Raw genomic sequence first — 97,023 nt, forward strand, 5'->3', positions numbered from 1 at the left:
CCGCACTACTCGCCGGACCTGTGGGACGCCGACGGCACGGCGAACTGGGACCTGGCGCGCCGCACCTTCGAGGGCGCCGGCGCCGAGACGCTGCGCACCGCCCTCGACGGCAGCCTGCGCCGGCTCGGCACCGACCACGTCGACCTGTTCTACGTGCACGTGGACGACCGCAGGACGCCGCTGGAGGAGACGCTGGAGGCCCTGGCGGGCCTGGTGCGGTCGGGCAAGGTGCGCCATCTCGGCTGGTCGAATGTCCGCACCTGGCGGCTCGAACGGATCCGCGGCCTCTGCCGGGCGAACGGCTGGCCGCTGCCGGTGGCGGTCCAGCAGCAGCACTCGTACCTGCGGCCCAACCCGGGCGCGGACAGCGAGTCCATCGTGGACGGTGAGCAGCTCGACTACCTGCGCGAGCACGACGACCAGACGCTGGTCGCCTACTCGCCGATCCTCAAGGGCATCTACGACTCCGAGGCGAAGCGCAACGAGCACTGGGTGTTCAGCTCCTACGGCGGCCCCGACACCGAGGCCCGCCTGGCGGCGCTGCTCGACGTGGCCGGCGAGCTGGCGGTGACGCCGAACCAGCTGGTGCTGGCGTGGCTGATGCACCAGACGTCGCCGCGGGTACTGCCGCTGATCGGGCCGCGCACGCCGGAGCAGTTCGAGGACATGCTGCCCGCGCTGGACATCAAGCTCTCGGACGAGCAGCTGACCCGCCTCGACACCGCGGGCGCCTGACCGTGCGCCCAGGCCGCCGGTGTCCACGGGGGAACGCCGGCGGCCCGGGCGCACGGACGCTGTCATGAGAAGCGGGCGGCGATCCAGTCGGCGACGGTCTCGGCCGAGGCGAAGACGGCGCCGTCGTGCGTCTGGCCGGGGAGCTTGTCGTAGCGGACGGGACGGTAGTCGTCGAGCTGGTCGACCAGGATGTCGGTGATGGGCGCGGGAACGGCCTCGTCGGCGGTGCCCTGCACGATCAGGACGGGTGCGCTGGGCGCGGACTGGCCCGGGTTGTCGTAGTGGGCCAGCTTGGCGATCCACGAGTCGGGCAGCTGCCCGCCGTCGAGCAGCTGGGTGGCGGTCAGCGGCGCGTAGGCGGCCAGGATCTCGTTGAGGCAGCCGGTCTCGAGCACGCCGGCGCGCTGACGGGCCGGCGCGGCGAGAACGTCGGCGGGCCGGAACGAGGGCTCCACGGCGTTCAGCCCGGAGAGGCCCATCACCAGATAGCCCTGACCGGCGGTGCCGGGAATCTGCGGCGCGAGCAGGTCGACGTTCGAGACCGGCGCGATGCCGGCGGTGCCACGCAGGACCAGATCGCCGTCGTACGAGGGCGCGAGCTGACTGGCGAACAAGGCACCCTGGCCGCCCTGCGAGTGCCCGGCGACCGCGTACCGCAGACCCAGACCGGAATCGAGCCGCCGGGCGGCCCGGACGCTGTCGATGATGGAGCGGCCCTCGCTCTCACCGATCAGGTACGGGTGCTCCTGCGCGGTGCCGAGCCCCGGATAGTCGGGCGCGGCCACGGTCCAGCCCCGGCTGAGCAACTCGGCGACGGCGGCCCGCGCCTCGGGCCAGAAGACATCCGGGTGCGTCGAGGGCGCGCAGCGGTCGGCGAGCCCGGTGGTGCCGTGCGCCCACACCACGACCCGCTTCACCCGGCCGACACGGGGCGTGAGCACGAGACCGGTCGCGGGCACCCGCTCACCGCGCACGTCGGTCGTCACGTAGGTGACGAGCCGAGCGGTGGCGGCCTTGTTGAGCGGCTCGGGCAGGGTCGCGGCCTCGCTGCTGATGACGCTGCCGGGCGGGGCGCTGCTCTTCGCCCGCGAGCCGCCGGGGGCAGGCTTGACCGACGGCGCGGCGGCCCGCACGGGCGCGTGCGCCGGCTCCGCCTCCGCCGGCGTCCCGCCCGCCTCCGTTGCGGTCACGATGGCGCCGCTGCCGATCAGCAGCGAGGCCGCCAGCAGCCGATGGACTCTCCTCATGCGCACTCCCAAGCGTCCGACGTCAACGCCGGAGACCTTAAGGGCGGCATATCAGAAATGTCGGCAATGTAACTCGCTCGTCGCGCGCCCGCGCCCGATCGGGTGACGGCGCGTCCCCGCCGGTTGGTGCCGGCCGCACCGGCGCCCCCCGCCAAGCCGCGCGTAACACTTCACGCCACTCTTGTGACATTGATGAACTACTCTCGTCTCGGTGGAGCTGGAACTGCGCCACCTGCGCCTGGTCTGCGCGATCGCCGACGCGGGCAGTGTCACCAAGGCCGCGGCCGTGCTGGGGATCGCTCAGCCCGCGCTCGCCACGCAGCTTCGGCGGGTGGAGCGGATGCTGGGCGGCCCGCTCTTCGTGCGCGGCCGGCGGGGCGTGCTGCCCACCGAGCTCGGCGATCTCGTGCTCGCCCGCGCGCGGGTGCTGATCCCGGCCGTCAGCGGCCTGCACGACGAGGTGAGCGTGCTGGCCACCGCCGGCGACGATGTGCGGTTCCGTATCGGAGCCACGAACGGGCCGATCGTCGCGGGTCTCGTTCAGCGGCTCGCCGACGCGTACCCGGGCCGGCCCGTCTCGGTCCACTCGACCTGGTCGGAGAACGAGATCGTGCGCATGGTGCAGGACGGCCGGCTCGACTATGCGCTGGTCGGTGCCTGCGCCACCGGCCGGCCCGGCAGCGACGACGCGACCGGGCTGTCCTGGCGGGTGATCTGCGTGGACCCGGTCTGGGTGCTGCTCGACGAGCACCATCCGCTCGCCGCCCGCGACGAGGTGGGCCTGGGCGAGCTCGCGGGCGAGCAGTGGGTCAGCGCCCCGGGTGACGGCTGCTTCAACGAGTGCTTCGCCGCCGCCTGCGCCCGGGCCGGGTTCGCCCCGCGCTTCCCGTACGAGATGGACGCCGGCGCCGTCTTCGATCTGGTCACCTCCGGCCGCGCCGTGGCCCTGTGCCAGGCCACCGTCCGCGACGTCCCGGGCGCCGTCGCCGTGCCGCTGGCCGGCTCACCGCTGAGCTGGCGCCACCTGCTCGGCTGGGACTCGCACGCGTCCGCCGCCGACGTGGCCGCCCTCGCCACCGCCTCCTACCTCGAGATCGTCGCCCGCCGGCCCCGCTACGCCGCCTGGCTCGCCGGCCACCCCGGTTTCGGAGCCGTCCGGGCGCCGTGAGCTCGCGCCTCGCCGCGGTGTTCGTGAGGTGGACGTGGTGCCGCGCCGCCCTGCACCGGGGGTGGTGGTCGGTGACCAGCGTCTACCTGGTGGTGGACGCCGGCCTGGCGGCGTCCGAGCTGGTGCTGATCGGCGTCGCCCAGTCGCTTGCCGCGCTGGTGTTCGAGCTGCCGGCCGGCCTGGTCGCCGACACGGTGAGCCGCAAGTGGTCGCTGGTGGTCTCGCACCTGCTGATGGGTGCCGCCATGCTGGCCACGGGGCTGGTCGGCGGTTTCGTGCCGCTGCTGGTGACGCAGATGGTGTGGGGCCTGTCCTGGAACCTCGCGAGCGGCGCGGACGTGGCGTGGGTCAGCGACGAGCTGGACGATCCGGCGGCCGTCGCGGTGGTGCTGGTCCGCGCCGAGCAGGCCCAGCTCACCGGGACGGTCGCGGGGCTGGTGGGCGTCGGCGCGCTGGCCTGGCTGATCGAGCCCGGCCCGGCCATGGTGCTGGCGGGCGCGGCCATGGTCCTGCTCGGCCTGTACGTCGTGACCCGTTTCCCGGAGCGCCGGTTCCGCCCCGTGCGGGGCCGCTTCTGGCACACCTCGTGGTCGGTCCTGGCGCGCGCGTCGGCCCTGGTGCGCCGTAGCCGCCTCGTCCTCGCCCTCGTCGCGGCGACGTTTCTGGCGCAGGGGGTCGCGGGCGCGTTCGGCCGCCTCTATCCGCTGAGGCTGGTCGACATCGGCCTCGCCGTCGACCCGGTGCTGTGGATGGCGGCCCTGGGCGTGTTGATGAGTGTCGCCGGCGCGGCCGCGCTGCGCCTGGTGCGCGCGCACATCGACGGCGAGGGGACGTTGCGCCGGGGATGCGTCGTCACCTGCGTGGCCGCCTCCGCCGGCGTCATCGGCCTGGCCTTCGCCCCGGAGTACGGCAGCGGCAGCCTGGCGGTGCTGCTGGCCGCCGGCGCGTTGCCGCTGAACCGGGCGTTCGGCACGATCTGGATCAACCAGCAGACCGCCGCCGTCACCCGGGCCACGGTCCACTCGCTGCTGGCTCAGGCCAAGTATCTGGGCGAGATCGCCTGCGGAGCCGCCATCGCCGCGGTGGCCCACCTGGCCACGGCGTCCGCGGCGCTGCTGGCTTCGGGCGCGTTGCTGATGGCCGCCGCGCTGCTTCTGCCCCGCAGGCAAGGCTAGAGCGGCTCCACCTCCAGCGTGCCCACGCCGCCCACCGCGTCGATCTCGAGGCCGCCGCCGTCGTCGCCGGAGGCCTTGCGGGTGTCGCCGGGCTCGAGGTTCTCGTCGCGGTCGCCGTTGAGGGTGGCCTCGCCGATGCCCTCCCGGACGTGCAGCTTGACCGGGAATGATCCCTCGGTGCGGATGCGCCAGGTGTGCACGCCGCCCGACATGCGCAGCGGGATGGTGGCGTCCTGGCGGGGCAGTGTCATGTCGAAATTGTTCGCGCCGCCCTGGAGGTCGAACGCGGTGACCTTGCCGTCGGCCATCGCGAAGCCGGCACGGCGTACCCCGTGGGTGGTCCTGATGGTCCAGGCGATGCGCTCGTCGAGGACGACGTCGACGCGTGCCTCGCCGTCGTTGTCGTTGCCCCTGGTGGTCAGGGTGAGCGTGGTGTCCTTCAGCGTCGCGTCGGGGGTGACGCTGCTGTCGTCGGGGGTGGTGACGCGGGCGATGCCGTTGTTGGGCGGGCGGCCGACCGACACGTTGAGCTCGCGCATGCCGCCGGCCACCACGAACGTGGCGGCGGGGAAGGCCGGGCCGGCGGGCGCCTTGGCCGGCGGCGGTGCCGAGGAGGGCGGGGACGACGGTGCCGCCGGGGACGCGGAGGCCGAGGCCGAGGGCGAGGCCGGCGCGGGTTCGATGGAGACCGGCGGGCTCGGCGACGGCACGACGATCTCGGGACCGGCCGCGGCGGTGGGCGGGGTGGCGGGCGCGGGGCGTTCGGAGGTGGTCACCATGCGCAGCAGCACGACGCCGCTGACCGCCACCACGACGACCGAGCCGATCACGCCGGCCATCAGGCCCAGGCGGTGCCGCTTGCGCCCGGGTGCGGGGTCGCTCTCCTCCTGGGGGTACGCCGTGGCGCCGCCCCCGCCGTTCCTGTCGGGCCAGTAGTCCGAGATCCTCGGCCAGCCAGCGGTTTCGTCCAGCGTGGGCTGCTGCGGGCCAGAGCCGTCCATGGCGTCGTCTCCTCGTGCGGGCGCCGTCATCGGGGAGTACGGGCCGCGGGCGCGGAAAGTTCGATCACGATCGGTCGCGTGAGAAATCTTGCCATTGGCGACCTTCGCCGTAAGAATGCCTTTTCGACGGCTTAAGAATGCCTTAGCGAGCGCCCGCGGAGCGGAATGCAGATGACCGATGATGATAGGGACGAGGGTCTGCGCATCGGTGGTTGGGTGCCCTATCGCGAGCCCGGCGCGCGCCCGGCCGCTTCGCCCCGGCGCGTTCCTCCGCTGATTCCGCCGCCCGACGGCGCCGCGCCGATCCGGGGCCGCCTCGCGGCGCTCGCCGGGGTGCGGCGGACGTCGCCGTTGCGGGGCCGCCGGGCGGTTGTCGCCGCGACCACCGGGGCGGTCATCGCCGTCATCGGCGTCACCGTGCTGGCCCTGCGCGACGACCGGCCGGCGCCCCCGCCGCTCGGGCAGCGCGAGCAGCTCGCGGTGCCTCCGTTCAGCCCGGCCGCGCCCGTGTCGATCCTGCCGTCTCCCACGAGGTCCACGCCTTCGGCCGCGACCCCGCCGGCGCCGCGGAGGCCGCCGGTCGTGACCACGACGACGACCAGGCCGCCGCGGACGACGGCGCCGACGACGAAACCGCCCGCGCCGGCCCTGCTGCCCGGCGCCACGGTCGGTCTCGCGGCGGCGGAGCGGCCCGGGAGCCGGTTGCGGCACCGCGACTTCCTGGCCCGCGTCGAGGAGATCCGCTCCGAGGACGACCGCGCCGACGCGCGTTTCACCGTGCGCGGCGGATTGGCCGGCCGCGACTGTGTCTCGTTCGAATCAGTGAACTTTCCTGGCCATTTCTTGCGGCATCGCGACTTCGTGCTCCGGCTGGACCGCCATGACCGTTCGCCATTGTTCGCCGAAGACGCAACATTTTGCCCCCGGTCCGCCGGTGACGGCGGCGCGCTGGTGCTGGAGTCCGTGAATTATCCGGGCCACTTCCTCGTCGCCCACTTCCGCGGCGTCCGCCTCGAGCGGGTGGCGCCCGGCCGGGCCACCGCCTTCGTCGTAAAGACGCCACTTTGACGACCGTTCGTCCTCTTGCGATCACTCCGTGCACTGTGGTCGCCTGTCCTCCTCCCCCTTGTCGGTTGAGAGGTCGCCGTTGTTCGATGCCGCCCGCTACGACCGTGAGGTCCTGCGGCCGCTGCGGGGCACCCACGGTCACCTGCCGCCGGGAGACCTCCTCGCCCGGTACGCGGTCGATCCCGGCATGGACGCGGCCGCCCTCGCCCGCCACCTCGCCGAGATCCGCGCGTGGTGGCGCGAGCGTGCCCGCGCGCCCGATTTCCGCGCCCAGGTCTGCAAGCTGCTGATCCAGGCCGACGAGGAGCTGCTGCGCACCGTCGGCGACGCGATGGACGACCCGGCGTGGTGGCGCGAGCAGGCCCACCTCTCCCCCACCGCGGAGGAGCCCGCCGCTCACGCGGCACCCGTCGCCGAGGAGGGCCCGGTGGCCCCGCCGGACTGGCGGGCGGACGTCCGCGCCCAGTTCTGGAGCGCCCTGGCCCTGCTCGACCGCGTGTCGTCTCCGCACAGCGCGGTGCCGGCGGACACCGCGCCGGACGCCGCCACGACCAGCGCAGCCACGACCGGCGCAGCCACGGCCGGCGCAGCCACGCCCGGCGACGACGAGCGAGTGACCCACGATCGAGAGCTCAGGGTGCGCGCGATCGGTGCCACCGGCGACCGCGCCCGCGTCGAGCTGACCTGGCCCGCCGGGGACGCCCGCTGGAGGGTGCTCTGCTCACCGCGCCCCACGCCGTTCGCCGACGGCGACGTGGTCACCCGCGAGCGCGCCGAGCAGTGGGGCACCGAACTGCCCGGCGAGCCGGTCGAGCGGGGCGGCCTGGTCGTGCTCGAGGCCACCGTCGGCACGGGCTACCTGTGCTACCAGCCGTTCGAGAGCGGCCGCGACGGGGAGCGGGCCGGACGCCCCGTCGGGCTGATGATCGCCGAGCCGGTGCGGCAGCTGCGCGTGGACCGGGACGGCGACGGGGCGGTCGCCTCGTGGGTCTGGCCGGCCGGCGCCGTCACCGCCGAGGCGGAGTTCGCGGGCGCCCGCCTCACCGTCACCCAGGCCGAGTACACCGCCGCCAACGGGCTGCGCATCGCCGAGGCGCGCGCCGGCGGCGACCTCGTCGTGCGGGCGCACACCCCCGTCGGGGACGGCCTCGCGCACTCGCCGCCCGTCACCGTGACGCTCGCGCCCGCGCCGGCCGTCATCGCGTACGACCTCAGGAAAAGGCGCCGCCTGGCCGGAACCGACCTGATCGTGACGGTGACCGCCGACCGCGACTGCGCCGGGGTCGATCTCGACGTCGTGCTCGCCGTCGGCGAGTTCATGCCGCTCAGCCGCGACGACGGGCGGCTGGTGGCGCGCTGCCCGGGCCTGATGCTCACCGCCGCCGAGCCGCTGCGGCTCACCCTGCCGCTGCCCGACGTTCCCAAGAGGGACCGGCCCTACTGGATCCGCTGCTTCTTCGACGCGCCGTTCGACGTGGCCCCCGACGACCCGGACCCCGACCGGATGAGGACCCGATGAGTCCCAAGCTGCACTGCCCGTTCTGCTACGCCGCGATCAAACGGCGCTCGGAGCTGTGGTTCCAATGCCGGGGCAAGCCCACGCCGACCCGGCCCGCGTGCCGCCCCAAGATCGACGAGGCGCGCCGCAACCACACCGGCTTCGCGCTGCCGACGCTGCCGACCTTCGCGCCGATCGCGCAGCCCAACCAGCTGCTGCCGCCCCGCAAGACCGCGCGCTGCCCGAAGTGCCTGGGCGAGACCTCCGTACGGGCCTGCCCGCAGTGCCACACCCGGCTGCCCGTCGAGTTCGGGGTGGACGCGAGCCCCCTGGTCGCCATGGTCGGCGCCCGCGGCACCGGCAAGACCGTCTACCTGACCGTGCTGGCCCACGAGCTCCAGCGCGGCGAGCTCGCCGGCGAGTTCGCCGCCACCGTGCAGCCGATCGGCGATGGGGAGGACAACTACGCCCTGCCGGCGCGCTGGCTGGGCGACGACATCCACCAGCTCTACGACGCCAAGCGCCTGCTGCCGGTCACCGAGCAGGCCGTCGACGGCCGCCGTGAGCCGCTGGTCATGGAGTGGCGCGGCCGCAAGGCGGGCCTGCTCGGCCGCGACCGGCCGCGCACCAACTACCTGTCGTTCTACGACACCGCGGGCGAGGATCTGCACACCGACCGCGACGCCTTCCAGCTGCACTACCTGAGCGCCGCCACCTACCTGATCCTGCTGCTCGACCCGTTCCAGCTGCCCCGGGTGCGCGACCTGGTGCCGCTGCCGCCCGCGGCCGTCGTCCAGCGCTACGGCCGGGCCGAGCCGACCCGCGAGGTCCTCGGCCGCATCACCGAGGTGCTCAAGCACAGCAGCCACTGGAACGGGCGCCAGGTCACCATGCCGGTGGCCGTCGCCTTCGCCAAGATGGACGCCTTCTACGACTACCTGGGCGACAAGCATCCGCTGCGCCGCATCCGCCGCCGGCGCCACGGCTACGACGACGAGGCCGGCCGCCGCGTCCACGAGGAGATGGCGTCGCTGCTGCACGCCTGGGGCGGCGACGTCATCAACGACTACCTGCGCAGCTACTACCGCGACTACCGGTACTTCTTCGTCTCCGCGCTGGGTGCCGAGCCGGACTACGCCGAGGGCTCGGTCCACCCGACCGGCGTGCGGCCCGACCGGGTCGAGGAGCCGCTGCTCTGGCTCATGCACAAGGCGGGCCTGGTGCCCCGGGTGACCACGTGACGGGGCGCTTCGACACCTACATCTACACCAACTGCCGGGCCGGCGAGGGCCTCGAGTCGGTGCCGGGCTTCCAGTTCCAGGCCATGTCACCCGAGGCCAATCCGCACCCGATGGCGCTGGTCAGGAGCCGTCTGCTGTACGAGCCTCCGGGGCCCTGGATCCGCGAGCGCCGCCCGCTCGCCGACTACCCGCCGTCGTTCGCGCACGTGTACGACCGGTTCTACGCCACCGCCGCCGGGGTCTACCTCGGACGGGAGCCGACCGGCGGCCGCGAGGGCAACCAGCTCACCCACGCGATCGCGACCGCCGACGCCGACGCGTACGGCCTGGTGCGTCCCGCGCAGCTGTTCGGGGCGCCGTTCTGGACGACGGTGCCCGCGCCCGCGAAGCAGTGCCCGCCCCTGGAGCCCGGGTGGCAGCCCGGGCCGTTCGGCGTGCCGGACGCTCAGGAGTTCGTCCGCTCGCGCGACGGCGCCGCCCTGCTCACCGCGCTCCTGTCGCACCTGCGCCGCGGCGACCGCGACCCGCGCCGCGTGCTGTTCGTCTCGCGCGAGGCCGAGCCGGTGCTGCGCTGGATCACCGCGGCGACCCTGCTGCTGCCGCACCGCGAGGCGCTGCGGGTCGACTTCAAGGTCTTCACCCCCAACCCGGCGTACGCCGACCATCGCATCCTGGCCGTGCACCCGGACTGGTCCGGCGGTGCGGCGAGCCTCGACAACGACCAGGGCTTCGTCGTGTTCGACCTGGAGCGGCACGACTGGACCGCGCCGGCCGACGACCCGGACAGCCGCCGGTGGGTGGACCTGTTCCTGGCGGAGGACCCGTACGACATCACCGACGCCGTCGAGGTGGCTGCCGAGGCCACCGCCGGCAGCGCCGAGCTGGCTCCCGCCCAGACCTCCTTCGCGCTCGCCGTCGTGCTGGGCCGCCCGCCCGAGCCGGAGGCGATCCGGCCCATCGTGAGCTGGCTGCTGGCCGCGCCGGCCGACCTGATCGACCGGTACGGCGCCGACGTGGTGGACCGCCTGCTCGCCGAGTCGCGGCGCTGGCCCGCCGACGACCTGATCCGGCTGGACGCCGCCGTCGCCCGCAACGCCCCCGGCCAGGCCGCCGCGGTCCGGCTCGCCCTGCTGCGCGCGGAGATCCGCGAGGCGGCGCAGTCGGATGCCGTGCGGACGGAGCGTCTGCACCCGGTGGCCGCCGAGCACGGCGGCACCGACGTGCTCGCCGACGCCATGCGCCACGCCGAGCCGGAGGTGTTCGAGCGGCTGCTGCGCCTCGCCGCCCGGTTCCGCCTCTCCCCCGCGCACGGCTCGCTCGCGCCCGGCCTGGACCGGTTCATCGCGTACTGGGCGGCGAGCCCGCAGCGGGACTACCGCTCGGAGCTGTGGGCCGACGGCGCCGCGGTCGAGGCGAGGCTGCGCCAGCTGCTGCTGCGGCGCCTCAGCGGCGAGCAGGCGGACGCGGACCGGCTCGGCGACACGTGGTGGGGGTCGCTGCTCACCCAGCCCGCCGACCTGGACACCGAGCTCGACCGCGCGATCGTCAGCGCGGCCATGCTCGGCCTCGACGACGAGCAGCGCGCCGACTTCGTCGAGGCCATGCTGCTGGAGGCGAAGGGCCGCCCCGACCCGGGCCCGGCGCTGGCGAGGCTGGCCGCCGTGCTGTGGCGGCGCACGTCGCCGACCCCGTCGGAGGCCCGGCGCCTGGTCAGCCTGATGCCCAAGGACGCCACCCTCGGGCCCGAGCTGTTCCCGGTGCTCCAGGACGAGTTGCTCGATCCCAAGGTGGACAACGACCACTTCCGGGCGGCGTACGCGCTGACCGAGGAGCGCCCGGTGTGGCAGCCCCCCGCGACGGTGCGGCGGCGGATCACCGACGAGCGCAACATCCGGTACGTGATGGTGCAGCTCGAGAAGGAGCGGGTCGACCCGGGGCGGCTCGCCTCCGTGATGCGCCGGGTGCCCGACCAGACCATCTGGGTGCACGGCAGCCGCCTGCTCGACGCGATGATCAAGGCACCGGTCGCGGCCGCCGCCCTCGCCGTCTTCGCCGAGGCGCCGGGCCTGCGCTGGGCGTACACCGAGCGGATCACCCGCGAGGTCATCTCGGAGACGTGGAGCCCGGCCCACATGGCCGCCGCCTTCGTGCTGCACCAGACGGCCGATCCGGAAGACCTCACCGCGACGTGGGCGGAACGGCAGGTGCTGGAGCGCCTCGGCAAGGCCCTCACCGACTTCCTGACCCGCACCTCGTCCTCGCGCCTCGACGCGGTCAGCAGGCAGATCGAGCTCCTCGACGAGCCCTGGCCGGCCAACTGGGTCAAGTACCTGCGCTCGATCCGCCCCCGAGGCGCGATCGGCCGCATCGTCCGCCGCGAGACCTAGCTCTCGCTCATCAGGCGGGCCCGCAGGGCCGAGCGGGCGGCGTCCTCGGTGTGGCCGAGGCGCTCCTGCAGGGCGGCGAGGCTGCGATAGCCGGAGATCAGGTCGCGGCGCAGGGCCGTGTCGACCGGGTCGGCCGCGTGCAGCTGGTCGCGCAGCACGCACGCCTCGGTGAGCAGGGCTAGCGCCTCCTCCGGGCGGCCGGCCGCCGCGGTGACCTCGGCCTGGGCGGCCAGCGCGCCGGCCAGCGAGCGGTCGCGCCCGCCCAGGCGGCGGCCGAGCGTGACGACCTCGGCGAAGGCCGCGATGGCCTCGTCGTGGCGTTCCAGGTCGGCCAGGACCGCGCCGCGGCCGAGCTGGGCGGTGGCCAGGCCGGCCGGATCGAGGTCGCGGTAGATCTCCGCCGCCCGGTCGAGGCGGGACAGGGCCGACGCGTGGGAGCGGTATTCGGCGAGATCCATGCCGTGGGCGGCGCTGGCGAAGGCGTAGCGGGCGCGATGCCGGTCCGGGTCCTCGGCCGCCAGCCGCTCGTAGAGGTCGACCGCCTCGCCGCCGGCCAGCACGGCTTGGTCGCGCTGCCGCCGGGCGCGGGCGACGGCGGCCTCGACGAGCAGCGCGTCGGCCAGGCCGGCGGTGTGCCGTGGGTCGGTGGCGGCGAGCCGGCGACAGCGGGTGGTGGCCTCGCGGGCGGCGTCCGCCGCCTCGGCGAGCCTGCCGAGTTGCGCCAGGATGCGGGCGTGCTGTGCCTGGGCGTACGCGTCCTGCTCGGCGTACGCGTCGCCGAGCCGCCGGTAGATGCCGGCCGCCTCGGTGATCGCCGCGTTGCCCTGCACCGGGCGGCCCGCGCGGTCCAGCCGGAGCGCGTACGTGGTGAGCGCCCGGGCGAGCGCGGCGGCGTCGCCGGTCAGCCGGCGGCGCAGGTCGATCTCCCACTCGACGGTCCGCAGCGCCTCGTCGTCCTGGCCGTCGCGTTCGGCGATCAGGCCCATCTCGTGCGCGGCGTCGGCGAGCGCCGGCCGGTGCGGCGCGCTCGCGTTGGCCAGCCGCTGGTAGGCGCCGGCCAGCGTGCGGGCGCGTTCGGCCGGCTGGCCGCGGAAGATCACGCCCGCTTCCGGGACGCCGTCGATGACCGCACGCAGGACTGCCACGGAGGTTTGTTCGTCGGCGAGGGTGGCGCGCACCTGGTCGAGCAGCGGGTCGGTGAGACCGCCGCCCCGGCGGGCCTCGGCGAGCAGCGACGCGCACCGCTCGGGCCGCTCGACGGCGGCCGCCCACAGCGGCGCGGCCAGCGACGGGCGGGCGAGCGCGGCCCGCACGAGCAGCGGCATCGCGTTGCCGGCCTGCGAGTCGGAGACAGCCGGCAGCAGACCGATCAGCGTGGCGTCGCGCGCCAGCGCGGGGGTGACGAGCCAGCGCCGGACCGGGCCGGGCAGCAGGCGCCAGTAGCCGTCCACGCCGCCGGGATAGAGCCGGTGGAGCCAGTCGGCGGTCCGCCGCGCCTCCTCGGGCGAGCCGGCTCGGCCGACGAGGCGGGTCAGCCCGCGTGCCTCGTCGGCCGAGGACGCGCCGTAGAGCTGCGCGGCGGCGAGATAGGCGTCCAGCCGGCCGGGCTCGGTGAAGGAGATCTCGGCGCGGACGGCGGAGCGCTCCGCCAGCCGCCGTTCCCGGCCGGGCAGCGCTTCGAGGGTGGCGGCGGGGAGCCCGCCGATGTGGTGCAGGGCCGCGATCGAGAGGGCCAGCGGGGTGTCGTCGTGCTCGCCGGGGCCGGGAGCCGAGGGCGGCCGGCTGCCCGGCCACATCAGGTGGCTGAAGTCCTCGACCGCCCGCTGGTGGAAGGCGAGCCGGACGGCCGGGTCGGCCCACGCCTCGAGATGGACCAGGGGCGTCAGGCCGTCGCGGGGCGCCGACCGGCACAGGAGCAGGACCCGCGAACCGCCGCCGGCTTCCTCCGCGGCCGCGAGGTCGCCGTCCCAGTCGTCGACCACGATCAGCGGGCGGTCGCCGCCGGGCGCCGGGGGCACGCCGTTCACGGTGACCGGCCGGCCGCGCTCGCGCAGCGTCCGGGCGAGTTCGAGGGCGAGCCGGGTCTTGCCGGTGCCGGCCGCGCCGGTGACCAGCGCCGTGCCGGGGCCCGTTCCCTCGGCCCAGTCGAGCAGGGTGCCGAGCTCCGCGTCCCGGTGGGTGAAGCGGACGGCGGCGGTCTCCGGGTCCAGCGGCCGGGTGCGGTCGGCAACCCCGGCCCGGCGGGCGGGCGGTGGTTCCGGGGTGTCGTCCGCCGGGGGGCCGGTCTCCGGCGGGGGCGGCGGTTCCGCGTACCGCTGCAACCTCGCCCGGGCCAGCTCCAGCCGCCGCCGGGCCAGCGGCGTCACCGCGAAGGGCGCCTCGCGCTCGCCGATCGCCCCGCCGCCCTCGCCCGGGGTGCGCACCGGGAAACGAGTGCGGGTGCCGGCCATCTGCCGGTTGACCGAGGCCGACACCTCCTCGAGCAGCTCGGCGGCGTGGACCGTCTCGCTGATCGACAGGGTCGACAGCAGCACGTCGGGCACCCGATCGACGAAGCTGTACCAGCCCCGCTTGCCGTCCTCGACCCGCAGCAGGCCGCTCAGCAGCACCTCCGCGAGGTGGGCGGGATAGGCGGGCTTGAACATCGCGTAGTGCACGTGGCGGATGACGTCGATCTGCGGGTCGCCGACCGCCACGTAGCGGGCCAGGCGGAACGCCTCGTCGGACGCGGCCGCCCGGAACAGGCGCACCCGCTGCTCGGCGCTGAGCGCGGGCACGGGCGCCGCCGGCAGCGGCTCGGCCGGCTCGCCGCTCACCACGGTCACCGCGGCGGTGATCGCCGGGCCGCCCGCGACCAGGCCGGTCCAGCGGCGCAGCCAGCCCGGATCGACCTCCAGCACCGGCACGAGCGTCCCCTCGGGACGGTCACGGCCACCGAAGGCGGTGAACCTCAGCGTGCTGTTCGGCGCGCAGGCGCGCGGCGCGACGAGGGCACCGGCGATGGTCCGGGCCGCGGTGCGCGCCCACAGCCGCTCCGGCAGCGGCTGGAGGATCGCGACCGGGCCGTGATGGCCCCACTCGTGCAGCACGCGCGCCGCGCCGCCCGAGCGCCAGACCGGGCCGACGCAGTCGCTGATCACGAAGATGACGCGGCGGTTGCCCGGGTCGACGAGCCGGCCGGGCGGCAGCGGGCGGCCCGTCCAGTCGGTCACCACGGCGGCGCCGGACTCGTCGGTGCCGTCCAGGCGGTAGCGGGCGACCTGGCGGAACGCGCCCGACTCGCGCAGCACGCCGACGATGTCGGCGGCGAGATCCTGCCAGATCGCCATCGAGTCGCCCCGGTCGACCACCACGGCCGCGTCGAGCCACAGCCGGCCGGCCGGCCGCAGCACGGCGGGCCACGGATGGCCGGCGGGCATGTCGGCGGCGCGGCGCGCGGTCTCCTCCTCGTCGAGCGTGCCGAGTCCGGGGGCCGGCACGCGGCGCAGCAGCGGGCGCAGCGCGCGCTGGAACGCCAGCCGCTCGGCCAGCGCGATCGGCTTGGGCACCTCGACCGTGCGGGCCCGCCGCACCTGCCCCACCGGGCGGGCCGGCCGGGGCGGCCGGGGCGCGAAGAGCTCGACGGCCTCCGGCGCCGGGGCCGGCGGCGCCGGGTCGGGCGGGCGGACCGGGAGCGTCTCGACCGCGGGCACCGGCGTCGGCCGCGGCGAGGGGCGGTGCCGGCCCGGCGCCTCCTGGGCCGCGCGCGGCGCCCGGCCGGCGCCGGTCATCTGGGCGGCCAGCCACAGCGACTCGGCGAGCTCCCGGGCGGTCGGCTCCACCCCGGCCCGCTGGAGCGCCTTGACGATGGCGTCGAGACTCATCCGGGCCCGCTCACTCCGGCACCAGCGACGCCATCACGGCGGCGGCGAGCTCGTGCCGGGCCCGGTCGCTGTCGAGCGCGGCGGCGTGCACCAGGTAGATCGCGTTGAGCAGCTGGTCGGTGGCGAGCTTGTCGGCGCCGCGCCCCGCCAGGAACTGGGCGATCTCCTGCTCGCTGCCGGGCGCCATGCCCGGCAGGTGCGCCTCGACGATCTCCCGCAGCTTGTCCGCGTCCGGCGTCGGGATCGTGATCTGTACGCAGCGGCGCAGGAACGCGGGCGGGAACTCGCGCTCGTTGTTGCTGGTCATCACGACGATCGGGAACCGGCTGCAGCGCACCCGCCCGTTACGGACCACGACCCGCCGGGTGCCGTCGATGGTGCCGACCTCCGCCTCGGCGTTGCGCTCGGGGTGGCGCAGCAGCTCGGGGATCTCGAACTCGCCGTCCTCGAAGATGGTGAGCAGGTCGTTCGGCAGGTCGAGGTCGGCCTTGTCCACCTCGTCGATGAGCAGCACTCGGGGCCGACCGCGGGGCAGCAGCGCGGTGCCGAGCGGGCCGAGCCGGATGTACTGGCCGAGGTCCTCGTCCCAGTCGGCCTCGCCGCCCTCGTGCCGGCTGGCCGCGTAGAGGCGGGCGAGCGGGTCGTACTGGTAGAGGCCGTCGCGCAGGGTCACCCGGCTGGTCACGTTCCAGCGCAGCACCCGGCCGAGGCCGAGCTCGTGCGCGATCGCGGTGGCCAGGGTGGACTTGCCGGTGCCGGGCGCCCCGGTGACGAGCAGCGGGCGCCGCAGATAGAGGGCGGCGTTGACCAGCCGCACGGTCTCGGGGTCGGGGCGGTAGCGCAGGCCGGCGCGCTTCTCCTTCTCGCGCGTCTCGGGCACGAACGGCGGCTCGTCGGCCGGGTCGGGGTCGAATCCGCGCCAGGGTGGCGGGTCCGGCAGCGCGCTGATCCGGTCGTGCGGCACGCCGGTGCCCCGGTAGACGTACCAAGCGTCGTCAGCCACGTTCCCCGCCTCTCACCCTGCTCTGTCCGGTCAGCTCGCGAACCCGAGGGGCATCGGGCGCCGGCGCGCGTCGTCGCGCAGCAGCACCAGCCCGCTGCCGCAATGGGCGGAATCGTCGTCGATCTCGGAGTCGATGCGCAGATCGCGGACCCGCCGGGCGACATCGTCGATCGTCACATCGGCCAGCTGCTCGGTCAGATCGCGCACGAAACGAAGGCTCACGCACGGCGTGTCGCCCTCGTGCGCGCCGGGCGGGCACGGATGACGCCGCCAGAGCAGCACCGGCGGCCCCGCGCCGACCGCGGCGCTCACCTGCGCCGGCTGGGCCCACTCACCGGCGAGGCCGACCGCGAACGGGCCGCCGCCCTTGCGCAGCCAGGCCTTGAAGACGTTCGGCTTGCTCGGCGGGAGACTGCTGCAGTCGCGCCAGCGCAGCACCTCGGCAAGGCGCATCCCGCCGTCGCGCAGCGCCTCGGCCCGGCGGGCCAGCACGCCCGAATTGTCGTCGTGGAACCAGTCGAGGTCGCGGACCACAACCGGCGTGGAGACGCCCAGTGCCGTGTCGTCGTCACGAAGGTTCGTCCACTCGTCGACCGGCTCGGACAGCAGCATGCGCGGCAGGACGAACTCGACCGTCACCTCGCCGACGTCCGGGGGGATCCGGTCGAACGCCTCGGCCAGGGCGAGCTCCACCCGCTCCTGCCACTGGTCGCGGGCCAGGCCAGGCACGTCGGAGACCGGCTCCTCGAGGAAGCCGTCCGGCTCGGTCACCGTCCACACCTTCAGCCGGTAGGCCTCGGCGCCCACGCCGGCGGTGGGCTCCAGGCACACGACGATCCCGCCGTCGCGGGGCTCGTCGCGGCGTGCCGAGGAAAGGGTCTCACTCCTGCCGAAGTGCTCGAAGGCCCAGCCGAGCGCCTCGTCGCTCTCCAGATGCGCCAGCAGACCGACCAGATGGTAGCGGGTCTCGCGGTCGTCGACGGCGTAGGTGTCCACCACGAGCGCCTCGACGATCGCCAGGAGCGTGGTGAGATCGTCGCGGACTCCCGGGACCTTGCCGCGCAACCAGGTGAGCAGTTGGCGGAGCCGTTCCGGGGAGAAGCGGACCGACTCCAGCGCCGCGCGCAGCTCGCGGTAGGCGGGCGGATCGAGCAGGCCGAGCCGGATGTGGTCGCCGAGGGCCGGGCAGTGCGCGGCGAGGCCGCCGACGGGCACCATCAGCCCGATCCGCTCGTCGCCGGTCGCCGCCTTGCGGACCATGCCGACGACCTGCTGCGACGCGCGGTGCACGACGGCCGCGCCGCTGAAGCCCTCCTGGAGCCGCACGCCGACCGCGTCGCTCGCCTTGAGCTGGATGTCGGCGCCGACGAAGTGGTGCGGCTCGGCGGCGTAGTCGGTGTAGACGCCGTTCTCCCGGTGCTGGTCGGGGAAGCCGAAGATGTCCAGCGGGTGACCGGCATAGATCTCCAGGCAGGCATACGGCGCGAGCGGTGCCGGCAGGACACCGACCGGCGAGCTCAGCTCGACCACGGCGACGTCCGCCTCCTCGGCGCCGGGCGTCCACCACGGCCCCCGCCGCAGCACGACACCCTTGCCCGACGTGCCGTCGCGCAGCGTCACCTGGGCTTCCTCGTGCCCGCGCACGACGTGGGCGCAGGTCACCACGTGGCGGTCGCTGACCAGGAAGCCGGTGCCCCGCCGGATGGTGCCCGGAAGATCGATGCGCGCCTGCCAGAACGCCTCGGTCAAGCCCGAGGCTCCTCGTCGTCGTCGCCGTAGTCGAGGCCCGGGCGGCCCACCGGCTGGCCCCGGCCGGTCCAGCCCATGCGCACCACGATGTGCCCCTCGGCCGCCGTCTTGGCGAAGACCGCGGCGCCGGCCTCGGCCTTGAACTTGACGCCGAACTCCAGCTCGACCGAGTCGGGCCCGTCGTCGCCGCCGCTGCGGAACTCGTCGAGGGCCTTGAGCGCTATGCCGCGCACCCCGGCCAGCGCCTGCTCCAGCGTCTCCTTCGCCTTGAACACGGCCCCGTCGAAGGCCACCTCACCGAACCCGGAGTCGGGTTTGTCGATCTCGATCAGCACGGCGCTGCCGTCGTCGGCCTGCACACGCATGAGCTCAGTCGGCACGTTCGTCCCTCCCGGACGGTCTCGGGTGGATTGAGCATCCACTGTCCCATCGTCCGGCACTATCGGCTTTCCGTCCGGTGCTGAAACCGCCCGGGAGGTCCCGCGCTACTCGGGAGGGTGGCGTCCGCAGTCGCCGAGCGCTTGAGGATCACGACTTACTCGGGAAGGGCGGCATCCGCAGTCGCCGAACGCTTGAGGATCACGACTTACTCGGGAAGGGCGGCATCCGCGGTCGCCGAACGCTTGCGGATCACGACCTACTCGCGGAGGGCGGCATCCGCGGTCGCCGAGTGCTTCGGGATGACGACGGCGAGCAGGGCGGCCACGACGGCCGCGCCGGCACAGATGACGAAGAGCAGCCGGTAGGCGCCGAGCGACGGGAGGGCGTGCCCGCCCAGGTCCAGGGTCTTGGCGGCCAGGATCGCGCCGCCGATGGCGCTGGCCAGCGAGCTGCCGACGCTGCGGAAGAGGGCGTTCAGGCCGTTCGCCGCGGCCAGCTCGGCGCGCGGGGTGGCATGCATGATCAGGCCGGGCATGGCGGCGTACGCGATGCCCGTGCCCGCGCCCGCGACGGTGGCGCCGAGGATGACCTCCCCCAGGCTGCCGGTCAGCCAGATGCGGCTCGCGAAGCCGGCCGCGATGATGAGCGAGCCCACGATCAGGGCGGTACGGGGCGCGAGCTTGGCCGAGAACGGCGACAGCACCAGCATCGCCAGGCCGCCGGGCAGCATGCAGAGGCCGCCGACCAGGATCGACTTGCCGAAGCCGTAGCCGGTGGCCTCGGGCGCCTGCACGTAGGTCGCCGTGCCGATCAGGGTGGCGAACAGGGCGAAGCCCACGAACAGCGACGCGATGTTGGTCAGCAGCAGCGCGGGGCGGGCGGTGGTGCGCACGTCGACCAGCGGCGACGTGATCCGCAATTCGATGAGGACGAACGCGACCAGCAGCACCGCGGCCGCCGCGAGCAGGCCGAGCGTCAGCGGGGACGTCCAGCCCCACGACTCGCCCTGGGCGAGCGGGAGCAGCAGCGCGAGCATGGCGGCGCCGAGCAGGACGGTGCCGGGGATGTCCATGCGGCCGGACGCGGCGGGCTTGGGCGAGGGCACGAGCAGCAGGATGCCGGGGATGGCGACGATGCCGCCGGCGACGCAGATCCAGAAGAGGACGTGGTAGTCGGCGTACTGCGCGATGACGCCGGCCAGCGGCAGGCCGAGTGCGCCGCCGACGCCGAGCATGGCGCTGATCAGGGCGATGCCGGCACCCGCGTGCTCCTTGGGCAGGATGACGCCGATCAGGCTGATGCTCAGCGGCACGGTGGCCACCGACAGGCCGACCACGGAGCGGCCGACGATCATCATGGGCAGGCTGTCGGAGAGCGCGCAGATCAGCGAGCCCACCACCAGCGACACCAGCGCGACGAGCACGAGCAGGCGCGTGCCGTAGAGGTCGCCGAGCCGGCCGAACGCGGGCACGGCCACCGCACCGACCAGCAGCGTCGACGTCAGCAGCCACGCGATGCCGTCCTGCGAGGCGTTCAGGTCGACCGCCAGCTCGCCCAGCACGGGCACGAGCAGCGACTGGGTCAGCGACACCATGAGCGCCCCGACCCCGATCACCAGCAGGACGACGATCTGCTTGCCTGACCACGCCCGGGACGCCGCCGGCGCCTCCGCGGGCGCGGCCGAGACGGCCTGTGCCATGGACGAACTCCATCGTTGCGAGAGAAGACAAATAAGTGGCAGAGTGTGCCACGAGGCAGAGACTGCCACGAGAATGTGGCGAACGTGGTGCCCGGCCGACACGGTGAGAGCGCGATCACAGCACGGCGGACATGGAAAATGGGCGCAGCAGCGGAGAGGAGCAGGCAGATCACCGGGTTGAGGGACCGCAAGCGCGAGCAGAACCGCGTCAAGACCGTCGAGGTGGCGTGGCGCCTGTTCATGGAGCGCGGCTACGACAACGTGACAGTCGCCGACATCTGCGCCGAGACCGAGATCGCCCCGCGCACGTTCCACCGCTACTTCGCCGCCAAGGAGGACGTGGTCACCGACCCGATCCGGCGGATGGCCGCGATCGTGACGGATCACCTGGCGGGCGCGCCGGCCGGGCTCTCGGCGACCGAGTTGATGAGCGCGGCGATGCGCGAGGTCGGCGCCTTCGTGGTCGCCCATCGCGCCTGGCTCGCGGCGCTGCGGCAGGTGGCCCGGCAGTCACACCAGCTGCGCGCGGCCCACGCCGGTGTGCCGCCCGAGCAGGAGCGCGAGATCGTCCGGACGCTCGCGTCCCGGTCGCCCGGCGCCGGGGAGGACGACTGGCGGCTGCGGGTCCTGGTGGTCAACGCGACCGGCGTCTTCCGGGTCTGGTACGACGACTACCTCGGCGCGCGACTCGACGATCCGCTCCCCCGCCTCGACGAGATGCTGGCGACTCTGGCGAACGGCGTGCCCGTCAGCGAATAACGGCCGCGAGGGCGCCGGCCTCGGCGAAGTGTGCGGCACCGCTGACGGTCATGACCAGGCCGAGCACGACGACGACCGCGGCGGAGACGAGAGGCAGGCGGGCCGCCAGCGAGGCCGGGCCGGGCTTTTTGATCGCGCGGGCGCCGCTGACCAGCACGAGGCCGAGCGCGACGAGGACGGCGGCGAGGCCGGCGCTGAACGCGGCGATCATGCCGAGGCCGAGGGCGGTCCGGTTCAGCCCGGCGGCGAGGATCAGGATGCCGAGGGCCTCCGGGCACGGCAGCAGGCCACCCGACACGCCCAGCGCGGCCAGCGCACCTCGGCCCGCACCCGGCCCACTGCGGCGACCGAGGAGGGGGCCGTGGTGATGGCCGTGCTGATGGCCGTGGTCGCCGTCGCCGTGGGGGTGGCCGTGGTCGCCGTCGCCGTGGGGGTGGCCGTGGGCGCCGTGGCCGTCGTCGCCGCGGCCGTGGGGGTGGCCGTGCTCGTGGGTGTGGGCGTGCTCGTGGATGTGGCCGTGCGCGCCAGCGCGGGCGTGGGTGTCGGCGTGGCGGGATGCGCGGTGTGACCAGCGGTGCCGCACCACCCGCAGGCCCAGGATCAGCACGATCAGGCCGGCGGCCAGCTCCAGGGACGGCACGAGCACGTCCGGCAGCACGTGGCGGCCCGCCAGCAGGACGGCGGCGCCCAGGACGACGACCGAGGCCGTGTGCGTGACCGTGATGACCAGGCCGAGGAACAGCGCCTGCCGCCGTGTGCCCTTGCTGCCCACCAGGTAGGCCGCGAGCATGGCCTTGCCGTGGCCGGGCGTCAGCGCGTGGAAGGCGCCCAGCAGCGCGCACACCGCGAGCAGCACCAGCAGCGCCCACGGCGACGCGAGCGGGCTGCGCAGGGCGGCGAAGGCGCGGTCCTTCAGGCCGGGCGCGGCCGGCGCCTCGACGGCGGTGGACACGGCCGGCGGAGCCAGGTCGACCGTGATGCTGCGCCCCGACTCGCCGTGGTGGATGTCGGACGGCGCGAGCGCGGCGCCCCGCGCCAGGGTGACGCTCATCTGCACCGAGGTCGGCTGACCGGGCCGGTAGCCGTCCCGGACGGTCACCTGGCGGCTCGCCGCCGGCAGGGGCGCGGTGCCGCGCACGCTGATCGTCCCGCCGCCGGCCGCCAGGAGGTCGTACGCGGGGTACGCCGCCGACGTGATCGTCAGCGGCTCGGCGCGCCCGTCCACCCGTACCGCCGAAGTGGCTCGGAGGGTCTCGGTGTGCGCGGCCGTCTCGCCGGCCGACAGCGCGCGGTCCCCGTCGGTGTCGACCGACCGCGCGAAGGCACCGGCCACCAGCGCGCCCGGCACGATGTCGATCTGCACCTCGAGGACTCCGGCGGCCGGTGTCACGTAGACCTGCTGGAGCACCTGGTCGAGCGGATGCGCCGCCACCGGCCCAGGTAGGAGCAGCAGGCCGGCCGCGAGCAGGGCCGGGCTCAGAGCGAGGCCCCGTAGTCGTTGTCCGGCTCCCGGTAGATCGAGTGGATGTGCGTGACGCCGCCGGCGTTCGCGCCCTGGCCCTGCTGGTGCGCGAACTCGATCGTGAAGCCGGGGCCCTGCACCCGGTAGTAGATCGGGTTGCCGATGGTCGTCGACCCGTACCAGCCGAAGGTGGTCTTGGCGAGGTTGGCCGAGGTCATCGCCGCGGTGAGCTTGGCCGACGACTCCGACGTCACCAGTGGCGTGATCCACTGCGACAGCAGGGCCTGGAGCAGCGTCTTCTGCTCACTGGTGAAGGTGGACGCCTGGACGCCCTCCTGGGCGAGTGTCTTGCCGTCCTGGCCCGCGCCCAGCACGATCTCGGTGACCGCCGTGTCGAGGACCGCGGCCTTCAGCTGCGTCGCGTCGAGCGAGTCGACCAGCGCGAACGCCGCCTTCGTCTCGCCGCTGAGCGGCTCGACCGTCTTGCTGCTCTCCGTGTACGAGGCCGGCTGCGCGCCCCAGAGCGTCGGCGCGAGGGTCATCTCGTCGCCCTTCATCGTCAGGTTGACGGCGAGGTGGTGCCCGCCGTACTGGACCGTCCAGATGTCGGTCGCCGACGGCGTGCCGAGGATGCGGATCCAGTAGTGGTCCGCCCCGAAGTCGAGGTTCATCGTGGCGGTGGAGGCGAGCACCCCGTCGGCGGTCGTGATGCCGGCGACCTGGTTGTAGCCGTCGGTGCTCAGGCCGGCCTTCAGGATCGCCAGGACGGCGGCCTGCTGCTCGCCGGAGAGCTTGTCCATGCGCAGCCCGGCGCGCTCGAAGAGCTGGTCGGGCAGGTTGGACCACTGCGCCAGGTTGGCGGTGGTGCGCTCGCCCTGCACGGTCGTCTTCTGCGTGTCGTCGAGCGTCGCCAGGAACGCGTTGGCCGCGCTCAGCACGGCCGCGGTCGCGCCGGTGGCCGAGCTCGTGGCCGTCGCGGAAGCGGAAGCCGAGGCGGTGGCGGTGCTCGACTCGCCCGCCTCGTCGTCGGAGTCCGAACCACATCCGGCGGGCAGCAGGAGGAGCGACACCGCACCGGCGTAGAGGAGCCGGCGCACATGAGAAGCGGGCATAGGCGGACCTTAAGCACGAATCGCCCGAGAGACCCCCTCAACCGGCCGGTCATCCGGCTTTCGGGTGGTTCCCGGGCGATTCGCGGCTCCGCGTGGGGCGGCTGCCGTCACTCCACGCGGAAGATCGTCAGGAGTGCGACGGTAGCGGCACGTCGAGCTCCTTCGCTGCCGTTTCCAGTTCGGACCACACCTTTGCGGCAACCGGGATGCCCTCGGCGGCCCGCGTCGCGGCCACCGCGGCGCTGTTCTCGCCCGGGTAGCGGATCTCCGCGTCCTCCGGGGCCGGCGTCAGGCCCTTCACCGCGTCGAGCGTCGCACCGACCGCCTCGGGGAACGCCGCGGCGTCGCCGAACGCGGCCGGGCTCAGCGCGACGATCAGGGCGTTCTGCCGGTGCCGGCGGCCGTCCGGGTCGTCGCCGTGGAACGACGACACGATCGGCGCGCCCACCAGCACGCTGGTCAGCAGCTCGAACACGAGCGACATGCCCGCGCCCTTCGCCCCGCCCAGCGGCAGCGGCATCGTCGCGAGCGCCGGATCCGTGGTCGGCGTGCCGTCCGCGGTCGCCGCCACGCCCTCCGGCAGCGCCCTCCCGGCGTTGCGGTATTGGGCGATCTTGCCGAGCGCGATGCCGGCGGTCGCCATGTCGAGCAGCGCCGGCGGCCGGTCCCCCGCCGCCGGCACGGCGATCGAGAGCGGGCTGGTGGCCACGGCCGCGCCGCGGACGCCGGGATAGCTCATGTTCGGCATGCCCGCGACGAAGGCGATGCCGACGAGGCCCCGTGCGGCGATCCGGGACGTGTAGTAGCCGATCGCGCCGGTGTGCACCGTGCGCCGCACGCCGACCGCGCCGATGCCGTTGGCGCCGGCCAGCGTCACCGCCCGGTCCGCCGCGGCGGTCAGCGCGACCGGGCCGGGCGCCCGGTCGGCGTCGAGCACCGCCACCGCCGCGGCCGCGGACGAGAACGCCATCGCGGGCGCCGGGTTCGCCTCGCCGGACGCGAGCAACTCGAGGTAGCGCGGCACCCGGGCGACGCCGTGCGAGTCGACGCCGCGCAGGGCGGCCCAGACCAGCACCTCGCTGATGGTCCGCGCGTGCGCGGGGTCCTTGACCGCGGCGGCGAGCAGCGCGGTGGTGAACGACCGCAGCTCCTCGGCGGGGACGACGACCTTGGGGGGCATGTGTCTCTCCCAGACTCAGCGCGAGACGCGCACGTTGACGATCGCGGTGGTGCCGCCGCGGACGGCCTTGAGCGCCCGGTCGAGGGCCGGCGCCAGCTCGTCGCGGGCCGAGACGTGCTCGCCGTGCATCCCGAACGGCTCGGCGAACGCGGACAGCTCGGGCTGCGCGCTCAGGTCGTTGCCGAGGAACTCCCCGGTCTCGACCGCCGCTCCCTTCGGATAGAACCGCAGGTGGTTGAGCTTCATCGACAGGTACTCGCGGTTGTTGAAGACCACGATCAGCAGCGGCAGGTTGTAGACCTTGGCCGCGTCCAGCGACGGGATCACCGGGTTGTAGAGAGACGAGCCGTCGCCGACGGTCAGCACGACGGTCTTGTCCGGCCCGGCGAGCTTCACGCCGAGCGCGACCGCGATCCCCTGCCCGAGTCCGCCCTGGACGTAGAAGTACGAGTCCGGCGCCGACCGCTGGAGGTGGCGCTGCACGACGCGGCTGTGCGTGATGGTCTCGTCCACCACGACCGAGTCGTCCCCCGCGATCAGCTCGCGCAGGGTGGCCGCGACCAGCACCGGGTCGATGCCCTCCGCGGCGACCGCCTTCTTTTCGGCCGCCCGCACCGCGGCCTGCTCGGCGTCGTGCGCCGCGACCGCCGCCGGGCGGGCCGAGGCGGGCGCCGGCCGGGCCAGCGCGAGCAGCGTCGCCGCCGTGCCGCCCTCCAGGTACTGATCGGCGTTGAGCACCTGATAGGCGATGTGCGGCCGCTGCGGCACCTCGTCGATCACCAGGATCCTGGCCTTGGCGGGCGTGCGCGACGGCGGGTAGAACGGCGCCCGGCAGTTGACCAGGATGATCAGGTCGGCGGTGTCCACCCAGGGCTCCAGGTCGCCGCCGGCGTGCAGGGGGTGGGCGCGGGGGAAGTTCGCGCAGACCGCCGAGGGCGGCTCGACGACCGGGATCCGCAGCTTCTCGGCGAAGGCGACCAGCGCCGCCATGCCGTCCGGCTCGCGGCCCACGGTCTCGGTCACGATCACCGGGTTCTCGGCCGCCGCGATGAGCTCCAGCGCCGCCAGCAGCTCGGGCTCCGGGCTGACCGTCGTTCCCCGTACGGCCACCGGCTTGAGCGCACGCGGCTCCCACGGCTCCAGCAGGACCTCGAGCGGCACGTTGAGATAGACCGGCCCGGCCGGTGCCCGGGAGGCGATCTCGGCGGCGCGGGTGACCATGGCCGGCAGCGTGTGGACGCTGGCCGCCTGGTTCGACCACTTGGTCCACGGCGCCGCGAACGTGTGCGGGCCGCCGACGACGGAGAGGTTGCGATACCACTGGCCGCCCGGGTCGGGGCCCGGGCCGTCGCCGTACGTGGTCGACTCCGAGGAGGCGACGACCATCGGCACCCCGGCGAGCAGGGCGCCGTGCACCGCGTTGGCGCCCTGGAGCAGGCCCGGCCCGGCGTGCAGCAGCACACCCTGGGCCCGGCGGGTGACCAGGCCGTAGCCGGTGGCCATGCCGACCGCGACGGTCTCGTGCGTCAGGTCCAGATAGGCCGGGCACGGCTCGCCGTCGCGGTGCCGGCGCGCGATCGACTCCCAGACCGGCGCCCACTCCGAGCCCGGCGACGAGAAGACGTAGTCGGCACCGGCGGCGAGGAAGGCCGCGAGGACCGCGTCGCCCCCGTCGGTCACGAGGCCACCTTGTCGTTGACGGGCCAGTCCAGCACCTCGCAGATGCCCCTGCCCATGATCCACTCCAGCTCCTCCGGCGTGAAGTCGAAGTGCTTGGTGAACTGCTCGATCGTCTCCACGTAGCTGAGGCCGTGACCCAGCAGGCGGGTGATGTCCGTGCCCCAGAAGCAGCGCTCCGGTCCCATCTTGTCGACCATCTCACGCACGTACTTCTCGATGTTGAGGTTCGGGAAGGGCTGCGTGGAGTAGCCCGGGATGGCCGACACCTTCACGTAGATGTTGGGGTGCTTGTGCAGGTCGGCGGTCTCGGCGACCCAGTAGCCGATCGCGTCGTCCACGCAGCGCGCCATGATGCCCATGTGATCGATGATGATCTTCAGCTGGGGGTGCCGGGCGGCGATCGCGCCGAGCTCGGCCTTCCAGATCGGGGCGTGCACCATGGTCGGGATGCCGAGCTCCTCGGCGATCGGCCAGTACCAGTCGTTGGTGCCGTCGATCATCCAGTTGCGGTCGATCGGCCGGTGGAAGGTCAGGCGCGTGCCCTTGATGTACGGGTTCTGCGCGAAGTCCTTCAGCATGGCCTTGCCCTCGTCGGGCCGGTTCTGCGGGATCCGCGCCATGATGCCGAACCGCTCCGGGTACGCCTCGCACGCCTCCAGCGCGTAGTCGATGCGGTCGCCCTCCCACGACGGCGGCAGGATCAGGGCCCGGTTGACGCCGGCCTCGTCCATCAGCGCGAGGCACTCCTCGTAGCTGAACGGGTCTTCCCGGTGCCCGTTGAGGCGGATCCGCTCGCGCGCGCCCGGAACCCACGGGCGGTCGGGCGTCTCTTCCTTCCAGATGTGCACCTGGGAGTCGACGACGAACATAGGGTGTTCCTCTCAGCCGAAGGTGATGGCTACGGTCTTGACGCGGGTGTAGAAGCGCAGGGCCTCGGCGCCCTGCTCCTTGAAGGCGGATCCGGAGCTGCGGAAGCCGCCGAACGGCTGGTGGACGTCCCAGCCGGAGGTGGTCGTGTTGACGGCGATCTGCCCGCACTCGACCTCGCCGGCGAAGCGGTGCGCGGCGTTCAGGCTCGTCGTGAAGACGGCGGCGGCCAGGCCGTAGCGGGAGTCGTTCACCTCGGCGATGGCCTGGTCGAGCCCGTCCACCACGCGCACCGCCACGACCGGCCCGAAGACCTCCTCGCGCCAGACGTCCATGTCCGGGCTCACGTCGGTGAGGATCGTCGGGTTGACGTAGCAGCCGTGCGCCAGCGCGCCCGCCGGGGCGTCGCCGCCCAGCTCGACCCGGGCGCCCTGCTTCACCGCGGTGGCGATGTCGTCGAGCACGCTGTCCCGGTGGCCGCGGCTGACCAGCGGCCCCACCGAGGTGCCCTCCTCCCGGCCGGGCCCGAGCCGCAGCGCGGCCACCCGCTCACGCAGCCGCGCGAGGAAGTCACCGGCGACGGCCCGCTCGACCAGCACCCGGCTGGTGGCGGTGCACCGCTGCCCCGCCTGGCCGAACGCGGCGGCGACCACTCCCGCGACGGCCTTGTCGAGCTGGGCGTCGGCGAGCACCACCGTGGCGTTCTTGCCGCCCAGCTCCCCCTGGAACCGCACGCCGCGCGCGGCGAGCCGGGCGCGGAGGTCGTCGCCGACCTCGTTGCTGCCGGTGAAGGTGACAGCGGCGAGGCGCGGATCGTCCAGCAGCGCGCCGGAGATCTCCGACGTGCGCCCGGTGACCACGTTGAGCACCCCCGCCGGCAGCCCGGCGTCGTGCAGCGCCCGAGCCAGACAGAGCGTCGACGCGGGCGTCTCGCCGGCCGGCTTGATCACCACGGCGTTGCCCGCGGCGAGCGCCGGCGCCAGCTTGCGCGAGGGCGTGATCAGCGGGTCGTTCCACGGCGTGATCGCCAGGACCACCCCGATCGGCTCCCGCTGGTAGGAGGTCCGCGTGTCCGGCCGGGCATCGTTGAGGAGCGCGCCGTACGGCTCCCGGCCGGCGCCCGCGTAGTACTCGAAGAAGTCGGCGCTCTTCTCCACCTCACCGCGCGCCTCGCCGAGGGTCTTGCCGTTCTCGGTGACCACGGCGAGAGCGATCTCGGCGGCTCGCACCCGCAGCAGCGAGGCGGCCTTCGCGAGGATCTTCGAGCGTTCCAGAGCGGGCGTACGCCGCCAGACCGCGAACCCGTCCGCCGCCGCCTCGTAGATCGCCGTCACGGCCGAGGCGGACAGCGCCGGCACCCGCACCACGGGCTCACGCACATCGACCGGGTCGAACACGTCCACCCACGCCCCGGCGCCGATCCACCGGCCCCCGGCCAGCGTCTCCATCGTTCGCACAGACATCACCGCTCCTCGGAATCTGAAAAAGACCCTAGGAACGGTTCCGGCCGCTAACCATCCGTCGCGAGGCATCCAATGCTTGCGCCCCGCGCACGACGCGGAGTGCTGAAATCCCTCCATGCCCTACGCCGTGATAGCGCACTACCGCTGCACACCACCGGACGTCGACCTGATCCGCGAGGCCCTTCTGGAGATGCGCTCCCACACCCGAGCCGAGCCCGCCAACCTGCTGTACGAGCTGCACACCGACGCGGACGACCCGGCAGCCTTCGTCATCTACGAGCAATACCGGGACCGCGCCGGATTCGAGGCACACGCGGCTTCCCCGCACTTCGCCGAATACATTCTCGGCGTCGTGCGCCCCCGTTTGACAGAACGCCACGTCCTCTTCGGCGACGTCCTGCCCTGACCACCACAACACGAAGGCGGAGACCGAAGCGGCCTCCGCCTTGCGTCTTGTCTCGCGCCCGGCGCCATCACTCGGGGCCTTCACACGGCCGGCGCCGTCAGCCGGCCCCGCCCCGCGATCAGAGCTCATTCCCCCAGCACATCCGAGCCACAGTCTCGACATGGATCAGCTTGCGCCTCTGGTCCTCGACGCCGATCGCCGACCCGCCGGCCACGTCCGAGAAGCCCGCACTGGGACTGACCGCGACGTCCTCCAGGTCCCGCACCTCGAAGGCCAGATCCATCCGCCTCATCACCGCGTCGATGTCCTCGAGCGCCGCCACGAACGGGTCGACGATTCCCAGGCACACGTCCTTCGACGCCGGCACTGCCTTCAGCAGGGCGAGCTCCGCCTCCGTGTGCTTGTCGTACGGCAGGATCCACCGGTCGACCGGCACCGAGCCGAAGAGCTGCTCCGCAGCCGCCTGTGACACCGACTCCGGCGCCACCACGGCGGGGCACAGCCCGATGCGGACGTCCGCCGGTTTGTCCTTGATCTCCACCGCGAGCGTGTCGACTGCGATGTGGTCGGCCAGCGACATGGCCGACCCGGTGGAGCCGCCCAGCGCGTTCGTGTAGGCCCACCCGTCGAGCTGGAGGTACCGGATTCCCTTGGCGATCAGCGCTTCGATCTCGTCGCGGATGATGGCGGCGATCGCCTCGCCGAGCTCGCGCGGGCTGCCGTACGGACCGGCGGGGTCGAACGTCTGGACCGCCAGCGTCGCCGCCGAGGGCAGGGTCGCTTTCGCCGGGATCTGCCGGGTGAGCGCGTCGACGGCGGCCGTGTCGTCCGCGACGAGCGAGCGCACCGCTTTGAGCGGGCCGCCGGCGACCCACCTGCTCTCCGTTCGGGTGAAGCCCTCGACCGCTGTCAGCACGGCGTCGGCCGATGACGAGCGCCGGAACTGCCCGTCCGTCACGACCGAGAGGCTGAGCTTGCGCTGGTCGCGGACGACCGCCGCGATCGCCTCGTCCTCGGCCGCGCGCAGCTGCGCGTCGGTGAGCGAACCCGACGCGTGGCGGCGGCGGGCTTCCAGCAGCTCCGGCGGGCGGACCAGGCTGCCGTGGTGGTCGATCCGGAATTTGTAGGTGTCGGCCATTACTTGCGCACTCCCGCCCACGCCGGGAACTCGAGCTGGTAGCCGAGCGCGCCGAGCACCTCGTCGCAGATCTGCTGGTCCTCGTCGCCGGTGCCGCCGGAGATGCCGAGGCCGCCGAGGATCTCGTCGTCGCGTTTGACGGTGACGCCGCCCTCGGTCGCCACGATGGGCTGGGCCGCGTGAGCCGACAGCGAGGCGAAGAAGCCGGGGTTGCTCTCGGCCCACGGCTTGAGCATCTTGGTGGGCCGTTCCATCACCGCGGCGCTGTAGGCCTTGGAGATGGCGATGTTCGGGGTGAGCGGCCGCGCGCCGTCGGCCCGGGTGACCACGAGCAGGAAGCCGCCCGCGTCGACCACGGCGACGCTGAGGGCCTTGCCCAGGGACGAGCCCGCCCTCAGGGCGGCGTCGACGATGGCGGAGGCGTCGGAGAGGGTCAGTTTCATGCGATGGCCTCGCGAATCGACGTGACGGCGGCGTTGAACAGGTCCGGCCGCTCCCAGTACATCGAGTGCGGCGCGCCGGGGACGAGCACGAGACGGGAGCCCTTGACGAGCTCGTGGGCCTTGCGGACGGTGGCGGCGCTGAGCACCGCGTCGTTCTCGCCGCCGAGGAACGTGATGTCGAGGCCGGAGGCGACGACCTCCTCGATCGTCGGCCCGCCGGTCGACAGGTTGCGCAGGTCGGCCATCTTGGCGACGTTGAACGTGCCCATCTGCTGGAAGAGGAACGTCTTCGCCGGCTCGTTCCGCTGGAACGCCTTGCTCAGCAGCCGGTCCAGCACGGGCAGCTTGACCGCCTCGGCCCGGTCGGCGGCGACCAGGTCGGCGAGGACCGGGTCGGCGATGCCGCCGAGCGAGTGGGCCAGGGCTACGCCGCTGACCCGGTCGGGGCGCGACAGGCCGGCGCGCAGGGCGGCGACGGCGCCGATCGACTGGCCGACGAGCAGCGCGCCGGTGATGTCCTCCTGGTCGAGCACGGCGAGGATGTCGCCCGGGAAGTCCTGGCCGTCGAACTCCGGCATGGACGAGTCGGACTTGCCGAAGCCGCGCAGGTCGACCGTGATGACGGTGTGCCGCGAGCGCAGCGCGGCCACCTGCTGCCACCAGGCCGCGTGGTGCCCGCCCGAGCCGTGGACGAGGACGATGGCCGGGCCCGCGCCGTGCCGCTCGTAGTAGATGGAGACGCCGTCGGAGGAGGCGATGCTCATCGGGGTGCACCTCCGCCGTTGGCGATGTTGGCGTGGTAGACCAGCTCGATCATCGTGTGGTCGGGGTCGTGGATGTAGCAGAACTTCGAGTTGTTCTCGGGCCGCTCGATCGGCCGGGTGTGCCGGATGCCGAGCTCGGCGAGGTGGGCCAGGAAGCCGTCCCAGTCCTCGACCTCGATGGCGAAGTGGTAGGGCGCCATCCGGTCCATCTCCTCGACCGGCGTGAAGTGCAGGTCGAAGTTGCCGCGGGTCATGAGCACCACCTTGGTGTTGCTCTTCGGCGTGATGGCCTTGAGCCCGAAGACCTTGGAGTACCACTGCTTGGTCCGCTCGGGGTCGGTGGTCGGGAAGTTCACGTGGTGGATGAAGCGCGGTCTTGTGGACACCGAAAGCTCCTCACAGATCAAGAACTACAGGGTTGGACAGCACGCCGATGCCGCTGATCTCGATGTCGACGACATTGCCGGGTTCCAGCTGGACGGTGGAGTCGGCGCCCATCCAGAGGACGTCGCCGGGGTGCAGGGTGATGTACTTCGTGGTCTCGACGATGTAGTCGTACGGGTCGAAGATCATCGCGCCGGTGTCGAAGCTGGCGCGGACCTCGCCGTCGACGCGGACGGTGGTGGTCTGGGCGAGCGGGTCGACGTCGGTCTCGATCCAGGGGCCCATCGGTTTGAACGTGTCGCTGTTCTTGCCCCGCCAGAAGGTGCGGTCGGCGTTCTGCCATTCGCGGGCGCTGACGTCGTTGCCGATCGTCCAGCCGAAGACCGCCTCCTGGGCCTCCGCGCGGGAGGCGCGGCGCAGCGTGCGCCCGATGACGGCCACGACCTCCCCCTCGGCCTCGAAGCGGCCCGAGACGTCGGCCGGGCGCACGATCGGCGACCCGTGCCCGGTGAGCGCGTTGTTGGCGCGGTAGCCGATCTCGGGCCGCGCCGGCAGGGCGGCGGCCGGGTAGCCCATCCGCTCGGCGTGCTCGATGTGGCCGCGGTAGTTGAGCCCGACGGCGTAGAAGACGAGCGGGATCACCGGGGGCAGGAAGACCGCCTCACCGACCGGGACGACGGCGCCCGCCGGTCTGGCCCCGGACAGCGGCGAGCCGTCGAGGACGTGCACCACCTCGTCGTCCACCCGAGCCCAGTGAGGGCGGCCGCCGAGCTCGATCCGCGCGTACCTCATCAGTCCACCAGCAGGTGGCTGACGCGCTTGGTGACGAGGTAGCCCTCCAGCCCTTCCGGACCGCCCTCGCGGCCGAAGCCGCTGGATTTCACGCCACCCGACGGGGCCTCGTGCACCGACCCTCCACAGTGGTTGAGGGAGAGGATGCCCGCCTCGAAGCCCGCGATCAGTCTCTCGGCCGTCTTCGACGAGCGGGTGAATCCATAGGCGGCGAGGCCGTACGGCAGGGAGTTCGCGATCGCCAGAGCGTCGGCCAGGTCGGTGAAGCGCACGATCGGCGCGACGGGCCCGAACGGCTCCTCGTTCATGACAAGGGCATCGAGCGGTACGCCGGTGAGCACGGTCGGCGCGAAGAAGAAGCCCGGCCGGTCGATCCGCTCGCCGCCCCGCACGAGCGACGCCCCGCGGCTCACCGCGTCGGTCACCAGCTCCTCCATGGCCTTGAGCCGCCGTGGATTCGCCAGCGGCCCCATGGTGACGCCCTCGTCGAGCCCGTTGCCCACGACGAGCGCGTCGGTGGCCGCCACGAAGGAGGCGAGGAAGGCGTCGTAGACGCTGTCGTGCACCAGGAACCGGCTCGGCGACGTGCAGACCTGCCCGGCGTTCGCGAACTTGGCGGCGACCGCCTTGCGGGCGGCCTGCGCCGGGTCGGCGTCGGCGCAGACGATGACCGGCGCGTGCCCGCCCAGCTCCATCAGGCTGGGCTTCATCTCGGCGCCGGCCTTGCCGGCCAGCAGCTTGCCGACCGGGATCGAGCCGGTGAAGGCGATCAGCCGGATCGCGGGCGAGGCGATGAGGTGCTCCGAGACCTCGGCGGGATCCCCGAAGACCAGATTCAGGACGCCTTTCGGCACGCCCGCCTCGTCGAACGTCCGCACCAGCTCGCACGCGGTGCCCGGGGTCTCCTCGGACGCCTTGACGACGATCGAGCAGCCCGCCGACAGGGCCGCCGCGATCTTGCGCATGGGCGAGCCGCCCGGGAAGTTCCATGGCGTGAACGCGGCGACCGGGCCGATCGGCTCCTTCCGTACGGACAGCACCGTGTCGCCGGCGGAGGGGATGATCCGGCCGTACGCGCGGCGGGCGTCGTCGGCGTCCCAGCGCAACGTCCCGGCGATGCGGACGATCTCGCCGCGCGCCTCCGCGAAGGGCTTGCCCTGTTCCAGCGTCATGATGCGGGCGATGCGGTCGGCCTTGGCGGCGAGCCGGTCCGCGGCGTCGTGCAGGATCGCGGCCCGGCGGGCGATCGGCGTGGCCCGCCAGACGGCGAACCCGGCGACGGCGGCCTCGACGGCGCGGTCCAGGTCGGCGATCGTGGCGAGCGGAAGCTCCGCGAGGACCTTCTCGGTGGCGGGGTCGATCACGGGCACGGTCCGCCCGCCGGAGCCCCGCGTCCACTCGCCGTCGATGAACAGGCCGACGTGCGCGTACTGCTCGGTCAAGGCTTCTCTCCTTCGGTGCGCGAGCTGCGCAGGGTCCAGATGTGGTGCGGCGGCGCCGTCTCGTGCACCCGCGTGCCGTACGAGTCGTCGACGCGGTCCATGTCCGCGGCGAGCTCGACCCGGCCGCCGCACGGCGCGTGCACGAAGCGGAACACGTTCGAGCCGACGGTGTGCCGGCCGAGCTTGCGGGCCTCCTGCCAGCCCTGGCTGATCATGTAGTTGCCGCCCTCGATCACGTGGTCGAAGCCCGGCACCTCGAACGAGACGTGGTTGACGCTCGCCCGGTCCGGCCGGTGGCAGAGCAGGAAGTTGTGCTGGTCGGCGTCGCCCTCGACGCGCATGAAGACGCCCATCGGCTCGACCACGTCGGTGGGGATGAAGCCGAGCCGCTCGACGTAGAACGCGACCGCCTCCCGGCGGCCGGCCTTGGGGATGTTCAGCGCGACGTGGCACATGCGCAGCGGGCGGACCCGGCCGACGCTGCTGAGGCCCTGGTTCCAGCGGCTGACCCGGCCCATCGTGTTGGCCGCGCGCGGCGCCGGCGGCTCGTAGGCGGAGGGCGGGGCGACGACGAGCCCGACGCCGTAGCCGGTGAGGTCGCGCGCGTGCCAGACGCCGCGCGCGTCCCGGGTGACCTCCCGGTCCGCGCGGAGCCGGTCGAGCATGCCGGCCAGCTCCTGCTCGGTGTCGACCGCCCAGACCACCTCGCGCAGGGTGTTGCCCGGCTCCACCGCGGGCGGCAGACTCGGGTCGTCCGGCGCGCGCAGCTGGAGCGTCTGCCCGACCGGTGTCTCGAAGACGGCGTGGGTGTCGTCCCGCTCGGCCAGGGCGAGTCCCAGGTCGTCGAAGAAACGCACGCACGTCTCGAGGTCGTCCACGCCGTAGGCGACCGATTCGATGCGCTGGACTCCCATGCCGACACCTCTCTGTCAGAGCCTTTCTCGGCCCGCATTGAGCCTAGAAGTGGTCGTTCGCGGTGGGCAGGGCCGTTTCCGCAAGCCTTTGTTGCGCGATTCAGCGGCTGCGCCGCGCTCAGGCCACGGCGCGCTCGAAGACCGGGATCGGATTGTGCGCGAACCACTGCGTGAGGAAGCTCAGGAACACCTCCACCTTGCGCGGCACCTGCTGAGCCGGTCCGTAGATCGCGTATAGCGAGCGGCTGGGCACCGGCAGCTCCGGCAGCAGCTCCACGAGCGTGCCGTTCGTCAGGTCGTCGTACGCGGGCCGGCTGGGCAGCAGCGCGATGCCCCGCCCGTGCACCGCGGCCTTCTGGAGCGCGATGTACGAGTTCGACGAGAACGCGATGTTGCGGATCTTGTGCAGCGTGCTGTCGTGCCCGCGGCCGATGCGCCACACCGGGTCGTTCGAGTGCACCAGACAGTCGTGGTGCGCGAGATGGTTCGGGTCCTCCAGCAGGCCCTGCCGCTCGATGTAGCCCTTGCTGGCACAGAGCACGAACGGCAGGGACGCGATCTTCTTGAGGCGGACGCTGGAGTCGCGCAGGTCCCGGGTGTGGAACGCGATGTCGAAACCGCTGTCGAGGAAGTCGTACGTGCGATCGGACATGCCACCCAGCTCGAACCGCACCGCGATCTTGGGGTGGGCGACCGAGAAGGCGGCGATCGCGTCGCCGAGGTCGAGCATGCCGATCCACTTGGGGCAGATGATCGACAGCGGGCCCTCGGCGCGGTCGTGCAGCTCGGCGATGCGCGCGTCCTCGTCCTCGATCTCGTCGAGGATCCGGTTGGCGAACTCGCTGTACCGCAGGCCGGGCTCGGTGAGGCTGACCGAGCGGGCGGTCCGGTTGACCAGCCGCACCCCGAGCTGTTTCTCGAGGTCGGCCACGTGCCGCGAGATGAGCGAGCCGGAGGTGCCGAGCTGCTTGGCGGCGCCGCTGAAGCTGCCCACCTTGGCCACCGTCACGAAGCTGCGCATGACGAGGATGCGGTCCATCGGGCCTCCCTGCGGTAACCGAATTGAAACGATCTTGACATCTTCACCCCGCCGCGGGAAGACCCCCGGTCATGCCCGTCTGCGCTGCAAGGTATTGGCGATCGCGGCGATGAGCAGGACGGCGCCGACCGAGATGGTCTGGTAGTAGCTGGAGATCTGGAGCAGGTTGAGCACGTTCGCCACCAGCCCCAGCAGCAGGACGCCGAGCACGGTGCCGAAGACGGTGCCCTTGCCGCCGGCGAGCGAGGTGCCGCCGATGACCACGGCCGCGACGGCGGTCAGCTGGAGCTGAAGGCCGCCGGTGCCGGGGCTGGAGGCGCCGAGACGCGAGAGCAGCATGATGCCGGCCAGGCCCGCGAGCGCGCCCGCGAAGCCGTACAGGATGAGCTTGTCCCGGGCGACGTTGATGCCGCTGAGCCGGGCCACGTCCTCGTTGCCGCCGATCGCGAAGGCGTCCCGGCCGAACGTCGTGTACCGCATGATCAGCGCGATCACGAGCAGCACCAGGGCGGCCACGAACACCAGATTGGGCAGGCCGAGCGTCTTGCCGTTGCCGAGACCGGCGAGCTGGTCGTCGATCGAGACGCTGAGCCCGTTGATGATCAGCAGGGCGACGCCGTCGAGCAGGGTGGCGGTGGCGAGCGTGGCGACGAAGGGCGCCACCTTGGTGAACGTGACCACCACGCCGTTGACCAGGCCGATCGTGGTGGCGAGCGCGATCGAGGCGAGCAGGGTCAGCCAGGTGGACTGCCCGTGGGCGAACATCTGCGCGGCGACCGCTGTGGTCACGGCGACGTTGCCGCCGAGCGAGAAGTCCATGCCGCCGGCGGTCATCAGCAGGGTCAGCCCGGCCGCGATGACCGCGACCACGCTGACCTGCCGCAGCACGTTCAGCAGGTTGTTGGTGGAGAGGAAGGCGTCGGTCCGCACCGAGGCGAAGACGACGATCAGCACCAGCACCGCGAGAAGCCCGGCGTGGGCGATCGTCCGGCGGCGCTTCGTCACCGCGGTGACCGGTGCCGGGCCCACAACTGTTGTCGTCACGACAGTGCTCCTCCCAAGGCGACGGCGACGAGCTCGTCGTGCGTGATGCTGGCGATGTCGTACTCGGCGATCATGCGGCCGTCGCGGACGCAGACGACCCGGTCGGCCAGCCGCATCACCTCCTTGGCGTCCGAGGAGGCGAGCAGCACGGCCACCCCGTCGGCGGCGAGGCCGTCCACGAGCGCGTGGATGTCCGCCATGGCGGCGATGTCCACGCCGTTGGTCGGGTCCTCCAGCAGGCAGGCGACCGGCGCGGTGCCCAGCCACTTGGCGAGCAGCACCTTCTGCTGGTTGCCGCCGGAGAGCAGGCCGACCGGCGGGTTCGGGGCGAGCGTGACCACGCGGTAGTCGTGGCGCAGCGGCGCGGCCCGCCGGGACAGCAGGTCCCAGCGGTGCAGCTTCCTGCGGTCGAGGCGGTCCCGGGCGAGCAGCAGGTTCTCGTCGACCGTCAGCTCGGGGATCAGGCCGAGGCGGCGGCGGTCGCCGGTGACGCAGCGCAGCCCGCTGCCGAGCGAGCGCGAGACCCGGCCGAACGGCACCCGCCGCCCGTCGACCTCGAGCTCCCCCCGCTCCGGGCGGCGGCGGCCGCTCAGCAGGTCGAACAGGCGCGACTGGGCGTCGCCGGCCGGGCCCAGCACGGCCACCACCTCGCCCTTGCGGACCTCGACGGTGAAGTCCTCGACGAAGCGGCCCTCGGTCACGCCGGCGATCCTGAGGCCCGTGCCGCCCCTCCTGACCGGCTTGTCCGGCCGGGTGGAGACGACATCGCGGCCCACCATGGCCCGGACCAGGCCGGGCTCGTCGGTCTCCTTGGCCAGGCCGGCCCAGACCACGGCGCCGTCGCGCAGCACGGTGACCCGGTCGGCCAGCGCGAGCACCTCGCCGATGTGGTGCGAGATGAACACGACGGCGACGCCGCTGTCCCGCAGGTTCTTGACGAGCGTGTGGATCTGCGCGGCGGCCTCCGCGCCCAGGCAGGCGGTGGGCTCGTCGAGGATCAGCACCCGGCTGCCGCGGCGCACCTCGCGGGCCACCTCCACCATCGTCTGCTCGGCGACGGTCAGCGCGCCCGCCTCGACGTCCACGTCGATGTCGATGCCCAGCTCGCGCAGGGCCTGCCGGGCCGTCTCCCGCGCCGAGCGCCACCGCACGAGGCTGCCGCGCGCGGGCAGGTCGCCGAGCATGATGTTCTCGGCGACGGTCAGCGTCATGACGAGCTCGCGCCGCTGCGGCACGGTGGCGATGCCGAGCCTGCGGGCCCGCCGGGCGGTGAGCTGGCCCTGCACGCCACCGCCGATCTCCAGGTGCCCGGCGCCGGGGTTCTGCGCCCCCGAGAGGATCTTGACGAGCGTCGACTTGCCGGCGCCGTTCATGCCCATCAGGGCGTGGATCTCGCCCGGGTAGAGCTCGAGGCTCACGTCCCGCAGCGCCACCGCGCCGCCGAAGCTCTTGCCGATGCCGGCGACCCGGACGACCGGCTCCTCGTCACTCATGGCTCACCCGGGCATAGCCCCGGATGTCCGGAAAGGGCGGGGTGCGGTCCTTCTGGAGGTCGACCTCGAACGTGTTGAGCAGCATCCCGAGCATGGTGAAGTTGCCGAGCGCCCCGACCGCGTCGACCAGCCCCTGCGCGCCGAAGAAGCCCTTGGCCCGGTCGAACGTCTCCTGGCTGACGAAGTGGTTCTCCAGGATCTCCACGGCGAACCGGTGGAAGGCGGCGTCCTCGTCGCTCTCCCACTTCGGCTCGCGCCGCTCGGCGATGGCGGCGACCGCCTCGGCCGGGATGCCCGACTCGATGGCCTTGTCCACGTGGGCGTTCCAGGAATATTGGGCGTCCATGTGCCGGGCGGCGAGCAGCAGGGAGAGCTCCCGCAGCCGCAGCGGAAGGCTCGACTCGAACCGGCAGAAGGCGCCGAGCGCCTCCACCTTCTCGCACAGTTCCGGGCTGTTCAGCCACACCTGAAAAGGCCCTCGAACGGCGCCGCGCCGCCCGGCGATCCGGGCGGCGATCTCGCGCTGCCGTTCGGTCATCTCGTCGGCGTCTACGACGGGAAGTCTCATCCGCGACTAACCCCTTGCCTTGTGATCCCGCGCACTCGGGATGCGTGTTTCGCAAGAACGTAACAACGGACTGGTACGCCCTCACACGGCGCGCGATGCAACGTAAGGGTGCATCCGGCGACACGCCGGCCGGCCCTACCCTCGACCCATGACCGTGATCATCAAGTCGGCCGGCGTCAAGGTCCTCGACCGGGGCGGCGCCGTCGTCACCACGCCCCTGATCACCACCGCGTCGGCGGGCGGCGAGAACCGGATCACCAGCGGCATCAGCGTCTACCCGGTGGGCACGGGCGCCCCGATGCACTCGCACAATTGCGACGAGCACGTGACGGTGCTGGACGGCGAGGCCGAGGTGCTGGTGGACGGCACGGCGACCCGCCTGAGCCGGTACGACACCACGTACATCCCCTCGCCGATCCCCCACCTGTTCCGCAACGTGGGATCCGAACCGCTGCGAATCCTGTGGGTCTACACGGCGGGCGTCGTCACCCGCACGTTCACCGAAACGGGCATCACGGTGGAGCACCTGTCGCCACAGGACCGGATGGTCCGCGACTGAGCGGAGCCCGCGGCCGTACGCTCGTCGGCATGATTGCGCCTTCCCACCCCGACCTGAGCCTGGGCACCTGGCGGCGCGATCCGGGCACGGTGATCCGCCGGGCCGTGCCGGCGCCCGCGGGCGACCCGGCGCCGCTCGCCATCGTGGCCGAGTCGGAGACACCGGGGGTGGCGACGGAGTGGTCGCCGCACGCACATCCGCTGCACGAGCTGGTGTGGGTGCGCGGCGGGATCCTCACCTCCCGCATCGGCAGCCAGATCTTCACCGTGCCGGCCGGGTACGGCCTGTGGCTGCCCGCCGGCGTGGTCCACGGAGGGCGGCTGACGGCGGGCGCCGAGTTGCACGACGCCTTCTTCGCGCCGGAGCGCACACCGGTCGAGTTCGCCGCGGCGACGTCGATCGTGATGACTCCCCTGCTGGAGTCGTTGTTGCTGCGCCTCGCGCGCAAGGATCTCGACGACGGCGCCCGGGCGCGCACCGAGGCCGTGGTGTTCGACGTGCTCGAGCCGTCGGACCGGCAGTTCGCGCTGGAGCTGCCCGGCGATCCCCGGATCGACCCGATCGCCCGGGCGCTGCTCGCCGACCCCTCCGACGACCGGGGCCTGCGGGAGTGGGCCGGCGTCCTGCGGGTGAGCGAGCGGACGATCACCCGGGCGTTCCGCGAGGCGACCGGGCTGTCGTTCGCGCAGTGGCGGCAGGCGCTGCGCGCGCACGAGGCGCTGGCGCTGCTGGCCGAGGGCGCCGAGGTTCGTGAGGTGTCCGAGCGGCTCGGCTACTCGCAGCCCAGCACGTTCATCGCCGCCTTCCGCCGGGTCATGAGGGTGACGCCCGGTCAGATGTCCGGAATCCCGTATCGCGTGTCCTGAGTGCGGGATTGCTGACAATTTGATCATCACCTAGCCTCCGTAAGGCAAGGCAACCCTTACTAGAGACCCGGGCCCCGCACATGATCCTCTTGAACCGCCTCGCGGCCGCCGCGACGCTCGCCGCCGTCGCCGTGACGGCCGCCGCCTGCGGCACCACGAAGGTCGACGAGCCCGCCGCCGGCTCGTCCGCCCCGGCGTCGCAGACCTGCGCCGACGACACGACGAAGACCTCGACCGGCCCGGTGTCGATGACCGACGGCGTCGGCCGCAAGGTGGAGCTGGCCAAGCCCGCGCAGCGGGTCGCGGTGCTGGAATGGCAGCAGACCGAGGACCTGCTCACGCTCTGCCTCACCCCGGTCGCGGTCGCCGACCCCAAGGGATACGGCACGTACGTGAAGGCGGAGACGCTGCCCGCGGGCGTCGTCGACGCCGGACAGCGCGGCGAGCCGGACCTCGACGCGCTGTACGCGACGAAGCCCGATCTCATCGTCGTGGAGGCGTTCAAGGCCAACGACGAGATCATCACCAAGCTCGAGAAGCGCGGCGTCCCCGTGCTGGCCACGGTCGGCGCCGACGCCGCCGGCCAGATCGACAACATGAAGAAGGTCTTCTCGATGATCGGTACGGCCACCGGCCGCACCGAGCGCGCCGACCTGGTGCTCAAGCAGTTCGACGAGCACCTCGCCGCCGCCAAGCAGAAGGTCGCGGCCGCCGGTGTGAAGGCGACGGACTTCCTGTTCTTCGACGGCTGGATCGAGGGCAGCAACGTCGTCATCCGCCCGTACGGCAAGGGCGCCCTCTTCACCGAGCTCGGCGAGCAGCTCGGCATGACACCGGCCTGGACCGACAAGATCAACGCGGCGTACGGCAGCGGGGGCGTCGACCCCGCGTACGGCCTCGCCCAGACCGACATCGAGGGACTCACCGCCGTCGGCGGAGCGACCCTGTTCTACTCCGACGACGAGACCCCGGACAGCTACGTCAAGGAGCTGCGCAAGAGCCCGATCTGGACCGCCCTGCCGGCCGTCAAGGAGGGACGCGCGTACGCCTTCCCCGCGGGCGTGTGGGGAGCCGGCGGGCCGCTGTCGAACGAGCAGGCGATCGACGCGTACGTCAAGATCCTGACGAAGGAGTGAGGCGCCGCGCCGCGAGCGGGTCGGTGGTCCTGGCCGTCCTGCTCGTCGCCGTCGTGGTCGTGGGGCTGTGGCACATCACCCAGGGCACCTCGGGGGTCGGGTTCGCCGGCCTGGTGCGCTCCCTCCTCGGTGCGCGCGCGGACGTCGGCGGCGTCCCGGTCACCGACGTGCTCACCGGCTCGCGCCTGCCGCGCGTGCTCGCCGGCATCGCGGTCGGCGTGGCGCTCGGCTCGGCCGGGGCGCTGCTCCAGTCGGTCACCCGCAACCCGCTCGCCGCCCCCGACACCCTCGCCGTCACCGCCGGGTCGTACTTCGCGCTGTGCGTGGTCGCCGCGTTCGGTCTCGCGGTGCCGCTGTGGGCGTCGAGCGCCGTGGCGTTCGGCGGCGGCCTGCTCGCCGCGGCGGTGGTGCTCGGCCTGGTCGGCAGCGCGTCCGGCCTCGGATCCACCCGGCTCGTCCTGGCCGGCTCGGCGGTCGCGATGGCGCTCGACGCGGCGACCGCGACGCTGCTGATCCTCTTCCAGGAGAGCACCACCGGCCTGTACGCCTGGGGCAGCGGCTCCCTCGCCCAGCTCAACCTCGACGCCGCCGAACGGGCCGCACCGGTCATCGTCGCCGGGTTCGCCGCCGCCCTGCTGCTGTCGCACCGGCTCGACGTGCTCGGCCTCGGCGACGACGCGGCCACCTCGCTGGGCGTGCCCGTGCGCTCGACCCGGGTCGTCGCGGTGCTCTGCGCCGTGCTGCTGACCAGCATCGCGGTGACGCTGTCCGGCCCGCTCGCCTTCGTCGGCCTCGCCGCGCCGGTCGCCGTGCGGCTGGCCGCCGGCCGGTTCCGCGCGCTGAGCCGGCACGCCTTCCTGATCCCGGCCTGCGGGCTGGCCGGGGCGCTCCTCGTGCTGCTGGCGGACGCCGTGCTCCGGGCCGTCCTCGGCGCCCAGGCGGCGGCCTCGATCCCCACCGGCATCCCGACCTCGCTGCTCGGCGCGGTGGTCATCGTCGCCCTCGCGCTTCGGCTGCGCGACGCGGGCCCCACGCGCGAGGCGCCGCGGGCGCACGTCGCCCTCCGCTCCCGCCGGCGCTTCGTGACGGTCGTGGTGGCCGCCGCGGTGCTGCTGGCCGCCGCGGCGCTGACCGGCCTGCTCGCCGGCAGCCTGTGGCTGCGCACCGGCGACCTCGTGCTCTGGCTCCGGGGCGACGCTCCCGGCCTGATCGGCCTCGCGCTCGACGACCGGGCGCCCCGCGTCGCCGCGGCCGTCGTCGCCGGCGCCGCCCTCGCCCTGGCCGGATCCGTCGTGCAGGGCACCGTGCGCAACCCGCTGGCCGAGCCCGGCGTGCTCGGCATCACCGCGGGCGCCGGCCTCGGCGCGGTCATCGTGGTCACCTCGACCGCGGGCGGCCGCACGGCGCTCGTCGTCACGGCCGTCGCGGTGGGCCTCGCCACCTTCGCGCTCATCGCCGTGCTGGCCTGGCGCGGCGGCCTGCGGCCCGGCCGTTTCCTGCTCGTCGGCATCGGCTGCGGCTACGCGCTGAGCGACGTCAGCACCTTCCTGCTGCTGCGCGCCGACCCGTGGGACACGCCGCGCATCCTCACCTGGCTCTCCGGCACCACCTACGGCCGCTCCTTCGCCGACGTGCTGCCGGTCGCGCTGGTCCTGCTCCTGGCCACGCCCGCGGTGCTGAGCATGCGCCGCGAGCTCGACCTGCTGGCGATCGACGACGACACCCCGCGCATCCTCGGCGTCCGCCGCGAGGGCACAAGACTGCTCCTGCTGACCATCGCCGCGATCACCGCGGCGACGAGCGTGATCGCGATCGGCGTGGTCGGCTTCGTCGGCCTGGTGGCCCCCCACCTCGCCCGCACCCTGGCCGGCGCCCGGCACGGCCGCGTCATCCCGGTCGCCATGCTGCTCGGCGCCCTGCTCGTCTCGATCGCCGACACCCTCGGCCGCACGCTCATCGCCCCGTCCCAGATCCCGGCCGGCCTGATGATGGCCCTCGTCGGCGCCCCGTACTTCGTCTGGCTGCTCCGCCGCTCCCGCACCTGACGGGCAACGCGGCGTTCCGATGCGAGACAGCGCGGTCACCCGATCCGGTGTCGACGCCCCCATGGCCGCATCGAGAAGGGCTCCGACGCGTAGAGAGGTGCGCATTCACCGTCCGCAACAAGGTTGAGGAGCAGACGACCACAATGAAGCTCGTCGAAGGCCCCGGTACGGATCCGGAGGATGCTCCGCACCTGTTCCTTTACTCCTTCGAACAGCACGTGTTTCCGCCGCGGCCGACGTCTTTCCGTGACGAGATGCGCTGGACGACGTCGTCTTGATCGGGCTGGCACCAACTGGCAGAACGCGGAATTGACGACCTCACCGCCATCACCTGCATGGCGGGCAGTGATGACACGCTCGCCCGGCGATGGGCCGCCGTCCAGCTGCGAGGTCACCGGTAGCTGTATCGGGACTCCGTCAGGACGTTATCCGGGTGGCGGCCAGCGCCTCGTGGAGCTTGTGCAGGAGGTCGTCGGCGGTGAAGGGCTTCTCGACGAACGGGATGCCCGGGTCGAGCACGCGCGTCGAGCCGAGCAGGCCGTTGCTGTAGCCGGACATGTAGACGACGGGCAGGTCGGGGCGCTGCTCGTGGAGCAGCTCGGCCAGCTGCGGACCGGACATCTCGGGCATGATGACGTCGGTCAGCAGGGCGTCGCACGGGTGCTCGGCGAAGAGCTCGAGGGCGTGCGGGGCGCTCTCCGTCGCCACGACGTGGTATCCGGCCTTGGCCAGGATGCGGGTGACCACGCGGGCCAGGTCGGCCTCGTCCTCGACGACCAGGATGGTGCGGCCGTCGCCGTCGGGTGGGGCGGCCGGGCGCGCCGGGACCGGGGCGGCGCCGGCCACCTCGGCCAGGGGCAGGTAGATGCGGAAGGTGGTGCCCACGCCCGGCTCGGAGTAGACGTTCACCGCGCCGCCGGCCTCGGCGATGATGCCGTAGACCGTCGAGAGGCCCAGGCCGGTGCCGCGGCCCCGGGGCTTGGTGGTGAAGAACGGCTCGAAGATGCGCTTCGCCACGGACGGCGGCATGCCCTCGCCGGTGTCGCTGACCTGGAGGCGGGCGTACGCGCCAGCGGGCAGCGGTGGTTGCAGGCTCACCTCGTCGCCGTCCAGGTGGACGGTGCCGGCCTCGAGGACCAGGGAGCCGCCGTCCGGCATCGCGTCGCGGGCGTTGATCGCCAGGTTGAGCAGCACCTGCTGGAGCTGGCCGGGGTCGGCATGGACGATGAGCGGGGCCGGCGCGGGCCGGGCGACCAGCGCGATGTGCTCGCCGATCGTGCGTTCCAGCATGGCGCGCACCTCGGCGATCGCGGCGTTCAGGTCGACGTCCTGCGGCTGCACCGTGTCACCGCGGGTGAAGGTGAGCAGTTGCCTCGTGAGGCTCATGGCCCGGTCGGCGGCCGTGCGCACGTGGGTGAGGTCGTCGCGGACGCCGGGGTTGCTCGCGCTCTCCTCGATGGCGAAGTCGGTGTAGTTCACGATGATCGCCAGGATGTTGTTGAAGTCGTGCGCGATGCCGCCGGCGAGCTTGCCGAGGCTTTCCATGCGCTGCGCCTGGTGGGTGCGTTCGGTGAGCGCGCGTTCGCGTTCGGCCGCCGCCCGGGCGCCGCTGATGTCGCGGGCCACCACCGAGACGCCGGTGATGGTGCCGACCGCGTCGCGGATCGCGGCGACGTTGAGCGAGACCTCCAGCGTGGAGCCGTCCTTGTGGCGGCGCTTGGCCTCGTAGTAGACGCCGCGTTCGCCGTCGCGGATGCGCTGGAGGATGTCGCGTTGCTGCCCGGCGCCGGTCTCGTCGGCGAACATCGCGGCGTTCTTGCCGAGCACCTCGTCGGCGGTGTAGCCGAAGAGGCGTTCGGCACCGCCGTTCCAGGCGGTGACCCGGCCGTCGAGGGTGACGCCGATGATCGCGTCGTCGGTGTGCTCGACGACCGCGGCGAGGGTGGCCCGGGCGGCGTCGGCCTCGGCCTGCCGGTGGCGATCGCCCGGCGACATGTAGATGGCGCCGCGGCCGAGCAGCACCCGGTAGCCGCGGCGCAGGGTCCAGTAGTAGACGCCGACCCCGGCGGTGAACGTGTCCCACAGGGCGAGCGTCCACGCCCAGCCGTCCGCGTCCAGGTGGCCCGCGTGGTCGACGACCGCCCGGTACGACGTCCACGCGTGCAGCCCGTGCCCGATCGCGCAGCTGAAGAAGATGAGGGCCGTCGCCAGCGCGAGCTGGTTGGTGCGCAGCTGCCCCTCGCGTACCAGGGGCACCACGATGGCCACCATGATCGCCGCGTAAGCGACCATGATGACCAGGTTCGCCAGCAGGTACAGCTGCTCCGGCACGTCCGTCCTATCGGCTGCCCCCTGCCGAAGTTGAGCCGATCATCGCGAGGTCCCGGGGGCCGGGCGGCGGCACCGGGCGGCGGTCGGCGAGGCCCGCGGCGATGGCGTCGACGATCTCGCCGGAGCGGACGGCCACGGCGGAGAGCAGGGTGGCCGTGATGCCGTGTGCGTGCTCGGTGCCGCCCTGGAGGTAGAGGCCGGCGCGCATCTGCGGGTCGGTGACCAGCCGGTAGTCGCGGGCGGCGCGCAGCAGGTTCTCCTCGTCGCGCAGGCAGTGCTTGCCGGCGGTGCCGAGCAGGCGGGTGACGTCCACGGGCCGGTATCCGGTCGCGTACACGATGGCGTCGGCGTTCAGCGTGGTGCGCTCGCCGGTGGGCAGGTCCTCGATCTCGGCGACCACGCCGTCGGCTGCCGGGGTCAGGCCGGCGATGCGGGAGGCGCGCATCATCCGCAGCCGGGGACGGCCCAGCACCTTCTCCCGGTACGAGCGGCGGTAGAGCTCCTCGATGAGCTCGCCGTCGACCACCGAGTAGTTCGTGTTGCGGTGGTAGTCGAACAGCATGCGTTTCACGTCGGCCGGGGCGTCGTAGTAGAGGTCCACGGCCTCGGGGTCGAAGATCTGGTTGGCGAAGTTGCTGTCGTCGGCGGGGCTGTAGCCGTACCGGAAGAAGACCGAGCAGACCTCGGCGGCCGGATAGCGGGAGTGCAGGAACGCAACCGACTCGGCGGCGCTCTGGCCGGCGCCGACGACGATGAAGCGGCTCGGCTCCGGCACGTCGAACGAGGCGACGCGGTGCAGCAGGTCGAGGTTGTGCCACACGCGCGGGCCGGGGGTGACGCCGGCCGGCAGGCTCGACTCGAGGCCGACGGCCACGGCGACGTTGCGCGCGCGGAAGGTGCCGGAGGTGCTGACGACGTCGACCGCCCACACCTCGTCGTTCTCGTCGTGGACGGGGACGACGTCGGTGACCGTGTGCCCGTACCGCACGAGGTGGCTCATCCGGCGGGCGGCCCACACGAAGTAGTCGTGGAACTCGACGCGCAGGGGGTACATCGACTTGAAGTTGATGAACTCGGCGAGGCGGCCGTGCGCGTGCAGGTAGGACACGAAGCTGAAGTCGCTCGCCGGGTTGCGCATGGTGACGAGGTCCTTGAGGAACGACACCTGCATGGTGGCGTCCTCGAACAGCATCCCGCGGTGCCAGCCGAAGTCGTCCTGCTTCTCCAGGAACAGCGCCGAGAGGCCGGCGTCGCTCTCCTCGACGGCGATGGCCAGCGCCAGGTTCGACGGCCCGAAGCCGATGCCGATCAGGTCGTATACCGGCTCTTCGGATACAGACATGGGCTGCCTTTCTACAGGTGAGATGCGATCTCGGACGCCGTGCCGACGACGCCGCAGCGGTCGGCCACGTGCCGCAGCGCGTCGCGGTGGTGGGCGGGGCTGAAGTCGGCGACCGCGTCGGCGACGACGAAGGGCTGGATGTCCCGCATGAACGCGTCGAGGGTGGTGGCGAGCACGCCGATGTGCGCGTACACCCCGGTGACGATGAGCTGGTCGCGTCCCTCGAGCAGCGACGCCAGCGGCGTGCCCACGAAGGCGCTGTAGCGGCGCTTGGTGATCTGGAGGTCGCCGGGGCCGGGGGTGAGCGCGTCGGTGATGGCGAGCGCGCTCGCCGAGGGCGGCGGCCCGTCGCCCCAGAAGTCCTGGAGCAGGCCGCGCTCGGCGAGGCTCTGCCCGCCCGGCTGGGCCGAGAAGACGACCGGCATGCCCGCCTCGTGGGCGTGCTTGCGCAGCGCTGCGATGTTGTCGACGACGCGGGCCATGAGGGCGTGGTCGGCCGTGCCGAACGGTGCCAGGAAGTAGTTCTGCATGTCGTGCACGAGCAGCGCCGCGCGGCGCGGGTCGGGCCGCCACGGCACGCGGGCCGAGGCCATCGAGAAACCGGTCGGGAGGGGGTACGGGGTGATCCGGGGCAGCATGATCAGCCTTCCTGTACGGCGCGCAGGGCGGCGCGCAGCTCACGCCGGCTGATCTTGCCGACGCCGGTCACCGGGAACGCGTCCACCACGTTCAGCCGGTCGGGGATCTTGTACGCGGCCAGGCCGCGCTCGCGCAGGTAGGCACGCAGCTGGGGCAGCGTGACGGCCGATCCGGCGCGCGGCACGACGAAGGCGCAGGTCCGCTCGCCCAGGTAGGCGTCGGGGACGGCGACCACCGCGACGTCGTGCACGGCCGGGTGGGTGAGCAGGTGGTTCTCCACCTCCTCGGCCGCGATCTTCTCGCCGCCGCGGTTGATCTGGTCCTTGGCCCGTCCCTCGACGACCAGGTAGCCGTCGGGCCGGTGCCGCACCAGGTCGCCCGTGCGATAGAAGCCGTCCGGCGTGAACGCGACCCGGTTGTGCTCGTCGGCGTTCCAATAGCCCCTGATCGTGTACGGTCCCCGCGTCAGCAGATGGCCGACCTCGCCCCGGGCCACCGGCTGGTCCGCGTCGTCCACCACGAGGATCTCGTCGTCGGCGGAGATGGGCCGCCCCTGGGTGTTGAGCACGACCTCGTCCGGGTCGTCCAGGCGCGTGTAGTTGACGAGCCCCTCGGCCATGCCGAAGACCTGCTGGAGCCGGCAGCCGAGCACCGGCTCCACCCGGGCGGCGACCGTGCTGCCGAGCTTCGCCCCGCCGACCTGGAGCAGCCGGAGGCTGGACAGGTCGGGCCGCTTCTCCATCGACTCCACCGCGTCGAGCCAGAGCAGCGCGAGCGGCGGCACGACGGCCGTGACGGTCACCCGTTCCACGGCGATGAGCGGCAGCACCGTCGCCGGGTCGGGACGGCGGGCCAGCACGACCCGGCCGCCGGCGTGCAGCACGCCGAGCACGCCGGGCGACGACATCGTGAAGTTGTGCGCCACCGGCAGCACCGCCAGGTAGACGCTGTCCGGCGTGAGGCCGCAGATCTCGGCGCTGGCCCGCACGCTGTAGAGGTAGTCGTCGTGCGTACGCGGGATCAGCTTGGGCAGGCCGGTGCTGCCCCCGGAGAGCTGGAGGAAGGCCAGCTCGCCCGCGGACGGCCCGCCGGGCAGGCCGGACGGGTCGGCGTAGAGGGAGGCGAGGGCGGTGTGCTCGCCCGGGTCGCCGGCGACGATCGTCCGGGCGGCACCCGCGGCGGTGGCGAGCGTGCGGTGGTCGAAGCCCTCGTGCACGTCGGTCGTCACGAACGCCACGGCCGAGGTGTGCGAGCAGAAGTAGCCGATCTCGGCCGCCCGGTGCGCCGGCAGCGCGAAGACGGGCAGCGCGCCGATCCGGAACAGCGCGAAGATGACGTCGAAGTACTCGGCGGTGTTGGGCAGCTGCACCACGACCCGGTCGCCGCGGCGCACCCCGAGCTGGTGAAAGCCCGCCGCCAGGCGCAACGCGCGGTCGCGCAGCGCGGCGTAGCTCACCTCGCGCCCGCCGTCGACCACGGCGATGCGGTCGCCGTACTTCTCCGCCGACGTGCGCAGCAGGTCGTCGAACGTCTGCCCGGTCCAATAGCCGCGTTCGCGGTAGCGGGCGGCGAGCTCCTCAGGCCACATCGGACTCCTCCAGTCCGAGAGCGGCGAGCATGGTGCCGAGCTTGGCGGTGGTCTCGGCGAGCTCGGCCCGCGGATCGGAGCCGGCCACGACGCCGGCGCCCGCGAAGAGGTCGAGCCCGTCGTCGTCGGCGGTGGCGCAGCGGATGGTGACCGCCCACTCGCCGTCGCCGGAGGCGTCCACCCAGCCGACCATGCCGGTGTAGAAGCCGCGGTCGAACGGCTCCAGCTCGCTGATGGCCGCGCGGGCCGCGGCGGTCGGCGTGCCGCAGACGGCCGGCGTCGGATGCAGCGCGGTCGCCAGGCGCAGCGCGGAGACCGCCGGATCGGCGACCACACCGGTGACCAGCGTGGACAGGTGCCACATCGTCGCCGTCCGGACGAGCGACGGCTCGGCGGGCACGGTCAGCTTCGAGCAGTACGGCCGCAGCGCGTCAGCGACCGCCGAGGCGACCACCGCATGCTCGTGCCGGTCCTTCTCCGAGCGCAGCAGCGCCGCGGCGCGGCGCTCGTCCTCGGCCGGGTCGTCGCTGCGCGCCGCGGAACCGGCCAGCGGGTTCGCCGTGACCCGCGTTCCGCGCCGGGCGACGAGCAGCTCGGGGCTGGCGCCGAAGAGGGTGCGGCCGCCGCCGAGGTCGACGCCGAACGTGTAGCCGTTCGGCTCGCGCCCGGCCAGCGCGCGCACCACCGGCGCCGGGTCGAAGCCCGGCGCCTCGGCCCGCAGCGACCGGGCGAGGACCACCTTGGTGTAGCGGCCGGCGCGGATCTGCCGGACCGCCTCGGCGACCGCCGCCGCGTAGCGCTCCGGCTCCGGCACGGGCCGGATCTCCTTGACCAGGCCGCCGGTCGGCTCGGCGAAGGCGGCGGGCGGGCCGCCGCGGCGCAGCCGCATCGGCACCACGAGGTGCGCGGCCGCGTCCGGGGCGAAGGGCACCGCCCCGACGACCGTGCGGACCTCGTGACCGGCCGCCTCGGCGACGCCGAGCACGGCGTCGACCCGGTGGGCCAGGTCGGCCAGGCCGTCCCGGCGGCCGGACGGCGGAACCGCGAAGTAGGTGCCCTCGGCGAGCAGGGTGCCGCTCGGTGAGGCGAACAGCGACGAGTTGCCCGGGCGGTAGCCCGCCAGCAGCTCGGCCGCGGTGGTCGCGGCGGAGACGGTAGTCACTGGATGGTTCTCCTTGTTGCTCAGGCCCGCAGGGTGGCGCCGCCGTCTACGTAGAGGTCGTGCATGGTGATGTGGCGGGCGCGCTCCGACGCGAGGAACAGCACCGCGTCGGCGACGTCCGAGGGCTCCGCGAGGCGGCCCAGCGGGATCCCGGTGCGGAAGGACGCCGGGTCCCCGGCGATGACCGCGGCCGGGCCGTCCTCGGCCCAGAGCGACCGCTGCATCGGGGTGTCGGTCGAGCCGGGCGCCACCACGTTGCAGCGGATCCCGTACGGCGCCAGCTCGAGCCCCAGGCTCTTGGTGAAGGCGGTCGAGGCGGCCTTCGAGGCGGCGTACGCGGCCATGCCGGCCCGCGGGATGCCGGCGGCGTTGGACGAGACCGTGACGATGACACCGGCCCGGCGCCGCGTCATCCGGCGCGCGACCGCCCGGCTGGTGCGGAAGACCCCGCCCGCGTTGACGTCGAACAGGGCCGCCCAGTCCGCGTCGGAGAAGTCCACGACCGCTCCGGTGCGCAGCACGCCGGCCACGTTGGCGAGCGCCGCGATCGGCCCGAGACCGAGCTCCACGGCCTCGACGACGCCCTCCACTTCGGACGAGACCGAGACGTCCGCGACGTACGCGGTGATGCCGTCGTGCTCCTCGGCGAGCCGCTCGACGCCCTTGGGCTCCCGGTCGACCGCGGCCACCCGGGTGCCCGCCTCGGCGAAGGCCAGCGCGACGGCCCGGCCGATGCCCTGGCCGGCGCCGGTGACGAACGCGATTCCCTCCATAGTCATCCTCCGTGTCCGGCGAAAGCGAGCGCGCGCTTCTCCTCGCGCTCGGTGATCCGCACCTTCGACATCGACCAGCGCAGGATCGGCGGTCCCATCACCGACGTGATGACGGCGATGAGCACGACGACCGTGTACGTCGCGACGGAGAGCACGCCCAGCCGCAGGCCGGTCGCGGCCACGACGACCTCGACCACCCCGCGCGAGTTCATGCCGGCGCCGAGCGCGATGCCCTCCCAGTGCGACAGCCGGCTCGCCCGCGCGCCGAGGTAGGCGCCGGCGAACTTGCCGGCGACCGCCACCAGCAACAGCGCGATGCCGGCGAGCAGCACCTCGGGGTCGGCCAGCGCGGTCAGATCCATCCGCAGGCCCGCGGTGGCCAGGAAGACCGGCGCCAGCACCGAGAGCACGATGGTGCGCAACGGCGTCAGGTCCCGCCAGATCGAGCGCCCGGGGCGGGGGTTGGGCCGCTCGGCGGCGCGCGCCTGCCCGATGAGGATGCCCGCGACGAAGGCGCCGAGGAGCGCCTCCAGGCCCATCGCGTGGGTGGCCGCGGCGCCGAGCAGGATCAGCACCACCGAGGCGGTGATCCGGGGGCCGCCGTCGCCCGCGCGCCCGGCCAGGTCGAGCACCCGGCGCACGAGCGGGCGGCCGACGGCGAAGGCGGCGGCCACGAAGCCGATCAGGTACACCACCGACAGCGTCACGGCGCCCGCGCGCACCCCCGTGGTGGCCGCGGCCGAGACCACCGACAGCAGCAACCAGCCCACGGCGTCGTCCACCATGCCGGCGGCCAGCGTCAGCTGGCCGATGTCGCGGTGCAGCAGGCCCATGTCGGCCAGCGTCTTGGCGATGACCGGGATCGCGGTCACGCACATCGCGACGCCGAGGAAGAGCGCGAAGGTGCCGCGGTCGGCCGTCTCGGTCAGCAGGGCGGCCGGCACCAGGAAGCCGGCCGCGATGCCGAGCGCCAGCGGCAGGAGCAGGCCCGCGAGGCTGACCTTCGCCCCGGTGACCCCGCGCCGGCGCAGCATCGCGACATCCAGCTGTACGCCGGTGACGCCGACCAGCAGCAGCACGCCGACCTGCCCGAGCGCGTCCACCAGGTGCAGCTGCCCCGCGTCCGCGGGAAGCACCCAGGCGAGGGCGCCGGGCGCGAGCGCGCCGAGCAGCGACGGCCCCAGCACGACGCCGGTGAGCAGCTCGCCGACGAGCGCCGGCAGGCCGAGCCGCACCGCGAGCCGGCCCAGGGCCAGCGCGACGAGCAGGAGCAGCGACACCTGGAGGAGGAACACCAGCAGGCTGTGCGGCGCCAGGCTCGGCAGTGGGCTACTCATCGTCGTCCTCGTGGTGGTCCAGGTTCACCACGCCGCGCTTCCAGTAGCCGTCGATCTCCATCCACTTGCGGTTGAGGCCGCGGCCGCGCAGCTCGCGCCGGATCGGCTTGAGCCCGGTGGCCTCGCCGGCGATCCAGACGTAGCCGTCGCCGTCCGGCAGGACCTCCTTCTGGACGGCGGCCGCCAAGGACTCGCCGCGGTCGCGGAAGAGCCACGTGACCGCCCGATGCAGGGGCTGGCGCTCGCTTTCGGCGGCCACCTCGGCGAAGGCGATGACGGTGGCGTCCGCCGGCAGCTGCTCGAGCCAGGCGGCGAGCGCGGGCAGGGCCGTCTCGTCGGCGCCGAGCAGATACCAGTCGAAGGTGTAGGGGACCACGTTGGAACCGCGCGGCCCGAGGATCCCGACGCGCTGTCCGGGCTTCGCCCGCGCGGCCCAGGAGCCGCCGGGGCCGTGCTCGTGCAGCACGAAGTCGATGTCCAGCTCGCGCGCCTCCGGCCGCAGGTGGCGGATCGTGTAGTCGCGGTAGACGGGCAGCGGCGATCCGGGCGGCGGCGGCTCCAGGCCGTCCTCGCCGAGGGTCGGCATCACCGGCAGCTCGGCGCCCGGCTCCGGGAAGAAGACCTTCACGTGGTCGTCGGGCGCGCCGTACCGGAAGCCGTCGAGCTCCGCGCCGCCGAGGGTGATGCGGGCCATGCCCGGGGTGAGCCGCTCGACTCGGCGCACCTCCAGCAGCCGCGGGGTGAGGTCATGCCAGACGAGTTCGACCTCGCGGGCGGTGGTCATGCGGACTCCTCTGCGAAGAAGGCGAGCAGCTCGGCGTTGAGCCGCTCGGGTTGTTCCAGGTAGCCGTAGTGGCCGGCGTCGGCGATCTCGGCGTACCGCGCACCGGGAATGGCGTCCGCGACCTCGCGGGCTCCCGCCGCGGGCGCGATGAGGTCGTCGGCGAAACCGACGACCAGACAGGGCTTCTCGATCTGGCCGTACGCCTTCAGCCGGTCCTCCTCGGCGCCCGCCTCCTGCCGGCTCGGCGTGCCGGCGGGCGCGGACAGCGGGATCTGGAAGACGTCGAGCCAGTCCTGCGCGTTCCGGTCGTCGGCGAGCGTGCGCGGCGACAGGTTGAACGCCGCCCGGACGACCGCCAGATACTCGTCCGGCAGATCGGCGCCGGCCTCCTTCAGACGCCGCTCCCCCGCGGTCATCGCGGCCTGGAAGACGCCGCGCCGGCCGAACGTGGCCATCAGCACCGCCCGGTCGACCAGCTCGGGCCGTTCGAGGCACAGCTCGGCGGCGACCCGCGCGCCCATCGACGACCCGGCGACCCGGCACGGGCCCAGCCCCAGCCGCTCGATGAGGCCCGCCGCGTCGGCGACCAGGTCCGGCATGGTGACCACCTCGGGGGTGTCGCTGGGCGGCAGGCCGCGGGCGTCGTACGTGACGACCCGGTAGCCGGCGGCCACCAGCGCGGGCACCTGGTGCAGGTGCCAGGTGCGCCCGCGCGCGCCGTTGCCGGCGAGCAGCAGGACCCCGGGCCCGCTGCCGGACTCCTGGTAGTGCAGCCGGGCACCCCCGGCGTCGATGACTGGCAACTCTCAGCCCTCCGGGGACGTGAGCCGCCCGGCGTGCAGGCGCACGACGCGGGGAAGACGGTCGATGGTGGACGGGCGGTGGGCGATGACCAGGACGGTGCGGTTGCGCCGCAGCCGGGCCAGGGCCTCCTCGATGCGGTGCGCGGTGGCCGGGTCGAGGTCGGCGGTGGCCTCGTCGAGGATCAGCACCTCGGGCTCGGTCATCGCGGCCCGCAGCAGGCCGACGAGCTGCCGCTCCCCGGCCGAGAACCGCTCACCGCGCCGGCCCAGCTCCGCGTCGAAGCCGCCCGGCAGCCCGGCGACCCAGCCGGTGAGCCCCAGCCGCTCGGCGGCCCGCGCGAACTCCTGCGGCCCGGGCCGCCCCGGCGTGAGCGCGAGGTTGTCGGCGAACGTCCCGGCGATCATGTGCACCTGCTGCGGGATGAGCACGAGCCGCCGCCGCACCTCGGCCGCGCCCAGCCCGGACAGGTCGGCCCCACCGAGCCGCACCGCGCCCGCATCGGGCAGGTAGAGCCCACAGAGCAGCTTGGCGAGCGTGGTCTTGCCGGACCCGGTCTCACCGACGATCCCGGCGTGCTCCCCGGCCGCGAAGTGCACGCTGACCCCGTGCAGAACGGGCTCACCGGGGCGGTAGCTGTAGGTCACGGCATCGGCGGACAGGCCGGTACCCGCGGTACCTCCACTCGTGCCCGATTTTTCGGGATTTTGCGGGGCGTGGGGTGACGATGTCGCGTCGAGCAGGTCGAGCAGGCGGGCCAGGCCCACGCGTGACTCCAGCATCTCGCCCGCGACCAGCGTGAAGTCGTCGATCGAGCTGAACAGGTCGCGGCTCGCCAGGACGAACGTGACCACCACGCCGACCGTGACCACGCCCTCGTTCGCCAGGATGCCGCCGGCGACCAGCAGCGCCGCGCTCGTGAGGCCCTGCACGATCCACGTCGCGTCGATCCACGTGGCACCGCGCTGCGCCGCGCGCGCCGTCCGGAGGTAGCCGTCGGCGTCCTGCCGCAGGCGGTCGAGCCAGGTGCTGGTCGCGCCGTCGATCTGAAGCTGCTCGCGGGCCAGCAGGCTTTCCGAGAACGTCGCGGCGAGCGTCGCCTGCGCGGCGGCCTCGGCCGGATAGGCGGCCTGCGCGGCCCGCCGGAAGCGCCGGCTGATCCACCACATCGGCGGGCCGAAGACGAGCACCAGCAACCCGAACAGCTGCCACGACGACGCGAGCAGCACGATCACGCTGAACAGCAGGTAGCCGCCGAGCGAGATCAGGTCGGGCAGCTGACTCCGGACGAAGGTGGCCAGCTCCGCGATCTCGACAGTGGCCCGCTGGAGCAGGTCGCCGCCGCGATGGGCCTCGAGGAAGCGCAGCGAGGTGGTGCCGAGCCGCTCCACCACGAGGTCGCGCAGGCTGTGCACCACCTTCTCGCCGACCCGGGTGAGCAGCAGCTCCGACCAGCGCAGCAGCACCGTGCGCACGACGACCAGCCCGAGCACGACCCCGGCCGTGACGAGCAGGCCGGTGCGGTCGCCGTCCAGCAGCTCGTCGACCGCCCGGCCGATCATCACCGGTACGAGGGTGAGCGACAGCGTGGAGAGCAGGTTGACGGCGATGGCGGCGACCATCGCGCGCCGGTGCTCCCGCAGGTGCGGCCAGGCCCGGCGGAGCACGTGCCGCTGGTCGGGCTCCTCGGTCAGCAGGCGGACGTCAGCCATGGGACACCAGCTCTCCGTCGTGCACGCCGAGGTCGATGACCCGGTCGGCGAGGTCCTTCACGGCCGTACGCGAGGTGGCGAAGACGATGGTCACGCCGAGCTCGCGGAGGCCGTCGAGGATGCGCCGCTCGGTGCGCGCGTCGACGGCCGAGGTGACGTCGTCGAGCAGCAGCACCTTCGCGCCCCGCAGCAGGCCCCGCGCGAGGGCGAGGCGCTGGAGCTGGCCGCCCGAGACGGTGCTGCCGCGCTCGCCGACCACGGTCGCGAAGCCCTCCGGCAGCGACTCGATGTGCTCGAGGATCCCGGCGACACGGCAGGCTTCGCGCAGCTGCTCGTCGGTGAGGTGGGCGCGGCCGAGGCGCAGGTTCTCGGCGATGGTGCCGGACAGCAGCAGCGGGCGCTGGCCGACGATCGTGATGGCGTCGCGCACGTCGCCGATCGCCGCGTCGCGCAGATCCGTTCCGCCGTACCGGATGACGCCCGTCGCCGGATCGGCGAGCCGGGCCAGCAGGCGCAACAGCGTCGTCTTGCCGGTGCCGACCGGCCCGACCACGGCGACGAACTCGCCTTCGCGCACGGCCAGATCGGGCAGCCGCAACGGCTCCCGCCCGTCGAGCGCGACGGTGACGCCCTCAGCGGTCAGCAAACCACCGGCCGCCAGGCTGTCTGCTCCGCGTTCCGGCATCTCCGGTGTGGCCGTCAGGACCGTTTCGATGCGGCCGGCGGCGGTCCACGCGTCGCCGAGCTGGCCGAAGCGGAACGTCAGCATCATCACCTGGCGGCCGAGCAGCGTCATCCAGCTGGCGAAGGAGACCAGGCCGCCGACCGAGAAGCTGCCGTCCAGCACCGCCAGGCCGCCGAAGGCCACGCCGATCGCGGTCGCCAGCCACGGCACGAACGGCGCGTTCGCAGCCCAGCCTGCGGCGATCCGAGCCAGCGCCAGGGTGCGGTCGCGGACCGTCGCACTGACCTCGTGGTGGCGCTCGATGAGCACCTGTTCGCCGCCGAGGCCGCGCACCGCCGTACTGGCCGAGAGAAGGTCCTCCACGGCGTCCGCGCGTGCGCCGTGCGCCGCCGAGAGAGCCGCGTTGGCGCCCTCGTAGCGCTTGGGATACCACAGGTTCACCGCGATCAGCAGCGGCACCGTGCTGAGGCCGACGATCGCCAGCATCGGGTCGAGGGTGGCCACCACGACGAGCACCGCGAGGAAGCCCAGCATGCCGCTCGCGAGCGAGGGCACCGTGGACAGCCAGATGGTGATCTGCTCGACGTCACGGGTGCCCCGGGTGACGAGGTCGCCGGCCGAGAACCTGTGCGCGGTCACGGCGTCCCAGCCGAGCACCCGTTCCGCCAGCCGCAGCAGCAGCCGGTTGCCTGTCCGTACCCCCGCGAGCGTTGCCCACCACCGCATCGCGAACTCAGCGCCGGTCAGCGCCACCGAGACGAGCAGGGTGGCCGCGGCCCAGTAAAGCAGCGGCGAGCGGTCGCCCGGCGTGATGCCCTGGTCGAGGGCGCGGCCGAGGCACCAGGGCAGCAGGATCAGCCCGGCCTGGTAGCCGAGGCCGCCGATCCACGAGGCGGTCAGCCCCTTGGCGGAGTCGCGGACGGCCCAGCGCAGCAGCACGGCGGGGCTCATGCGGCCACCTCCGCGAGGGCGGCGACCGTCTTGAGCGCCACCAGATCGGACAGGCGCAGCGGTACGCCGTGCGCGCGGGCGAGGCTGGTGAGCCGCATCGCCGCGATGCTGTCGCCGCCCAGGTCGAAGAAGCTGTCCTCCGCGCCGACGGGCACCCCGAGCACCTCGGTGAAGAGCGCGGCCAGCCGTTCCTCCTGCTCGCCCTGTGGCTCACGGGTCGCGGACACGTACTCCACCCGCGGCAGCGCGGCCCGGTCGAGCTTGCCGTTGACCGTCAGCGGCAACGCGTCCAGCTCGACGACGGCCGCCGGCACGAGGTAGGCGGGAAGCCGTTCCGACGCCCACGCCCTCAGGTCGGCGGAGCCACCGACGACGTACGCGATGAGCCTGCCCGCGTCGGCGACCACGACAGCCTGCGTCACCGACGGATGCTGCGACAGCACCGTGGCGACCTCGCCCAGCTCGATCCGGTAGCCGCGAATCTTCACCTGGTCGTCGGAGCGGCCCAGGTAGTCGATGCGCCCGTCGGCGGTCCAGCGCACCACGTCGCCCGTGCGGTACATGCGGCTGCCCGGCGCCGCGGCGAACGGATCGGCCACGAAGCGCGCCGAGCTGAGGCCCGGCTGGTGCAGGTAGCCGAGCGCGAGCTGCGCCCCGCCGATGTAGAGCTCACCCGCGACGCCCGGCGGCACCGGCCGCAACCGGCCGTCGAGCACGTACAGCGTGGTGTTGGCGACCGGCCGCCCGATGAGCGCGCGCGGCACCTCCTTGACCCGCTGCACGATGGTGTCCACTGTGCACTCCGTCGGGCCGTAGAAGTTGTAGGACTCGGTCTGCGGCAGCGCGGCCATCGCGGTCCAGAGCTGATCCGGCACGGCCTCGCCGCCGACGCCGAGCACGGCCAGCCCACCGGCGTCGAACCCGGCCGCGAGCAGCTGGTCCAGGTGCGACGGCGCCACCTCGATCATGTCGATCCCGTTGTCCCGCAACAGTTCCGCGAGCAGTTGCGGGTCGCGGCGCGGCTCGTCGGTGACCAGGTGCAGCTCGTTGCCGCCGAGCAGCGCGAGCAGCGGCTGCCAGGAGGCGTCGAACGCGAACGACCAGTTGTGCGCCACCCGCAGCGCCCGGCCACGCTGGGCGGCGGCCGGCCCGAGGATCCGCGCCGTGTGGCTCGCCAGCAGGTTCGCCACGGTCCGGTGCGGCACCAGCACGCCCTTGGGCCGCCCGGTCGACCCGGAGGTGTAGATGACGTACGCGGGGTGGTCCGGTGTGATCTCCTGCGGCGTACCGGTTCCTTGCTCGTACGGTCCGTCCAGCACCAGCCGCGGCGCGCCGCCGGGTAGCAGCCCGCTCGTGGACCGTACCGCCAGCGTGGTCACGGGCCGGGCGTCGTCGAGCATCGCCGCGATCCGGGCGGGCGGATACTCCGGGTCGATCGGCAGGTAGGCGGCTCCCGACGCCATGGCCCCGAAAATCGCCGGAACGATGTGCTCTCCGCGAGGCAGCAGCAGCGCCACGATCCGGCCGGGTCCCGCACCCGCGTCGACCAGCGTGGCGGCCAGACTGTCCACATCGGCCATCAGCGAGGCGTACGTCCAGCGCCGCTCGCCGACCACGAGAGCCGTCGCGTCCGGGGTCTTTCGAGCCCAGTCTCGCACGAGTCCCGGAAGCGTCCGCGGCGTCACGGGCAGGGCCGCGCCGTTCCACTCGGTCAGCACCCGCCGCCGCTCCTCGGCGGTCAGCGCGTCGGCTCGGTCCACCGCCTGGCCCGGGTTCGCGACGGCCTCCGCCGCGAGCGCCACCAGCCGGTCGAGCAGCAGCCGCGCCGTCTGCGCGTCGAACACGTCCGGCCGGTACTCGAGGGCCAGGTGCAGCCCTTCGCCCTCATCCACAGCGGCGGCCAGCGTCAGCGGGTAGTGCGTCGCGTCCCGCCCGATCACCCCGGCCAGCTTCAGGCCCGCGTCCCGCTGGCTTTCGTCGAGCCGGTCGTCGTCCACCGGGTAGCTCTCGAACACCACCAGCGTGTCGAAGAGCTCCCCCACACCCGCCAGCTGCTGGATCGGCGCGAGCCCGAGGTGCTGGTGGGCCAGCAGCCCCGCCTGCTCCTGCTGGAGCCTGCCGAGGAACGCCTGCCAGCTCTCCCCCGGAAGCAGGCGCGCCCGCACCGGAACGGTGTTGATGAAGAGCCCGATCGTCTCGTCGGCTCCGGCGAGCTCCGGTGGCCGCCCCGAGACGGTGGCCCCGAAGACGACGTCGTCGCGCCCGGTCAGCCGCCCGAGCAGCACGGCCCACAGCGCCTGCACGAGCGTGTTGGGCGTGACGCCCTGCTCCCGCGCGAAGTCGACGAAGCTCGACGGCAGCTGCCCGATCACCTCACCCGGCAGCCGCGCCGACCGCCCCACCGTCCCCGGTGCCACCAGGGTCGGCTCGGTGACACCGGCCAGCGCCGCACGCCAGGCTTCCCGCGCCGCTTCCGCGTCGGCCTGCTGAAGCCACGCAAGGAAGTCCCGATAGGCCCGCCCCACCGCCGGCACGCGCCCCGAGTAGGCCGAGAGCAGTTCCCGCGCGATAAGCGGCCCCGACCACCCATCCACGATGACGTGATGCTGGGTGATGACAAGCCGATGCCGCCCGTCCCCCACCCGGATCAACAGGAACTTGACAAGCGGCGCCGTCCCAAGGTCAAAGACCCCGACCCGCCCGTCCCCGTCAACCACGAACGGAGCATTCCGTTCTGCATCGGCTAGGTGGTCGGCTTCGGATGGGATTGCGGCTGCGGTTTCTCGCCAGGGCACCTCCACATGGGCGGGGATGACCTGGACCGGGGCGCCGTTGGCGGTGGTGGTGAAAGCGGCTCGCAAGTTCGGGTGGCGGTCCAGCAGCGACTGGGCGGCTCGGTGCAGGCGTGCGGCGTCCAGCGGGCCGTCGAGGTCGAGCTGCTGCTGCACGGTGTAGACGTCGCCGGCGCCGTCGAGGGCGTGCAGGTAGAACAAACCCTCCTGCAGAGGCGTCAACGGCAGCACGTCGGTCAGGCCGGGACAGCGCGTGGCGAGCTCGTCCAGCGCCTCCTGGTCGACCCGGGCCAGCACGTCGGACGGCGTGAGCCCGCCGTCGCCGGGCGCCTCGTTCAGCGACGCCAGGGCGGTGCTCCAGGCGGTGAGCAAGGCGCGCACCGACTTCTCCGGCATGGCGCGGCGCGGGAAGGCCACCGAAAGCACAATCTCGTCGCCCTCGACGGTGGCCTCGACGCTGAGCACGTGGCGGGCGGGCAGGTGGTCGCTCGCGTCGCCGCGCAAACCTTCCACCGGCTGCCAGGGCGACGGCTCCGTGTTGCTCTGCTCGGCCCGGCCCAAGTAGTTGAACAGGATCGGCGGTCTCGGGTCGGTGCGGCGCTGGAGGCCGTAGCCGAGGCCGCGGTCGGGGGCGGCACGCAGCTGCTCCTTGACGCGCTTCAGAGCCGCTGCCGGCTCGGAGTCGGGCGCGCTCAGGCGTACCGGATGGGCCGTGGTGAACCAGCCGACCGTGCGGGACAGATCGGCCCCCGGGAGTAGGCGCTCCTCGCGGCCGTGGCCCTCCAGCTCGACCAGCACGTCGCGGCCGGCGGCCGTGGTGAGGGTGGCCAGGAGGACGTCCTGCACGTCGGCTCGGTAGGCGGCCGGGATCGCGGTGGTCAGGCGGCCCGCGGGGACTCGGGCGGTGACCTGGTCGAGCGTGCCCAGCGTGTCGGTGGCGGGGTCCAGCTCGACGTCGGTCAGGTAGGCGGGCGGCCCGGTGAAGACCGACTCCCAGTGGGCGCGCTCCTCGTCGCGGGTCGCCGCTTCCAGGGCCAGCGCCCAGGAGCGGAACGACGTGCCCACCGGCGGCAGCGGGCCTTCGCTCGCCAGGTCGGCGAGCAGGATCGGCCACGAGACGGCGTCCACCGCCAGGTGGTGGACGGTGATTCGGAGCCGGTCGCCGTCCGGCATCGAGGCGCTGACCATGCGGCCCTCGGCGGGCGCCAGGCCCTGGTCCAGGGCGAAGGCGACGGTGCCGGGCGGCGGGACGTGCAGCGCGGTGCCGGTCCAGCGGGCGCGCAGCATGTCGTGGTGGTCGATCAGCTTCTGGAGCCGTTCGGTCAGGGCCGCCGGGGTCAGGCCGGCCGGCACGCGGACCACCATCGACTGGGTGAGGCGCGGGTCGGCGGGGTCGTCCAGCCCTCGCATGAACGGGGTCGGCGGGACGTCGCCGAAGGCGTCCGCCGGATTGGCGGCCGACAATTCGAGGGGTGCTGCGACCGACGCCATGCCTTCGACGGTGGGGCGGGCGAAGACGTCTCGGGCCGCCAGGCGCCAGCCGGCGGCTCGGGCCCGGGCGGTCAGTTGCAGCGCGAGGATGCTGTCGCCGCCGAGGGTGAAGAAGCTGTCGCGGACGCCCACGCGGTCGAGGCCGAGCACTCCGGCGACCAGGGCGGCGAAGACCTCCTCCGTGGGCGTACGGGGCTCGTCGCCGCCCGTGTGGGAGGCGAAGTCGGGGGCCGGGAGGCGGCGCCGGTCGAGCTTGCCGTTGGGGCTGAGGGGCAGTTCCGGCAGGCGCACGAAGGCAGCCGGCACCAGGTGCTCGGGCAGCGTGGCGGCCAGGGCGGCGGGCAGGTCCGCGGGGGGCTCGCCGACGACGTACGCGACCAGGCGCCGCGCGGGGCCGTCGTCGCGGGCGACCACGGCGGCGGCGGTGACGCCGGGAAGCGCCGTCAGGGCGGCCTCGATCTCGCCGGGCTCGACGCGCAGGCCACGGATCTTCACCTGGTCGTCGGTGCGGCCGGCGTAGTCGAGGTCGCCCGACTCGGTGAAGCGGGCGAGGTCGCCGGTGCGGTACAGCCGCGATCCGGGGTCGCCGAACGGGTTCGCGACGAAGCGCTGGGCGGTCAGGGCGGGGCGGCCGAGGTAGCCGCGGGCCAGCTGGACGCCGCCGAGGTAGAGCTCGCCGGTCACGCCCGGCGGCACGGGGCGCATCCACGGGTCGAGCACGTGGATCTCGGTGTTCCAGACGGGCCGGCCGATCGGCACGGGACCGTCCGCCGACGTGTCGACCGGGTGGTGGGTGACGTCGACGGCCGCTTCCGTGGGGCCGTACAAGTTGTGCAGCTCGACGCCGGGCAGCACCTGGCCGAAGCGGCGGGCGAGGTCGCCGGGCAGGGCCTCGCCGCTGCAGACGACCCGGCGCAGCGACGGCACCCGCGGGGAGTCGGCGAGGAAGGCGCGAAGCATCGACGGTACGAAGTGGACCGTCGTGACCTCGTTGCGGGCCATCACGTCGGCGAGGTAGGCGGGGTCGCGGTGCCCGTCCGGCCGGGCCACGACGAGGGTGGCGCCGGTGAGCAGGGGCCAGAAGAACTCCCAGACCGACACGTCGAAGCCGGCAGGGGTCTTCTGGAGCACGCGCTCGCCCGGCCGCAGCCGGTAGCGGTCTCGCATCCAGAGGAGCCGGTTGACGATCGACCGGTGCGAGATCGTGGCGCCCTTGGGCCGGCCGGTTGAGCCGGAGGTGTAGATGACGTACGCGGCGCAAGCGCCGTGCAGGGCAGGCGTTTCCCGCACCGGCTCGCCGGTCTCCGTGACGTTCTCGGGCGTCAGCAGGAGGGTCGCGCCGGAGTCGGCGAGCAGGAGCTCGTTACGCTCGCGGGGATGCGTGGGGTCGATCGGCAGGTACGCCGCGCCGGCGCGGTGCACGGCGTGCAAGGCCACGACCAGGTCGAGCGACCGGGGCAGCGCGAGGGCCACGACGGTCTCCGGGCCGGCGCCGCGCTCGCGCAGACGGCCGGCCAGCGCGGCCACGCGGGCGTCGAGCTCGGCGTAGGTGAGCTGGTCGCCCTCGAAGACGACCGCGACCTCGTCCGGCGTGGCGCGGACGGCGTCGGCGAACAGCCGCGGCAGCGTCGTGTCCGGTACGGCCACGGGCTCGACGGCCGCGCGCTCGGGCAGGGCGCGGCCGACCGGCTTTCCGGGTTCGGCGGCCAGGTCCGCGAGCAGCGCGCCGTACCGGTCGAGGATCTCGGAGGCGGCGGCGTCGGTGAACACGTCCGAGCGGTAGGCGAGGCCCAGCCGGAGCCGCTCCCCCGGCGCGACGGCGAGGGTGAGCGGGTAGTGCGGCGCGTCGTCGCCCGTCACGTCGGTCATGCGCAGGCCGGCCGAGCCGGTGGCGTCGTGCAGCCCGTCGGTGTCGAGCGGGTAGCTCTCGAAGATGGTGAGCGTGTCGAACAGCTCGCCGAGGCCGGCGAGGCGCTGCACGTCGGTCAGCGGAAGGTGTTGGTGCTCCAGCAATGCGGACTGTCCGCTTTGGAGCCGGTCGAGCAGGGCGGCCCAGCTTTCCCGGGGATCGAGCGGCACCCGTACGGGCAGGGTGTTGATGAAGAAGCCGATCATCTCGTCGACGCCGGCCACCTGCGCCGGGCGGCCCGAGACGGTCGTGCCGAACACCACGTCGGTGCGGCCGGTCAGCTGCACCAGAAGCACGGCCCAGGCGGCCTGCACGACGGTGTTGAGGGTGACCTGCCGCTGCCGGGCGAGGGCGGTCAGCCGGTCGGTAACTTCGCGCGGCAGGTCGCGTTCGAGCTTGCCGGGCCGCGCGCCGAGGACCGCGCCCGCACCGGGCGCGACGAGCGTGGGCTGGTCGAGGCCGTCCAGCGAGGCACGCCAGGCGGTCTCGGCGGCGGCCCGGTCGGTTGCCGTGAGCCAACGCAGATAATCGCGGTACGGGCGCGGCGCGGGGAGCGTACGACCGGCGTACAGGTCGAAGAGCTCCCGGACCGCGAGCGGCGTGGACCAGCCGTCGAGCAGCACGTGGTGGTTGGTGAGCACCAGGCGGTGGCGGCCGTCCTCCAGCCGTACCAGTGTCAATCGCAGCAACGGCGCCTGCGCCAGGTCGAACGGGCGCGCCCGGTCCTCGGCCGCGAAGTCCTCGAACTCCCGCTCGCTCAGCGCCAGCTCGGCCCACGGCAGCTCGGCACGGGCGGCGACGACCTGACGGAGCTGCCCGTCCGGCCCGGCGGCGAAGGACGCGCGCAGGGCGGGATGACGGTCGAGCAGCGCCTGCCCCGCGGCCCGCATCCGGCCCGGATCAAGCGGTCCCGACAGGTCGAGAACCTGTTGCACCACATAGGGATCCACCGTGTCGGCGAGCGCGGCGAGGAAGACGAGTCCTTCCTGCAGCGGCGACAGCGGCCAGATGTCCTCCAGCCCCTCGGGGCGCCGCTCCAGGGCGTCGATCTCCTCCTGCTGTACGCCGGGGAGCAGCAGATCGGACGCGGTACGACCGCCCCGCGCGCCCGCGAGCGAGACGAGCGCGCCGAACCACGCATCGCCCAGGCGCCGTACCTCGTCTTCCGTGAGCACGCCGTCCGGGTACGTCAGCGCCGCGGTGAGCCGGCCGTCCACGATGGACGCGTTGATCTCCAGCGCCCGGCGCAGCGGCATCTCCGGGTCGGCGTCGCCGTCCAGCCCGCCGAGCGGCGCCCAGTCCTCGTCGCCGGACCCGCCGCCGGCGGTGAACCGGCCGAGGTAGTTGACGAGGATCTGCGGCTCGGGCAGCCCGGTCAGCCGGGGGCGCAGCAGGCCGTACCCGGCGCCGTTGCCGGGCACGGCCCGCAGCTGCTCCTTGACACGTTTGAGCGCGGCCGCCGGATCGGTGCCGCCCGGGCTCAGACGCACCGGGAATTCGGTGGTGAACCAGCCGACCGTGCGGGACAGGTCGGCCTCGGTGGTGTCGCGGCCGTGCCCCTCCAGCTCGACCAGCACGTCCCGCCCGCCCATCGCGACGGCGAGCCCGGCGAGCAGCACCTCGGTGACGCCGGTGTGGAAGGCCGCCGGGATCGGCTCGATGAGCGAGGCGTCCAGCTCGACGGTGACGGTGCGCGCGGTGGCGACAGTGTCCCGGGCCGGGTCCACGGGGCGTGCCCCGAGCACGGGCTCCGAGACATCCAGCACCGAACGCCAGTAGGGCAGCTCGGCGTCGTCCGGCGCCAGGCCGCGGGCCCACTCGCGGAACGAGGTGCCGACCGGCGGCAGCGCGATCGGCCGCCCGGCGAGCACGTCGGCCCACGCGCCGGCGATGTCGGCCAGCAGGATCCGCCACGAGACACCGTCGACGACCGTGTGGTGCACGACGATCTCGACCTGGCCCGGCGTCCACGTCACGCGCAACGGCACACCCTCCTCGGGCCGCAGCCGGTCCGCGCCGATGACGGTGGCGGCGGCGAGCGAGCCGGGCGGCGGCACGGTCAGGCCGGTCGCCTGGTTCCAACGGGCCCGCAACAGGTCGTGCCGGTCGAGCAGGGCCTGCACGACGGCCTCCAGTCGCGCGGCGGTCAGCCCCGCGGGCGCCCGCAGCACCATGGACTGGCTGTACCGCGTGGCCGGCCCGTTGTCGCGCAGCCAGGCGAGCATCGGCGTGAGCGGCACCTCGCCGAGCGCGGCTTCGGCTGCCACGGCGCGCGGCGCCTCGGCGGGCGCCGCGACGGCGGCGAGCGCGGCAACCGTACGCAGCTCGAAGATCTGCCGTGGCGTGATGCGCAGCCCGGCCGTGCGGGCACGGGCGACGAGCTGGAGCGAGACGATGCTGTCGCCGCCGAGCGTGAAGAAGCTGTCCTCGACACCGACCGCCGGCAGCCCGAGCACCTCGGCGAAGAGCTTGGCAAGCGTCTCCTCGGCCGGGGTGCGCGGCGCTTCCCCACCGGCGAGCACCCCGAAGTCCGGCGCGGGCAGCGCACGCTTGTCCACCTTGCCGGCCACCGTGACCGGAAGCCGGTCAAGCCCCACGAACGCCGCGGGCAGCAGGTGGCCGGGCAGCCGCCCGGCCGCCCACTCCCGCAGCCCTTCGGGGACCTGGCCCGGCGACTCCCCCGCCGAGCCCACGATGTAGGCGACCAGGCGGCCGTCGCGGGGCACGACCACGGCCTGGGCGACCGCGGGGTGCTCGGCGAGCACGGCGGCGACCTCGCCCGGCTCCACGCGGAAGCCACGGATCTTGACCTGGTCGTCGGCGCGGCCCACGAACTCCAGCCGGTCGTCCCCGGTCCAGCGGACCACGTCGCCGGTGCGGTACATCCGCTCCCCCGGCGCCCACGGGTCGGCCACGAACCGGGTGGCCGTCAGTCCCGCGCGGTCCTTGTAGCCGCGCCCGAGCTGAGCGCCCGCCAGATAGAGCTCACCCGCCACACCCGGCGCGACCGGACGCAACCAGCCGTCCAGCACGTACGCCCGAGTGTTGCCGATCGGGCGCCCCACCAGAGGCGCCGCGCTGTCCGGCACGTGCGCCATGAGCGTGTCCACGGTGCATTCGGTCGGCCCGTAGAGGTTGACGCCGATCGTGCGAGGCGCCTCCCGCAGGGCGCTCCACAGCGCCGGACCGGCCGCCTCACCGCCGAGCATCACCAGCGCGGGCGCGTGCTCCCCGCTCAGCAGGCCCGCGTGGACCAGCTCCTGCCCGAGCGAGGGCGCCACATCGAGCGCGTCGATCCGGTGCCGGCGCACGTAGTCGACGAACAGGTCGGCGTCACGCCGGGTCTCGTCATCGAGCAGGTGCAGCTCATGCCCGGCGACGAGCCAGAGCAGCCCCTCCCACGAGGTGTCGAAGACCAATGCAGCGCTCAGCGCGGCACGAATAGGCTTATTCATCGGCTCGATCAGCCGCAGGCGATGGTGGTGGAACAGGTTCGCCAGGCTGGCGTGCTCCACGACGACGCCCTTCGGGCGCCCGGTCGAGCCCGACGTGTAGATGAGGTAGGCACCGTTCTGCGGGGTGATGACCGGCAGGCTCGCCACGGCGACGCCGGCCGGGTTCGTGTCGGCATTCGGGTGAGTAGTCGCCTCGGCGAGCACCTGTGGCGTCACGATCACCGCAGGGGCGGCGTCCGCGAGCAGGTAGTCGATGCGCTCGCGCGGATAGTCCACGTCGATCGGCAGATAGATGCCACCTGACCGCAGGGCGGCCAGCCACGCCACCACCGCGTCCTCGGTGCGGGGCACCAGGACCGCCACCACCTTCTCCGGGCCGGCACCACGAGCCACCAGCAGCCGGGCCAGGCGGTCCACCCGAGCGTGCAACTCCGCGTAGGACAGCGCCGCGCCGCCGAAGCGCAGAGCGACGGCGTCGGGGGTCTTCCGCACCTGCGCGTCGAATACGTCGAGCAACAGGGCCGGCGGCACCTGCATAGAAGTATTCATCGTGACGAGCTCGCCGGCGGGCTTGATGGCGGCGAGGCGACCGTCCGGTTCCGCGGCGAAGGCGGCCAGCAAGTCGGCGAGGCGGTCGAGCACGCGCTCGGCCGCGGAGCGGGAGACGACGTCCGGGCGATACTCGGCGCCGAGGGCGATCTCCTTGGGGCCCGGCACCACGGTCAGCGTCAGCGGGTAGTGCGTGGCGTCGGTGCCCGTGACGGCGGCGAGGCGCAGGCCGGCCGCGTCCTGGAGCGTCCGCAGCCCCTCTTCGTCGAGCGGGTAGCTCTCGAAGACGAGCAGGGTGTCGAAGAGCGCCCCGACGCCCGTCTGCCGCTGGATGGTGGCGAGCCCGATGTGCTGGTGGTCGAGCAACGCCGCCTGCTCCGCCTGCACGCGCGCGAGGTATCCGGCCCAGGTGTCGGCCGGGCGCGGGCGAATGCGAACGGGCACGGTGTTGATGAACAGGCCGACCATGTTCTCCACACCGGCGAGCCCGCCCGGGCGGCCGCTGACGGTCGCCCCGAAGACAAGGTCGTCGCGACCGGTGAATTCGGCCAGCACGAGGGCGTAGGCGCCCTGCATAACCGTATTCAGGGTGAGCCCACGCTCGCGCGCCACCTCGGCGACGCGGACGACGTCCACCTGTCGCTCGATCGCCTCGGGCTCGGCGGCGGCCCGCTCGGCGCCGGGCGCGATCAGCGTCGCCTCCTCGACTCCGGACAGGGCGCTCCGCCACGCGCGCTCGGCGGCGTCCCGGTCCTGCCGCGCCACCCAGGCGAGATAGTCCTTGTACGGGCGGGCGGCGGGCGGCTCGGCACCCGCGTAGATGGTCAGCAGGTCACGCACGAGCAGCGGCGCGGACCAGCCGTCGAGCAGAATGTGGTGCGCGGTCAGCACGAGCCGGTGCCGCTCGTCGCCGAGCCGGATCAGCGTCCAGCGCAGCAGCGGCGGCCGCGCCAGGTCGAACGGCCGCCGCCGCTCCGCCTCGGTCACCTCATCGACGTCCGGAACGCGCCCGCCGAGGCCGGCATCCGCAACACGGCCACCCAGGCTGGCATCCGCAACCGGGGCGCTGGGGTCGGTGCGGGCGTCGCCCGCGGGCCGGTCGCTCAGGTCGACGACGGTGAAGTCGACCGGCAGGGCCGCCGGGATCAGCTGCACCGGCTGGCCGGCCTTGCGGGGCCGGAAGGCGGCGCGCAGGTTGGCGTGCCGGTCCTGGACGGCCTGGGCGGCGGCGCGGAGCCGGGCCGTGTCCAGTGCGCCGTCCAGGGTGAGCACCTGCTGGACGACGTAGACGTCCGGTCCGTCGGCCGCGTAGGTGGACAGGAAGTAGAGGCCCTCCTGCAGCGGCGACAGCGGCAGGATGTCCTGCAGTCCGCCCGGGGTCGTCACAGAAGCCTCCACTCGTCCTCGAATTCGTCGATCTCGTCCTGGCTGAGGGAGACCAGGAGGTCGGATGGGGTGTGCCCGCCGCCGGTCCGGGCGGCGGCGCGCAGGCTCTCCAGGGCGGCCAGCCAGAGCTCGCCGAGGGCGGTCACGTCCGCCTCGGTGAGGATTCCGTCCACATAGGAGAGCCGGATGGACAGCTCGGGGCCGGTGGGCAGGTCGGCCGTGGCTGCGTTGATCTCCAGGGCTTGCCCGGCCGGGAACGAGGGGTCGAGCCCGTCGCCGAGCGCGTCGTTCTCGGCCGCCGCGACCCAGTCGTGCGCGCCGTCCAAGGCCGCCACACCACCGGCCGCGCCGTCGAAGGTCTCAGCGGCGGACGGCGACGAAGAGGTGGCGGCGGAGGACGCGAGGCGGCCCAGGTAGTTGAACAGGATCTCGGGCGCCGGGCGATCGAGCCGCGCCGCGGTGTCCGCGTTGAGGTAGCGCAGCAGGCCGTATCCCGCACCGCTGTCCGGCACCGCCCGCAGCTGCTCCTTCACCCGCTTCAGGGCCGCCGCCGCATCGGAACCGCCCGGGTCGAGGCGCACCGGGAACTCCGTGGTGAACCAGCCCACCGTGCGCGTCAGGTCGCTGCCCGGCACCAGTTGCTCCTCGCGCCCGTGCCCTTCCAGGCGCAGCAGCACACCGTGCTGGGCCGTCCCCGGCCGCCATTGCCGCACGGCGAGCGCCAGCCCGGTCAGCAGCACGTCCTGCACGCCCGCGTGGTAGGCCTCGGGCACGGCGGTCAGCAACGGCGAGGTCTCCGCGGCGCTCAGCCGCAGGCTGTGGTGCCGCAGCGAGCCCACGGTGTCGCCCGGGCCGACCGGCCGGGTGCCGATGGCCGCCGTCGGCGCGTCCACCACGCCGAGCCAGTAGGACAGCTCGGGTGCCCGGTCGCGCGCCGCGGCCGCCAGTCCGCGGGCCCAGCCGCGCACCGACGTACCGGATCGGGTCAGGGTCTCGCCGTCGGCGGCGGTCGCCAGGTCCTCGACCAGGATTCGCCACGACACGCCGTCCACGACGAGGTGGTGCGCGACCAGCAGCAGGCGCGCCTCGGCGGGGAACCAGACCGCCTCGACCATCCGCCCCTCGGCGGGCCGGAGTCGCCGGATCGCCGCTTCGTGCTCCTCGCGCAGGCCGCGTTCGGCGACGCGTACCTCGGCTGTCACCGAGCCGGGCGGAGGCACCACCAGGCCGTCGCCGGTCCACCGGGCGCGCAGCGCGTCGTGCCGGTCGAGCACCGCCTGGAGCGCCGCCGACAGCGCCGGTCCGCTCAGCGCGGCCGGGACCCGCAGCAGCAGCGACTGGCTGAACGTGTCGAGGGGCGCGTCCTGCGACCGCAGCCACGCCATGATCGGGGTGAGCGGCACCTCGCCGACCGCCACCGCGGCCGGCTCGCGGGCGCCCTCGAAGGAGCCCGCCACCTCGGCCAGCGCGGCAACGCTCTGGTGCTCGAAGACCTGCCGGGCGGAGAGCTCGAGCCCGGCGGCCCGGGCGCGGGCCACCAGTTGCAGGGCCACGATGCTGTCGCCGCCGAGCGCGAAGAAGCCCTCGTCGACACCGGCCTCGTCCAGGCCGAGCACCTCGGCGAAGAGCGAGGCGAGCAGTTCCTGGATCACGGTGACGGGGCGTTCGGCGCTGCGCTCGAGGACCGGCTCGGGCAGGCGCGTGCGGTCGATCTTCCCGGCGGCCGTCCGCGGCAGGCTGTCGAGCACGACGATCGCGGCCGGCACCAGGTAGTCGGGCAGCCGCCGCGCGAGCCAGGCCCGCAGGTCCTCGGCGACCGGCGAGGCGTCACCCTCCACGTAGCCGAGGAGCCGGCCCTCGCGGGCGACCACGACGGCGTACCGCACGCAAGGATGCTCGACCAGGACCGAGGCGACCTCGCCGGGCTCGATGCGGAAGCCGCGGATCTTCACCTGGTCGTCGGCGCGGCCGAGGAACTCGAGCTGCCCGTCGCGGGCCCGGCGGACCAGGTCGCCCGTGCGGTACATGGCGGCGCCGGGCGCGCCGAACGGGTCGGCCACGAAGCGGGACGCGGTCAGCGCGGGCCGGCCGAGGTAGCCGCGGGCCAGGCCGGCACCGGCCAGGTAGAGCTCGCCGGGAACGCCCGGCGGCACGGGCTTCAGGGCCGCGTCGAGCACGTACGCGCTCTTGTTGCGGTCCGGGCGCCCGATCAGCACCGGCCCGTCCGGGGCGCACTCCCAGTAGGTGGAGTTCACGGTCGCCTCGGTCGGCCCGTACGCGTTGAGCATGCGATGGGTGGCCGTCCAGCGCCGCACCAGCTCGGGCGGGCAGCGGTCGGCGCCGGTGACCACGGTCAGCCCGGCCGGCAACGAGCCCTCGGGCAGGGCACCGAGCGCGGCCGGCGGCAGCGCGAAGTTGGTGATGCGCTCGCGGTGGCAGAACTCGGCGAACGGCGCGCCGAGCCGGTCCTCCTCGGGCGTGATGACGAGGGTCGCGCCGCGCAGCAGCGACACGGCGAGCTCGGCCACGGTGACGTCGAAGCTCGGCGAGGCGAACTGGGCGATGCGGCTGCCCTCGTCCACCCGCCACAGCTCGGCGAAGGTCTCGCTGAGGTCGGCGAGGCCGGCGTGCGGCACGACGACACCCTTGGGCCTGCCGGTCGAGCCGGAGGTGTAGATGACGTACGCCGCGTGGGCGGGCCGCAGGTCGGCGCGGGTCACCTCAGTGTCGTCGGCGGCCAGGTCGCCCGGGTGCACGACGGGCACGCCGGGCGGCACGGTCGTGGTGCCCGGGGCGGCGATGACCAGCACCGGCGTGGCGTCCTCGGCGAGCGCCGCGACGCGCTCGGCCGGATAGGACGGGTCGACCGGCAGGTAGGCGCCGCCCGCCTTGGACACCGCCAGCTCGGCGGCGAACAGGTCGGCCGAGCGGGGCAGCAGCACCATGACGATCCGGTCCGGGCCGGCGCCGCGCTCGGCGAGCCGCCGCGCCAGCCGGTTGGTGCGCCGGTCGAGCTCGGCGTACGTCAGGCGGATCGGGCCGTCCTCGATGGCGACCCGGTCCGGGTGGCGCCGCGCCTGAACGGCGAACAGCTCCGGCAGCGTCGCCTCCGGGGTGGGGACCCGCGCGCCCTGCCAGCCCGTCTCGAGGGCCTCGCGCTCGCCGGGGGTGAGGATGTCCAGGTCGGACACCCGGCGCTGCGGCGCGGCGACCGCGTCGGCGAGCAGCCGGGCCAGCCGCGCGGCGAGGGTGGCCGCGGTGTCCCGGTCGAAGAGGTCGGCGCTGTATTCGACGATGCCCTGGAGGCCGTCCACGCCGTGCCGCTCGGTGACCACGACGCCGAGGTCGAACTGGGCGACGCCGGTGTCCACCGGCAGGGGTGTGGTGGTCAGCCCCGGCAGGCCGGGCGCCTCCGCGGGCACGTGCTGGAAGGCGACCATCACCTGGAAGAGCGGGTTGCGGCCCAGCGACCGCTCCGGGTTGACGGCCTCGACGACCCGCTCGAACGGCACGTCGGCGTTGCCGAAGGCGGCCAGGTCGGCGGCGCGCACCCGGTGCAGCAGCTCGGCGAAGGCCGGGTCGCCGCTCACGTCGGCGCGCAGCACCAGCGTGTTGACGAAGAACCCGGCGAGCTCGTCGAGGCGCTGGTCGGCGCGGCCGGCGACCGGGCTGCCGAGCGGGATGTCGGCGCCCGCGCCGAGGCGGCTGAGCAGCGCGGCGAGCCCGGCCTGCACCACCATGAACGGCGTCGCGCCGGCGCGGCGGGCCAGCTCGCGCAGGCGGCGGTGCGCCTCCGCGGGGATCTCGAACTCGACGATGCCGCCGCGGTGGGAGGCGACCGCGGGGCGCGGCCGGTCGGCGGGCAGCTCCAGCTCGGCCGGGATGCCCGCGAGCGCGTCGCGCCAGAAGGCTAGCTGGCGGTCCTGCACCAGGCCCAGGAGCTCGTGCTGCCAGAGCGCGTAGTCGGCGTACTGCACCGGCAGGGGTGACCAGGTGGGCGCGGCGCCGCGGGTGCGGGCCGCGTAGGCGGTGCCGAGGTCGGCGACGAGACGTCCCTCGGACCACTCGTCGGTGACGATGTGGTGCAGCAGGAGCATCAGCACGTGCCGGTCCGGGCCGAGGACGAACAGGTGCGGGCGTACGAGGAGCTCGGCGCCCAGGTCGAAGCCGTGCCCCGCCGCCTCCGCGAGCCGCGCGGGCAGCTCGTCCTCGGCGCACTCGGCCTGCTCCCAGCCGGGCCGGGCCGAGGGCAGGACGCGCTGCACGGGCCGGCCCTCGACGGCGGGGAAGACCGTGCGCAGGCTCTCGTGGCGGGCGAGCACGTCGTCCAGGGCGGCGCGCAGTGCGGGCGCGTCGAGCCGCCCGTCCAGCCGCATGGTGAACGCCACGTTGTAGGTGGGGCTCGGCCCGTTGAGCTGATGGTGCAGCCAGAGCCGGTGCTGCGCGGGCGAGACCGGCAGCGGGTCGGGCCGCTCGGCGACCGCGAGCTCCGGCGTCTCGGGCTGCGCGGCGCCCCGTTCCAGGTGCGCGGCGAGCGCGGCCACGGTGGGCGCGTCGAAGACCGTGCGCACCGCGAGCGGCACGCCGAAGACCGCGCGGACGCGGGCGGCGAGCGCGGTGACCGTCAGCGAATGCCCGCCGAGCGCGAAGAAGTCGTCGTGCACGCCGACGCTCGCGAGGCCGAGCACCTCGGCGAAGAGGCCGCAGAGGATCTCCTCGGCCGGGGTGCGCGGGGTGTCCGAGCCGGCCAGCGCGCCGAAGTCCGGCACCGGCAGCGCGCGCTTGTCCACCTTGCCGGCCACCGTCACGGGCAGGGCGTCCAGCTCGACGACGGCCGCCGGGACCAGGTGGTCGGGCATGCGCTCGGCGGCCCACTCCCGCACGCCGCCGGCGTCGCCCACGACGTACGCGACGAGGCGGCCCTCGATCGCGACCGCCGCCGCCTGGGACACCGAGGGGTGTTCGGCCAGCAGCGCGGCGACCTCGCCCGGCTCGACCCGGAAGCCACGGATCTTGACCTGGTCGTCGGCGCGGCCCACGTAGTCGAGCCGCCCGTCCGGGGTCCACCGGACGACGTCGCCGGTGCGGTACATCCGCTCCCCCGGCGCCCACGGGTCGGCGACGAAGCGGGTGGCCGTGAGGCCCGGCCGGTCCAGGTAGCCGCGGCCGAGCTGGGCTCCGGACAGGTAGAGCTCGCCGGTCTCGGCGGGCCGCAGCCAGTCGTCGAGGACGTACGCCCGGGTGTTGCCGATCGGACGGCCGACCGACGGCGCCGCGCTCTCCGCCACGTCCGCCATCAGGGTGTCCACAGTGCACTCGGTGGGGCCGTAGAGGTTGATGCCGGCGGTGCCGGGCGCCTCCCGCAGGGCGGCCCAGATGCGCGGGTCGGCGGCCTCGCCTCCGAGCGCGACCATCGCGGGGTGGTGGCGGCCCTCGGCGAGCAGGCCGGCGGCGACCAGCGGACCGGCGAGCGAGGGTGTCACGTCGAGGAAGTCGATGCCGTGCGCGTCGACGTAGCGGGCGAACAGCTCGGGGTCGCGGCGGGTCTCGTCGTCGAGCAGGTGCAGCTCGTGCCCGGCGACGAGCCAGAGCAGCCCCTCCCACGAGGTGTCGAAGACCAATGCGGCGCTCAGCGCGGCACGAACGGGCCTGTTCATCGGCTCGATCAGCCGCGCACGGTGGTGGTGGAACAGGTTCGCCAGGCTGCCGTGCTCCACCACGACGCCCTTGGGACGCCCGGTCGAGCCGGAGGTGTAGATCAGGTAGGCGGCAGTCCGCGGGGTGATGGTGGGCAGGTCCGCCACGGCAACGCCGCCGGGGATCGCGTCGGCGCTCGGGTGAGCCGCCGCCTCGGCCAGCAACTCGGGCGTCACGATCACCGCGGGAGCGGCGTCCGCCAGCAGGTAGTCGATGCGCTCGCGCGGATAGTCCACGTCGATCGGCAGGTAGATGCCACCCGCCATGAGTGCGGCCAGCCACGCCACGATCGCGTCCTCGGTGCGCGGCAGCAACACCGCCACTACCCTCTCCGGACCGGCACCACGTGCGATCAGCACCCGGGCCAAACGCTCCACGCGCGCCTGCAACTGCGCGTAGGACAAGGCGACATCGCCGAAACGCAGAGCGACGGCTCCCGGCATCTCCCGCACCCGCGCGCCGAGCTCGTCGAGCAGCAGGGTCGGCGGGACGTCGAGGGTCGTCTCGGCCCGCCGGCCGGGCACGGGCAGCGCCGCCATCGTCGTCGCGGGCGCCGTCACGAACGCGTCCAGCAGCTCGCGGAACCGGCTCAGCAGGCCGTGGGCGGCCTCGGCGCCGTAGAGGTCGGGCCGGTGCTCCAAGCGCAGCCGCAAACGGCTCTGCGGCACGACGATTAGGCTCAGCGGGTAGTGCGTGGCGTCGACCGGGATGCCGCCACCGATGCGCAGATCCCCGGCGTCCGGCACCGCCGTGCCCGTGGGGTAGCTCTCGAAGACGGTCAGCGTGTCGAAGAGGTCGCCCATCCCCGCCCGGCGCTGGATCTCGGCGAGGCTCGCGTGCTGGTGGTCCAGCAGGGCGGCCTGCTCGGCCTGGAGCCGGCCCAGCAGCTGCGGCCAGGTCTCCGACGGCCGCAGCCGCACGCGCACCGGCACGGTGTTGATGAACAGGCCGACCATGTCCTCGACGCCCGCCAGCTCGGCGGGCCGCCCCGAGACGGTGGCGCCGAAGACCACGTCGGTGTGCCCGGTGACCTCGGCGAGCAGCAGCGCCCACGCGCCCTGCACGACGGTGTTGAGCGTCAGCCCGTGGGTGCGCGCGGCCGCGGTGAGGCGGGCGGTCTCCCCCTCGTCCAGCACGATCTCGGCGACCTCGGGCAGCGCCGTGACCGACGGCGCGCCCGGCGCCACCAGGGTCGGCTCCGCGAGGCCCCGCAGCGCGTCCTGCCAGGCCGCCTCGGTGGCGGCGGTGTCCCGCCGCGCCAGCCATGCGAGATAGTCGCGGTACGGCCGCGGCGCGGGCCCGGCGGTGCCCGCGTAGAAGGCGAACAGGTCGCGCATCGCGAGCGGGCCCGACCAGCCGTCCATGAGCAGGTGATGCTGGGTGAGGACGAGCCGGTGGTCGTTCTCACCGGCACGGGCGAGCACGAAGCGCAGCAGCGGCGGGGTGGCCAGATCGAAGCGCCGGGCCCGCTCGGTCTCCAGCAGCGCGGCCAGGTCGCCGGTCTCGACGACCTCGAACGGCACCTCGGCCGCGCCGGGGACGACCTGCACCGGCCGGCCGTTCTCGGTGCGGTCGAAGGCCCCGCGCAGGTTGGGGTAGCGGTCGAGCAGCCGCGCCGCCGCGTCGCGCAGCCGGTCGGCGTCGACCGGCCCGGTCAGCTCGAAGACCTGCTGGACGGTGTAGACGTCGGTCTCGTCGTCGAGCCCGGCGAGGAAGTACAGGCCCTCCTGCAGGGGCGAGAGCGGCAGCACGTCGACCGCGTCCGGCCAGCGCTCGAGGTCGTGGGCGGTGACACCGGCCAGGGGTACGTCGGCAGGGGTGAGCGCACCGGCACCGGGCTCGTTGGCGGCCGCGCGGACGGCGACGAGAGCGGCCAGCCAGTCGTCGGCGATCCGCCGTACGTCCTCCTCGCCGATCGCCCCGGCCGGGAAGCCGAACGAGGCGCGCAGAACCGGGCCGTCCACGGTGTCCTCGGCGAGCACGTTGACCGCGAGTCGGTGCCGGACCGGCATGGCCGCCTCGGCGACGGCGTGCGCGGCGGGCAGCTCGGGCGCGGGTGCCCAGTCGGCCGACTCCGCGCTCCCGAACCGGCCGAGGTAGTTGAAGAGCACCTCGGGCTCGGCCGGTGGGAGGAACGCGCCGAGGTAGCGGAGCAGCCCGTAGCCGACGCCACCGTCCGGGATCGCGCGCAGGCGTTCCTTGACGCCGCGCACCACGGCCGCCGGCCCGCCGGTGGCGGCGGGCAGCCGCACCGGATATTCGCTCGTGAACCAGCCGACCGTGCGGACGAGGTCGGCGCCGGGGACGATCTGCTCCTCGCGGCCGTGGCCCTCCAGCCCGATCAGCGGCTCGGCGCCCGTGCCGGTGCGCCGGGAAAGCGCGAGCGCCAGGCCGGCCAGCAGCACGTCCTGCACGCCGGCGCGGAAGGTCTCGGCAACCGTGGTGAGCAGCGGCGCCGTGATGGACGCGTCCACGGTGACGGTGATCTCGCGCAGCGTCCCGGCGGTGTCGCGGGTGGGGTCCAGCGGGCGGCCGCCGAGTCGGGTCACCGGGCCGTCCAGCATGGCGCGCCACAGCGAGTCGTCCTGCCCGGCGACGGCGTCCTGCAGGCCGAGCGCCCAGGCCCGGAACGAAGTGCCGGCGGCGACGGGGTGCTCACCGCGGGCCGCGGCGGCCAGGTCCTCGCCGAGGATGCGCCACGAGACGCCGTCCGCCACGAGGTGGTGCGCGACGAGCAGCAGCCGCCCGGGCTCCTCACCCCGGTCGAGCCAGACGGCCTGCACCATCACGCCGCCGGCCGGGTCGAGCCGGTCGGCGGCGGCCTCGCGCTCGGCGGCGACGAGCGCGGTCAGGTCTCGGCCACGGGCGTCGACGACGCGGACGGCCAGGTCGAGCGGGCTCTCGGGAACCGAGAACGCCCAGCGCTCACCGGCAGTGACGAGGCGGGCGCGCAGCAGGTCGTGCGGGGCCAGAGCCGCGCGAACGACGGCGGGGACGTCCGCGCCGGCCGGGGTGCGCACGAGCAGCGCCTGCGAGTAGCGGTCCACGGGCGCGTCCAGCTCGCGCAGCCAGGCGACGATCGGCGTCTCGGGAACACGGCCGGTCCCGGGCTGGGCCGTGGGCCCGGTCTCGACGGCCTCGGCGACCCGCGCGAGCTCGGCGACGCTCTGGTGCTCGAACACCTGCCGCGGCGCGATTCTCAGGCCCGCCGCGCGGGCCCGGGACACGAGCTGGATGGAGAGGATGCTGTCGCCGCCGAGCGCGAAGAACCCGTCGTGCCGGCCGATCGTCGCCGGCTCCAGGCCGAGGAGCCCGGCGACGATGCCGGCCAGCGTCGTCTCGACCGGACCGGCGGGCGGCTCCGAGGTGGTCTCCGCAGCGACCGAGGGCAGCGCCTGCTTGTCCACCTTGCCGCTCGCGGTGAGCGGCAGCGCGCCGAGCACCACGACGGCGGGCACCAGCGGCCCGGGGAGCACCGCGGCGGCGTGGTCGCGCAGCTCGTCGGCGGTGGCGCGCGCGACGGCGTACGCGACGAGACGGCCCTCGCGCGCGACCACGGCCACCTGCGCGACACCCGGATGGGCGGCGAGGACCGCCTCGATCTCGGCGGGCTCCACCCGGAAGCCACGGATCTGGACCTGGTCGTCGGTGCGGCCGAGGAACTCCAGCGCTCCGTCGCCGGTGCGGCGCACGAGGTCGCCCGTGCGGTAGAGGCGGCTTCCCGGAGCGCCGTACGGGTCGGCGACGAACCGTTCGGCGGTCAGCGCCGGGCGGCCGAGATAGCCGCGGGCGAGGCCGTCGCCGCCGAGGTAGAGCTCGCCGGGGACGCCGGGCAGAACCGGGCGCAGGCGCGCGTCGAGCACGTGGGCGGTGCGGTTGAGGTCGGGGTGTCCGATGAGGACCGGCCCGTCGTCCGCCACCCAGGTGGTCGCGGTGACGGTGGCCTCGGTGGGCCCGTACGCGTTGATGAGGGTGCGGCCCGCGCGCCAGCGGCGCACCTCGTCGGCGGAGATGGCCTCGCCGCCGACGGTGACGGTGACACCGGCCGGGATCGCGCTGGTGGGCAGGGCCGCGAGCAGCGCCGGCGGCAGATCCACATGGGTGAGGCGCCGGGCCGCGATGAAGTCGCCGAGGCCGGCGCCGAGGCGGGCGTCCTCGGGCACCACGACGAGCGTGCCGCCGGAGAGCACCGAGGCGGCCAGCTCGCTGAGGGCCACGTCCACGGCCGGGGACACGAACTGGGCGGCCCGCGTGCCGGGGCCGGCGCCGAAGACCTCGCGCACCGAGGCCACCAGCCCGGCGAGGCCGGTGTGCGGGACGACGACGCCCTTGGGGCGGCCGGTCGAGCCCGAGGTGTAGATGACGTACGCCGCGTGGTCCGGGTCGAGGGACACGCCCGGATCGGCGTCGTCGCCGGTGAGGCCGGCGAGGTCGTCCGGTCCGACCACGTGGACCGGGGCCGCGTCGGCGAGCTGGTGGGCGATCCGGTCGGCCGGGTGGTGCACGTCCAGCGGCAGATACGCGGCGCCGGTCTTGGCCACGGCGAGCAGGGCCACGATCAGGTCGGCGGAGCGCGGCAGGCGCACGGCGACGACCCGCTCGGGGCGCGCGCCGGCGGCGAGCAGGCGGTGGGCCAGTCCGTTGGCGAGCGCGTTCAGCTCGCGGTAGGTCAGGGCGCGGTCGCCGTCCTCGACCGCCACGGCGTCCGGCCGCTCGGCGACCTGGTCGGCGAACAGCCGCGCCAGGGTGCGCGGGGCGACCTCACGGCGTACCCCCTGCCAGCGGGACGTGGCCGCCTCGCGCTCGCCGTCGGTGAGCAGGTCGAGGTCGCCGATGGGGCGGTCCGGCTCCGCCGTGACGGCGGTGAGCAGCCGGGTGAAGCGGCCGGCGAGCGCCGAGGCAGTGGCCGGGTCGAACAGGTCGCTGCGGTATTCGAGGGTGCCGGTCAGCCCGCCGGGACGCTCGGCGACGTCGAAGGTGAGGTCGAACTTGGCCGTGCCGGTGTCGACCAGGCGCGGCGACACGGTCAGGCAGGGGAAGCCGGCGACCTCGGGCAGCGCCGCCTGGTAGGAGACCATCACCTGGAACAGCGGGTGGTGGGCGAGCGACCGCGCCGGGTTGAGCTCCTCCACCAGGCGCTCGAAGGGCAGATCCTGATGGGCCAGCGCGGCCAGGTCGGCCTCCCGGACCCGCTGGAGCAGATCGGCGAAGGAGGGGTTGCCGCTCACGTCCGTGCGCAGGACGACGGTGTTGACGAAGAAGCCGACGAGCCGTTCGAGCGCGTCGTCGCCGCGGCCCGCCACCGGGGTGCCGAGCGGGATGTCGTCGCCCGCCCCGAGGCGGCTGAGCAGCGCGGCCACGGCGGCCTGGAGCGTCATGAAGAGCGTGACGCCGTGCCGGCGGGCCAGGTCGCGCACGGCCGGGTCGACGGAGAAGGTCACGGTCGCGCCGGCCTCGCTCGCGCGGGCGGGGCGGGGCCGGTCGGTGGGCAGGCGCAGGCTTTCCGGCGCGCCTTCGAGGGCGGTGCGCCAGTACGCCAGGTGCCCGCTCAGGTCGAGTCCGTTGTGCCAGGCGGCGTAGTCGGCGTAGCGCACCGGCAGCGGCGCCCAGCCCGGCGCCTCGCCGTTCACCCGCGCCGCGTAGGCGGTGGCCAGGTCGTCGAGCATCGGCGTGAGCGACCACTCGTCCCCGGCGATGTGGTGCACGACGAGCAGCAGCACGTGCTTGTCGGTGCCCTCGGCGAGGAGGTGGGCCCGGATCGGGATCTCGGTGGCGATGTCGAACGGTTCCCGCACGGCCTCGGCGATCGAGCCGCCCGTCCGCAGCTCCAGCTCCGCGTCGCGCACCACCGGATGCGGGTCGCCCGCCCGGTCGGCGAAGACGGTGCGCAGCGGCTCGTGCCGGGCCACCAGGTCGTTGAGGGCGGCGCGCAGCGCGCCGGCGTCGAGCGGGCCGGCCAGATCGAGGGCCAGGGGCAGGTTGTACGTCGCGTTCGGGCCGTCGAGGCGGGACAGGAACCACAGGCGCCGCTGGGCGGCCGACATCTCGGTGCCCTCGCCGCGGGCGATGGCCGTCGCCGGGCGGGCCGTGTCGATCCGCGCGGCCAGGGCGGCCACGGTCGGGGCGTCGAAGACGTCGCGCAGCGCCAGGTCGGCGCCGAAGAGGGTCCGTGCCCGGGCCGCGACGCGAGCCGCGAGCAGCGAGTGGCCGCCGAGGGCGAAGAAGTCGTCGCGGCGGCCGACCGCGGGCACGCCGAGCACCGACGCGAAGACCCCGGCGAGCATCTCCTCCTGCGGCGTGCGCAGGGCGTCGTCCGGGCCGGCGCCGGAGAACGAGGGCTCCGGCAGCGCGGTGCGGTCGAGCTTGCCGTTCGGGGTGGTCGGCACCGCGTCCAGCGGCACGATGGCCGACGGGACCATGTAGTCGGGCAGCGCCTCGGCGGCGAGGCGGCGCAGGTCGTCCGGCGAGGCGGAGCCGACGACGTACGCGACGAGGCGCCGGTCCCCGGGCCGGTCCTCGCGGATGACCGCGACGGCCCGCCGCACGCCGTCGGCGGCGGCCAGCACGGCCTCGATCTCGCCGAGCTCGATGCGGAAGCCGCGCAGCTTCACCTGGTGGTCGACGCGGCCGAGCACGTCGAAGTCGCCGCTCGGCAGCCGCCGGGCCAGGTCGCCCGTGCGGTACATGCGCTCCCCCGGCGCGAACGGGTCCGCCACGAAGCGCGACGCGGTCAGCGACGGCCGGTTGAGGTAGCCGAGCGCCACGCCCTCGCCGGCGAGGTAGAGCTCGCCCGGGAACCCGTCCGGCACCGGCCGCAGCGCGGCGTCGAGCACGTAGGCTCGGGTGTTCCACACCGGACGGCCGACGGTGACGTCGTCCTTGTCCAGCAGCGCGGCGGTCGACCAGATCGTGGTCTCCGTGGGCCCGTACAGGTTCGTCACCGAGGCGGCGGTGGCACGCAGCGCGACGGCCAGGTCCGGCGGCAGGGCCTCGCCGCCGGCGAGCACCCGCAGGCCGGTCACCGCGCCGGTTCCGCCCGGCACGTCGGTCAGCGCGCGCCACAGCGTCGGCGTCGCCTGCACGACGGTGGCGCCGGTCGAGGCGACCAGCCCGGCGAGCACCTCGGGATCCTGCACCGCCTCCTTGGCCGCGACGACGACCGCGGCGCCGCTGAGCAGCGGCAGGTAGAGCTCCAGCGCGGAGATGTCGAAGCTGACCGTGGTGACCGCCAGCAGCCGGTCCTCGGCCGACAGCGGCACGGTCTCCCGCATCGCGAGCAGGAAGTTGACGAGGTTGCGCCGGGTCACCACGACGCCCTTGGGCCGGCCGGTCGAGCCGGAGGTGTAGAGCACGTACGCCGCGTTCTCGCTCACCGAGGCAGCGTTGTCGAGAGTGGACACGCCGTCCTCGGTGACGAGCAGCGCCGGGGCGCTGTCGGCCAGCATCCAGGCCAGCCGGTCGGCCGGGAAGGACGGGTCGAGCGGCAGGTAGGCGGCCCCGGTCCGCTGCACGGCGAGCAGCGCCACGAGCAGGTCCGCGGTGCGTGGCAGGCGGACCGCGACGATCCGGCCCGGTGCGGCGCCGCGCGCGGCGAGGTCCGCGGCCAATGCCTCGACGGCCGCGTCCAGCTCGGTGTAGGTCAGTGGCGTCCCGTCCGGCGTGGTCACGGCCACCCGCGACGGCGTACGGGCGGCCTGGGCCCGCCACAGCGCGTCGAAGCTCTCCTCGGGCAACGGGCGGACGGTGTCCTCGACGACAGGCGCGGCGGCCAGCCCGAGGCGGCCCGTGGGAGTCTCCGCGCCGGCCTCGGCGAAGGCGCCCAGCAGCGCCGTGAACCGCGCCGCGTGCGCCGCCAGGTCCTCGGCCGAGTAACGGGCCGGGTTCCCGTCGAGGACCACCTCGAGGACGTCGCCGCCCCGGTCGTCCACGGTGATGGACAGGTCGTCGACCGGCCCCGCGGCGATGTAGCGCGGCGTGCCGCGCAGGCCCGCGAAGCTCAGCGACGCCCCGAACGGCTTGATGTTCACCCACGGCCCGACGAGCCGCCGCTCGCCGCCGACCAGGCCGAGGTCGCGGCGGATGTCCTCGCCGCGGTAGCGCTGGTGCGGCCGGATCGCCTTGATCTCGGCGGCCACCCGGCGGATCAGGTCGCCGACGCTCTGCCCGGCGCTCACCGGCAGGCGCAGCGGAAGCACGTTGACGGCCGTGACCGGCACGCGCGCGGCGACCGAGCCGAGCCGCCCCATCATCGGCAGCCCCAGCACCACCTCGTCGCTGCCGGTCAGCCGGTGCACGTAGAGCGCGGTCGCCGCGAGGATCGCCTCGACCCGGGTCGCCCCGAGCTCGTTGAGCGCCCGCCCGACGGCGGCCGGCAGCGTGACGCGCCGCCGCAGGAACGCCGGACTCGGCCGAGCCGGCCCCTCGGCCAGGCCGGGCACCTCGGCCCCGTCGAGCCGGTCGCGCCAGAACGCCCGGTCGGCCGCCCATTTCCCGGAGGAGCGGTAGGCGACGTCCTCGGCGACCACGTCGGCCAGCGAGCCGAACGGGCTCGGCGACGGCTCGTTCCCGAGAGCCAAATCGGTGTAGACGGCGGCCAGGCGCTGAGCCACGAGCGCCGAGGTGTACGCGTCCATCACGATGTGGTGGCAGCGCTGGTACCACGTCCAGCGGCCGGGACCGCGGCGGATCAGCGCCTCCGCGAAGACCGGGCCGGTGGCCAGGTCGATCGGCTCGGCCAGCTGGGCGTGCATCCACTCGTCGGCGGCCTCGTCGCCGAGGTCGAGCACGTCGAGCGTCCACTCCGGCTCGGCGACGATCTCCTGCCGCGGCTCGTCCGCCGTGCCGGTGAACCGGGCGCGCAGCGCCTCGGCCTCGCCGAGCACCCGGCGCAGCGCCCGCTCGAACAGCGCGGGGTCGACGTCGCCGTCGATGTCGACGGCGGCGGCCGTGGTGAAGGCGGGACCCGGGTCGAGGTGCTGTGCGAACCAGACACCCGCCTGGGCTGCGGAGAGTTCGAGACGATCGGGCACGGGAGTGGCTCCTTGTGGTGCTGAGCGCAGGGCGGAGCCCGCCGCGCCGGTTCACGGTGGCGCGGCGGTCCCCTTGTCGTGGAGTCGGTCAGGCGTCCATGCGGTCGACGAGGCTCTTCGGGCGCAGATCGGTCCAGTTCTTCTCGACGTAGTCGAGGCAGGCGGCCCGGCTGTCCTCGCCGAAGACGACACGCCAGCCGGCCGGCACCTCGGCGAAGACCGGCCACAGCGAATGCTGGTTCTCGTCGTTGACCAGCACGAGGTAGCGGCCGTCCTCGTCCTCGAACGGGTTCGTCGTCACTTGACCTCCTCCGTCCACGCCAGACCGTCGGGGCTGGGCACGAGGCCGCCCTCCAGCAGCGGGGCCTCGAACGCGTCCTCGCCGCGCACACCCCGTACCTGAATGTTGTTCATCTCGGTCATCACCTCGCGCACCACCGGGGTGCCGAAGAGGTGGTGCATGCGCTCGCCCGACTCGGTCTGCATGCTGCCGGTGCGCTCGACCGCGTCGGCCAGCCCGGCCGACGACTTCTGGAACTCCTCGACGAGCGCGTCGGCGTTGGTGAACGCCTGCTCGCCCGAGTGCACGCCGCCGACGAGCGACACGAAGGCCTCGAGGTCGGTCGCGCCGAAGTTGGTGACCTTGCGAGCCTTCCAGAAGTACGAGTCCTCGTTGCTCTGCATGTCGTAGAACGCCGACAGGAACTCGTAGAAGACCCGGAACTCGCGCCGGTAGCGGCCCTCGAACTCGGCGAAGGCACGGTCCTCGCCGAGGTCGCCGGCGAGGACGCTGTTGATGGACCGGGCGGCGAGCAGTCCGGCGTACGTCGAGAGGTGCACCCCGGTCGAGAAGACCGGGTCGATGAAGCACGCGGCGTCGCCGACCAGCACCATGCCGGGCCGGTGGAACGAGCTGTTGGTGTACGAGTAGTCCTTGCGGGTGCGGATCTCGCCGTACGTCCCCTCGGTGACGCGGGTGGCGTCCGAGAGGAAGCCCTTGACGATCTCGCAGCGGTCGATGAAGCCGCGCAGCGCCCTCTCCTGGTCGCCCTGGAGCTTGGCGGCGTGCTCGCGCGAGATGACCGCGCCGACGCTGGTGAGCGTGTCGGAGAGCGGGATGTACCAGATCCAGCCCTCGTCGAACGCGGCGCAGAGGATGTTGCCCGAGTCGGGGGCGGGCAGCCGCTTGCCGCCCTCGAAGTAGCCGAAGATGGCGATGTTCTTGAAGAAGTCCGAGTAGATCCGCTCGCCGCGCACGTTCTGGTGGATGCGGCTGCGGTTGCCGGAGGCGTCCACCACGAAGGTCGCGCGGACCTCGCGCGGGGTGCCGTCCGGGCCGGTGTAGCGCACCCCGCGCACCCGCTCGTCGTCGCCGATGACCTCGGTGACCGCGCTCTCCTCGCGCACGTCGACGCCCTTGGCGGCGGCGTTGCGCAGCAGGATCTCGTCGAACTTCATCCGCTCGACCTGGTACGCGTACGAGGTGGGGCCGGTGAGCTCCGGCGCGACGGCGAACAGGAAGTTCCACGGCACGGGGTTGGTGCCCCAGCGGAAGCTGCCGCCGCGCTTGACGGTGAAGGCGGCCTTCTCGAGCTCCTCGGTGACGCCGAGCAGCCGGCCGATGCCGTGCACCGTGGACGGCAGCAGCGACTCGCCGATCTGGTAGCGCGGGAACTTCTCCTTCTCGAGCAGCACGACGCTGTGGCCGCGCATGGCGAGCAGGGTCGAGACTGTGGACCCACCGGGCCCGCCGCCGACCACGACGACGTCGACGTTCTCCACAACCGGGCTCATCGCTGCGCCTCCACGAGGGTGTACCAGGCCTTGACGGTCGGCTCCTGTGCCAAATCGAGATATCCGGCGGAGAAGCCGGCCTCACGCCACCGGGTCGCGAGGCTCATGAGACGGATCGAGTCGAGGCCGCGGTCGATGAGGTTGTCGTCGTCGGCGAAACTGCCGGGCTCCTCGTCGAGCACCTCGGCGACGTCGCTACGCAGACGTTCCAGGCTCAGGGATGCGGTCATCTGTGCGCTTCCTTCGGTCGGCTTGGTCGGCCGGTCGGCTTTGTTAGGTAAGGCTTACCTGATCATTTCAGGTGAGTAAAGGACTCATCCGGCGCTATTTGCTGATAAGTCGTAAACGTGCAGCGCAGCGCGCTTGTGTCCAAGATCTCGAATCCCCAGCAACTGAAAATCCGCCCCCAGGAACATGCGGCGCGCCATCTCGTGCCGCTCGTCGGGATCGGCGAGCACCCGCCGGCAGCGCGGGTCGGCGAGCGCCAGCCCCTCGGCGAGCGCCCGCACCATGGCCCGGCCGAGCCCGCGCCCGGTCCGCGACTTGTCCCCGATGGCCAGATGGATCCCGAGGTCGTACGCGTCCGCGTCGTACTGTTGCCCGACCACGTCACGCGGTGTCCGGTAGACCTCGACGTACGCGAGCGGCTCCCCCTCGTACGAGATGAGGTAGGGCCTGGAGAAGTCGCCCTTGAGCTGCTCGGCGATGGCGTCGGCCCACCGCTGAGGCGGCCACGCCTGCTCCCAGAACCGCTCGACGTGCGGCTCGTTCATCCAGGCGCTGACCAGCTCGGGATCCGGGCCGTCGGGCGCGAGCGGGCGCGCGGACCAGGGCGGCGCCAGCACGGGCGCCGGGGGCGGTCCCGCCGCGACCACGGCCGCGGCGAGACCGGCCGTCACCTCACGGGCGGACACTCAGGAAGCCGCCTTGGCCGCGGTGGAGATCGACGGCAGGACGTTCGCGATGATGTACTGCACCGACAGCGGCGTCGGCGTGCGCAGCGAGCTGAACTGCGGTGCGGTCAGCGCCACGTACGACTTGCGCTTGACCGACGCCAGGTTCTTGAAGAGCGAATTGCCCTCCAGGGTCGGCTGGAGCGAGGGCTCGGCGTAGTAGATCAGCGTGGTGTCGGCGTCGAGGATGCCGACCTTCTCCAAGCTCAGCTGCACGGCGAAGTCCTCGCCCTTGAGCGCGGCGACGGCGGGCGCGAGCTTCATGCCGAAGTCGTTGAGCATCTTGACGCCGGCGTCCTTGTCGGAGCGCAGCACGCCGATCGAGCCCGCCTCCCACATCTGGCTGAGCGTGAACTCCTTGCCGGCCAGCTCCGGGTGATCGGTCTTCGCCTTGGCGACCTTGCCCTCGACGTCGGCGATGATCTGCTCGGCCTTGGCATCCTGGCCGATGGCCTTGGCGACCTGCTTGAGCGTGGTCTGCCACGGGTCCTCGAAGGCGCCGGTGGTCTCGTACGCGGTGGTGGGCGCGAGCTTGCTGAGCTTGGCGTACTCGTCGTCGATGTAGTAGTCGCCACCCGCGAGGATCAGGTCGGGCGCGAGCGCGGCGATCTTCTCGACGTCGAAGCCGGTGTCGCCCGCGGTCAGCACGGTGGGCTTCGAGGTGAGCAGGGGCTTCGCCCACTCGGTGATGCCGTCGGGCCCGGACGACTCGGCCACGCCGACGGGCTGCACGCCGAGCATGAGCAGGGCGTCGAGGTCGGCGTCGGAGAGCGCGACGATCCGCTGCGGAGCCGCCTTGATCTCGGCGGTGCCCAGCTTGTGAGTCAGCGAGACCGGATAGCTCGCGGCCGCCGCGGCGGACCCGGCAGGCGCCGCCGCATCGTCGCTGTCGCCGCCGCCGCACCCGCCGAGCAGGGAAAGCCCGGCAATGGCCGCCACGCCGGCAGCGAGGGCACGTCTAGTCAAGGGCATTTCGGACCTCACGTTCGCAGGTTAGGTGAGCCTAAGCTAAGCGACGTCCGCGAGCGGGGGCAAGGCCGGGTGCCAATTTTGGTAAGGCTAACCTTCCATCGACGGATTGCACGAGACTGTGTGCGGATTGTTGGCACGGATGCCGGTTGTGCTGTGTGGACGAGGCGATGGGGGGCGCGGGTGGCGGTCGACGTGCGGCTTGCCGGTCCACCCCGGAAGGTCGTGGTGCTGGTCTCGCTCGTGGCGGCGGTGCTCGTCGCGGTGGTGCTGAGCCTCGCGGTGGGCGCGCAGTGGCTCAGCCCCGGCGCGGTCTGGCAGGCGGTGACCGACCCGGACCCGTCCGCACCGGCGACGGCGATCGTCCGGGAGTTGCGCCTCCCCCGCACGACGCTGGGCCTGCTGGTGGGCTTGGCGCTGGGCGCCGCCGGCGCGCTGATCCAGGGCCACACCCGCAACCCGCTGGCCGACCCGGGCCTGCTGGGCATCTCGGCCGGCGCCTCGTTCGCCGTGGTGATCGGCATCCAGTGGGGCACGGCCGAGCTGACCGGCTACATCTGGTTCGCGTTCGCCGGCGCGCTGGCGGCAAGCATCGCGGTCTTCGGCATAGCGTCGAGCAAGCGCGGCGGCCCCACTCCCCTGACGCTGGCCCTGGCCGGCATGGCGATCAGCGCCCTGCTGGCGTCGTTCACCCAGTCGCTGCTGCTGGCGGACAACGCAAGCCTCAACGTCTTCCGCTTCTGGGTCGTCGGCTCCCTCTCCGGCCGCGACGCCGACGTGGCAGTGCAGGTCCTCCCGTTCATCCTGGCCGGCCTCCTGCTAGCACTGATCAACGCCCCCGCCCTGAACGCCCTCGGCCTGGGCGAGGACGTGGCCCGAGCCCTGGGCCAGCGAGTAACCACGGCCCGAGTCATCGGCGTGGCAGCAATCGTCCTGCTGGCCGGCGCGGCAACGGCGGCCTGTGGCCCGATCGGCTTTCTGGGCCTGATCGTTCCCCACGTGGCCCGCACCTTCACCGGCCCCGACCACCGCTGGCTGATCCCCTGCTCAGCCCTGGCCGGCGCCGCACTGCTGCTGACAGCAGACGTCCTCGGCCGCATCGTCGTCAGCCCAGGCGAGCTCCAAACCGGAATCGTCCTGGCCGCCGTCGGCGCCCCGTTCTTCATAGCCCTGGTCCGCCGCCGCCGAGGAGTGGTGAAGCTGTGAAGAACACCCACACGCCACCCGATCCCGCCGGACCGGTTCCGCCCGCCGGATCGCTTCCGCCCGCCGGACCGCTTCCACCCGCCGGACCGCTTCCACCCGCCGGACCGCTTCCACCCGCCGGACCGGTTCCGCCCGCCGGATCGCTTCCGCCCGCCGGATCGCTTGTGCCCACCGGCCCGCTCGGGCCCACCGCAGGGCCCGCGCACACCGAGCAGCTTGCGCCCGCCCGACCGCTTGCGCCCGCCGGATCGCTCTCGCCCACCGGCCCGGAGCCGCGGCATGCCCGTGGTGAGCGGCCGGATCGCCCCGTCGCGCCCGCCGGACGGCGCGTTCTTCAGCTCGGGCCGGCGTCGGGCACGGTGTCGCCACGCGCCGTGGCTGTCGGCTTCGCCGGGCTCGCGGCCACCCTCGCCGTGGCCGTTGTCAGCATCGGCCACGGCAGCTTCACCATCGCCCCCGGCGACGTGGTGCAGGTGCTGCTCGGCGGTGGCACCACCGCCCAGAAGCTGATCGTGCTCGACCTGCGCCTGCCCCGCATCCTCGTGGCCCTCCTCGTCGGCGCGGCCCTCGCGGTCTCCGGCGCGCTCACCCAGACCTTTGCCCGTAACCCGCTGGCCAGCCCCGACGTCCTGGGCGTGACCCACGGCGCCTCCCTCGGCGCGGTTGCCGTCATCGTCCTCGGCTTCTCCTCCTCCGCCGTGCCCCTGGCCGCCCTGGCCGGAGCGCTGGTCACCACCGTCCTCGTCTACGCCCTGGCGTGGCGCCGCGGCATCGACGGCTTCCGCCTGGTGCTGGTCGGCATCGGCGTCGGCGAGGTCCTCACCGCGGGCATCTCCTGGTTCCTCGTCCGCGCCGAGATCGTCGACGCCACCCGCGCCACCATCTGGCTCAACGGCTCGGTGGCCGGCGCCGAGTGGTCCCAGGTCCGCCCCCTCGCGGTGGCCCTGGTTGTCCTCCTCCCTCTCGCTGTCGCCACCGCCTTCACCCTCCAGGCGATGCAGTTCGACGACGACGTCTCCCAGGCCTTGGGCGTGCGCCTCCAACTGGCCCGCCTAGCCGTAGTCCTCACCGCGGTGGCCCTCGCCGCCGCAGCCGTGGCCGCCGCCGGCCCGATCGAGTTCGTCGCGTTCTTCGTCCCCCAGATCGCCCTGCGCCTGTGCGGCGGCTCCCGCCCGCCCCTGCTCGTCTCGGCCATCCTCGGCGCCCTGCTGGTGGTAGCGGCAGACCTGGCCGCCCGAACAGTCCTGCCCGACCGCGAACTGCCCGTGGGCCTGGTCACCGCCATCATCGGCGCCCCCTATCTGCTGTGGTTGCTGGTACGCGTCAACCGAAGGGTTTCCGCATGACTGTCCCGCCGACCGGAGAGCCCACCCGATGACCGCGGCCAACGACACTCCCGCCACCCACGACCAGCCCACCCCGGCCCAGTCCACCTCGGCCCAGTCCACCTCGGCCCAGGCCACCTCGGCCCAGTCCACATCCGAGCGGGCCGCTCTCGATCAGGCCTCGTCCTGCCTGGCCGCCCCCGATGTGGCCGCTCTGCCCGCGCCCTCGCGTGCGCCTTCGCCCGCAAGCTCCCCCTCGTCCTCGTCCTCGTCCTCGTCCTCGCGTGAGCCGCGGCTGCGGGCTCGCGGGCTCCGGCTCGGCTACGGCGAGGACGTCGTCGTCGACGGCCTGGACCTGGACATCCCGGACGGCGCCATCACCGCCGTCGTCGGTCCCAACGGGTGCGGCAAGTCGACCCTGCTGCGCGCGCTGGGCCGATTGCTGCGCCCCCGCTCCGGCGAGGTGCTGCTCGACGGCCGCCGCATCGACAAGATGCCCACCCGCGAGGTTGCCCGCATCATCGGCCTCCTCCCGCAGAGCCCGGTGGCGCCCGACGGCCTGACCGTCGCCGACCTGGTGATGCGCGGCCGCCACCCCCACCAGAACTGGTTCCGCCAGTGGTCACCCACCGACCAGCGCGTCGTCACCGAGGCCCTGGAGTGGACGGACATGCGAGACCTGGCCGACCGTCCGGTGGACGCCCTCTCCGGTGGCCAGCGCCAGCGCGCCTGGATCTCCATGGCCCTGGCCCAAGGCACGGAGGTCCTGCTGCTGGACGAGCCCACCACCTACCTGGACCTCAGCCACCAGATCGACGTTCTCGACCTCGTGGCCCGTCTCCACCGCGAGCGCCACCGGACCATCGTCATGGTCCTGCACGACCTCAACCTGGCCGCGCGCTACGCCCACCACGTGGTCGCCATGAAGGACGGCCGGATCGTCGCCCAGGGCTCGGCGGAGGCGGTCTTCACGGTGGAGCTGCTCGCCGACGTGTTCGGCCTGGCCGCGCTCGTGGTCCCCGATCCGGCCACGGGCACACCCCTGGTGGTGCCCCTCCCTCGGCCTTGATGCCCTTCGTCTCCACGTCGCTCCCCGTTCTGCCCCGATCGCTGCTGCCTGCCGCGCTGATGGGCAAAACTCTGGCACGCCGGCCCGCGCCTGTCGTCAGCCCTGGGTCTGACCCACGAGGTAAGACCGTGGTCTGACGACATCCCCGGCCGTTCTCCATACGGTCGTGGCCATGCGAGCACTCGTCCACCACATCACCGCGGAGACACCGCCCAGCCGCGACCGGGGCATCGACGGGTTGCGGGCCTTCGCCGTGCTCGGTGTGGTCCTCGGGCACTGGCTTGTCACAGCGCTTGTCCTCCGCGACGGCACGCTCCACGGAGCGAGTCCACTCCACTATCAGCACGGTCTCGCGCCGGTGAGCTGGCTGTTCCAAACGTTGGCGGTCTTCTTCCTTGTCGGCGGCTTCGTCGCGAGGCCGCCGGCGCGCTACGGCCCATGGATCAGAGTCCGCCTTCTGCGACTGTTCCGCCCTGTGGCCGGCGTCCTCGCGGTGTGGGCCGGGGTGGTGCTCCTCGTGCCTTCGGCGCCCGTGCGCCTCGTGCTGACCCCGTTGTGGTTCCTGCTGGTGTTCGCCGCGCTGACGGCCGCGGCGCCGCTGCTCCGTCGAGTGCATCCGGCCTGGCTGGTCGCCACCGTCGCCGCTGTCGACCTCGTCCGGCTCGCCGGCGACGGCCCCTCCGACCTGGGCTGGATCAACGTGGCCGCGGGGTGGGCGGTGCCGTTCACGCTCGGCATGGGCTGGGCCCGCGGCCGGTTCCGGGACCGCGGCACCCTGTGGGCCTTGCTGCTGGGCGGAGCCCTGGCGACCGTCGCCCTGGTGCGGTGGTGCGGCTATCCCGCGTCGATGGTCGGTGTGCCCGGCGACGGATTCTCCAACCTCGATCCGCCGAGCCTGGCGGCGGTGACGTTCGCCCTGGCACAGTGCGGTGCCGCCGGCCTGCTGCTCGATCCGTTGCGCCGCTTGCTCTCGCGGCCGCTCGCCTGGGCGCCGGTCGCGCTGACCAACCTGAACGCCATGACGATCTTCCTCTGGCACCAGACCGCGATGATCGCCGTGACGGCGGTGGCGCTGACGGCTGGTCGCCCGTTGTCCGGCCTGCACACCACTCCGGATGGACCAGCCTGGATCGTCGCCCGGCTGGTGTGGCTGCCCGCCTTCGCGGCCGTGCTCGCCGTCCTGTGCCTCGCCTTCCGCCGCCTGGAACGCCTGCCACGTCAGCTGTCCGCCGGCGATCCGGCACCCTCAGGGCCGCGAAGAGACCTGACGGCTGGCGAGTCACCGTCCCAGCCGTCGACTGCGCAGCCACCCGCCCGCGACCCGGAGTGCAGCCGGGAGCGCGGCCGGGAGCGCGGCCGGGAGTGCGGCCGGGAGTGCGGCCGGGAGTGCAGCCGGGAGCGCAGCCGGGAGCGCAGCCGGGAGTGCAGCCCGGAGTGCAGCCGGGAGCGCAGCCGGGAGTGCGGCCGGGAAAGGTCTTCGCCGCGACCCGCCGGCGCAGCCTGTCAGGCGTGCTGATCCCGCTGTCGTCGGGCATGTGCTCGGCTTCGCCGTTGCCGGCCATGACGCTGATCATAGTCCCGTTGTGTTAGTCGGACTAACGATGTACGTTCGTTCTCGTCATAAACGTTAGGGCGATAAACGTTCTAACTCTGAATGACCTTGGAGGTCATCGTGACGACCACGACCCATGCCTTCGGCACCGCGCTCATCGGTCAGACGGAGAAGGCGCTCAACGCGATTTTGGACCGGCAGCTCGCCGGGACCGGCATCACCGAACCCCAGTGGGTCACCCTCACCCTGACGGTGGTCAGCGGCGGGAGCATCGACCGGGCCGAACTGATCCGCCGGGTCGCCGGTGCCACACAGTTCGGCCCGGCATCGGTGGCCGAGCGCATCGCCGAGCTGACCGCCGCGGGGTTCTTACGCGATGGCAGCGACGGGCGGGTCCAGGTCACCGACGAAGGGCAGGCCCGCTGGACGCAGGTCCGCACGGCGATCGGCCCGATCACCCAGGGCCTGTGGGGCGACCTGCCGGCTGAGGACCTGGCCACCACGGGCCGCGTCCTGGGCATCGTCCTGGACCGGGCGAACGCGGTGCTGGCCGGCCACTGAGCCGTTGTTCCCCAACACCATCGAGCCAGAAGGAAACCAGAAGGAGAGAGGGACGCCATGTCCACCAACACGCTGATCGCCGACCGCATGGAGATCACCGACCTGTTCAGCCGCTTCCAGCTGCTGCTCGACGAGAAGCGGTGGGAGGACGCCGACACCGTCTTCACCGACGACGTGGCGGTGCACTCGCCGCGCGGAGGCGAACTCCGCGGCATCGACAAGGTCGTCGCCTTCATGCGTGAGGGCGACGTCGAGGGGCAGCACGCCCAGCACATGACCACCGACCTGCTGGTGGACATCGACGGCGACCAGGCGGCCGTCTCGGCGAACTCGCTGGTGCACTACTACCGCGACGGCCAGGCGCCGCACTTCACGGGCGGCCTGCGACTGGCGGGCGCCGCGGTGCGGACACCGGTGGGCTGGCGGTTCCGCGAACACCGGATCACACCCGCCTGGACCCGCGCGAACTGACCCTGGCCGGGTGGGCGATGCCGCCCGGGCGCGTCACGAAGGTCCCAGCCGGCCGTCCCCGACACCGCGCCGAGAAGGAACGCGACACCGGCGGCCCCGCGCTCCCTCACACGCTTGTAGAAGCCGTTGCGGAGGCCGGTGTGCCGCTACGGTGCGGGACACCCCGGCCTTCCGCGCCCGAGCTTTCGGACGGCAGCCCCACAGGGAAGTTCTGGTTGAAGACGCCGTCGGGATCGACGGTGCGCTTGATGTCGCGCAGGCGGTTGAGGGTCGCGGGCGGGAAGGCGGCCTCGAGCAGGCTGGGCGAGAAGCTCGTCTCGAAGCTGAGGTAAAGGCCGTCCATCGACGGGCGGACCCGGTCCCAGGCTTCGTCGAAGGGGGGACCGCCCGCGCCGGAGATGGCGGTGACCGAGAAGTTCTGGTGACGGTGGGCGTAGGCAGTGGCGTCCTCCGGCACGTCGTTGACGGCTCCGCCGGTCGAGCGGATCTGGAGCATGTCGGTGGTGCCGGTCGCGGCGAGGTCGGCGAGGCCTGCCGTTACCGGTCCGTCGAGGTGGACGGCTAGTCCGGTGTGGGTGCTCGCGCCCTGCTGTCCCCGGTGCGGCGCGTGGGTGGCCGCCACGACTCCGGCGTACGGCACCAACTGAGCTCGCTGACCGAGGACGGGCGCGACGGCGGTGAACGGGCCGAACGCTCGGCCGGCCAGTTCCGCGTCGTCGCCCGCGTAGACCACGGTGGCGAGGGCGAACTCCGTGCCCATCAGATAGAGGAAGGCGGAGACCGATCGCGGCGCCGACTCGACGGTCTCGCCCCAGTCGCGCAGGAAGCGGGGCAGGTCGTCGACCCGGTACTGGAGCGTGGCGTGCCCGACCACCGGCACCGGATCGGCGCGGAACTCGAACGACGTGGCGATGCCGATGTTGGCGCCGGCGCCGCGTACCGCCCAGAACAGCTCTGGGTCGTGGTCCGCGTCGATGCGCCGGACCATGCCGTCGGCGGTGACGAGCTCGGCCGCTACCAAGTGGTCGATGGTGAGGCCGTGCGCCCGGCCCATGAGGCCGATGCCGCCGGTGGTGGCGAGGCCGCCGACGCCCACATCGCCCGAGTCGCCGGAGCTGATGGCGAGACCCCAGGGGTGCAGGGCCGCCGCGACGTCGCCCCATCGTGCTCCCGGGCCGACCCGCACCATGTTCCCGTCGAGGCGCTCGACGGCGTTCAGGCGGCTCAGGTCGACGACGGTGCCGCCGGCGTTGGTCGCGATGCTGCTGATGCCGTGACCGCCGCTGCGGACCGACAGCGGGCCGCCGGCCTCGCGGGCGAGACGCAACGCCTCGACCACCTCGGCGGTCGACGACGGCCGGGCCACGGCGGCCGGCCTTCCGGTGGCCGTGTAGACATCCCGGACCGCCGCGTAGTGGCGGTCTCCGGGCCGGACGATCTCGAGCATCGTCAAGCTCCTTCGACAGAGCCGGCGCCGGACGGGCGGGGGCCTTCGACCAGGTCCACGAAGTAGTGCAGGTCGTCGCCCACGAGCGGGCTGGTGCCGGCGACCAGGTCGGCGATGTGCGCGCCGACGTGAGCTGCGGGAATCCAGCGCTCGTCGTCGACGCCGGCGAGCTGACGCGCGCGGGTGCGGATGACGCCGAGGATCACCTCGTAGACGCGGGGACCGCGCCGGCCGAGCTCGGCGGCGATGGTTCTGGTCATCGACTTCGTGGCGGCCGCGGTCAAGGCGACGCCGCCGGCGCCGGGGAACGGCAGGTCGGCGCTGAGCCCGTTCAGCTGCGCGATCATGCCGTGCGGCGTCAGCGTCGGAAGGAACGCGCGGTAGGCGCGGAAGATCGTGGTCTGGTTCTGGACGATCAGCTCGTCCCACTCGGCGTCGGTGAGGGTGAGCAGCGGCTTGCGTCCCTGCCGTCCCCAGTCGGCGACGCTCACCACCACGCCGTCGAACGGGCCGTAGGTGTCGTTCAGCTCGGCCGCCCGCTGGGCGAGCGCCGGATCGAGCAGGTCAAGGGTCTCGCCGTGCAGGCGCGGGTCGCCCACTCGGGCGGCGAAGTCGTCCAGCGTGCCCGGCCGCCGTGAGGTGACGACCACGGTCGCGCCGCGGTCGAGCAGGGCGCGGGTGACTCCCTCGCCGACGCCTCCGGCGCCGCCGATGACGAGGACCGTCTTGCCGGTGAGGTCGGTGTCGGAGGCGGCCCAGGCGGGCGTCTCCACGGTGGTTGTGCTCATGCGTTGCGCTCCGCTTTCTGGTGTACGTGGTCGAGCAAGGTCTGCAGGAGGGTGTCGAGATGGTCGAGCTGGCCGGGGTCGAGGCCGTCGAGGAACCAGCTCTTCGCCGAGCGCATGTGCGGCCCGAGCGCCTTGCGGTAGGCGGTGCGGCCCTCGTCGGTCAGGGCCACGACGGCGGCGCGGCCGTCGCCGGCCTCGCCGCGGCCGCGGCGCACCAGGCCGCGCTCCTCCATGCGGCGCAGCTGGTGCGAGAAGCGACCGGTGTCCCAGCCGAGCGCCCGCGCGCACCCGGTGGACCGCATCGTCCCGTCGGGGGCCGCGGCGAGCTGGGCCAGCACGGTGAAGTCGGCGTCCGAGAGCTGCGCGTCCGCCCACAGGTCCCGGCCCACCTCCCTCCGCACGACCTCGCTCAGCACGACGAAGTTCTGCCACACGCGCCGCTCCGCGGCACTCAATCTTCCTGACACGTCAGCAAAGCTAAAACTTTGCTGACACATCAGCAAGTGATCTGCCTCGCTTGCTCCGGAGGGCGTGGAAGACAAGACAATCCCCGGTGAAGGGCTGCGGGAAAGGGAGGATCGCGAAGAATGCACCTACGGGCACGGCCCCGCGCATCGACGGCCCGGCCGGCCTCAGACGCGACGACGTCGGGCCGTCGGGCCGTCGGGCCGTCGGGCCGTCGGGCCGTCGGGCCGTCGGGCAAC

General features: G+C 73.5%; 64 protein-coding genes (1 of these 64 running past the window's edge). 19 read left to right on the plus strand and 45 right to left on the minus strand.

The window, feature by feature from the left end; translation table 11 throughout:
- Window positions 1-735, plus strand: partial view of an aldo/keto reductase gene (locus Ade02nite_RS16350; RefSeq protein WP_203763245.1) — the 3' portion only. 276 nt of this gene lie to the left of the window's left edge; 735 of the gene's 1,011 nt are visible here — the last part of the coding sequence; its start codon lies beyond the left edge, outside the window; its stop codon occupies window positions 733-735.
- A gap of 62 nt (window positions 736-797) precedes the next feature.
- Here Ade02nite_RS16350 and Ade02nite_RS16355 read toward each other — a convergent pair whose 3' ends face one another.
- Window positions 798-1,982, minus strand: a complete 1,185-nt coding sequence (locus Ade02nite_RS16355) for an alpha/beta fold hydrolase (RefSeq protein ID WP_203763247.1) — start codon at window positions 1,980-1,982, stop codon at window positions 798-800.
- A gap of 211 nt (window positions 1,983-2,193) precedes the next feature.
- Between Ade02nite_RS16355 and Ade02nite_RS16360 the strand changes: the two genes are divergently transcribed.
- Complete coding sequence (locus tag Ade02nite_RS16360) at window positions 2,194-3,150, plus strand: LysR family transcriptional regulator (RefSeq protein ID WP_203763249.1); 957 nt, start codon at window positions 2,194-2,196, stop codon at window positions 3,148-3,150.
- Window positions 3,151-3,221: 71 nt separating this feature from the next.
- Complete coding sequence (locus Ade02nite_RS16365; protein ID WP_203763251.1) at window positions 3,222-4,325, plus strand: MFS transporter; 1,104 nt, start codon at window positions 3,222-3,224, stop codon at window positions 4,323-4,325.
- Here the strand turns inward: Ade02nite_RS16365 and Ade02nite_RS16370 are convergent.
- On the minus strand, window positions 4,322-5,326 hold the full coding sequence (locus Ade02nite_RS16370) for a hypothetical protein (protein ID WP_203763253.1): 1,005 nt from the start codon (window positions 5,324-5,326) through the stop codon (window positions 4,322-4,324). The genes Ade02nite_RS16365 and Ade02nite_RS16370 overlap by 4 nt on opposite strands.
- 171 nt (window positions 5,327-5,497) lie before the next feature.
- Between Ade02nite_RS16370 and Ade02nite_RS16375 the strand changes: the two genes are divergently transcribed.
- The 4 genes from Ade02nite_RS16375 (at window position 5,498) to Ade02nite_RS16390 (ending at window position 11,520) form a co-directional block, all read left to right on the plus strand.
- On the plus strand, window positions 5,498-6,394 hold the full coding sequence (locus Ade02nite_RS16375; protein WP_203763255.1) for an AbfB domain-containing protein: 897 nt from the start codon (window positions 5,498-5,500) through the stop codon (window positions 6,392-6,394).
- A 79-nt stretch (window positions 6,395-6,473) separates the two neighbouring features.
- The gene (locus tag Ade02nite_RS16380; protein ID WP_203763257.1) at window positions 6,474-7,913 is read left to right on the plus strand and encodes a hypothetical protein; all 1,440 of its coding nucleotides are present in this window, start codon (window positions 6,474-6,476) and stop codon (window positions 7,911-7,913) included.
- Entirely contained in the window at window positions 7,910-9,133 is a 1,224-nt protein-coding gene (locus Ade02nite_RS16385) for a hypothetical protein (protein ID WP_203763260.1), read from the plus strand. The genes Ade02nite_RS16380 and Ade02nite_RS16385 overlap by 4 nt, the downstream gene beginning before the upstream one ends.
- The gene (locus tag Ade02nite_RS16390) at window positions 9,130-11,520 is read left to right on the plus strand and encodes a GTPase-associated protein 1-related protein (RefSeq protein ID WP_203763262.1); all 2,391 of its coding nucleotides are present in this window, start codon (window positions 9,130-9,132) and stop codon (window positions 11,518-11,520) included. The genes Ade02nite_RS16385 and Ade02nite_RS16390 overlap by 4 nt, the downstream gene beginning before the upstream one ends.
- Here Ade02nite_RS16390 and Ade02nite_RS16395 read toward each other — a convergent pair.
- The 5 genes from Ade02nite_RS16395 to Ade02nite_RS16415 all read right to left on the minus strand — a co-directional run bounded on the left by Ade02nite_RS16395 (window position 11,517) and on the right by Ade02nite_RS16415 (window position 20,215).
- The gene (locus Ade02nite_RS16395; protein WP_203763264.1) at window positions 11,517-15,383 is read right to left on the minus strand and encodes an SAV_2336 N-terminal domain-related protein; all 3,867 of its coding nucleotides are present in this window, start codon (window positions 15,381-15,383) and stop codon (window positions 11,517-11,519) included. The genes Ade02nite_RS16390 and Ade02nite_RS16395 overlap by 4 nt on opposite strands.
- A gap of 10 nt (window positions 15,384-15,393) precedes the next feature.
- Entirely contained in the window at window positions 15,394-16,386 is a 993-nt protein-coding gene (locus Ade02nite_RS16400) for an AAA family ATPase (RefSeq protein WP_203763266.1), read from the minus strand.
- Between the two features lie 30 nt (window positions 16,387-16,416).
- Entirely contained in the window at window positions 16,417-18,135 is a 1,719-nt protein-coding gene (locus Ade02nite_RS16405; protein WP_203763268.1) for a VMAP-C domain-containing protein, read from the minus strand.
- Window positions 18,132-18,515 (minus strand): CU044_2847 family protein, encoded by a 384-nt coding sequence (locus Ade02nite_RS16410; RefSeq protein WP_203763270.1) that lies wholly within the window; start codon window positions 18,513-18,515, stop codon window positions 18,132-18,134. The genes Ade02nite_RS16405 and Ade02nite_RS16410 overlap by 4 nt, the downstream gene beginning before the upstream one ends.
- A 257-nt stretch (window positions 18,516-18,772) precedes the next feature.
- Complete coding sequence (locus Ade02nite_RS16415; RefSeq protein ID WP_203763272.1) at window positions 18,773-20,215, minus strand: MFS transporter; 1,443 nt, start codon at window positions 20,213-20,215, stop codon at window positions 18,773-18,775.
- A gap of 138 nt (window positions 20,216-20,353) precedes the next feature.
- On the opposite strand from Ade02nite_RS16415, the gene Ade02nite_RS16420 reads away from it, so the two are divergent.
- A complete protein-coding gene (locus Ade02nite_RS16420) occupies window positions 20,354-20,974 on the plus strand; it encodes a TetR/AcrR family transcriptional regulator (RefSeq protein WP_239168804.1) in 621 nt (206 codons plus the stop codon).
- On the opposite strand, the gene Ade02nite_RS50290 is transcribed toward Ade02nite_RS16420, so the two are convergent.
- The 6 genes from Ade02nite_RS50290 to Ade02nite_RS16450 form a co-directional block, all read right to left on the minus strand.
- Entirely contained in the window at window positions 20,964-22,406 is a 1,443-nt protein-coding gene (locus Ade02nite_RS50290; RefSeq protein ID WP_275409917.1) for a HoxN/HupN/NixA family nickel/cobalt transporter, read from the minus strand. The two genes, Ade02nite_RS16420 and Ade02nite_RS50290, sit on opposite strands and share 11 nt — an antisense overlap.
- A gap of 44 nt (window positions 22,407-22,450) precedes the next feature.
- Window positions 22,451-23,548, minus strand: coding sequence for a DUF3500 domain-containing protein (locus Ade02nite_RS16430; RefSeq protein ID WP_203763275.1), 1,098 nt, complete (start codon window positions 23,546-23,548; stop codon window positions 22,451-22,453).
- Window positions 23,549-23,675: 127 nt separating this feature from the next.
- Window positions 23,676-24,728, minus strand: coding sequence for an Ldh family oxidoreductase (locus Ade02nite_RS16435; RefSeq protein WP_203763278.1), 1,053 nt, complete (start codon window positions 24,726-24,728; stop codon window positions 23,676-23,678).
- A gap of 15 nt (window positions 24,729-24,743) precedes the next feature.
- Complete coding sequence (locus tag Ade02nite_RS16440; RefSeq protein WP_203763281.1) at window positions 24,744-26,408, minus strand: thiamine pyrophosphate-dependent enzyme; 1,665 nt, start codon at window positions 26,406-26,408, stop codon at window positions 24,744-24,746.
- A complete protein-coding gene (locus Ade02nite_RS16445; RefSeq protein WP_203763284.1) occupies window positions 26,405-27,277 on the minus strand; it encodes an amidohydrolase family protein in 873 nt (290 codons plus the stop codon). The genes Ade02nite_RS16440 and Ade02nite_RS16445 overlap by 4 nt, the downstream gene beginning before the upstream one ends.
- A 12-nt stretch (window positions 27,278-27,289) precedes the next feature.
- Window positions 27,290-28,738 (minus strand): aldehyde dehydrogenase family protein, encoded by a 1,449-nt coding sequence (locus tag Ade02nite_RS16450; protein WP_239168805.1) that lies wholly within the window; start codon window positions 28,736-28,738, stop codon window positions 27,290-27,292.
- A 115-nt stretch (window positions 28,739-28,853) separates the two neighbouring features.
- On the opposite strand from Ade02nite_RS16450, the gene Ade02nite_RS16455 reads away from it, so the two are divergent.
- Complete coding sequence (locus Ade02nite_RS16455; protein ID WP_203763287.1) at window positions 28,854-29,144, plus strand: putative quinol monooxygenase; 291 nt, start codon at window positions 28,854-28,856, stop codon at window positions 29,142-29,144.
- A 118-nt stretch (window positions 29,145-29,262) separates the two neighbouring features.
- Here the strand turns inward: Ade02nite_RS16455 and Ade02nite_RS16460 are convergent, their stop codons facing one another.
- The 11 genes from Ade02nite_RS16460 to Ade02nite_RS16510 all read right to left on the minus strand — a co-directional run bounded on the left by Ade02nite_RS16460 (window position 29,263) and on the right by Ade02nite_RS16510 (window position 39,165).
- The gene (locus tag Ade02nite_RS16460) at window positions 29,263-30,282 is read right to left on the minus strand and encodes a hypothetical protein (RefSeq protein ID WP_203763290.1); all 1,020 of its coding nucleotides are present in this window, start codon (window positions 30,280-30,282) and stop codon (window positions 29,263-29,265) included.
- Window positions 30,282-30,725 (minus strand): GlcG/HbpS family heme-binding protein, encoded by a 444-nt coding sequence (locus Ade02nite_RS16465; protein ID WP_203763293.1) that lies wholly within the window; start codon window positions 30,723-30,725, stop codon window positions 30,282-30,284. Before Ade02nite_RS16465 ends, Ade02nite_RS16460 begins: the two co-directional genes overlap by 1 nt.
- Window positions 30,722-31,489, minus strand: coding sequence for an alpha/beta fold hydrolase (locus Ade02nite_RS16470; RefSeq protein ID WP_203763296.1), 768 nt, complete (start codon window positions 31,487-31,489; stop codon window positions 30,722-30,724). The genes Ade02nite_RS16465 and Ade02nite_RS16470 overlap by 4 nt, the downstream gene beginning before the upstream one ends.
- Entirely contained in the window at window positions 31,486-31,875 is a 390-nt protein-coding gene (locus Ade02nite_RS16475; RefSeq protein ID WP_203763299.1) for a VOC family protein, read from the minus strand. Before Ade02nite_RS16475 ends, Ade02nite_RS16470 begins: the two co-directional genes overlap by 4 nt.
- Before the next feature lie 10 nt (window positions 31,876-31,885).
- Window positions 31,886-32,665 carry a fumarylacetoacetate hydrolase family protein gene (locus Ade02nite_RS16480; protein ID WP_203763302.1) on the minus strand — a complete coding sequence of 260 codons (780 nt, stop codon included), beginning with the start codon at window positions 32,663-32,665 and terminating at the stop codon, window positions 31,886-31,888.
- The gene (locus Ade02nite_RS16485) at window positions 32,665-34,107 is read right to left on the minus strand and encodes an NAD-dependent succinate-semialdehyde dehydrogenase (RefSeq protein WP_203763305.1); all 1,443 of its coding nucleotides are present in this window, start codon (window positions 34,105-34,107) and stop codon (window positions 32,665-32,667) included. Before Ade02nite_RS16485 ends, Ade02nite_RS16480 begins: the two co-directional genes overlap by 1 nt.
- Window positions 34,104-35,021, minus strand: coding sequence for a VOC family protein (locus tag Ade02nite_RS16490; protein WP_203763308.1), 918 nt, complete (start codon window positions 35,019-35,021; stop codon window positions 34,104-34,106). The genes Ade02nite_RS16485 and Ade02nite_RS16490 overlap by 4 nt, the downstream gene beginning before the upstream one ends.
- Before the next feature lie 118 nt (window positions 35,022-35,139).
- Window positions 35,140-36,060, minus strand: coding sequence for a LysR family transcriptional regulator (locus Ade02nite_RS16495; protein WP_203763311.1), 921 nt, complete (start codon window positions 36,058-36,060; stop codon window positions 35,140-35,142).
- A gap of 69 nt (window positions 36,061-36,129) precedes the next feature.
- On the minus strand, window positions 36,130-37,104 hold the full coding sequence (locus tag Ade02nite_RS16500) for an ABC transporter permease (protein ID WP_203763314.1): 975 nt from the start codon (window positions 37,102-37,104) through the stop codon (window positions 36,130-36,132).
- Entirely contained in the window at window positions 37,101-38,597 is a 1,497-nt protein-coding gene (locus Ade02nite_RS16505) for a sugar ABC transporter ATP-binding protein (RefSeq protein ID WP_203763317.1), read from the minus strand. The genes Ade02nite_RS16500 and Ade02nite_RS16505 overlap by 4 nt, the downstream gene beginning before the upstream one ends.
- Window positions 38,590-39,165 carry a carboxymuconolactone decarboxylase family protein gene (locus Ade02nite_RS16510; RefSeq protein WP_203763320.1) on the minus strand — a complete coding sequence of 192 codons (576 nt, stop codon included), beginning with the start codon at window positions 39,163-39,165 and terminating at the stop codon, window positions 38,590-38,592. The genes Ade02nite_RS16505 and Ade02nite_RS16510 overlap by 8 nt, the downstream gene beginning before the upstream one ends.
- Window positions 39,166-39,313: 148 nt before the next feature.
- Between Ade02nite_RS16510 and Ade02nite_RS16515 the strand changes: the two genes are divergently transcribed.
- The 4 genes from Ade02nite_RS16515 to Ade02nite_RS16530 all read left to right on the plus strand — a co-directional run bounded on the left by Ade02nite_RS16515 (window position 39,314) and on the right by Ade02nite_RS16530 (window position 43,771).
- The gene (locus Ade02nite_RS16515; RefSeq protein ID WP_203763323.1) at window positions 39,314-39,724 is read left to right on the plus strand and encodes a cupin domain-containing protein; all 411 of its coding nucleotides are present in this window, start codon (window positions 39,314-39,316) and stop codon (window positions 39,722-39,724) included.
- A 29-nt stretch (window positions 39,725-39,753) separates the two neighbouring features.
- Entirely contained in the window at window positions 39,754-40,590 is an 837-nt protein-coding gene (locus Ade02nite_RS16520; RefSeq protein ID WP_203763325.1) for a helix-turn-helix transcriptional regulator, read from the plus strand.
- Window positions 40,591-40,670: 80 nt separating this feature from the next.
- Window positions 40,671-41,726, plus strand: coding sequence for an iron-siderophore ABC transporter substrate-binding protein (locus Ade02nite_RS16525; RefSeq protein WP_203763328.1), 1,056 nt, complete (start codon window positions 40,671-40,673; stop codon window positions 41,724-41,726).
- Window positions 41,723-43,771 (plus strand): iron ABC transporter permease, encoded by a 2,049-nt coding sequence (locus Ade02nite_RS16530; protein WP_203763331.1) that lies wholly within the window; start codon window positions 41,723-41,725, stop codon window positions 43,769-43,771. Before Ade02nite_RS16525 ends, Ade02nite_RS16530 begins: the two co-directional genes overlap by 4 nt.
- 417 nt (window positions 43,772-44,188) lie before the next feature.
- Here Ade02nite_RS16530 and Ade02nite_RS16535 read toward each other — a convergent pair whose 3' ends face one another.
- The 18 genes from Ade02nite_RS16535 to Ade02nite_RS49305 all read right to left on the minus strand — a co-directional run bounded on the left by Ade02nite_RS16535 (window position 44,189) and on the right by Ade02nite_RS49305 (window position 87,903).
- Complete coding sequence (locus Ade02nite_RS16535; protein WP_239168806.1) at window positions 44,189-46,102, minus strand: PAS domain S-box protein; 1,914 nt, start codon at window positions 46,100-46,102, stop codon at window positions 44,189-44,191.
- A 7-nt stretch (window positions 46,103-46,109) separates the two neighbouring features.
- On the minus strand, window positions 46,110-47,444 hold the full coding sequence (locus Ade02nite_RS16540; protein WP_203763334.1) for a lysine N(6)-hydroxylase/L-ornithine N(5)-oxygenase family protein: 1,335 nt from the start codon (window positions 47,442-47,444) through the stop codon (window positions 46,110-46,112).
- An 11-nt stretch (window positions 47,445-47,455) separates the two neighbouring features.
- Window positions 47,456-48,082 (minus strand): isochorismatase family protein, encoded by a 627-nt coding sequence (locus Ade02nite_RS16545; RefSeq protein WP_239168807.1) that lies wholly within the window; start codon window positions 48,080-48,082, stop codon window positions 47,456-47,458.
- 2 nt (window positions 48,083-48,084) lie between these two features.
- Window positions 48,085-49,671 (minus strand): (2,3-dihydroxybenzoyl)adenylate synthase, encoded by a 1,587-nt coding sequence (locus Ade02nite_RS16550; RefSeq protein ID WP_203763337.1) that lies wholly within the window; start codon window positions 49,669-49,671, stop codon window positions 48,085-48,087.
- On the minus strand, window positions 49,661-50,833 hold the full coding sequence (locus Ade02nite_RS16555) for an isochorismate synthase (protein WP_203763339.1): 1,173 nt from the start codon (window positions 50,831-50,833) through the stop codon (window positions 49,661-49,663). Before Ade02nite_RS16555 ends, Ade02nite_RS16550 begins: the two co-directional genes overlap by 11 nt.
- A 20-nt stretch (window positions 50,834-50,853) precedes the next feature.
- Window positions 50,854-51,606 carry a 2,3-dihydro-2,3-dihydroxybenzoate dehydrogenase gene (locus tag Ade02nite_RS16560; RefSeq protein WP_203763342.1) on the minus strand — a complete coding sequence of 251 codons (753 nt, stop codon included), beginning with the start codon at window positions 51,604-51,606 and terminating at the stop codon, window positions 50,854-50,856.
- A gap of 2 nt (window positions 51,607-51,608) precedes the next feature.
- Window positions 51,609-52,943: a cation:proton antiporter gene (locus tag Ade02nite_RS16565; RefSeq protein ID WP_203763345.1), complete on the minus strand. Its 1,335-nt coding sequence runs from the start codon at window positions 52,941-52,943 to the stop codon at window positions 51,609-51,611.
- Window positions 52,936-53,727 (minus strand): siderophore-interacting protein, encoded by a 792-nt coding sequence (locus Ade02nite_RS16570; RefSeq protein ID WP_203763348.1) that lies wholly within the window; start codon window positions 53,725-53,727, stop codon window positions 52,936-52,938. The genes Ade02nite_RS16565 and Ade02nite_RS16570 overlap by 8 nt, the downstream gene beginning before the upstream one ends.
- Window positions 53,724-54,530: an alpha/beta fold hydrolase gene (locus Ade02nite_RS16575; RefSeq protein ID WP_203763351.1), complete on the minus strand. Its 807-nt coding sequence runs from the start codon at window positions 54,528-54,530 to the stop codon at window positions 53,724-53,726. Before Ade02nite_RS16575 ends, Ade02nite_RS16570 begins: the two co-directional genes overlap by 4 nt.
- Before the next feature lie 3 nt (window positions 54,531-54,533).
- Window positions 54,534-56,240, minus strand: a complete 1,707-nt coding sequence (locus tag Ade02nite_RS16580; RefSeq protein WP_203763354.1) for an ABC transporter ATP-binding protein — start codon at window positions 56,238-56,240, stop codon at window positions 54,534-54,536.
- Window positions 56,233-57,876 carry an ABC transporter ATP-binding protein gene (locus Ade02nite_RS16585; RefSeq protein WP_203763356.1) on the minus strand — a complete coding sequence of 548 codons (1,644 nt, stop codon included), beginning with the start codon at window positions 57,874-57,876 and terminating at the stop codon, window positions 56,233-56,235. Before Ade02nite_RS16585 ends, Ade02nite_RS16580 begins: the two co-directional genes overlap by 8 nt.
- Window positions 57,873-69,458 carry a non-ribosomal peptide synthetase gene (locus Ade02nite_RS16590; protein ID WP_203763359.1) on the minus strand — a complete coding sequence of 3,862 codons (11,586 nt, stop codon included), beginning with the start codon at window positions 69,456-69,458 and terminating at the stop codon, window positions 57,873-57,875. Before Ade02nite_RS16590 ends, Ade02nite_RS16585 begins: the two co-directional genes overlap by 4 nt.
- On the minus strand, window positions 69,455-84,184 hold the full coding sequence (locus tag Ade02nite_RS16595; protein ID WP_203763362.1) for a non-ribosomal peptide synthetase: 14,730 nt from the start codon (window positions 84,182-84,184) through the stop codon (window positions 69,455-69,457). Before Ade02nite_RS16595 ends, Ade02nite_RS16590 begins: the two co-directional genes overlap by 4 nt.
- Before the next feature lie 88 nt (window positions 84,185-84,272).
- Entirely contained in the window at window positions 84,273-84,485 is a 213-nt protein-coding gene (locus Ade02nite_RS16600; protein WP_203763365.1) for an MbtH family protein, read from the minus strand.
- The gene (locus Ade02nite_RS16605; protein WP_203763368.1) at window positions 84,482-85,978 is read right to left on the minus strand and encodes a tryptophan 7-halogenase; all 1,497 of its coding nucleotides are present in this window, start codon (window positions 85,976-85,978) and stop codon (window positions 84,482-84,484) included. Before Ade02nite_RS16605 ends, Ade02nite_RS16600 begins: the two co-directional genes overlap by 4 nt.
- Complete coding sequence (locus Ade02nite_RS16610) at window positions 85,975-86,208, minus strand: phosphopantetheine-binding protein (RefSeq protein WP_203763371.1); 234 nt, start codon at window positions 86,206-86,208, stop codon at window positions 85,975-85,977. The genes Ade02nite_RS16605 and Ade02nite_RS16610 overlap by 4 nt, the downstream gene beginning before the upstream one ends.
- 84 nt (window positions 86,209-86,292) lie before the next feature.
- Window positions 86,293-86,892 (minus strand): GNAT family N-acetyltransferase, encoded by a 600-nt coding sequence (locus tag Ade02nite_RS16615; RefSeq protein WP_239168808.1) that lies wholly within the window; start codon window positions 86,890-86,892, stop codon window positions 86,293-86,295.
- Window positions 86,893-87,903, minus strand: a complete 1,011-nt coding sequence (locus tag Ade02nite_RS49305; protein WP_379036317.1) for an iron-siderophore ABC transporter substrate-binding protein — start codon at window positions 87,901-87,903, stop codon at window positions 86,893-86,895.
- Window positions 87,904-88,083: 180 nt separating this feature from the next.
- Between Ade02nite_RS49305 and Ade02nite_RS16620 the strand changes: the two genes are divergently transcribed.
- The 6 genes from Ade02nite_RS16620 (at window position 88,084) to Ade02nite_RS16645 (ending at window position 94,084) form a co-directional block, all read left to right on the plus strand.
- On the plus strand, window positions 88,084-89,106 hold the full coding sequence (locus tag Ade02nite_RS16620) for a FecCD family ABC transporter permease (RefSeq protein ID WP_239168810.1): 1,023 nt from the start codon (window positions 88,084-88,086) through the stop codon (window positions 89,104-89,106).
- Between the two features lie 374 nt (window positions 89,107-89,480).
- Window positions 89,481-90,452: a FecCD family ABC transporter permease gene (locus tag Ade02nite_RS16625; RefSeq protein ID WP_239168811.1), complete on the plus strand. Its 972-nt coding sequence runs from the start codon at window positions 89,481-89,483 to the stop codon at window positions 90,450-90,452.
- Between the two features lie 28 nt (window positions 90,453-90,480).
- Window positions 90,481-91,500, plus strand: a complete 1,020-nt coding sequence (locus Ade02nite_RS16630; protein WP_307871218.1) for an ABC transporter ATP-binding protein — start codon at window positions 90,481-90,483, stop codon at window positions 91,498-91,500.
- Window positions 91,501-91,672: 172 nt separating this feature from the next.
- Window positions 91,673-93,016: an acyltransferase family protein gene (locus Ade02nite_RS16635; protein ID WP_275409919.1), complete on the plus strand. Its 1,344-nt coding sequence runs from the start codon at window positions 91,673-91,675 to the stop codon at window positions 93,014-93,016.
- A 156-nt stretch (window positions 93,017-93,172) separates the two neighbouring features.
- Entirely contained in the window at window positions 93,173-93,613 is a 441-nt protein-coding gene (locus tag Ade02nite_RS16640; RefSeq protein WP_203763377.1) for a MarR family winged helix-turn-helix transcriptional regulator, read from the plus strand.
- A gap of 57 nt (window positions 93,614-93,670) precedes the next feature.
- Entirely contained in the window at window positions 93,671-94,084 is a 414-nt protein-coding gene (locus Ade02nite_RS16645; RefSeq protein WP_203763380.1) for a nuclear transport factor 2 family protein, read from the plus strand.
- Between the two features lie 106 nt (window positions 94,085-94,190).
- Here Ade02nite_RS16645 and Ade02nite_RS16650 read toward each other — a convergent pair whose 3' ends face one another.
- Genes Ade02nite_RS16650 through Ade02nite_RS16660 form a run of 3 tightly spaced genes read right to left on the minus strand, consistent with a single transcriptional unit; the run spans window position 94,191 to window position 96,786 of the window.
- Window positions 94,191-95,531, minus strand: coding sequence for an FAD-binding oxidoreductase (locus Ade02nite_RS16650; RefSeq protein ID WP_203763383.1), 1,341 nt, complete (start codon window positions 95,529-95,531; stop codon window positions 94,191-94,193).
- A gap of 2 nt (window positions 95,532-95,533) precedes the next feature.
- The gene (locus Ade02nite_RS16655) at window positions 95,534-96,319 is read right to left on the minus strand and encodes an SDR family oxidoreductase (RefSeq protein WP_203763386.1); all 786 of its coding nucleotides are present in this window, start codon (window positions 96,317-96,319) and stop codon (window positions 95,534-95,536) included.
- Complete coding sequence (locus tag Ade02nite_RS16660) at window positions 96,316-96,786, minus strand: MarR family winged helix-turn-helix transcriptional regulator (RefSeq protein WP_203763389.1); 471 nt, start codon at window positions 96,784-96,786, stop codon at window positions 96,316-96,318. The genes Ade02nite_RS16655 and Ade02nite_RS16660 overlap by 4 nt, the downstream gene beginning before the upstream one ends.
- Window positions 96,787-97,023: the final 237 nt, after the last annotated feature.

It is taken from the genome of Paractinoplanes deccanensis (assembly GCF_016862115.1).
In the GTDB taxonomy this organism is placed as follows: Bacteria; Actinomycetota; Actinomycetes; order Mycobacteriales; family Micromonosporaceae; genus Actinoplanes; species Actinoplanes deccanensis.

Bases quoted from the DNA above. Each gene is read 5' to 3' on its own strand.
- Ade02nite_RS16355 (WP_203763247.1), bottom strand. From the start codon at position 1,982: ATGAGGAGAGTCCATCGGCTGCTGGCGGCCTCGCTGCTGATCGGCAGC.
- Ade02nite_RS16370 (WP_203763253.1), bottom strand. From the start codon at position 5,326: ATGGACGGCTCTGGCCCGCAGCAGCCCACGCTGGACGAAACCGCTGGC.
- Ade02nite_RS16375 (WP_203763255.1), top strand. From the start codon at position 5,498: ATGACCGATGATGATAGGGACGAGGGTCTGCGCATCGGTGGTTGGGTG.
- Ade02nite_RS16385 (WP_203763260.1), top strand. From the start codon at position 7,910: ATGAGTCCCAAGCTGCACTGCCCGTTCTGCTACGCCGCGATCAAACGG.
- Ade02nite_RS16395 (WP_203763264.1), bottom strand. From the start codon at position 15,383: ATGAGTCTCGACGCCATCGTCAAGGCGCTCCAGCGGGCCGGGGTGGAG.
- Ade02nite_RS16415 (WP_203763272.1), bottom strand. From the start codon at position 20,215: ATGGCACAGGCCGTCTCGGCCGCGCCCGCGGAGGCGCCGGCGGCGTCC.
- Ade02nite_RS16420 (WP_239168804.1), top strand. From the start codon at position 20,354: ATGGGCGCAGCAGCGGAGAGGAGCAGGCAGATCACCGGGTTGAGGGAC.
- Ade02nite_RS16430 (WP_203763275.1), bottom strand. From the start codon at position 23,548: ATGCCCGCTTCTCATGTGCGCCGGCTCCTCTACGCCGGTGCGGTGTCG.
- Ade02nite_RS16435 (WP_203763278.1), bottom strand. From the start codon at position 24,728: ATGCCCCCCAAGGTCGTCGTCCCCGCCGAGGAGCTGCGGTCGTTCACC.
- Ade02nite_RS16445 (WP_203763284.1), bottom strand. From the start codon at position 27,277: ATGTTCGTCGTCGACTCCCAGGTGCACATCTGGAAGGAAGAGACGCCC.
- Ade02nite_RS16450 (WP_239168805.1), bottom strand. From the start codon at position 28,738: ATGTCTGTGCGAACGATGGAGACGCTGGCCGGGGGCCGGTGGATCGGC.
- Ade02nite_RS16455 (WP_203763287.1), top strand. From the start codon at position 28,854: ATGCCCTACGCCGTGATAGCGCACTACCGCTGCACACCACCGGACGTC.
- Ade02nite_RS16460 (WP_203763290.1), bottom strand. From the start codon at position 30,282: ATGGCCGACACCTACAAATTCCGGATCGACCACCACGGCAGCCTGGTC.
- Ade02nite_RS16465 (WP_203763293.1), bottom strand. From the start codon at position 30,725: ATGAAACTGACCCTCTCCGACGCCTCCGCCATCGTCGACGCCGCCCTG.
- Ade02nite_RS16470 (WP_203763296.1), bottom strand. From the start codon at position 31,489: ATGAGCATCGCCTCCTCCGACGGCGTCTCCATCTACTACGAGCGGCAC.
- Ade02nite_RS16480 (WP_203763302.1), bottom strand. From the start codon at position 32,665: ATGAGGTACGCGCGGATCGAGCTCGGCGGCCGCCCTCACTGGGCTCGG.
- Ade02nite_RS16490 (WP_203763308.1), bottom strand. From the start codon at position 35,021: ATGGGAGTCCAGCGCATCGAATCGGTCGCCTACGGCGTGGACGACCTC.
- Ade02nite_RS16495 (WP_203763311.1), bottom strand. From the start codon at position 36,060: ATGGACCGCATCCTCGTCATGCGCAGCTTCGTGACGGTGGCCAAGGTG.
- Ade02nite_RS16505 (WP_203763317.1), bottom strand. From the start codon at position 38,597: ATGAGTGACGAGGAGCCGGTCGTCCGGGTCGCCGGCATCGGCAAGAGC.
- Ade02nite_RS16510 (WP_203763320.1), bottom strand. From the start codon at position 39,165: ATGAGACTTCCCGTCGTAGACGCCGACGAGATGACCGAACGGCAGCGC.
- Ade02nite_RS16515 (WP_203763323.1), top strand. From the start codon at position 39,314: ATGACCGTGATCATCAAGTCGGCCGGCGTCAAGGTCCTCGACCGGGGC.
- Ade02nite_RS16520 (WP_203763325.1), top strand. From the start codon at position 39,754: ATGATTGCGCCTTCCCACCCCGACCTGAGCCTGGGCACCTGGCGGCGC.
- Ade02nite_RS16525 (WP_203763328.1), top strand. From the start codon at position 40,671: ATGATCCTCTTGAACCGCCTCGCGGCCGCCGCGACGCTCGCCGCCGTC.
- Ade02nite_RS16540 (WP_203763334.1), bottom strand. From the start codon at position 47,444: ATGTCTGTATCCGAAGAGCCGGTATACGACCTGATCGGCATCGGCTTC.
- Ade02nite_RS16545 (WP_239168807.1), bottom strand. From the start codon at position 48,082: ATGCTGCCCCGGATCACCCCGTACCCCCTCCCGACCGGTTTCTCGATG.
- Ade02nite_RS16550 (WP_203763337.1), bottom strand. From the start codon at position 49,671: ATGTGGCCTGAGGAGCTCGCCGCCCGCTACCGCGAACGCGGCTATTGG.
- Ade02nite_RS16560 (WP_203763342.1), bottom strand. From the start codon at position 51,606: ATGGAGGGAATCGCGTTCGTCACCGGCGCCGGCCAGGGCATCGGCCGG.
- Ade02nite_RS16565 (WP_203763345.1), bottom strand. From the start codon at position 52,943: ATGAGTAGCCCACTGCCGAGCCTGGCGCCGCACAGCCTGCTGGTGTTC.
- Ade02nite_RS16570 (WP_203763348.1), bottom strand. From the start codon at position 53,727: ATGACCACCGCCCGCGAGGTCGAACTCGTCTGGCATGACCTCACCCCG.
- Ade02nite_RS16580 (WP_203763354.1), bottom strand. From the start codon at position 56,240: ATGGCTGACGTCCGCCTGCTGACCGAGGAGCCCGACCAGCGGCACGTG.
- Ade02nite_RS16585 (WP_203763356.1), bottom strand. From the start codon at position 57,876: ATGAGCCCCGCCGTGCTGCTGCGCTGGGCCGTCCGCGACTCCGCCAAG.
- Ade02nite_RS16605 (WP_203763368.1), bottom strand. From the start codon at position 85,978: ATGAGCCCGGTTGTGGAGAACGTCGACGTCGTCGTGGTCGGCGGCGGG.
- Ade02nite_RS16610 (WP_203763371.1), bottom strand. From the start codon at position 86,208: ATGACCGCATCCCTGAGCCTGGAACGTCTGCGTAGCGACGTCGCCGAG.
- Ade02nite_RS49305 (WP_379036317.1), bottom strand. From the start codon at position 87,903: ATGCCCTTGACTAGACGTGCCCTCGCTGCCGGCGTGGCGGCCATTGCC.
- Ade02nite_RS16630 (WP_307871218.1), top strand. From the start codon at position 90,481: ATGACCGCGGCCAACGACACTCCCGCCACCCACGACCAGCCCACCCCG.
- Ade02nite_RS16635 (WP_275409919.1), top strand. From the start codon at position 91,673: ATGCGAGCACTCGTCCACCACATCACCGCGGAGACACCGCCCAGCCGC.
- Ade02nite_RS16645 (WP_203763380.1), top strand. From the start codon at position 93,671: ATGTCCACCAACACGCTGATCGCCGACCGCATGGAGATCACCGACCTG.
- Ade02nite_RS16650 (WP_203763383.1), bottom strand. From the start codon at position 95,531: ATGCTCGAGATCGTCCGGCCCGGAGACCGCCACTACGCGGCGGTCCGG.
- Ade02nite_RS16655 (WP_203763386.1), bottom strand. From the start codon at position 96,319: ATGAGCACAACCACCGTGGAGACGCCCGCCTGGGCCGCCTCCGACACC.